The sequence below is a fragment of the Aeromonas popoffii genome (genome assembly GCF_037818705.1).
GTDB classification, from domain to species: domain Bacteria; phylum Pseudomonadota; class Gammaproteobacteria; order Enterobacterales; family Aeromonadaceae; genus Aeromonas; species Aeromonas popoffii.
Map to the genome: position 1 here is coordinate 1,727,097 of NZ_CP149129.1, position 115,343 is coordinate 1,842,439.

The window sequence follows — 115,343 nt, forward strand, 5'->3', positions numbered from 1 at the left end:
AAGCCGTTTGTGGCCATCAACTGCGCCGCCATCCCCGAAAACCTCATTGAGAGCGAGCTGTTCGGTTATCAGAAGGGGGCCTTCTCCGGTGCCCTTGCCAACAAGACCGGGCTGGTGGCCCAGGCCAACGGTGGCACCCTGTTTCTGGACGAGGTGGGCGACATGCCCGCCGCCATGCAGGCCAAGTTGCTGCGAGTGCTCGAAACCCGCAGTTACCGGCCACTGGGGTCTGAGCAGGAGTGTTACTCCGATTTTCGCCTCATCGCCGCGACCCATCAGCCACTCACTCGCCATGTGGAGGAGGGGCAGTTCCGGGGCGATCTCTACCACCGCCTCTGCCAGTGTCTGCTGCTCATCGCCCCCCTGCGGGAGCACATGGATGATATCCCCCTGTTGTGCCAGCACTTCATGGCCCAGTTTTCCACCCAGGATGGCAAGACCCTGGCGGGGTTGCAGCGCAAGTTTTTGACGCAGCTGCAAAGTTACGACTTCCCCGGCAACGTGCGCGAGCTGCGCAATCTGTTGGAGGTCGCCTGTGCCCACACCCGTCACGGTGAAGAGGTGGGGCTCAGCGCCTTGCCGCCGGAGCTGCGGGATCGGGTTTGTGCCGAGCTGCCCGATGCGCTGGATGATTACAACCATATCCGCGATCTGCGCCGGGCCATGCAGCAGTACGAGGCCTCCGTCATCGAGGCGCGCCTGCGCTACTTCCAGGGCAACCGCATGCTGGTGGCCGAGAGCCTCAATATTCCCAAGCGCACTCTGGATCACAAGTGCCAGAAACTGGAGGTGAACTGATGAACATCCCCGGCTTGTTGCCGCTGTTGCTGGCCACCAGCAGCGCCGTGGCCCCGCTGGACATGGCGTCTTGGCAGGCGTGCCGCCGCGAGCCATCGCCGCTGATCCGGCTCGCCTGTTATGACGCCCTTGGCAATGGTGTGACCCAGACGAGCGAGGGGGGCGCCCCCAAGTCTGCCGCCTGGCAGGCCATCTGGGCACAGGAGCAGGCTCGCACGCCGGACAGCCCTCCCTTCCTGCTACAGCAGGATGAGGGGCGTGGCAGCGCAACGCTCACCCGTCCCGCGTTGCGCGGGGCGACCCTGGCCATAGGGTGTGTCGATAGCATCACCCATATCCGGCTGCGGCTCGATTCCCCCTGGGCGGGGGAGACGGTGCAGGTTGAGCTGGACGGCCAGCCAAGCAGCAGTGACCAGAGCTGGTTTATCCGGGATCAGGGGCTGTTGCTCGAATATGGCCGCGGCCTGCCCGCCATTGAGGAGCTCAAGCGCTGGATTGGCCATCGAGAGCTGCAGGTACGGGCCGACAACGGCGCCTTGCTGCGGGTCGATCTCAGTGGTCTGAAAGAGGCACTGCTCCCCGTGCGTCAGCAGTGTCGCTGGTAGGGGGCGCCATGAGCTATCAACACCCCTGGTGTGCCCGTTTGCTCACCAGTTTGCCGGATGAGCAAATCAGAGGCGCCGTGCTGGCCGACGAGCCGCGCTGGGATTATGTGGAGACCGAGCTGGTCAAGCTGGGATCCCTGGCCCACAGCCAGGTTGATCTCAATGCGGTGGCCGAGGCGTGCCTCGGCCTGCTGGAGAGCCGCACCAAGGACATGCGGGTGCTGGCCCAGCTGCTGCGCTGCCTGCAACATCCGGCCAAGGCGACCCCTCTGGGAGCCGCGCTCAGTTTGCTGGAAGCCTGGGTCAAGGCTTATTGGCTGCTGGCCTGGCCCGGTAATGTCAGCCAGAAACAGCGCTTGATGGTGCAGATCGTCAAGCGCTTCGAGGGGGCTCTGCCGCGGGTGAGTGAAAGTGCCTCGGCGGCCGAGTTGGCTCAGCTGCTGGCCCAGACAGAGCAGCTGGAGGCCTGTTGGCTGGCCCAGTGCCCGGACAAGGGCGAGCTGCTCGAACCCTTGTTGATGGGGTTGAAGCGGGCCCAGCGCCAGCAGGTGGCGCAAGCTCAGGCCGATGCCAAGCCCGAGAGCGGCGCGCCCGTGGCCACGGCGGCCAGCATGGCGGGATCCATGCTGCTCAGCGGCAGCGCCAAGGGCTCGGGCATCGAGATCGACAGCTCCAATGACAGGGCCTGGCGACAGACCCAGCTCAAGGTGGCCGAGCTGCTCATCGAGCGCCAGCCGGAGGCGGCGGTGGGCTATCGCCTGCGCCGTCACGCCATCTGGGCCGGGATCACCACCCCGCCCATGAGCGCCGGGGGCCATAAAACCCAGTTGGCCCCCATGTCGACGGACATGGTGGATGAGTACCGCACCGCAATGGGGGCACCGGATCTGGCGCTCTGGCAGCGTATCGAACAGAGCCTGACCCTGGCGCCCTACTGGTTCGAGGGACATAGCCTCTCGGCCGAGGTGGCCCAGAAGCTGGGATTTGGCGCCGTGGCCCAGGCCATCGCGCAGGAGCTGGACGGCTTCTTGCAGCGGCTGCCGACCTTGCGGGATCTCACCTTCAGCGATGGCAGCCCGTTTCTGCCTCCCGAGTGCAGCCGCTGGTTGCAGCCCGCCAAGCTGGGCGGTGGGGGGGGGGACGGGGAGTCCAGTCTGGCTGAAGAGGTGGCCTTGCGTCATGGGGAGCAGGGGGTGGCTGCGGCCCTCACCCTGCTGGATGAAAGGATGGCGCAGTTGAAAGAGCCAAGAGCCCGCTTCCATGCCCAGTTGGTGCAGGCGGAGCTGTTGGCGCAAGAAGGCATGGAGGCGCTCGCGCGCCAGCACTATCAACACTTGTGGCAAGAGGCGAGTCGCCTGGGGTTATCTCACTGGGAGCCCGGGCTGGTCAGTCGCCTGGAAAGCCATGCGGCCCCATTGTCGAAATAAGTGCCGAAATGAGTCATTGAGTCGGAGTTGGATCACATTTTATGTTCAAAACCATCTTTACCTTTCTGCGGCAACAGCTGCCGAAATTGAAACCCTCCTGGCCCCTGCTCTGTGTGGTGCTCTGGGTCGTCGCCCTCATCCTGGTGTGGTGGCTGGGGCCCAGTATCGAGATCCGTGGCGCCAAGCCGTTCGAGCCGCTGTGGGGGCGGGTGGTATTCACCCTGCTCTGGCTCTGGCTGATGCTGGGAGTCCTCTCCTGGCGCGTCTGGCGCAAGATGCAGCAACTCAAGGCCGAGCGTCAGCACGAGGTGGTGCTGGAGCAGGATCCGGTCAAAGGGCTCATCGACAAGCAGGCGCAGTTCCTGGATCGCTGGCTGCAGGCGTTGAATACCCATCTGGGCAAGGGCGCGCTCTACGCCATGCCCTGGTATCTGGTGCTGGGGCTGCCCGGCAGCGGCAAGAGCAGCCTGATCCACAGAGCCAACCCGGCCAACAAGCTCAACCCCAGACTCGACACCGAACTGAGGGACGTAGCGCAGGAACAGCTCGTCGACTGCTGGCTGGGGGAGCAGGCTGTGATGCTGGATCCTGCCGGCGAGCTCTTTTCTCAATCCGAACCCGAGCTGGATCCGCAAGCCCGCAAGCACGAGCGGCTCTGGCTGCACCTGCTGAACTGGCTCAACGAACACCGTCGCCGCCAGCCTCTCAACGGCCTGGTGCTGACCGTGGATCTGGCCTGGCTCTCCCACGCCAGCGTGGCCGAGCGCAAGGCTTATGCCCAGCTGATGCGCTCCCGCCTGCAGGAGGTGTCGGCCACCATGAACACCCGGCTGCCGCTCTATGTCACCTTCACCAAGCTCGACTTGCTGCGCGGTTTTGACGTGGTTTATGAGCAGCTCGACAAGGAGGCCCGCGAGGCGGTGCTGGGGGTGACCTTCAACCCGAGCGACAGCCAGGGCAAATCCTGGCAGCAGGAGCTGGCCCTGTTCTGGGACCAGTGGGTGGACAACCTCAACCAGAATCTGCCCGAGCTGATGCTGGCCCGGCTCGATGCCGCCCAGCGCAACGCCCTGTTCTCGTTTGTGCGTCAACTGGCGGGGCTGAAAGATTACGTGACCAGCCTGCTTGACGAGACCCTGGCCATCGAGGAGAGCAAGCCGCTGCTGGTGCGCGGCGTCTATATCAGCTCCGTCTATCAGCAGGGGGTACCGTTCGATGCGTTTGCCCAGGCGGCGTCCCGTCGCTACAACCTGCCCGAGCCCATTCACTCGGCCCTGCGCGGGGAGTCCAACACCTATTTTGTGCGCAAGCTCTTCTCCACCATCATCTTCCCCGAGGCCCATCTGGCCGGGGAGAACCGGTTGCACACCCTCTATCGCCGTCGCCGCATGGCCATTGGTCTGGGTTGTCTGTCGCTCTTTTCGGCGGCACTTATCGGTGGTTGGCACTACTTCTACCGGGTCAACGAAGAGGCGGGCCGCAACGTACTGACCAAGGCTCAGGCCTTCATGGAGACCAACGAGGTGGCTGATGAACATGCCTTCGGGGTGAGCCAGCTGCCGCGCCTGAACCTTATCCGCGAGGCGACCCTCTCCTTTGGTAACTACCGTGAACGCACTCCGCTGGTGGCCGACCTTGGCCTCTACCAGGGGGACGAGATTGGCCCTTATGTGGAAGGATCCTATCTGCAACTGCTGAGCCTGCGTTTTCTGCCGGCCCAGATGCAGGGGCTGTTGGCGGATCTCGAGCAGGCACCGGCTGGCAGCGAGGAGAAGCTCTCCATCCTGCGGGTGATGCGGATGCTGGACGATGCGTCGGGTCGCAACAAGGAGCTGGTGGCGCAGTACATGGCCAGCCGCTGGCAGCAGGCTTTCCCGGGGCAGGGTGCGGTGCAGGAGCAGCTGATGGGGCACCTGGATTACGCCCTCGACCACACCGACTGGTACGGTGCCCGGGCAGCCCGGGATCCGGCCGCCATCACCGCCTTCGTGCCGTTCAAGGAGCCTGTCTATGGTGCCCAGCGTGAACTGGGCAAATTGCCCATGTATCAGCGGGTTTATCAGAATCTGGTGGTGAAGGCGGGTGATGTATTGCCGCCGGATCTCAATGTGCGTGACGAGGTGGGCCCCACCTTCGATGCCGTGTTTGCCCTGCGCAGCGACAACGCCGGTCAGGTGCCACGGTTGCTGACCTGGCCCGGTTTCAACGACTTCTTCCTCAAGCAGGACAAGGCGCTGATCGATCTCACCGCCATGGATGCCTGGGTGCTGGGCCAGCGCAAGCTGAGCCAGTTGAGCGAGGCCGATCGCAAGGAGATCGCCCGTCAGGTCAACGATCGCTATGTCACCGACTACGTCAACCAGTGGCAGAAGTTGCTGACCAACCTGGATGTGCAGACCCTGGAGAGCCCCGAGCAGGCGCTCGACGTGCTCTCTGCCATCACAGGCAACGATCAGCCGTTCCAGCGGGTGCTGGCCTCGTTGGATGACAACACCCGTATTCGCAAGGTCTCCGACGTGGAAGGGGATCCGGCCCAGGCCATCACGGCCCGTATCGGGCGTCCCTTCATGGCCACCAACGCCGTCCTTGGCGGGCGTGGCGAGCAGGGGCCGCTCATTCAGGAGGTCAATCAGAAGCTGGTGGAGTTGCAGCACTATCTGGAGCTCATCGTCAACGCTACCGAGCCGGGTCAATCGGCTCTCAAGGCGGTGCAACTGCGTCTGACCAACAAGTACGCCGATCCCGTGTTCGCCCTGCAGCAGTATGCCCGCAGCCTGCCTGCCCCGCTGGACCGTTGGGTGGGTCAGCTCTCCGAGCAGAGCTCGCGGCTGGTGATTGATCTTGCCATGTCGTCCCTCAATCAGGAGTGGCAGGACAAGGTGCTGGCGCCCTTTAACAGCCAGCTGGCCGGTCGCTATCCGTTCGATCCGGGCTCAGCCAAGGATGTGCCGCTCTCCGAGATGGAGCGCTTCTTTGCGCCGGGCGGCACCCTGGACAGCTTCTATCAGGTCAATCTCAAACCCATGGTGGAGAGCGGTCTGATGGAGGGAGAGTTCAGCTCGCCCATGCAGGCCGAGCTGGTCAAGCAGCTGGATAGGGCCGCCCGCATCCGCCAGATCTTCTTCAGCCAGCAGGGCAACCTGGAGGTGCAGTTCGCCCTCGAGCCCATCGAGCTCACCGCCAACAAGCGGCGCAGCGTGCTGAACCTGGATGGCCAGTTGCTGGAGTACGCCCATGGCCGTCGCACCAAGATCCCGCTGGTGTGGCCCAACACCATGCGTGACGGGGCCGAGAGCAAGATAACCCTGGTGCCGGCTGCCCGAGAACGGTCACCGCGCAGCGAAGGCTTCGTCGGCCCCTGGGCCATGTTCCGCCTGATGGACAAGGGGGAGCTGACCCAGGTCAATGAGGCGACCTTCGATGTGCGCTTCCCGGTGGATCAGGGGGCCATGACCTATCGCGTCTATACCGACAGCGCGCAGAACCCCTTCACCGGTGGCCTGTTCAGCCAGTTCAGATTGCCTGGATCCCTCTATTGATCATGTCGGGGGGACACAGAGCCCCCCGCATTTTGGAACCGAATATGTCACAGAATCAACAAGGTCAGCAGGCGCTGAAAGTGGGGCGTGACCCCAGGATGTTGCCGGAATACGAAGCGCTGCGCAGCGAAATCAACAAGCTTAGCCATGCCTCACGCCCCGAGGTGGACTGGCGCAAGATCCATCAGCTCGCCAGCCTTATCTTCGAAAAGCACGGGGTGGATCTGCAGACCGCCATCTACTTCACCCTGGCGCGCTCGCGCTTGCAGGGGCTGAGCGGCTTCACCGAAGGGTGTGAGTTTCTGGCCAACCTGATCGTGACCCAGTGGGAGAGCTTCTGGCCGCCGGTGCATCAGGAGCGGGCCCGTATCGAGATGCTCGACTGGTTCATCGCCCGCATCAGCGACGTGGTCCGCCAGTACCAGATCAGCCATGAAGACAAGCGACTGATCTACCGCTGCGAGCGGGCGCTGCAACTTATCAGCGAGAAGCTGCACAACGCGGGCTTAAGCCGCATTCCCCGGGTCGAGAACCTGGTGCACTTTATCGAGGGCTACACCCATCTGTTCGATGAGACCGAGATCGTCATCGTTTCCGATGAGCCCGGCCTCAAGGAGGAACTGCAGATCCCGCCCATGGTCTTCTTCAAATCCGACATGGAGAGCGATCACGGCGCCTCTGCCGGGGCGGCGACCTCGCACCTGCCTCAGGGCAGCATTCTGGTGGGACGAGAAAAGGGACAGATGAAGCCGACCGTGCTCAAGATTGAACAACATCGCCGGCAGCGGCCCGCCTGGTTCTGGTTTGGTTGCGGCCTGCTTAGCTGCGCCCTGCCTGTGATGGGCTGGCTCGGCTGGCAACATCAGCAGCAGGAGAAAACAGTGGCAGCCCAGCGTCTGCAACAACCGGCCGCCGAGCTGCCGCGAGCACTCAGTTATGACGACATTCGCCAGGCGCGCATTGTGTTGGGGGAGCAGACCCTGCAGGGCATGGAGAGCGAACTGGTGGCCCGTTATCAGAGTCAGCTTGTCCGGTTGGAGCAGGCCTCGCCGCTCTACTGGTATCGCTACGGGGAGGGGCTTCGCAGCTCGCTGCAGATGATCTATCCCGACTCGCTGGCGGTCAAGGCACTGGACAAGCAGTGGCAAACGCTGCTTGCCGGTCAGCAGGGGGATGCCATCAGCATGCCAACCTATCTGGATGCCCGCGCCGGGGTGGATGCCCTGCTCGATCAGTTGCTGGAGCTGGAGCGCCAGCGCAAGACGGTGACCATCTCTTACCTCAAGTCCCAGCTCTACGAGGTGCAGAAGAACCTGATGCAGAACATCCCGTTCAGCCTGCGTCTTGGCGAGTTGGAGGCGAGGAAGGCCTCCCGGGAGCCCATCACGGCAGCCGAATTAAAAAGCCTGGAAAATGATCTGAAAGCGCTCAATATCCGGCTCTATCAGTTGCAGCAGGGCGCTGACGGTAGTTGATAATGCTGTCTTGAGCAATGAATTGCGCAGTAGTTAGCGAATGTGACTGGTAGAGCAATTTTTGCCGTGTTGTTTGCCCTGTCTTGCGCAATTCATTGCAGCAACGCCGCTCAACGGCGCGAGTTGTTAGCATAAAATACTGATTTTAAACGTGATTTATGGCAGTTCAGCCATGGCATGGAGGCTGCTAGGTCGCTACCCCTGGTGTCTCTGCGCCCCGGCTCATGATGGTGAGCCTGCGCCATGGCGGGCGCCCCAACGGCGGCCCCTTGCCCACACGGAGAATTTATATGTGCCCTTCTATTGCATTGCTCGGTGACATTGGCACCGACCACGATGGGTTCCACCCATCCCCCGTGATTGCCGCTAGCCCGGACGTCTTTCTCGATGGCAAACCGGTGGCCCGGCAGGGTGATCCGCTGGCCCCTCACGTCAAACCCAACAATCCTCCCCATCCGCGCAGCATCTCGGGGGGCGTCGGCTCTGTTTTGGTCAACGGCAAACCCATCGCCGTGACCGGCACCGGCATAGGTTGCGGTGGCGTAGTGATTGGTTCGGGTAGCGGACAGGCAGGTTAAGGAATAGCGTTATGGCAGACAGCACAGGATTACAATTTACCGTCAAGGTGGGGGCGCTGCCCGAGACCACCTTCGTGGTGGCCGAGTTTGCGCTGGAAGAGGCGCTGAACGGGCCGTTCCAGTTGCGATTGGAATTGGCGAGCCCGGAGCCTGACGTCGACTTCGGCGCCGTGCTGGACCAGCCCTGCGAGCTGCTGGTGTGGTACCACGGCGAGCTGCAACGCCGGGTATGCGGGGTAGTGAGCGACTTTGCCCAAGGGGACAGCGGCTTTCGCCGCACCCGCTATCAGCTGCAAGTCAAACCGGCCCTGTGGCGATTGGGATTACGCCAAAACTCCCGCATCTTCCAGGCACAAAAGCCTGACGAAATCCTCTCTATTTTGCTGCAAGAGCACGGCATCACCGATTACGCCTTTGCCCTGAAAAACGAACACGCCCAGCGCGAATACTGCGTTCAGTACCGCGAGACCGACCTCGACTTCTTGAACCGTTTGGCCGCCGAAGAGGGGCTGTTCTATTTCCATGAATTCGAAGCAGGCAAACATCGCATCGTATTTGCCGACGATGCGGCGGCATTAACAGCTGGCCCTGAGCTGTTCTTTAACCTCGGCAACCGCTCGCTGGAACAGGGCGCCTACGTTCGCCAGTTCCACTACCGCGAATCGGTGCGCACCTCAGATGTAGAGCTCAAGGACTACAGCTTTAAGACCCCGGCCTACGGCCTCTCCCAGAAGAAAATGGGGGCTGAGCTCGAGCACCAGCGCGACACTTACCAGCATTTTGACTATCCGGGCCGCTACAAGCAGGACGGCAGCGGCAAGGCGTTTGCCCAGCACCGCCTTGATGCCCTGCGCAATGACGCTGTGGCGGGCAGTGGCAAGTCCAACAGCGCAGCCCTGCTGCCGGGCCAAAGCTTCTCGCTGACCGAACACCCCAACGGCAGCCTCAACACCGACTGGCAAATTGTGCGTATCAGCCACACCGGCTTGCAGCCGCAGGCGCTGGAGGAAGAGGGCGGCAGCGGCCCGACCGTTTACCACAACGAATTTGGTGTGGTCAAAGCGAGCACCACCTGGCGCGCCCGCATCGGCAGCCCCGAGGCACCCCACAAGCCAATGGTCGATGGCCCGCAAATTGCGATAGTGGTGGGCCCGGAGGGGGAGGAGATTTACTGCGACGAGCATGGCCGGGTAAAACTGCAGTTCCCGTGGGACCGCTACGGCAGCTCCAACGACCAGAGCTCCTGCTGGGTACGGGTAAGTCAGGACTGGACCGGTGGCCAGTACGGCATGATGGCCATCCCGCGCATCGGCCATGAGGTCATAGTGAGCTTTTTGGAAGGGGACCCCGACCAGCCCATCGTCACCGGCCGCACCTTCCACGCCACCAACCGGCCGCCTTACGAGCTGCCCGCCAACAAGACGCGTACCGTGCTGCGCACCGAGACCCATCAGGGCGAGGGCTTCAACGAACTGCGTTTTGAAGACCAGGCGGGGCAGGAAGAGATTTACATCCACGGTCAGAAAGACCTGAATGTGCTAATCGAGAACGATGCGGCTTGGCACATCAAGCATGACGAGCATCGTGACATCGACAACGAGCGGGTGACCCGCATCAAGGCCAACGACCACCTGACGGTGGAGGGTGAGAAGCGCGACCACATCAAGGCTGACTATTCGCTGACGGTAGATGCATCGCTTCACCAGAAGATTGCACAGGCACTGTTGGTGGAAGCGGGGCAAGAGGTGCACATCAAGGTGGGCGACAAGCTGGTGCTGGAAGCCGGGGCTGAAATTACCCTCAAGGGCGGCAGCAGCTTTGTGAAAGTCGACCCGAGTGGCATCAAGCTGGTCGGCCCCGCCATCAAGCTCAATGCGGGCGGCGGCGCAGGATCAGGCTCCGGCTGGGCGGGGCAGGTGCCCGTTATCCCCAAAGGGGTGGAAGTGGTCAAGGCTCCCGAGCTGGTTGAGCTGGTCAAAGCCATTGCTACCGAGAAGGCGATGGAGGCGTTGCTCAAGGCGCTGGAGCCCGATAGCGATTATCAGCCCTCCGCTTGATGTTCGACGAATAACACAGGATTGAATAGCAAAGATGAAAATCGTCTATCCCATGCAGCTGGAAGGTGCGAACGGCCCCAGCGAGGTTCCATCTCTCGATGCCTTTATCGAGAAGATCAACAGTCTCAAGAGCGGCACTTTCCTGATTGGTCGCAACCGCATCTGGCACGGTGGCATCCACCTCAGTGAGAAAGGGGGCTGGCACCCGAGCGGCGCTGTACGCGCCATTGCGGACGGGGAAATCGTGGCCTACCGACTGGCGACCAAACCAGCCAAGGCGACCCGTAGCGCCGAAGAGGGCAAGCCAGAGGGAAAGATTGACTTGTATACCTCCCCTTCGTTTTGTCTGGTACGTCATCGCTACGAGGCCGGTGAGCAGAGCAAGAATCAGCTGACCTTCTACAGCCTCTACATGCACATCGCGTGTGAGAACACTTACAACAGTCCAGAGGCGGCGCGAGTGACAGTCAAGGGGTCGGGTGTCTCCACCTATGAACCGGTGGCAGCGGGGGATCCCCTCAAACTGACACGCCGACTGTCGGGCAGTCACCCTGTGTATGCCAAAACAGGGGCTGAGGTGAAGCTGCTCCAGCAGACCCCGAGCAACCTGCTCAACCACAGAGATGAGGCCCACGATTACTTTCTGGTGCACTACGTTGATGAACCGAACAGCCCGTTCTATATCGCACAAAGCCAGTTGCAGCATGAATATCCGCAAAAGCCGACGTGGATGACCCCACCAGAAGGCAAACCGGCCCGTCATGGCATTCCAGGTAACACCTGGTTACGGCAAACGGCTGACACCACGGCGGGGAGCCTGGGGCTACCTGCTGGCAGTGAGGTGGTGGTATCTGGTGAGTCACAGATGGTGGCCCTCGGTGGCGGTTCGACCGAGTTTCGTAAAGTGCAGGTGTTCAAGGCGGGCAGCGGCACCGTCAAAGACAGCGCCAATCAGGTGATGGCCAATGCCGGTAAAGGTGCCGTTGGCTGGCTGGCGACAAGCAAGATGGGGGCGGGACTTGCTGCCGAGCCTAGCCTACCCGTCCAGTTTGAAGAGGCTGCGCCGGTCGTAGACCGCAGCGAGAACCCGATAGCGGTACAGGCCGGAGAGGTCATCGGTCACTGGGGTGAACATCAGATAGCCAAAGCCGGTGCAAGTGGCTTAGTGAAAGACGCCGACAGTAAAGCTGTGCACTTTGAGGTGTTTGTTGCAGGCAGCGACAAGCAGGCGCTTGAAGATTGCATCAATAACAAGGCGCGGGTAAGCGGTGGCCAAGGCTACCTGCTAGTGAAACAAGAGGTCACTACCTATCGTCTCACCAGCGATAGTCAGCATGGTTTTCACGATGTTGCCAAATTTGGGCCACTGGTCTTACCGTTGGCCGTGAAAGAGTCCGATAAAGTCAGTCACGGTGCCAACAACTTTGTGAAGGTGCGTGAGCGGACGGCGGCTGACGGGGAGCTGGCGGGCGAGTTTGTATTGCTGGCTGATGGTGTCGAAGTGGTCAGCCAGCATGACTGGCACAAGCTGGGCGTCAAGCTGGTCGATGGCAGCAGTGATGAAGATGGCTTTTTAGACAAGGCTGATACTGCTACGGATAGCGAAGAGTCCCAACAGAAAGAGGCGAGCGAATTTTTCAGCACCCTCTATGACAAGCTGGTGACAGATAGAGACAACGATGGCACCCTGAGCGGCAACGATATCAAGGCCGCGCTGGCCGATGAGGAATTGGCGGGCAAGTTGCGTATGTTGTTTATCAAACATAAAAGCGAATGGGTACAGCCAGGGACATGGCCGCGCCTAAAGCAGGAGCTAGCTGACCAGCCGAAGCTCTATGAGTATGCGATGCAGGTACACAACAATATGGCGTGGATGGAAGATGCCAGCGCGATCTTGGGTGATACCAAGCCTTGGTTTATTCATCCTGCGGGGATGATGGGGTTGGTGGCTAATACTAAACAGAAAGAGTTCGTTACTGTTGCAATGTTAAGGCGTGTTTTTGAAGGGCTATATGGTAAAACAGAGAAGCAGGAGTTGCTTGCTGGTATTGCTGAGCAGATAAATGGAAACGCTATTGAATACAAGTTGGATACCCCCCTTAGACTGTCGCATTTTTTTGCGCAAGTCAGACAAGAGGCTGGTGCAAAATGCAGAGTTGAAGAAGACTTCACGTACAGTTCTTCAGGCTTGATAGATCTTTTTAGCTATTTTTCTAGAAATAGATCAGAGGCTGAGCTTTATGGTTATAAAAATGGAGTTAAATATGTCTCAAGAGAAAATCAAGAGGCTATTGCAAATAGAGCATATGCAAATAGAAATGGCAATGGAAGCGTATCCTCCGGTGAGGGCTGGAAGTATCGTGGTAGAGGATTAAAACAACTAACCGGAAAATCCAACTACGAAATATTTAGGCAAAAAAATCTCGAAATCCATGGCGAGAATGTGGACTTCATTAATAATCCAGACCTTCTTAGCAGCGATGTAAAATATGTTCTACGATCTGCTGTTAGTTTTTGGTTGTCCAATCGACTATATATCAAAGCAGATCAAGGCGATTCTGATGCTAATGTTGATAGCATTACTGCAATTGTTAATTTAAATACTGCTAGCTATCAAGAAAGAAAAAATCATTTCAAGAGAATACATAAAAATGAAAAAATATTTAACTAGCATTGTTTTATTAATTCCGTCCTTAGTAAATGCAGGCGGTGGGCTTGTCGAGTTACATCCCCCTATAAAAGCTGTGTATCAAGGGAAGGAAGCCATAGTTTCTTTTCTCGCTAGCGAAGATGCATCTTCCGGTAATGTATATACAATTGCATTGCCTTCACGAAAATCAGATAATATAAGCATCCCCAGCCTCGTTAAGGGTAAGATAATATCGGTATTCTTTTATGAAACAAAAGAAACTGATGCGAAAGAGAATGGAAGATCTATGTTTGTTCTCAATCAAGAAATAGTTGACAATGAATTTCAAGTTGGAAGTATTTACTCAGCAGCTAGATTTTCATTACTTCCTCAGCCCTCTGGACTAATGGTTCAATTCTTTGAAAGTGACAATCAGGATTATCGTTTTTTAAACTGCTTTGATGGTGTATATAAGGACAATAAAAAGCATTCATCATGTGAATATAAAGATGCCAATTCAATAAAGAAAGCTCTTGATAGAAAATAATACCCCCCCCTCTCTTTGCTACGTCCATTGTGGAGGGGGAGTTCGCTAAAATTGTAAGAAATAAATTTATTTCCTTATGATGAGCTCGGTTGTAACACTAATAAAAATAAAGCGGTATCAAAATTTGGTTGGCGCATTGTTTTGTCTGTCGGCGTGATGGAGAATACGCAATGGCAGCAGGTTTTACTTATTGTAAAATAGCATGAAAATAAATTTTAGGAAGAGAGATAGCTTTCAGTTGTTGCATTTTATTTTGACAAGGCAAGAAATTCTAGGACACCCACCTTTCTGAGCAAGGCGTTGTTTGGCCTGTTATCACCGCAGTCGCTTTTTAAAGATCAGGGATGACAGCTGGGGGAGGCAACTCCCCCAGCGACATTGCCTCCCTCTATGCCTTTATCGAGAAGATCAACAGTCTCAAGAGCGGCACTTTCCTGATTGGTCGCAACCGCATCTGGCACGGTGGCATCCACCTCAGTGAGAAAGGGGGCTGGCACCCGAGCGGCGCTGTACGCGCCATTGCGGACGGGGAAATCGTGGCCTACCGGCTGGCGACCACACCGGCCAAGGCGACCCGCAGCAGGAAAACTGGGGGAAGGTATTGATTTGTATACCTCTCCGTCGTTTTGTCTGGTACGCCATCACTACGAGGCGGGTGAGCAAAACAAGAACCGTCTGACCTTTTACAGCCTCTACATGCACATCGCGTGTGAGAACACCTACAGCAGCCCAGAGGCGGCGCGAGTGACCGTCAAGGGCTCGGGTGTCTCCACCTATGAACCGGTGGCCCACCTCAAGCTGACACGCCGACTGTCGGGCAGTCACCCTGTGTATGCCAAAACAGGGGCTGAGGTGAAGCTGCTCCAGCAGACCCCGAGCAACCTGCTCAACCACAGAGATGAGGCCCACGATTACTTTCTGGTGCACTACGTTGATGAACCGAACAGCCCGTTCTATATCGCACAAAGCCAGTTGCAGCATGAATATCCGCAAAAGCCGACGTGGATGACCCCACCAGAAGGCAAACCGGCCCGTCATGGCATTCCAGGTAACACCTGGTTACGGCAAACGGCTGACACCACGGCGGGGAGCCTGGGGCTACCTGCTGGCAGTGAGGTGGTGGTATCTGGTGAGTCACAGATGGTGGCCCTCGGTGGCGGTTCGACCGAGTTTCGTAAAGTGCAGGTGTTCAAGGCGGGCAGCGGCACCGTCAAAGACAGCGCCAATCAGGTGATGGCCAATGCCAGCAAAGGGGCCATTGGCTGGCTGGCGACAAGCAAGATGGGGGCGGGACTTGCTGCCGAGCCTAGCCTACCCGTCCAGTTTGAAGAGGCTGCGCCGGTCGTAGACCGCAGCGAGAACCCGATAGCGGTACAGGCCGGAGAGGTCATCGGTCACTGGGGTGAACATCAGATAGCCAAAGCCGGTGCAAGTGGCTTAGTGAAAGACGCCGACAGTAAAGCTGTGCACTTTGAGGTGTTTGTTGCAGGCAGCGACAAGCAGGCGCTTGAAGATTGCATCAATAACAAGGCGCGGGTAAGCGGTGGCCAAGGCTACCTGCTAGTGAAACAAGAGGTCACTACCTATCGTCTCACCAGCGATAGTCAGCATGGTTTTCACGATGTTGCCAAATTTGGGCCACTGGTCTTACCGTTGGCCGTGAAAGAGTCCGATAAAGTCAGTCACGGTGCCAACAACTTTGTGAAGGTGCGTGAACGGACGGCGGCTGACGGGGAGCTGGCGGGCGAGTTTGTATTGCTGGCTGATGGTGTCGAAGTGGTCAGCCAGCATGACTGGCACAAGCTGGGCGTCAAGCTGGTCGATGGCAGCAGTGATGAAGATGGCTTTTTGGACAAGGCTGATACGGCCACTGACAGTGAAGAGTCCCAACAGAAAGAGGCGAGCGAATTTTTCAGCACCCTCTATGACAAGCTGGTGACAGATAGAGACAACGATGGCACCCTGAGCGGCAACGATATCAAGGCCGCGCTGGCCGATGAGGAATTGGCGGGCAAGTTGCGCATGTTGTTTATCAAACATAAAAGCGAATGGGTAAAGCCAGGCGATTGGCCGCGTCTCAAGCAGGAGTTGGCTGACCAGCCGAAGCTCTATGAATATGCGATGCAGGTACACAACAATATGGCGTGGATGGAAGATGCCAGCGCGATCTTGGGTGATACCAAGCCTTGGTTTATTCATCCTGCGGGGATGATGGGGTTATTAGCCCCTGTTGTTTTTACCTCCATTAAATGCCATAAATGTCAAAAAGATATATCACTATCTTTTGAGTTTATGCGAACCTTTACTCCATCATCTGTTTCAGATTCTCGCCTTCATGATTTTATTGCCAGATGGAATGAGAGTGCAATTAGCTATGGCATTAATTCTTGTGAGCAAGTAATAAATTTACTAGGACAAGGAAAACATGAAACGAAACGATTCACTGCGTTCAGGGAGTCTTTGGTTTATAGAAGTTACACAGCGGAATCTTTATACTCTATGGCTCCAACTGCCATCAATAATGGTTTTGCAAGAAAAGGTTTGAGTTTATCCAGAGATGAGAAGATGGATTATATAAAACGCCATCTATTGAATAATGATGCTGGATATGGAGAGCATGCTTTTGGGAGCAATGAATTTCCAGGTAAAGATTATCGCGGACGTGGCTTGTTGCATTTAACTCATGCGGAAAACTATAGGTTGTGTGCTCTGGCGACAGGTTTAAATATATACTCTAACCCAGAGTTAGTTGAAAGTGATATGTCATCCATAGTATTGTCTGGATTTTGGTTTTGGAGTTCAAACAATTTAGGTTCTATCGCAGATAGTAACGTAAATCATCTAGATAAAGTAAAGAAGATTACTAAGATTATAAACCCTGGCCTAAAAGGTCTTGAGGAACGGGTTGAATTTACAGCGGAAGCAAGAGAGCTTCATGTTAGATTATTTGGGGAGTGTAATTGATGCCAGCTTTATTCTTTCTTTTTTTATTGTCATTTACTTGTGCAGCACAGTCAGAGATATCAATTCAAGGTAATGAGGGGGAACTATTTTTCGTAGACAGGGTTGATGAGGCTGTCGGCGATAATGTTATCGCGACATTCTTTGATGAAAATAACGGGGAGAAATATTTTGTTGATGACCTTCCTTATTTATCTTCTAAGGGGAAAGTGCAGGATGCCTTCTACTTAAACACAGATAAATTAAAGAGCCGATATTTTGTCATTCAACAATCCCAAATAGATTCAGACACAGGAATGAACTGGTCTAATTATTTTAATGTTATCGTGTTTTCTTATGTTAATGGGAGGTTGACTAAGGATGATAAATTAACATCTTATTTTGGTTCTGGTGGAGATATTTTAAATCCTAATGGAGCTAATAGTATAGATTACTCCTTTCCATATAATAAAAAGGAAAAAATTATACAAACAGCATCCAAGCCGGAATTTTATGCATGGATGAAAGGTCAAGATGTAAAGTTAAAAATCAAAGGAAAAAGTTATTTTTTTCCTGAGCCACTACCAATTAATAGAGCTAAGTCTTATCTTATCGAAGGTGATGTTGTTCTGAGGACAAAACATGAATCAGGTTGGGATTATGTCGTCTATAAATCAACTAAAGGGCGAGAATATTCTGGCTGGATGCCTTGTTCCTTAACTGGAAGCTGTTAAATAATAAAAGAGGTAGGCTTGATTCTTCACACATGATCAGGCCTGCGTCATTTTTCCCAAGTGGATGTAAGTTGTTATTAGACGTGTATTGTTTTTTCTTCCTATGTTAATGGTCACATGACTACCGGTTGATGCATGATCGATACAGTATTGATCCCGATTGATGCGACTTCATCCATGTAAGGTTAGCTAATGAAACTAAAATAATATCAAAATTGGCTTTCCCAGTATCTTGTCTGTCGGCGTGATGGAGATCAAGCCATGGCAGCCGAACTCGCTGAGTCCATTGTTAATTATTGGCGACATCATGAAAATGTAACCTGACTATCTGTTGTTGCGCTTCATCAGAGCAAGGCTTAATAATAACCAATGTTTAAATTAACTTTCAAGGACTTTATTTATGATGCAGCTAAATTAAATAGGCGATTGAAAATGGCTGTATTTATAAGTGGGCAAGTCTTCCTCCTGGTCGACATGGACAACCAATAAAAACAATGGACGAATGTTTGAGATATGATGAATAGTTTCTTTCTGAAGAGCGTTCTGGAAAAACTTAACTGTTCATAAAGCCCGGTTTTTTGGAGTTGATTGACAATGAGAAATAAAATTCTTGTTTTTTTTATGATTTTATCTGAAATGGTAAGTGCTGATACAGGCTCTTATGTAGGTTATTGGTCTGTTAAATGCGGTGGATTTGGTGGGTATATAAATGTATCACAGAGTTCCACAGTTACAATCAATGTCAATGATAATAACTTGCTAGTTGATGCGAGACTGGTTGAGTCAGGACGGGGTTACGCTGAATTGTTTTTAGTTGATGTATTGGAGTCTCGTAATGAAATAATAAATTGGGACTCGATTTCTAGAAGCAAACCCATCGCCAAGTTGAATTTTAATAGCAATAGTAATAGCTTTGCTGTTGATTGGTTTGGTTTTTTTGATGAGAAAGATCAAAAATATGTTTGGGATACGCAGCCTGACTTTGTTGTAGCTGAAAAGAAAAAAGATGGGATGACTCTGCATAAATGTGTTTTTAATTAATATGGGGAGGCAACTCCCCCAGCGAGATGGCCTCCCTCGATGCCTTTATCGAGAAGATCAACAGTCTCAAGAGCGGCACTTTCCTGATTGGTCGCAACCGTATCTGGCACGGTGGCATCCACCTCAGTGAGAAAGGGGGCTGGCACCCGAGCGGCGCTGTACGCGCCATTGCAGATGGGGAGATTGTGGCCTACCGGCTGGCGACCAAACCAGCCAAGGCGACCCGTAGCGCCGAAGAGGGCAAGCCAGAGGGAAAGATTGACTTGTATACCTCCCCTTCGTTTTGTCTGGTACGTCATCGCTACGAGGCCGGTGAGCAGAGCAAGAATCAGCTGACCTTCTACAGCCTCTACATGCACATCGCGTGTGAGAACACTTACAACAGTCCAGAGGCGGCGCGAGTGACCGTCAAGGGCTCGGGTGTCTCCACCTATGAACCGGTGGCCCACCTCAAGCTGACACGCCGACTATCGGGCAGTAACCCTGTGTATGCCAAAACAGGGGCTGAGGTGAAGCTGCTCCAGCAAACCCCGAGCAACCTGCTCAACCACAGAGATGAGGCCCACGATTACTTTCTGGTGCACTACGTCGATGAACCGAACAGCCCGTTCTATATCGCACAAAGCCAGTTGCAGCAGGAATTTCCACAAAAGCCGACGTGGATGACGCCACCGGAAGGCAAGCCTGCTCGCTATAAGATCCCTAGCAATACATGGCTACGTAAAAGCGCTGACACCACAGCTGAGAGCTTGGGGTTGCCTGCAGGCAGTGAGGTGGTGGTATCTGGTGAGCCACAGATGGTGAACATCAATGGCGGCACGACAGAGTTTCGTAAAGTACAGGTGTTCAAGGTGGGCAGCGGCACCGTCAAAGACAGCGCCAATCAGGTGATGACCAGTGCCAGCAAAGGGGCCATTGGCTGGCTGGCGAAAAGCAAGATCGGTGCAGGGCTGGCTGCCGAGCCGAGTATCCCCGTCGAATTCAAAGAGGATGCGCCCGTCGTTGACCGCAGTGTTAATCCGATAGCGGTTCAGGCCGGAGAGGTCATCGGTCACTGGGGCGAACATCAAATAGCCAAAGCCGGTGCAAGCGGCTTAGTGAAAGACGCCGACAGTAAAGCTGTGCACTTTGAGGTGTTTGTGACCGAGCAGGACAGCAAAGATGATTCTGAGAAAAGGAATAAGCAGGCAAAGGGGTAATGGGGTGGCTGATGGGGCTCGAACCCACGACAACCGGAATCACAATCCGGGACTCTACCAACTGAGCTACAGCCACCACTGAAAATTTCCATTAATACCATCCATCCCGGGGAGAGAGGATTTATTAATGGTGCGCCCTGCAGGATTCGAACCTGCGACCCACGGCTTAGAAGGCCGTTGCTCTATCCGACTGAGCTAAGGGCGCTCTGTATCGATCAGCCAAGCTGGCTCATCGATGAACTTGGTCGGTGATAAAGGATTCGAACCTTTGACCTTCTGGTCCCAAACCAGATGCGCTACCGGGCTGCGCTAATCACCGAAAATTTCTTGTCCAGCATACCGATAGCGGCGGTACTGGGCAACGGGCGGGCATCATACCCAAGCGGGAAAGGCAGCGTCAATGTATTTTTCCGCTAGTAAATTCAAGTGCCTACTTATTGCCCGCTTAGCGAGCGCTGCTAACACCCGCGCCAAAAAAATGCGACAATGCGCGGCAGTTGAACACATGGTGAGTGAAGAACGATGTCTGCCAAAATCATTGATGGAAAACAGGTTGCGCAAACGATTCGCAATCAGGTCGCAGCGCAAGTCCAACAGCGGTTGGCACAAGGGAAACGGGCGCCAGGTCTGGCGGTGATCCTGGTCGGGGTTGATCCGGCGTCTCAGGTCTATGTCGGCAGCAAGCGCCGCGCCTGTGAAGAGGTGGGGTTTATCTCCCGCTCTTACGATCTGAGCGCGACAGCGAGCCAGGAAGAGTTGCTGGCCCTGATCGATCGGCTCAATGATGATGTGGACGTAGATGGCATTCTGGTGCAACTGCCGCTGCCGGCCCATTGTGATACGACTCAGGTGCTGGAGCGTATTCGTCCCGACAAGGACGTGGATGGCTTCCATCCGTACAACGTTGGCCGTTTGGCTCAACGTATTCCGGCGTTGCGTCCCTGTACGCCCAAGGGGATCATGACGCTGATTGAGGCTACGGGTGTCAAGACACACGGCCTGCATGCGGTAGTGGTTGGAGCATCCAATATTGTGGGACGCCCGATGACGCTGGAGCTGCTGCTGGCCGGTTGTACCACGACCACTTGTCATCGCTTCACTCAGGATCTGGAAGATCAGGTGCGTCGTGCCGACTTGCTGGTCGTGGCGGTGGGCAAGCCGAACTTCATTCCGGGGGAGTGGATCAAACCGGGGGCCTTGGTGATCGATGTGGGCATCAATCGTCTGGCTGACGGTTCTCTGGTGGGGGATGTGGAGTTTGAGACGGCGCGTAATCACGCCTCCTTCATCACACCGGTTCCGGGGGGCGTTGGTCCCATGACGGTGGCGAGCCTGATGGAAAATACCCTGAGCGCCTGTCAGGACTACCACGACTAGGCCCTGTGCTGGCCGATGAAGCCTGCGTCTGACAAGCTTCACGCTCGCAAGAGCGCACTGCTATAAAAAAACCGGCGACCTTGCGGTCAGCCGGTTTTTTTATTTATCCAGTTCGACTCTTACATGTTCTGTGCTTCGTTTGGCACGATGACAGAGGCGTGATTTCCTTTCGGCCCCTGCTGCAGTTCGAAGTTGACTGCTTGACCTGCTTTCAAGGTCTTGTAACCTTCCATTTTTATCGTGGAGTAGTGGGCGAAGATATCTTCACCACCCCCTTCCGGACAGATAAACCCAAATCCTTTTGCGTTGTTAAACCACTTGACTGTTCCGGTTGCCATACATCTACATCCTTTTATTGATTACCCTGAAGTCGTTGAGTAACCTGCGCCAGCCCTTTATAACTAGTAGCATATGCCCATAGCAGACGGGCGCCGATTAGCAAGTAACCAATCTAGTCTAACTTTTGAGCGAGTCAAGGAGTTGTTAACAACTGATGTGATCGGGTTAACAAGTCTATTGACAATCTTGTGTTAGACGGTAGTAATCTAGAGGTACCGAAGCGCGATTATGAGCAAGCAGAAAGAACTCTTTGCTAATGAAGAGATTGCACAAGCAGAGAAAACGAAGCTGCAACCGCCACCCATGTACAAGGTCGTCCTGAACAACGATGACTACACACCGATGGAGTTTGTGGTGGAGGTGCTGCAAAAGTTCTTTGGTATGGATTTGGACAAGGCCACCCAAGTGATGCTGAGTGTGCATTATAGTGGTAAGGGAGTCTGTGGCATGTTCACCGCCGAGATTGCCGAAACCAAAGTGGTCCAGGTCAACACCTATTCACGTAACAACGAGCATCCACTGCTATGTACCATGGAAAAGGCTTGAATCTGATGACTTGATGGCGATGACGACACCACATTGTTGCTGTACTGAGGGGAGGTGCCTATGTTGAATAAAGATCTAGAAAAGACGCTGAACGAGGCTTTCAAACTGGCCCGTGACGAGCGCCACGAATTCATGACCGTCGAGCACCTGTTGTTAGCCCTGTTGGATAACAGCTCAGCCCATGAGGCGCTGAGTTCATGTGGTGCGGATGTGGAGCTGATGCGCAAAGAGATCAGCGCATTCATTAGTCAAACAACCCCGCTTATTCCCCGCGATGATGAAGACAGAGAAACTCAACCCACGCTTGGCTTCCAGCGGGTGCTGCAGCGTGCCGTGTTCCATGTTCAGTCTTCAGGTAATACTGAAGTCAGCGGCGCCAACGTGCTGGTCGCCATCTTCAGCGAGCAAGAGTCACAGGCTGCCTATTTCCTGAAGAAAGCCGAGATCAGCCGGCTGGATGTGGTCAATTTCCTCTCCCACGGGGTGCGTAAAGACAGCAAGCCGGATAACAGCAGTAACAACGCCGAGTCTGATGACGATGTCTCTGCCGCCCAGATCGAGAGTTTTGCGACCAACCTGAATCAGTTGGTGCTGGAGGGGAGAATCGACCCGCTCATCGGTCGCGATCAGGAGCTGAGCCGCACTATCCAAGTACTGTGCCGTCGCCGCAAGAACAACCCGCTGCTGGTGGGCGAAGCGGGTGTAGGCAAGACGGCGATCGCCGAAGGGCTGGCCTATCGCATCGTCAAGGGGGATGTGCCCGAGGTGATTGCCGGCAGCACCATCTATTCACTCGACATGGGCTCCCTGCTGGCTGGCACCAAATACCGTGGTGACTTCGAGAAGCGCCTCAAAGTGCTGCTCAAGCAGATTGAGCGCCAGGAAGGGGCCATTCTGTTCATCGACGAGATCCACACCATCATAGGGGCCGGGGCAGCTTCCGGTGGCCAGCTGGATGCGGCCAACCTCATCAAGCCGTTGCTCTCCAATGGCTTGCTCCGCTGTGTCGGGTCGACGACCTACCAGGAATATTCCCAGATTTTCGAGAAAGACCGAGCGCTGGCCCGTCGTTTTCAGAAGATCGATGTCGTCGAGCCGAGTGTGGATGACACCACTCGCATCCTGATGGGGCTCAAGAGCCGCTACGAATCGCACCACGGTGTGCGTTATACCGTCAAAGCGATCCGTGCCGCGGTCGAACTTTCGGCCAAGTACATCAATGACCGCCATCTGCCTGACAAGGCGATCGACGTGATCGATGAGGCGGGGGCAGGGCAGCGTCTGCTGCCTGCGAGCAAGCGCAAGAAAGTGATCAATGTGCCGGAAATCGAAGCCATAGTCGCCAAGATAGCCCGTATTCCAGAGAAGTCTGTCTCTTCTTCCGATAAGGAAGTGCTAAAGAACCTGGAGCGGAACCTCAAGATGGTGGTGTTTGGTCAGGACAAGGCAATCGCTGTGCTGACTGACTCAATCCGTCTGTCACGCTCGGGCCTTGGCAATGAACGCCGTCCTGTGGGTTGCTTCCTGTTTGCTGGCCCGACCGGGGTGGGCAAGACAGAGGTCACCCAGCAGCTTGGCAAGGCGCTCGGGGTGGAAGTGCTGCGTTTTGACATGTCCGAGTACATGGAGCGACACACAGTCTCTCGTTTGATTGGTGCTCCTCCTGGTTATGTCGGTTTTGAACAGGGCGGCTTGTTGACCGACTCAGTGCTCAAGCATCCGCACTCAGTGGTGCTGCTGGACGAGATCGAGAAGGCGCATCCTGACGTGTTCAACCTGCTGCTACAGGTGATGGACAACGGGACTCTGACGGATAACAACGGGCGCAAGGCGGATTTTCGCAACGTGATCCTGGTGATGACCACCAACGCCGGTGTGCAGGAAACCCAGCGCAAGTCCATTGGCTTCCAGCAGCAAGACATGAGTCATGATGCCATGGCGGTGATCAACAAGACGTTCAGTCCGGAATTCAGAAACCGGCTCGATCACACCATCTGGTTCAACCATCTGGACATGACGGTGATCCATCAGGTGGTTGACAAGTTCATTGTCGAGTTGCAGGTACAACTGGATGCCAAGGGCGTGTCTCTTGAAGTGTCCGAGGGTGTCCGCCACTGGTTGGCCGAGAAGGGATATGACAGGGCGATGGGAGCCAGACCCATGGGACGGGTCATCCAGGAACACCTCAAGAAACCCTTGGCCAATGAGATCCTGTTCGGATCACTGGTTGATGGGGGGGTAGTAAAGGTTGAGTTGGTAAATGACAGCCTCAGTTTTGATTTTCAGGTCAATATTGAAGCTGTCTCCCACTAAGCACTGATAGTTAGAAAGCGACAAAAAACCCCAACCGAAAGGTTGGGGTTTTTTGCTGAATTCCTGGCTTAGCGAGAGCGGAAAACAATACGTCCCTTGGAGAGATCGTACGGAGTCAGAGCTACCGTTACTTTGTCCCCAGTCAGGATACGGATGTAGTTTTTGCGCATCTTGCCGGAAATATGAGCGATAACCACGTGACCATTTTCCAGTTCCACACGGAACATGGTATTGGGCAGGGTTTCGAGAATGGTGCCCTGCATCTCAATACTGTCTTCTTTAGCCATTGAATCCTCTTGATAAGCCACAACAAAAATCCGCTGGATCATGCCGGATTTAAGGCTATGTGTAAAGTTTACTCGGGCTTGGTGTCGATATTTTTCCATTCCCCGTGGATCAGTCGCTCGTGGGGCAGGTATTGGCGCTTGTAATTCATCTTGCGGCACTCCTCCACCAGATAGCCGAGATACAACCAGGTGCGACCTGTACGCCTGGCCAGTTCCAACTGACTCAGGATGGCGAAGGTGCCGAGGGAGCGATCGGCATGGGCCGGATCGAAGAAGGTATACATGGCACTCATGCTGTGAGGTAGCAGATCCGTGGTGGCGACTCCGATCAGCTGGTTGTCCTTGCGCATCTCCAGGTAAAGGGGAGGCATCCAGTCGCAGTGTAAAAAGCCCTTGTACTGGGTCCGGCTGGGGGGATACATGCTGCCATCACGGTGACGCTCGCAAATGTAGCGCTCGTAGAGCTGATAATATTCGGGTTTATCATCGTAGCTGAGCACCAGCTCCAGGTCCTGGTTCAACTGGCTGATCCGCTTCTGGCTGCGGCTTGGCATGAAACGCTCACTGTGGATGCGCAGGGACTGGCAGGCACTGCAGGCGGGGCAGTGAGGTCGATAGATGTCGTTGCCGCTGCGCCGAAATCCCGCCGTCAGCAGCCGCTCATAGCCACTGGCATTGAGCAGGTTGTGGTCCATCAATACCAGCAGCTGCTCCTGTTCATGGCCCAGATAGCTGCATTGATGTTTGGGGGTCAGCCCTACCTTGAGGATCACTTCTTCTGTCATAGGCTGATGCTCTCCGGTTGCCAGCAGTGCTTGGCCAATGGTTGTCGACTCAGTTGGGCCAGGGCTGTCAAGAAGGTGGCCCTTGGCCACTCCTGGATCCCCATGGTGACCAGGAAGTCATTTTGCATCTGGCAATCGATTAGCGCGCCGCCGTAGCGGGTGAAGTGCTTGCAGAGTGCCATCATGGCCAGCTTGGCGCCGTTGTCGATGCGACTGAACATGGACTCGCCACAGAAGAGGCGCCCGAGTGAGAGGCCATAGAGACCGGCTTGCAGCTGGCCATCCTGCCAGATCTCGACTGAGTGGGCATGGCCAAGGCGGTGAAGTTGTCGATAGGCGTCGATCATGGGCGTGCTTATCCAGGTTCCACTGGCACTGCGACGGGGGGCGGCGCAGGCCGCTATTACCTCATTAAAGGCGCGATTGATGGAAATATCGAATGAGGTACGGCGGATAAATTTACGCAGGCTGCGATTGACGTGCAACTGTTCCGGAATGATGACCCCTCTGGGATCAGGTGACCACCACAGCAGCGGCTGGTGGGGCTCATTCCACGGGAAGATCCCCTTGTGGTAAGCTGCCAGCAATCGGTCAGGGGAGAGATCCCCCCCGATCGCCAGCAGGCCATTGGGTTCTTCCAGGGCGTGCTCGGGGTCGGGAAACCAGCACAGCTCATCATCCAATTGGGTAAGATAGCGAGACATAAGGCGAAGAGGTTCACAGATGAAGGCCATTATCCTGATAGTATCCAGCTTGTTCTGCTTTGTCACTGCACCCGCCAGTGCCCAGGTCTACGAGCGCAACACGGCGCGGCCCGTGGATCAGGTGGTGTTTGGCCAGGTCGAGACGGTGCGTAATATCACCCAGCGCCAGATCCTGGAGTCCGAGCACTCCGGCTGGAAAACGCTGGGGGGGGCCGTGTTGGGCGGTCTGCTTGGTAACCAGTTTGGTGGCGGCCACGGCCGTGAAATTGCTACCGCCGTCGGTGCTCTTGCCGGCGCGGCTGCAGCGCAGCAGTATCAGTCTGGCGGCACTGTGGTGGAGAACAAGCTGGTGGAGCTGCTCATTCGCAACGAGCAGAACGGGCTCATCAACGTCATTCAGGATTATGATCCGGCCATGGTATTCATGAACGGCGACAAGGTGCGTATCCTCTATTTCAACGATGGGGTGCGTGTCGACAAGACCTATTGAGTGGTGCTGAAAGGAGAAGAGCAACCCGACGATATCCACAGTGAGGATCCGTCGGGCAGTACTACAGGGTGCTCATCTGCCAAGGTTTGCTCATGCCGATGAGTCCTGAGACACTATCTTGTCGCGACCCGTGTTCTTCGCCTGATAGAGCAGGCGATCCGCCTCGCTCAGTGCCTCGTCCATGGAGACAGGCCCAACCTTGATCACCCCGAAACTGGCGCGAGCAAACAGCGGGATCTCCCGTGACAATGGCTGTTGACGCAGTTGCTGGCGCAGCCCCTCCAGCCGTTTGAGCAGCACCGGCACGGTGCAATGGGGCACCATCAGGGCAAACTCCTCGCCGCCAAAGCGGGCGATCATGGCATCGGGGAAGAACTGGGCGAGCAACCGGGTCAGATGACAAAGCAGCTGATCGCCGATGGCATGGCCCCAGTGATCGTTGACCTGCTTGAAGTGATCCACGTCGAGCACGCAGAGGGCGAGCGGTGTGCCTTGGCGCTGATGCTCCTCAAACCACTTCTGCCCCTCGTTGAACCAGTAGCGCCGGTTATAGAGCCCGGTCAGGTAGTCACGGTTGGCCGACTCCTGAATGCTGTTGAATTGCTCCAGGGCCTCCAGGTTGTGGCTGACCCGGCACTGCAACTCTTCCGGTTCAAACGGCTGGTTGAGAAAGTCGTTGGCACCCTGCTTGAGGTAGCGGGCAGAGAGGCCGCGCTTGTCCGACACCGAGATCCCTATGATGGCGAGCTGCTGCTTGCTGTAGCGCTCCCGCAGCATGCGCACTAGGCTGATGCCGTCGATCTCCGGCATGTGGTAGTCGACCAACACCAGCCTAATGGCCGGGTTCTGTTCAAGCTGGGCCAGGGCATCGCGGGCATGGCTCGCCTCATGTACCTGCAGCAACTGTTTGCGCAGCTGGGCCATGGTGCGATGGCGGGAGGTGCGCGAATCATCGACCACCAATACCTCAATCTGCTGATTGAGATAGAGGCGATGCACCAGACTCACCGCATATTGCAGTGAGTGGCGCGAATCTTTCATCACGTAATCCAGCACCCCGGCTTCCAGCCAGGCCTCCCGCTTGTCTTCGCTGATATCGGCGGTGAGGATCACTACCGGCAGGCCCAGTTCCAGCAGTACTTTGACGGCTTCCCCGCTGGGAGCATCCGGCAGGGTGAGATCGACCAAGGCCACCACATACTCTTCCCTCTGGCAATGACGGGCGCCCTCCAGGGTATCGAACGCATCTATCTCCAGGCCTGTTTGCTGTGCGATGGCCTGGATCAACATGCGGCGGATCGTCAGACTGTCTTCGACAATCAGTATTTTATGTTTCATCCGGCTCCTTAAAATAAAAAGGCATGCCTCACGGCATGCCTTTTATATCCCTTGCGCTTATTGCGCGTCCAGATATCGCTCGGCGTCGAGGGCCGCCATGCAGCCGGTACCGGCTGAGGTGATGGCCTGACGGTAGGTGTGGTCGGCCACGTCCCCGGCGGCAAAGACCCCTTCGATGCTGGTCTGGGTGGCAAAGCCATCCAGCCCGCCACGAACGATCAGGTAGCCGTTTTTCATGGCCAGCTGGCCATCGAAGATCTGGGTGTTGGGCTGGTGACCGATGGCGATGAAGACCCCCATCAGCGGCAGTTCTGAGGTGGTGTCGTCTTGGGTGCTGCGCAGACGCACGCCGGTTACGCCCATCTGATCCCCCAGCACTTCGTCCAGGGTCTGGTGGGTGTGCAGCACTATGTTGCCGCTCGCCACCTTGTCGTGCAGACGTTTGATCAGGATCTTCTCGGCGCGAAACTCGTCGCGGCGGTGAATGAGGTGCACCTTCTTGGCGATGTTGGCCAGATAGAGCGCCTCTTCCACAGCCGTGTTGCCGCCGCCAATCACGGCCACTTCCTGATTGCGATAGAAGAAGCCGTCACAGGTGGCGCAGGCGGAGACGCCGCGGCCCTTGAATGCCTCTTCTGAAGGCAGTCCCAGGTACTTGGCAGAGGCGCCGGTGGCGATGATCAGTGCATCACAGGTGTACTCGGCGCTGTCGCCCTTGAGGCGGAACGGACGCTGGGTCAGCTCCACTTCATTGATGTGATCAAACAGGATGCGGGTGTCGAACTTTTCCGCATGCTCTTTCATGCGTTCCATCAGGGCCGGACCGGTCAGCCCCTCTGGGTCACCTGGCCAGTTTTCCACTTCGGTGGTGGTGGTCAGCTGACCGCCTTGCTGCATGCCGGTGATCAACAAGGGATTGAGGTTGGCGCGGGCCGCATAGACGGCGGCGGTGTAACCGGCCGGGCCTGACCCTAAGATCAGCAGTTTGCTGTGAGTGACTTGGCTCATGATGTGATTTCCGAGACGTGATGAGTTTGCGCGATTGTAGGTAATTCGAGATCCGGGGTCAAAGGCCAGTGAGTCGATTGTGGCAATCGATTATCGGTGCGGACTGGCGTGCGTTCGGACATAAAAAACGCCCATCGCGGGCGGATTCTGACTCACCGACTCCCCGGTTGGGAGGGCGATCAGCTCAACAGGGTCAGCGGAACGGTAGAGGCCTCGGCCACCTCTTTGCAGGTGACGTGACCCGCCATGATGTTGAGCCCGTGGCGCAGGTGGTCATCTTTGAGCCGCGCCTCCCGATAGCCTTGCTCCGTCAGTTTGATGATGAAGGGTCGAGTGGCATTGTTGGAGGGCCACGGTGGAGGTGCGAGTCACCACCCCGGCATGTTGGCGACACAGTCGTGCACTACCTCGTCGACTATATAGGCGGGATCCTGATGGGTTGTGGCGTGGGCGGTTTCCACCTGGCGGCCCTGAGCGATGGCCACACCGACACTGGCAGAACCCGGTTTCATCCGGGCAATGTGGTCATGGCTGACAAGTGTTGGCGCAGTGGCACAGGGCACCTGCATGCCGCCGCGCGTGATCAGCTCCTGGGTCTGGGGCAGATGGGTGTCAGATGCAGGTAGGTAAAGAGGGTCTGACCCGTGCTCCGCATGGCGCGTTCGACGACCTGGGGCTCCTTTACCTTGACGCTCATCTCGGCTTTGGCGAAAACCTCTGCGGCGGAGGCCAAAATGTCGGCGCCGGCAGCGCGATAATCTGCATCACCGAAGCCAATGCCGTTTCCGGCGCCGCTTTGGACGAAAACAGTATGGTTTCGTGCTGTTAGTTCACGTACACTGGCCGAAACCATGCCTACGCGATATTCATGGTTTTTTATTTCTTTAGGTACACCGATAATCATGCTATCCCTCGTCTATCGATTGGTGCTTTATGTTGCAATGATGTTGAGCGGCGTGTTCACCGAGCATATTCAGGTATTGACAGGATTTGTGACCATAATTATAAAGTGAATGGTGATTCGTACCAAAAAATAGCCAAAGGATGGAATAAAATGATGGAAGCTAAGAGTCGGCTAAAGGATTTGGACAGGATTGACCGCAACATTTTGAATGAGCTGCAAAAGGATGGCAGGATTTCGAACGTTGAGTTGTCCAAACGAGTTGGCCTGAGTCCTACACCGTGTCTGGAACGGGTTCGTCGCCTCGAGCGACAAGGTTATATCGAGGGATATGCCGCTATTCTGAACCCTCATTATCTGGACGCGTCTCTGCTGGTGTTCGTGGAAATCACCCTCAATCGCGGTGCGCCGGATGTATTTGAACAGTTCAACAAGGCTGTTCAGGTGCTCGAAGAGATCCAGGAGTGCCATCTGGTCTCCGGCGATTTCGACTATCTGCTCAAGACCCGCGTTAGCGACATGTCGGCCTATCGTCGCCTGCTGGGGGAAACCTTGCTGCGACTGCCCGGTGTCAATGACACCCGCACCTACGTGGTAATGGAAGAGGTCAAACAGAGCAGTCGTCTGGTGATCAGTACCCGTTGAGTTAGGTTATGCTATGACTTGCCAGGCTTATGACAAGTCACGACAGTCAGAAACGAGCGGCCGGTCCGCTCGTTTCTTCTTATCGCGTTGATTGTAAATATGGCCCAGCCCATCAGGCACTGGCTGACAATCGGTGGGCTTTTCAGGAATACTAGGCCCCCTTATCCCCTGCATTACATGTTTTCAGAAAGGAGCCGGAGTTTGGCCGATAAAAAGCTGTTTACTCCTTTATCAGGTACACAACGGATCTTCGAAGCCGTCTTGATCGCCATCACCCTGATGGCTGCCTATCTCTTGCTTGCCCTGTTGTCCTATCACCCGGCCGATCCTGGTTGGTCCCAGACCTCTTGGCAAGGGGAGGTGAAGAACCTCTCCGGTAGCGCGGGGGCCTGGCTTGCCGACATCACAATGTTCACTTTTGGGGCCTTCTCTTATCTGGTGCCTCCCCTGGTTGTCCTGCTGGGCTGGAGCCTGTTCTGGCGCCCGAGCCGGCTGCTGGACGTGGACTACCTTACCCTGTCGGTACGGATGGTGGGTTTCGTGCTGACCGTACTCGGCATGTCCGCCATCGCCAGCATGAACTTCAATGACATGCAGAACTTTTCCGCCGGCGGCCTGGTGGGCGATGTGATCGCCTCTGTCGTGGTGCCGCTGTTTGGCGGCGTCGGGGCCAACCTGCTGCTGCTCTGCTTCGTGGCTACCGGCATCACACTGTTTACTGGCTGGTCTTGGCTCACCATAGTCGAGCGGATCGGTGCCACCTGCACTGGTTCAGTCAGCGCCGTTTATCACTTTCCCACCACCCTGGGCCGCTGGTTGACCGGTGGTTGGCGCCAGCCCCGTTTTGAGGGGCCAGATCCCCTGCTGGAAGGTGGCCTGGGTGCCATCGAGCTGGAAGAGGATGAAGAGGACGATCCCCACACCAGCTGGACTCGCAACGCCAAGGGAAAGGCGGGTCAGAAGGCCAAGCCCGATGAGTGGCTGCCCGAGCTCGATGATGATACCTTCCAGTTCGATCCCCAGTTTGATGATGAAGACGACGAGCCTGCGCCCGTGGCCAAGCCCAAGCGCGCCGCTGCTGACAATGCACGTCGCCAGCCAGCCCTGACCACGGCCGATGATGAGGATGACGCTCTCGATCTGCCCTGGGCCGAGGGTGACGACGTGACCGCACCGGTTGCCGTCGCACCGACCAAACCCAAGCGTCGTCCACTGCCTGGCATGGCGCCCTTGCCGAGCCTGGAGCTGCTGGACAGGCCGCCAGCCAAGACCCAGATGATGAGCAAGGACGAGCTGGACCGCATGGGCCGTCTGGTGGAGGCCAAGCTTGCCGATTACAACGTGCAGGCCAAGGTGGTCGGTGTCTATCCAGGCCCCGTCATCACCCGTTTCGAACTGGATCTGGCGCCCGGCATGAAGGCGAGCAAGATCACCAACCTGTCGCGCGATCTGGCCCGCTCCCTCTCTGCCAGCAGCGTGCGGGTGGTGGAAGTGATCCCGGGCAAGACCTTCGTCGGCATTGAGCTGCCCAACCGGGTGCGTCAGACTGTCTACCTGCGCGAAACCCTCGACTGCGACGCCTTCCGTGACAGCCGTAACCCGCTTACCATGGGGTTGGGTCAGGACATAGCCGGTGAGCCAGTGGTGGTGAATTTGGCCAAGATGCCGCACCTGCTGGTGGCCGGTACCACCGGCTCGGGCAAGTCGGTGGGGGTCAACACCATGATCATCTCCATGCTCTACAAGTCATCTCCCGATGATCTGCGTTTCATCATGATCGACCCCAAGATGCTGGAACTGTCGGTCTACGAAGGGATCCCGCATCTCTTGACCGAGGTGGTCACCGACATGAAGGATGCTGCCAACGCCCTGCGCTGGTGCGTAGGTGAGATGGAGCGCCGCTACAAGCTGATGTCGGCGGTCGGGGTGCGTAACCTCAAGGGCTACAACGACAAGGTGCTGGCCGCCATCGAGGCGGGTGAGCCCCTGCTCGACCCGCTGTGGCGTCCGGGTGACTCCATGGATCAGATGCCGCCGGAGCTGGAGAAGCTGCCCCACATCGTGGTGGTGGTGGACGAGTTTGCCGACATGATGATGATCGTCGGCAAGAAGGTGGAAGAGCTGATTGCCCGTATCGCCCAAAAGGCGCGAGCGGCCGGTATTCACCTCATTTTGGCGACCCAGCGTCCCTCGGTGGATGTGATTACCGGTCTTATCAAAGCCAACATCCCGACCCGTATCTCGTTCCAGGTGTCGAGCAAGATCGACTCGCGCACCATCATCGATCAGGGCGGTGCCGAATCCTTGCTCGGTATGGGTGACATGCTCTACATGCCAGCCGGTACCTCCAACCCGACCCGGGTGCATGGCGCATTTGTCGATGACCACGAAGTGCACAAAGTGGTGGCGGACTGGAAACTGCGCGGCGAGCCAAACTACATCGACGAGATCCTCTCCGGTGAATCAGGCGGCGAAGGCGGCAGCGGTGAATATGGCGGCGGTGGCGATGAAGAGCTCGACCCCCTGTTCGACGAGGCGGTCGCCTTTGTGGTGGAGTCCCGTCGAGGTTCTACCTCCAGCGTCCAGCGCAAGTTCAAGATTGGTTACAACCGGGCAGCCCGTCTCATCGAGCAGATGGAAAATCAGGGCATCGTCAGCTCACCGGGCGGCAATGGTCAGCGCGATGTGTTGGCACCGCCACCGGTGCGGGACTAAGCCTCGCCGTTTCATATTATCCCTGGCCATGCCCTCCACGGGCGTGGCCTTTTATCGAGAGCGTCTTTATGAAGATCGTGATGAAAAAGCAACTGTTGATGGGTACCGTGCTGCTGATGGCCAGCAGCCAGGTGTGGGCCGATGCGGCCAGTGATCTCAAACAGAAGCTGGCGGGTGTCAGCCTCTTCTCCGCCAAGTTTGCCCAGACCGTCTATGACAGCAAGGGCAAGGAGCTGCAAAAGGCCAGCGGCGATCTGCTGGTGCAGCGTCCGAACCGCTTCAACTGGCACACCACCTCGCCGGACGAAAGCCTGATCGTGGCCGACGGTCAGGATGTGTGGATCTATGACCCCTTCGTCGAGCAGGTCACTGTCCTCAAGCTCAAGGATGCGGTCCTCAATACTCCCTTTATTCTGATCGCCGGTAATGACGACAAGTTCTGGAAGAACTATGACGTGACTCAGGAGGGGGATGTCTACATCGTCACCAGTCGCAACAAGGATGAGCTGATCGCCTCTTTCCGCGTTACCTTCGATCGGGCCAACAACATCAGCCGCTTTGATGTGAAAGAGGCGCAGGGGCAGTGGAGTGAATTCACCCTGAGCAGTTTCAACCGCAAGCCGGTGCTCAAGGGCAACGAATTTGTTTTCAAGATCCCGAAGGGGGTCGCGCTGGACGACCAGCGCTGATGAGCACGCGGTCGTTGGATTGCTCGCCACTGCGCCAGTCAAAGGCGAGTGGTGTGACGCTGGGGGTCAATACAGATGAGTAACTTGTCGCTGGATTTCTCATCGGACTTTCGCCCGCTGGCGGCCCGGATGCGGCCGCAAAACCTAGACCAGTATATTGGTCAGCAGCATATTCTGGGGGCTGACAAGCCCCTGCGCAAAGCGATCCTGGCGGGTCATTGTCACTCGATGATCCTGTGGGGACCTCCCGGCACCGGCAAGACCACCCTGGCGGAGCTGATGGCGCACTACTGCCAGGCGGAAGTGGAGCGACTCTCGGCAGTGACCTCCGGCATCAAGGAGATCCGCGCCGCCATCGACAAGGCGAAGGAGAACAGCTGGCGCGGGGTACGCACCATACTGTTCGTGGATGAGGTGCACCGCTTCAACAAGAGCCAGCAGGATGTGTTCCTGCCTCATATCGAAGATGGCACCATCACCTTTATCGGTGCCACCACTGAAAACCCCTCGTTCGAACTCAACAACGCACTGCTCTCCCGGGCCCGGGTCTATCTGCTCAAGCGGTTGGGAGAGGATGACATCCTCGCCATGATCGAGCAGGCGATGCAGGACCCCCGTGGTCTCAATGATCCGGCGCTCACCTTTGCCCCCGGCGTCAAAGAGGCGCTGGCCAAGGCGGTGGATGGGGACGGGCGCAAATCCCTCAACTATCTGGAGCTGTTGGCCGACATGGCAGAGACCGACAGCGCAGGGGCGCGGGTGATCGACAGTGCCCTGCTCGCCGCCGTGGTGGGGGAGCATGTGGCCCGCTTCGACAAGGGGGGCGATCACTTCTATGACCTCATCTCGGCGGTGCACAAATCCATTCGCGGCTCGGCGCCGGATGCGGCGCTCTACTGGTACGCCCGCATGGTGAGCGCTGGCTGCGATCCCCTCTATATTGCCCGCCGCTTGCTGGCCATCGCTTCGGAAGATGTGGGCAACGCCGATCCGCGCGCCATGCAGGTCGCCCTGTCGGCCTGGGACTGCTTCCATCGCATCGGTCCGGCGGAAGGGGAGCGGGCCATCGCCCAGGCGATCGTCTATCTCGCCTGCGCCCCCAAGAGCAATGCGGTCTACACCGCCTGGAAGGCAGCGCTCAACGATGCGAAAAACCTGCCTGACTTCGAGGTGCCACCGCATCTTCGCAACGCACCCACCAAGCTGATGAGCGAACTGGGTTATGGTGCCGAGTATCGTTATGCCCACGACGAGCCGGGGGCCTACGCCGCCGGCGAGAGCTACTTCCCGCCAGAGCTGGCAGGCAAGCAGTACTATCAGCCCACGGATCGCGGTCTTGAGAAGCAGATTGCCCAAAAGCTTGACTACCTCCATGAGCTGGACCGGCAGAGCCCGCAACAAAGGGGCAAGTAGCAGGCTGGCGCCTCGAACAGCCCGGTTGGCAGAGGGGTGGCCGGTGAATGCACTTGTTCAAATGAGGCAGTTCAGGTACCGGTTTGCCTCTGTGGTCAGGAATGGGGTTCGAGGGAGGATCCGCGAGTCTTCCCGACCGGTGAGCTCCGTGAAAACGACGTAAATAGTCCCTGTTCGGGCGGGGGGGCGGTCTGATACACTGGCCCTCTGACCCCGCTTGTCTCGGCCTTGCGCCATCTTCTTGATTTCGAAGGCCTGATTTTGAAGGCGCGATCCTGAAGACGATAGGGGTGCGCCAACCGATGTTAACTTCTGGATCTGTTCTCTCGCCCGGTCATGATGACCCAGGCCCAGATCCCATTTTAAAAAAGTAGGTAAACCATGCTGGATCCCAAATATCTGCGTAGCGAGATTGATGAAGCTGCCGCTCGTCTGGCGACACGTGGCTACGTTCTGGACGTAGCGGCTGTCAATGCTCTGGAAGAGAAACGCAAGGATCTGCAGTCCCGTACCCAGGAGCTGCAGGCCGAGCGCAACGCCCGCTCCAAGTCCATCGGTGAGGCTGCCCGTCGTGGTGAGGATGTGGCCCCGCTCAAGGCCGACGTGACCAAGATTAACGACGAGCTTGAAACCAGCAAGGTTGAGCTCGAAGTGCTGCTGCGCGATCTCAAATCCATCTCCGACGCCATCCCCAACCTGCCGAGCGAGACCACGCCGGTGGGCCGCGATGAGGACGACAACGTGGAAGTGCGTCGTTGGGGAACGCCGCGTGCGTTCGATTTCCCGGTACGCGATCACATCGATCTGGGTGAAGCGGCCAAGGGCGTGGATTTCAAGAACGGCGTCAAGATTTCCGGTGCCCGCTTTGTGGTGATGAAGGGGCAGATTGCCCGCCTGCACCGCGCCCTGGCGCAGTTCATGCTGGACCTGCACACCCTGCAGCACGGTTACACCGAGTGCTATGTGCCTTATCTGGTGAACCCGGACAGCCTGTATGGCACAGGTCAGCTGCCGAAGTTCTCCGAAGACCTGTTCAACACCGGTATCGAGGGTGAAGGGGAAGAGGAGGGCAAGCTGCGCAAATTCTCCCTGATCCCGACCTCCGAAGTGCCGCTCACCAACATGGCCCGCGACGAGATCTTTGATGAGCAGGAGCTGCCGATCAAGATGACGGCCCACAGCCCCTGCTTCCGCTCCGAAGCCGGTTCTTATGGCCGTGACACTCGCGGTCTGATCCGTATGCACCAGTTCGACAAGGTCGAGATGGTGCAGCTGGTTCACCCGGAAAAATCCTGGGAAGCACTGGAAGAGATGGCCGGTCACGCCGAGAAGGTGCTGCAACTGCTGGAGCTGCCGTATCGCGTGATGGCGCTGGCCACCGGTGACATGGGCTTCTGCGCCGCCAAGACCTACGATCTGGAAGTGTGGCTGCCGGCCCAGAACACCTACCGCGAGATCTCCTCTGTCTCCAACTGCACCGATTTCCAGGCGCGCCGCATGCAGGCGCGCGTCCGCATCGACGGTAAGCCCCAGCTGCTGCACACCCTGAATGGCTCCGGCCTGGCCGTGGGTCGCACCCTGGTGGCCGTGATGGAGAACTACCAGCAGATCGACGGCCGCATCGCCATCCCGGCAGCGCTGCAATCCTACATGGGCGGTCTGACCCACATAGGCTGATCCTGTCGCCTTCATGTTAAAAGCCATGGTTCGCCATGGCTTTTTTGTTTCAGAACTTTGCGTTCATGTTGTATTCAGTTGGAGGAAGGTAAAAGGCTCGCGGTCAATTCATCGAGGATTGATTCCGGTTCGGTGATCAGGGTGCGTATTGTGTCCTTGCTTACGTTCATTAGAAGCGCAGACATATCGGCTGCACCGGCCGGTGGCATGTTTCAAATGAATAAGGAGTAATGAATGACGTCGAGGACGACACCATTGGTGCCCGCTCGCCCCGGTTTGTTTAACCGTTTTCTCAATGGGGTGGAGTGGCTGGGCAATTTGTTGCCACACCCTATCACCTTGTTTGCGCTCTTCTCCCTCACGCTGATCCTGGCCTCCGGTGTGGCGGCCTGGTTCGAGGTGAGTGTGGTTGACCCTCGCCCGGAAGGCGCTCCGGGTCGCAGCATCGACGGCATGATCACGGTGATCAGCCTGTTCAGTGCCGATGGTCTGCAGCGTATCGTCTCCAATCTGGTGACCAACTTCACCGGCTTCGCCCCGTTGGGTACAGTACTGGTTGCGCTGCTTGGTGTGGGTATTGCCGAACACTCGGGCTTGCTCAGTGCCGCCATGCGTGGCCTGGTGATGAGCGCATCACGGCGCATGGTCACCCTCACAGTGGTGTTTGCCGGCATTATGTCAAACACTGCCGCTGAACTTGGCTATGTGGTGCTTATTCCGCTGTCAGCCATGATATTCCACTCATTGGGCCGTCATCCCCTGGCCGGTCTGGCTGCGGCGTTTGCTGGCGTGTCAGGCGGCTATTCCGCTAACCTGCTGCTCGGTACAGTGGACCCCCTGCTGGCCGGGATCACCCAGATATCGGCTCGCATCATAGATCCCACCTATGTGGTTGGTCCCGAGGTGAACTGGTACTTCATGTTTGTCAGCACCTTCCTGGTTACCTTGTTGGGGGCCTGGGTGACAGAGAAGATAGTGGAACCCAAGCTCGGCAAGTATGATCCCAGCGACGCCAGCGTGGTGCTGGATCAGAAGGCTGAACCTCTGAGTGTGCAGGAGAAGCGCGGGCTCTGGTCTGCTCTGGTGGCTGTGCTGGTAGTGAGTGCTCTGCTGGCCCTGACGGTGGTACCGGCAGATGGCATCCTGCGTCATCCGGATACGGGTGCCATTGCAGGCTCCCCCTTCCTGCACGGGATTGTTGCCTTCATCTTCATCTTCTTCGCCATTCCCGGCTTCGTCTATGGCAAGGTGGTGGGAACCATGAAGAGCGATCAGGATGTGATCAAAGCCATGTCCACCAGCATGGGCACCATGGGGATGTATATCGTACTGGTGTTCTTTGCTGCCCAGTTCGTTGCCTACTTCTCCTGGACCAACTTTGGCACCGTGTTTGCGGTGAAGGGGGCCGAGCTGCTGCAATCTCTGGGTCTGACAGGTCCCTGGCTCTTCTTCGGCTTCATTCTGATGTGTGCCTTTATCAACCTGATGATTGGGTCAGCATCCGCCCAGTGGGCTGTGACGGCCCCCATTTTCGTTCCCATGTTGATGCTGATCGGCTACTCCCCTGAGGTGATACAGGCGGCGTACCGGATAGGCGACTCTGTGACCAATATCATCACCCCCATGATGAGTTATTTCGGACTTATCCTGGCGGTGGCGGTGCGTTACCAGAAGTCTCTGGGAATAGGCACCCTGATTGCAACCATGTTGCCCTATACGCTGGTGTTTCTGGTGGGCTGGAGCCTGCTCTTCTACGTCTGGGTATTCATGCTCGGTTTGCCGGTTGGTCCCGGTGCGGCTACCTTCTACCAGGTCGGTGGTTGACTTCCCACAGGGCGCCAGACAGGCGCCCGTTTTTATCCGCAGGCGCGGTGCAGCAAAACTTTCCCAAGCATTCCGCAATCGTTTTTGTTAGACTGCGCCGCAATTTCGCAGGACACTTTTCTCTATGGTCTGGATTGATTACGCCATCATCGGCATCATCGGCTTTTCCGCCCTCATCAGCCTGGTGCGCGGCTTTGTCAAGGAAGCCATGTCGCTTGTCACCTGGTTTATCGCCTTCTTCATCGCCAGCCATTTCTATCCCGATCTCGCCATCTATTTTACCTCTTTCTCGGATCCCATGGTGCGCAACGGCCTGGCCATCGCCGCTCTGTTCGTGGCGACCCTGATCCTGGGCGCCGTGGTGAACTACGTGGTGGGGCTGCTGGTTGAAAAGACCGGCCTGTCAGGCACGGATAGGGTGCTCGGCATCTGTTTTGGCGCCATTCGCGGGGTACTGGTTGTCAGTGCCCTGCTGTTTTTTATGGATACCTTTACCAGCCTCTCCCAGAGCGACTGGTGGGTGGTGTCCAAACTGGTTCCCGAGTTCAAACCGGTGATCCAGTGGTTTTTCGGGTTCATGTTGAACTCGTCCAGTTATCTTAAACAGGTATAGTGACTTCGAGGTAGCAAAGACATGTGTGGTATTGTCGGTATAGTTGGCACCACCCCCGTCAATCAGGCCCTCTACGACGCCTTGACGGTGTTGCAACACAGGGGACAGGATGCCGCCGGGATCGTGACCATAGACAGTGGAAACTTCCGGCAACGTAAGGCCAACGGCCTGGTGAAGGACGTGTTTGAAGTGCGTCACATGCAGCGTCTGCAAGGGAACATCGGCATAGGTCATGTCAGATATCCCACCGCAGGCAGCTCAAGTGCCGCTGAAGCCCAACCTTTTTACGTGAACTCCCCCTACGGCATGGTGCTGGCCCACAACGGCAACCTCACCAATGCCAAGGATCTCAAGGAGCAGCAGTTCAAGGTGGCCCGTCGCCACATCAACACCACCTCCGATTCGGAAGTGCTGCTGAACGTGCTGGCCCACGAACTGGATCTGTGCGACAAGATGGCACTGCGGCCGGAGGATATCTTCTCTGCGGTGCGCAAGACCCATCAGCAGATCCGCGGCGCCTATGCCGTGGTCTCGCTGGTGATTGGTCACGGTCTCATCGGGTTTCGCGATCCCAACGGCATTCGTCCGCTGATCCTGGGTCGTCGGGCCGATGAGCAGGGCCAGGTGGAGTACATGCTTGCCTCCGAGAGCGTGGCGCTGGACGCCATCGGTTTCGAGACGGTACGTGACGTCGCCCCCGGTGAAGCCATCTACATCACCGAGCAGGGACAGCTCTTCTCCGAGCAGTGTGCGGAAAATCCGCAGATGAGCTCCTGCATCTTCGAATACGTCTACTTCGCCCGTCCCGATTCATGCATCGACAAGGTCTCCGTCTACGCCGCCCGCCTTAACATGGGTCGCAAGCTGGGCCAGAAGATTGCACGTGAGTGGGAAGATCTGGACGTGGATGTGGTCATTCCCATCCCTGAGACCTCCTGTGATGTGGCGCTGGAGATAGCTCATACCCTCGACCTGCCTTACCGTCAGGGCTTTGTGAAGAACCGCTACATAGGCCGTACCTTCATCATGCCGGGTCAGACCCAGCGCAAGAAGTCGGTACGTCGCAAGCTCAATGCCATCAGCTCGGAATTCAAGGGCAAGAAGGTGTTGTTGGTGGATGACTCCATCGTGCGCGGCACCACCTCGGAGCAGATCATCCAGATGGCCCGTGAAGCGGGGGCGGCCAAGGTTTACTTCGCCTCGGCGGCACCGGAGATCCGCTTTCCCAACGTCTATGGTATCGACATGCCCACTGCCAACGAGCTGATCGCCCACGGTCGGGAAGTGGAAGAGGTGTGCAAGCTGATCGGTGCCGATGGTCTGATTTTCCAGGATCTGGAAGATCTGGAAGAGGCGGTGCGGGAGATCAACCCCGAGCTGCGTCACTTCGAGACCTCGGTGTTCAACGGTCACTATGTCACCTCCGATGTGGATCAATCTTATCTGGACCACCTGAATGCCTTGCGCAGCGACGACAACAAGGCGGTGCGTGAGTGGCAGGAAGGCACCAGCAACCTGGAAATTTTTAACGAAGGTAGTTAAACGTTTTCGTTGTTCATGAAAGATATGAGATGGGGGCCTCGGCCCCCATTGTCGTGTCTGGGCGGCGGAGCAGAGGGGTATCTGCTGTAAAAATAATCACTTATACCGCCGGGTGTGGGCAGTGGCGGCGGGATCCGCTAGCATGGGCAGCCGCGCACCTATCGCGCCGCCGTATCAACCAGAACAGACGAGAATTCAGATGGATGACCTGCTAGCCCCCGTGCACCAGTTTTTGCAGTGTGAGACCCCGGACGAGTGGGTGGCCATGGCGCGAGATCCCGCCCATCTGCCTACCCTGCTCATCGATCACGCGAACTGCGAGAACAAGGCTGCGCTCACCGCCCACAGCCTGGTGCGGCGCTACTGCCTACCCAAGGGCAAGCGCCATCTGTTGCCCAAGCTGGCATTTTATCGGGAGCTGGATGCCATCCCGGAGAAGGCCGAGATCCTGGGCAAGCGCAGCATGGGGGAGTCTGATCGCACCGTGTTCGAGGAGCTGGCACGCAATCCGCTGCTGTTTCCCATGGTGCGGCTCATCCAGGAGGAGCTGCACCACTTCGAGCAGGTACTGGCGCTGATGGCTGCGCGCAACATCCCCTATGGCCCCGTGACCGCCTCCCGCTATGCCCGCAACCTGATGCAGCATGTGCGCACTCACGAGCCTGCCACCATAGTCGACAAGTTGATCATCGGCGCCTACATAGAGGCGCGTTCCTGCGAGCGCTTTGCCAAGCTGGCGCCTCATCTGGACGAGGAGCTGGGTCGCTTCTATGTCTCCCTGCTGCGTTCGGAGGCGCGCCACTATCAGGACTATCTGGCCTTGGCCGAGCAGTATGCGGGGGAGGATATCCGTGAGCGGGTCGCCTACTTTGGCCGGATTGAAGCCGAGCTTATCTGCTCGCCGGATCCGCAGTTCAGGTTCCATAGCGGGCGGCCTGTCAGATCTGACAATGGTTGACGTAAGAGGCGCGGCCTACCATGGCCATGTTCCTACTACGAGCGATGCATTCATTTTTGAGCGCAATTCCCGGCCCTTGAGCCGGGATTTTTTTAGGCTTTTTCAAGCAGATGACGAAGAGGGGTGGCCGGTACCAGGGTCGGCTCCGGCCTGGGGATCAGCGGCGGTATTCGTTGTTGTAGTTCTGGATCAGGCGGCGCGTCACCTCGTGCTGGGGATCGGCGAACACCTTGAGCGTCTTGCCACGCTCCACCACCCGTCCTTCGTGCATCACCAGCACCTCGTCACTGATGTGGCTCACGACCCCCAGATCGTTGGCCACCAGTACATAACTCAGCCCCATGGTTTCCTGCATCTCAAGCAGCAGGTTGATGATCTGGGAGCGTACCGAGATGTCCAGGGTGGAGAGTGCCTCATCGGCTACCACGATTTTGGGGTTGAGAATGAGTGCCCGGGCCAGCGCCACCCGCTGCTGTTGACCGGCGGAGAGCATCTGCGGATAGAAGAGGGCGTGATCCGGCAACATGCCCACCATGCGCAGGGTCTGTACCACCTTGTCGTGCCGCTCCTCGTCGCTCATCTCTGTGTTGAGCCGCAGCGGTGTCTCCAGGATCTGGCCGACCCGGATCTTGCGATTGAGAGAGGAGTTGGGGTCCTGGAAGATCATCCGCAGCAGCTTGCAGCGGGTCTGATAGTCGCCATGGACCAGCGTCTGACCCTCGATGGCGATCTCGCCGGCGGTGGGTTCTATCATGCCCGCCAGGATCCGCGCCAGCGTACTCTTGCCGGAGCCGGCCTCGCCGACGATGGCCAGGGTCTGGCCGACCTCAAGGTCAAACGAGAGCGGCTTGATGGCTTCGACCGCCTGACGCCGAAACAGGCCGGTGCGGTTCTGATAGGTCTTGCTAAGGCCTCTGACCTGCAGCAGGGAGGGTTCGATCACTGTCCTGGCTCCTTGGTGGCAGAGCATGCGGCCACGGGCTGATAACGTGTTGAATTCATTTTTTCGGCTCTTCCATGTTCAGCGGGAAGTGGCAGCTGAACTGGTGCCCTTTGATCTTGCTCATCAGCGGCGTCTGTACGCACTGTTTCTGGGCATAGGGGCAGCGGGGACCGAGCCGGCAACCGATGGGCAGGTGCTGTAGCGGCGGTATCACCCCGGGCAGGGTTTCGAGCCGTGACTTGTGGCGCACCAGCTTGTCAAAGTCGGGAATGGACTTGAGCAGGGCATCGGTATAGGGGTGATGGGGCGAGGTCAGGATCTGCTCCCGGGTGCCTACTTCCACCATCTGGCCGCAGTACATCACGTTGATGGTGTTGGTCAGGTTGGCGATGGCCGCGATGTCGTTGCTGATGATGAGGATGGTGGTGTTGCCCAGCTTGTTCATCTTGTCCAGCAGCCGCAGGATCTGGGAGTGGGTCGTGGACTCCATGGCGCTGGTGGGCTCATCGGCTACCAGCAGACGCGGCTTGTTGGCAATGGCCATGGCGATCATCACCTTCTGGCACATGCCGTCCGACAGTTCGTGGGGATAGGCGCGCATCACCTTGCGGTGATCCTTGACGCCGACCCGGTGCAGCAGGGCGATGGCCTTCTTCTTGCGCCACTGGAAGCGCTGCCAGAACTGACCCTCGAACGAATCGGTCGGGATCGCCTCTTCCAGCTGGGAACCTATCTCTTCGGAAGGGTCCAGACAGCTGATGGGGTCCTGAAAGATCATGGCGATCTCGCGACCCATGATCCGGCGTCGATCCTTGGGGGCCATGGTCAGCAGATCCATGTCGTTGAAGCGCATCCGGTCGGCACGTACCGTCCAGTTGTCCTTCTGGATGCCGACTATCACTTTGGCCACCAGACTCTTGCCGGAGCCCGATTCACCGACCAGGCCGCGGATTTCCCCCTCGGTCAGGGTCAGGCTCACCCTGTCTACCGCCTTGACCTTGCCCTGGGGCGTGTCGATCTCGATGGTCAGGTTGCGAATATCTAGCAAGGGCATTAAGCATTCCCCTTTTTGAGCGCTTCACGAGGGCTTTCACCGGCCAGCGCATGGTTGACCCACACGCTGCACAGGAATGAACAGGGTTCAATGGTGAACCTATCTATCTTCGGCAAAGAGTACCGCATCAGTCGTCCCCCTCTTTGAGCGCTTCACGAATGCCTTCGCCAACCAGGTTTGTGACCAGCACGCTGAACAGTATGGCCATGCCCGGCAGGGTCACGGTCCAGGGGGCGAGATAGATGAGATCGCTCGAATCGGCCAGCATGGCGCCCCATTCCGGCTGGGGCGACTGGGCGCCGAGGCCGAGAAAACCCACCGCCGAGATATCGAGAATGGCGGCAGAGAGGGTGCGGGTAGTCTGGGCGACCAGGGTCTCGACTATATTCGGCAAAATGGCCAGACGCATGATCCGCAGTGGTGGCGAACCGTCGAGGCGGCTGGCGATGATGTACTCCTTCTGCATCTCGGTGTGAACCGCGTTGTAGGTCGCCCGGATGAAGGGGGGGATCAGTGCCAGCGTGATGGCTATCAGGGTATTGAACAGGCCCGGCCCCAGGATGGCGACCATGATGATGGCCAGCAGCAGGGAGGGGATGGAGAGCAGGGTATCGAGCAGGTGGTGCAGCACGCTCGATTTCAGCCCCTTGCTCATGCCACCCAGGATGCCGATGGCGGAGCCCACCACCATGGCAATCATCACCACCAGCAGGGCGTTGCCGAAGGTAAGCCGTGCCCCCACCACCAGCCGGGAGAGGATGTCGCGCCCCAGATCGTCGGTGCCGAGGAAGTAGTCGATATTGCCGGTCGCCGCCCAGGAGGGGGCCAGCAGCAGCTTGTCGGTGTGCTGTTCATCGATGCCGTAAGGAACGACCAGCGGCCCCACCAGGGTGATGAGCAGCAACAGCAAAAAGCACCAGAGCCCCGCCATGGCAAGCGGATTACGGCTGTAGGAGGCCCACGTCTGCTCAAGGGGCGAGAGGATCTTGAGCTCGGGATAGATGTTTGATTTATCTTGCATAGGATACCTGGCTCTGGGTCACGCCATGAGCGCGTTTAGTCTTGTTTTGCATAGAGTTCTTTACGCCGCGCCGGATAGATGAGGGTGGTGAGCAGCTCGGTGCTGACGCTGATGACGATGACGAAGCCGGCGACCACCAGGGTGGCGCCCCGGATGGCGGCGTAATCCTGCAGGGCAATGCTGTTGATGAGCCAGCGGCCTATCCCGTGCCATTCGAACACGACCTCTGTGATCATGGCGGAGGTGAGCACGCTGCCCAGTTGCAGACCCAGCAGCGGCAGCACCGGCGGCAGGGCATTTTTCAGGCCGTGACGCCAGACGATCTGCGCCTTGGAGAGACCCCGGCTCGTCGCCGCCTTGATGTAGTTTTGCTTCATGACGTCGATCAGTGAACTGCGCACGTGGCGGATCACCTCTGTGGTGGGCACTACCGCCAGCACCAGCGAGGGCAGGATCAGGTGGAGAAGGGCATCGTGCAGCGCCGCCTGGCGCCAGGGCTCGTTGCTCATCAGCACGTCAAACACAGCGATGCCGGTGATGGAGGGCACGTCATAGAGCAGGCTGATCTGGCCCGAAGCGGGTAGCCAGCCCAGCTCCAGCGAGAAGAACATCACCACCAGCAGCGCCAGCCAGAAGACGGGCACCGCATAACCGATGAGGCCGGCGGTCATGATGGAGAGATCCAGCGGCTTGCCCTGATAGAGCGCGGCCAGGGTACCGAGCGGAATACCCACCAGCAGCGAGATGGCAAAGGCTGCCATGCAGAGGATCAGGGTGGCCGGGAAGTAGTGACGGATCTCTTCCAGCACCGGCTGGCCTGAAACGCTGGAAAGCCCCAGATCCCCATCCAGAATGCGGCGCAGGAAATCGGGATAACCGCTCCAGAAACTGGCTTGCTGACCGATGAGGCGAACGTCCAGCAGGTAGACGACGAAGGTCAGCGCCAGCAGGGTAATGAGCAGCAGGTTGATGCGACGCAGTATATAGAGAAACATGCTTACTCCCTGTGGGCTTGGTTGAAGACGGTGCCGCCAAAGGGCATCAGGGAGAGCCCCTGAATGTCGCTGCGACTGGCCAAGGTGCGCAGGGCATGGGCCAGCGGAATGAGTGGCACCTGCTCGTTGAGCAGGGTTTGGGCGTAATAGTAGTTGCGCAGCCGGAACGCCAGCTGGGGCGTGGTGACCGCATCGTCCAGCAGCTGATCGAAGGCCGGGCTGCACCAGCGACTGTAGTTATTGCCGCGCTCGACGGCGGCGCAGCTCAGCAAGGGGCGAAAGAAGTTGTCCGGATCGGCGTTGTCGGCAATCCAGCCAGAGAGCAGGCTGTCATATTGGCCTTTGGCGAGGCGGGCCTGGGTGATGGGCCACTCCTGCTGCACAATTTTCAGCTTGATGCCTATCCTGGCCAGATCGTTTCGTATCAGCTGAGCTGTTTTGAGGGCGTCCGGGTTGTAGGGGCGTGAGCCTGGCTGCACCAGCACTTGCATCTCGAACCCCTGTTCGAACCCCGCCTCCTTGAGCAGCTGACGCGCCCGCTGCAGATCCGGTTTGCGCATCGGCAGGGAGGGATTGTAGCCCCAGGAGAGGGGGGGCAGCAGGCTGTTGGCGGCCTGGCCCGTCTCGAAATAGACCGCCTGCAGCAGGTTGTCTATGTTGATGGCGCTGGCGATGGCCTGACGCACTTGCACCTTGTTGAACGGCGGCTTGCGGGTGTTGAGGGCCAGGAAGGCGACGTTCATGCCCGATTGCACCGAGAGGCTCAGCTCAGGTTTTTGCTTAATCACCGAGAGCTGGCTGGCAGCAGGGGTGCTCATCACGTCGCACTCGCCGGTCAACAGCTTGGCCAGTCGTTTGGATGACTTGGGGGTGATGTCGTAGATGAGCTGCTCTATTTTGGCCTCGCCGCCCCAGTAACCGGGATGGCGCAAATAGCGGATGAACTCGTTGTGACGATACTCCTTGAAACTGAATGGCCCTGTGCCGATGGGACGGCTGTCGAGCAGGGCCGGGGTGCCAGCTTGTTGCATCTGACTGGCATATTCGGCGGAGAGCACGATGGCGTAGTCGCTGGCCAGGGTGGCGAGGAAGGAAGCATCCGGTCGATTCAGCTCGAACACGACCTGCCCGGGTCCCTTCTTGTGGACCCGCTTGATCAGCTGATCCAGCCCCAGGCTGTAGAAATAGGGATACTCGCCGCCGGAGACGTTGTGATAGGGGTGCTGTTCATCGAGCTGGCGCGCATAGGTAAAGACCACATCGTCGGCATGGAGGGTGCGACTGGGTTTGAACCAGGGGGTATGGTGAAAGGTCACCCCCTTGCGCAGGGTCAGTGTGTAGGTGAGACCATCCTCGCTGATGTGCCAGTCGGTGGCCAGCGCAGGTTCCAGCGCCAGGGTGTTGGGGTTTACCTCCAGCAGGCGATCGTAGAGGGTGCGCGAGCTGGCATCCAAGGTGACTCCGGAGTTGGATATCTGGGGATTAAAGGTCTGGGGCGAGCCTTCCGTACAATAGATGAGTCCCGTTCTGGACGCGTCGTCTTGTTTCTGACAACCGGTAACCAGCACCAGCAATCCAAGCAGCAAGGGTTTGAACATTCTCATTGTAGAACCATGTTTTTATACGAATGTGCCAGCGTGGCTGGCGAGTTGCGGGAGTCGGTCTGAACCTGGCTGCCCTGGGTCTTAATCTGCATCGCTGTCACTGTCCAGCAGCTGGTATTTGCGCAGCATGCCGCGAAACTGGTGATAGCTCAGCGCCAGCAATTGAGCGGCTTTGCGCTGATTATACTGGGATTGCTGCATGGCTTGCTTGAGTAAATTAATCTCGTACTCCGCCACCGCCTGTTTGAGATCCAGCGGCAGGAGGGAAGGGGCGGAGACGGACGCCTGGATGGGCTCATCGATGGTTGCGGCCAGACTTGCCCGGGAACGGGGGCGCCAGGGGGAATCAAAGGGGTTGATCACCAGTTCGGACAGCGGCAACTGGGGATTACCCTGGCGGTAGATGCTGCGCTCCACCACGTTTTTCAACTCCCGCACGTTGCCGGGCCAGGGGTAATCCAGCAGTAGCTGGGTCGCCTTGCGGGAGAAACCGGCAAACAACGGATAGCCCAGCTCCCGGGTCATGCCGTGGGCGAAGTGTGCCGCCAGCATCAGTATATCTTCGCGTCGCTCCCGCAAGGGGGGCAGGGTAATGACATCAAAGGCCAGCCTGTCCAGCAGATCGTGGCGAAAGTCCCCTCTGTCGGCCAGTGCCGGCAGATCCTCGTTGGTGGCACACACCAGCCGCACATCTACCTTGAGTGCCTTGGCTCCACCCACCCGCTCAAACTCGCCGTATTCGATGACCCGCAGCAGCTTCTCCTGCACCCGGGCGCTGGTGGTGGCCAGCTCGTCGAGGAAAAGGGTGCCGCCATCGGCGCGCTCGAAGCGGCCCTGATGGCGCTTGGCTGCGCCGGTGAAGGATCCCGCCTCGTGTCCAAACAGCTCGGTCTCCAGCAGGTTTTCGCTCAGGGTAGCGCAGTTGATGGTGACAAAGCTTTGATCCCAGCGCGCCGAGAGATAATGTAGGCGATGGGCGATGAGCTCCTTGCCGGTCCCTCGCTCGCCGATGATCAACACGGGTTTGCGCAGTGGGGCGAGGCGTGAGGCTTGCTCAATGATCTCGAGGAATGCGTTGGATTCCCCCAACAGGCTTTCCGTGGCCGTGGTCATAGTGATCCCTGTCAGTTGTAAAAGCTGGTCAATCTTACCAAAAGTTGGTGATTATTATCATTACTTGTACAGGGGGCCTTGAAACTCCACGTATCCTCCCCATATAAATCAACAAGTTAAATTTCGTTCCAGATTGGCACACAAGTTGCCATTGTCAATGGAGAAACAACGCATGCCAATCACAGGAGTTCTATCATGAGTATTTTTTCCCGTCTGGCCGACATCATCAATTCCAACCTGACGGCCCTGCTCGACAAGGCTGAAGATCCCCAGAAGATGGTGCGCCTGATCATCCAGGAGATGGAAGACGAGCTGGTGAAGGAGCGCTCCAATCTGGCCCGCTTCCTCGCCAGCCAGAAAGAGATCGGTCGTCAGGTCAGCCGCCATCAGGAGCGGGTTGACGAATGGCAGGGCAAGGCTGAACTGGCGCTGACCAGGGGCCGTGAAGATCTGGCCCGCGCCGCGTTGATCGAGAAAAAGAAGCAGACCGAACTGGCCGAGACGCTCTATCGCGAGCAGCAGGCGGTGGACAGTGGCATCGACAAGCTGGGTGACGAAATACGTCAGCTGGAAGCCAAGCTGGAAGATGCCCGTAGTCGTCAAAAGGCGATGACGATTCGCACCGAAGCCGCCAGCAGCCGTCTCAACGTGCAGAGCCAGGTCGCCCGTGGCGAGAGCCAGGCCGTGGTCAGCAAGTTTGAGCGCATGGAACGACGTATCGACGAAATGGAAGCCCGCGCCGATCTGGGGCAATCCGACAAGGCGCTGGCCCAGCAGTTTGCCGAGCTGGAAGTCGACGACCAGATCAGCAAAGAGCTGGAAGCGATGCGCCAGAAGCTGGGCCAGAGTGAAAGCAAACGTGAAGGCAAACAAGGGGAGTAACTGATGGAAAATCTGCTGGGCGTATTGATGGTTCCCATGGTGGTCTTCATGGTCGTGGTGGCCCCCATCTGGCTGGTGCTGCACTACCGTGCCAAGGGACGGATTGGCGCCGGTCTCGCCGATAGCGAGCGAGAGCAGCTGCAAGGGTTGCTGGCCCGTGCCGAGAAGATGCAGGAGCGGGTCGGCTCGCTGGAGTCGATTCTGGACGCGGAAGTGCCGGGCTGGAGGAACAAGGTATGAGTCCATCGAATCGGGAGGGGCGCAATCTTTATCGTGACCCTCAGCAGGGCAAGATAGCGGGCGTCTGCGCCGGCCTTGCCGACTACTTCGGCGTGGAGCCCTGGATCGTGCGATTGCTGGCCATCACCGGCCTCATCTTCGCCGGTTTCATTACCTTCACTGCCTACATTGCCGCCTGGTTTCTGCTCGACAAGCGGCCGGTCACTCTCTATGAAAAAGAAGAGGGAGAGTTTGCCGAAGTGCGGATGAAGGCGCGTAGCTGGCAGGCCGGTGTCACCCCGCATCAGGCATTGGACCGTATCGCACAGGAGCTTGACACCCTGGAGCCCAGATTGCAGCGCATCGAGAAGCTGGTGACCTCCAAGGAGTTCACCCTGCAGCGGGAGTTCAGCAAGCTGTGATCCCTGGCCTCGCCGATTGAGCGAGGCCCTGCCTTGAACGGGATCCGACGACTCGACATAGCTGACGGCGCACCTGAAACCGATGAATGAATTGAGGGATTGAACAAGCCTTGATACGCAACACACTGGAACAAAAGTGGTCGCTCTTGCAGCACAGGGCCACAGACGTGGTGAACCGGGTACGGGATCGCCATCTGCGGCTGGCGGTGACCGGCCTCTCTCGCAGTGGCAAGACGGCGTTTATCACGGCGCTGGTCAACCAGCTTGAACACGCGGCCATCGATGGCCGCTTGCCGTTGTGGGATGCCCTGCGCCAGGGGCGGATCCTGGGTGCCCGCCGGGTGCCGCAACAAAACGCCCATATTCCCACCTTCGCCTACGAGCGCGGTCTCGACGCCCTGTTCGGGGATCCGCCCGCCTGGCCCGAGCCTACCCGCGGGGTGGCCGAGGTGCGCCTCGAAATTCGTTATCGCACCCGCCATCCGCTGCGCAAGCATTTGGGGGAGATCTCCACCCTCTATGTGGATCTGGTGGATTACCCGGGGGAGTGGCTGCTCGACTTGCCGCTGCTAGAGATGAGTTACGAGCAGTGGAGCGAGCAGGTGCGCGATCAACTGCGCCGCCCCGAGCTGCAAGCACTCGCCGCCAGCTGGCTGACCCCCGAGTGGCAAGCGGCGCAGCCTTTTGAAGAGCGACCGGTCGCCCAGCTGGCCGAGCGCTATACCGCCTATCTGCACGCTTGCAAACGGGATCTCGGGTTACACCTGATCCAGCCCGGCCGTTTCGTATTGCCAGGGGAGTATGCCGGTGCCCCCATGCTGCAATTTGTTCCCTGGGTGTGGCAGCCGCCGATTGGTGAGCCCGCCGAAGGCACCCTTTACGCCACCCTCAAGCAGCGCTTCGAGCAGTACAAACAGCACCTGGTGCAGGGCTTTTATGAGCAGCACTTTGCGGGGTTTGATCGCCAGATCGTGCTGGTGGATTGTCTGCAGCCCCTCAACGCGGGCGCGGCCAGCTTTGGCGACATGCAGCAAGCCATCGCCCGCATCATGGAGAGCTTCGCCTACGGCAAGAGCAACTGGTGGCGCCGGCTCTTCTCGCCGCGTATCGACAAGCTGCTGTTTGTGGCGAGCAAGGCGGATCACGTCACCCCCGAGCAGCACGCGCCCATGGTCTCCCTGCTCCAGCATCTGGTGCGCAGTGGCCGGGGTCAGGCGTGTTTTGAGGGGATAACCACCGAGTGTCTGGCGCTCGCGGCCATCAAGGCGACCGAGGTGGGCAAGGGAGTGGCCAATGGCCGCGAGTTCCCCGCCATCCGCGGCACCAGCCTCGCGGGCGAGCCGCTGCTGCTGTTCCCGGGGGAAGTGCCGCCCCATATTCCGCCTGCGCAATGGTGGAATAAACAGGGGGAGAACAATCAGGGCTTTGATTTTCAGGCGTTTCGCCCCTTAGCGATGAGTGCCCATCAGGCGCTGCCTCATATCCGGCTCGATGCGGCGCTGGAGTTTCTGCTCGGGGATCACCTCGAATAACCTAGGTTGTGCGGCAATGCAGGCAGGTAAGGCATGGCTGCACAGGTGCGTGGAGGAACAAGCAACAAGATGAACGATCAGACAAAACCGACGGTGGCCGAACCGGCGCCGCTGCAGGGCAAGGTGATCCTGGAGCCCGCCTTGACGGTGGCAAGCGACGAGCGACCGCCAGCGCCGGCCCAGCGCTTGGAGGAAGAAAGCTTCGAGCGCCTCGATGAGCTGGATGATTTCACTGAGGTGGAGCCTGCGCTTACCATCAAGCCGCGCCGGCGGCACCGGCTGCTCGGCTGGGGACTGGGGGCGGTTGGCCTGCTCTCTTTGGGGCAATATGGTGTTTTTCTCTACGATCAGTTGCTCACCACCCCGCTCTGGGGCAGCGCCTGGTTGCTGGCCTCCGGTCTGGTGGCCGTGGGCACGGCAGGCATGGTGGGGCGAGAGTGGCTGCGGCTGCGCACCCTCCAGCGGCGCCAGGATGTGCGCTCGCGCGCCGACGATTTGCTGGCCCGTCAGGGCGTCGGGCAGGGACAGGCTTTTTGCGAGGTACTCGCCGAGAAGAGCGGTGACAAGGGACGGGAGGGTTACCAACGTTGGCTGAACCAGCTTGACGAGAGTCACAGCGATCGGGAAGTGCTGACGCTCTACAGTCAGCTGGTGCTGACCGAGCGGGACAAGCTGGCCCAGGCCCGGGTGGCCAAATGGTCGGGGGAGGCCGCTGTGCTGGTGGCCCTGAGTCCCCTTGCCACCGTCGACATGATGCTCATGCTGTGGCGCAACTTGCGGATGATCGAGGATATCGCCGACGTCTATGCCATCGAGCTCGGTTACTGGAGCCGCATTCGCCTCATTCGTCAGGTGTTTCGCAACATGCTCTACGCCGGTGCCACCGAGCTGGTGACCGAGGTGGGCATGGACTTGCTGGGGGCCGAGCTCGCAGCCAAGCTCTCCGCCCGCGCCGCACAAGGGGTGGGAGCGGGACTGCTCACCGCCAGACTCGGGTTGCGCACCATAGAGGCGTGCCGCCCGCTGCCCTGGTGCGGTGACGAGAAACCCAAGCTCGGGGAGCTGCGCAAGCGGCTCATCGGCCAGCTGGCGGGGTATCTCAACAAGGGGTGACGGGCCGTGCCTTGATTGTGGTTGTCACAAATTATTTACAATTGTCAGCAGCAGCCGACCCCGGGGTCGGCTGCTTTTTTAAGGGACAAACCGTTACAGTGATCCCATCAGTCAAACGTGAGTCGCCGCTGCTTGGGTTACCGGGCGGGCACACAGGATGGAACCCTTCATGGCCAGTCTCTACACCGCACACCAGCCGGACCCTCAGGGCCTTATCCATTACACGGATGAGGAGCACGGAACCTGGCAGATCCTGATCGAACGTCAGCTCGCGGCGCTCGAAGGCAAGGCGTGTGACGACTATCTGGCTGGCTTGACCCGCCTCAATCTGCCCCGTGATCGCATTCCCCAGCTGGCCCAGATCAACGCCGTGTTGCAACCCGCTACCGGCTGGTCGGTGGCCGCCGTGCCTGCGCTTATCTCGTTCGATCGCTTCTTTGCCCTGCTGGCCAACCGCCAGTTTCCGGTGGCCACCTTCATTCGCCGCCGGGACGAGCTCGACTATCTGCAAGAGCCCGACATCTTTCACGAGATCTTCGGCCATTGCGCCATGCTGACCAATCCCGCCTTCGCTCACTTCACCCATGTCTATGGCCAGCTGGGCCTGCAGGCGAGCAAGGAGGATCGAGTCTTTCTGGCACGCCTCTACTGGTTCACAGTGGAGTTCGGCCTGCTCAATACCCCTGCTGGGCTGCGCATATACGGCGGTGGCATTCTCTCCTCTATCGGTGAGACCGCCTATGCCCTCGGTGGCCAGCCTGTGCTGCAACCCTTCGATCCCATAGAAGTGCTGCGTACTCCGTATCGCATCGACATCATGCAGCCCACCTATTTCGTGTTGCCCGAGCTGGCCGAACTCTACCGTCTGGCTGAGCAGGACATCATGGCCATGGTGTCCGATGCCCGCCGGTTGGGGCTGCGTCCGCCCCGTTTTGCCCCCGCGGGTGATAAACAGGCGAGCTGATTTGACCAGACCTATTTTGTTATCCGATCCCCATTGATGAACAAGGAGAAACCCATGTCCGAACTGGCAAGCCAGCAGTGTGAAGCGTGCCGCGCCGATGCCCCCAAGGTCAGCGAACAGGAACTCGCCGAGCTGATGCGGCTTATCCCCGACTGGCAGCCGCTGGTGGTGAACGGGGAGTTGCAGCTGAGGCGCGAATTCCCCTTTCGCAACTTCAAGGAGGCACTGGCCTTCACCAACTGCCTGGGGGAACTGGCGGAGGCGGAGTGTCACCATCCGGCGATCCTGACCGAATGGGGCAAGGTGACCGTCAGCTGGTGGACCCACAAGATAGGCGGGTTACACCGCAACGACTTCATCATGGCAGCGCGCACCGACCAGTTGCTCAGCGATCCGCTGCACAAATAAGCCCCATCCAGTGACTCGGGCCTGTCCGGCGAAAGCGGGGCGGGCCCGCATTTTTATGGGCTGGCGCTCGCACTGGCGGGATCGAGTCTGTATTATCCGGTCATTCATAGAGTTAGCTAGGAAGTGTGTCCCGAATGCGTCTTGAAGTCAGCTGTGAAGACCGCCTGGGCCTGACCCGGGAACTGCTCGACCGTCTGGTGGAGCACAACATCGATCTGCGCGGCATCGAAATCGATACCTCAGGCATCATCTATCTCAACTTTCCCGAGCTGGAGTTTCGTGATTTCCAGCATCTGATGCCGGAGATCCGCCGTATTCCCGGCGTCTATGACGTCAAGACCATCCCCTACATGCCCTCCGAGCGCGAGCACCACGAGATTGAAGCCCTGCTCAAGGCGCTGCCGGATCTGGTCTTCTCCCTCGATGCCAAGGGCAAGGTGACCCAGGCCAACCAGTCCGCCCTCACCACCCTGGCCCTGCCGGTGGAAGAGATACGCGGCATGGCCCTGGGCTCCCTGGTCAAGGGTTTCTCCTTTAGCCGCTGGCTGGAGGCGAGCGAGATCAAGCCACAGACCTGCAAGCTCAGCTTCAATGGCGAAGAGTATCTGGCGGACCTGATGCCACTGTTTGTGGCCGAAGAGAAGGGTCGTCAGGCCCTGGCTGGCGCAGTCGTGGTACTCAAATCTGCCCGTCGGGTCGGCATGCACTTCAGCGCGCTGCACGCGGTGGAAGTGGGGGGCTTTGAGCACCTGCAGGCGGAGAGCCAGAAGATGAAGCAGGTGCTGGTGGAGGCGAGCAAGCTGGCGATGCAGGATGCGCCGCTGCTCATCGTCGGCGAGACCGGCACCGGCAAGGAGCTGCTGGCCCGTGCCTGTCACGGCGCCAGCCTGCGCTCCAGCCACCCCTTCATGGCCCTCAACTGCGCCGCCATGCCTGACAACGTGGCCGAGAGCGAGTTGTTTGGCTACGCTCCGGGCGCCTTTGGCAACAACACCGAAGGCAAGCGTGGCGTGCTGGAGCTGGCCAGCGGCGGCACCCTGATGCTGGACGAGATCGGCGACATGTCTCCCCATCTGCAGACCAAGTTCCTGCGGGTGTTGCAGGACGGGGTGTTCCGTCGGGTGGGAGACGAGCAGGAGGTGAAGGTCAATGTGCGCTTCATCTGCACCACCCAGAAGCAGCTGCTGGATCTGGTGCACGACGGCAAGTTCCGCGAAGATCTTTACTATCGCCTCAACGTGCTGAGTCTGGCGTTGCCGCCCCTGCGCGAGCGCAAGGCGGACATCATGGCGCTGGCCCAGCAGTTCGTCTCCCGCTTCGCCAGCGAATTACAGCGCCCGCGCCCGCGCTTTACCCGCAACATGGCCGAGTACCTGACCGCCTACCGCTGGCCCGGTAACGTGCGCCAGCTGCGCAACTGCCTCTACCGGGCCATGACATTGCTGGAAGGGGACGAGATAGGTCCGGAGCACGTCGATCTGCCGGTGGCCGCCGATGCCATGCCGCTCATCGACGAGTGGTTCGAAGGGGGACTGGACGAAGCCGTGAAACGCTTTGAGAGCCGACTGTTGGAGCGGCTCTATCCGGCTTTCCCCTCCACCCGTCAGCTTGCCAAACGGCTGGGGGTGTCGCACACCGCCATCGCCAACAAGCTGCGCGAATACGGGATCAGCAAGAAGTAAGCAGATGAATACAGATGGGATCGCGGGGCTCACACCAGGGTGCGCCCCTGCCACGATTGCGACATTGAGTGACGTACCTGCTTGTTCTGTTGGCGGTGCCTTGTCATGGTGCTGATAAACGCAATACTCCTCCACTCCGGCTCACCCTTCGTGGGCGCCAGGCCTTCGCGGGTGCTGGCGTGGGCATAAGCGCAGGCATGATGCACTCTCTTCTACCGGTTCGAATCCTGGCGTGGTTGACGCCGCTGATCTGTTCGCTGGCGCTCGCCACCGAGCCTGTTCCACTCACCTCTGCCGAGCTGCGTGCCGAACAGGTACGCCAGACAGTCCTCGACATTCTGAGCTACACCCGCTGGCCGAGCGAGCCTGCTGAGTTGCGCCTGTGCATCACGGCGCCGACGGAATATACAGCCGCCCTTTTTTCCATCAAGCAGCAAGCCAATGGCCGGCCGGTCAGCGTCCGTCGCTACGACGTGGATGATGAGGCGCTGGGGCAGCGCTGTGACGTACTCTACCTGGGAATATTGGCGCCGGAGCGGCGGCTGTCCCTGTTTCAGCGATTGCAGGATCGCCCGATCCTCAGCATCAGCGAGCAGAGCGCCGAGTGTGTTGTCGACGCCGTGTTTTGCCTGCAGGTCGGGCTGGATCGCGTTCGGTTCCGGGTCAATCTGGATGCCCTTGCCAGGAGCGGGGTGCGGGTGCATCCTGCCGTGCTGAAGCTGGCCAAGGCGGATGAGGGGACACCATGATAGGGCTCTTTCGTCCACGGACTCAGCGGCTAACCTTGCGACAGAGTCTGGGGCGCACCCATATGGTTACGTCCCTGACCGCTGTCTGTATGGCCGGTGTGCTGTTGACCGGTATCGCACTGCTGGCCTTGCGTCTCTACGCGGATCACAACCTGGATCTGGTGGCGCGCGCTATCAGTTACACCAGTGAAGCGGCGGTGGTGTTCCATGACGAAGAGGCCGCCAAGGATGCGTTGCAAGCCATAGTCACCCATGAGGATGTGGCGCAGGCCAGCATATATCTGCCTTCGGGGCAGCTGCTGGCAAGCTGGCGCCGGGCCATGACCACCCCCTGGTCGGGGCTGGAGCAGTATCTGGCAAGGCTGATACTGCCGGGCCCGGTCGATCAGCCCATGATGCGGGGTGGGGTGGAGATAGCCCGCATCCATCTGGTTGGCCACGGCCAGTATCTGCTGCGGTTTCTGCTGCAGACACTGATGGCCATGCTGGTCTGTCTCATCCTCAGTACGCTGGGGGCGCTCTACGTGGCGCGCTGGATGCAAAACTCCCTCACGGTGCCACTCAAGGAGTTGGCGCAGGTGGCTCACAGTGTCAGGCGTCAGCGCATTCTGGCCATGCGGGTCCCCGAGGCGCATATCGCCGAGCTGCACGAGCTTGGTCAGGACTTCAACTCCCTGCTCGATGAACTGGAAGCCTGGCAGGCTCATCAGCAGAGAGAGAACGCCAGCCTGCTGCACCGGGCGACCCACGATGCCTTGACCGGCCTGCCCAATCGTGCTCTTTTCGAGGCTCGTCTGGATCAAGCTGTGACCACGGGGCGCTTGTACGAGGAGTGTTTCGCGCTGCTCTACCTCGATTGTGATCGCTTCAAACAGATTAACGATACCCTGGGCCATGCCGCCGGCGATGACGTGTTGATCGCCTTGGCCAGACGGGTACAACATCAGCTCAGGCCGATGGATCTGGTATGTCGGTTGGGGGGGGACGAGTTTGCCATCCTGTTGACCCCAGTGTTGCAAAAGAGCGAGGTGCAGGATGTAGTAGCCCGCATCCAGCAGGTCATGGCCGACCCCGTGGTGCTGGGGGATGGTCGCCAGCTGGTGGCGGCCATCAGCATAGGCATAGCCCTCTATCCGGATCAGGGGTTGACCGCGGCTGAGCTGTTGCAGCAGGCCGATCATGCCATGTACCAATCCAAACGGCTGCGTCGGGAGCTTGCACGCCAAGACCCGCTGGCGTTCGATGTGTCTGCAGAGGAAAAGTAATAATGAAGATCCATGTCCTGATGAAAACCGGCCTGATTGGCCTGCTGTTGGGCGTGCTGGTGGGTTGCCAAAGCGCCCCTCACGGCCTGACGGCAGAGCAGATCGCTGTCCTCAAGGAGCAGGGCTTTCGCCTGACCGATGAGGGCTGGACGCTGGACTTCTCCAACCGGGTGCTGTTTGCCACCAACGTGGGGGACCTCAACCCCAAGACTCGAGTTCTGGTAGAAAAACTGGGCAAAACCTTGCTGGGTGCCGGCCTGAACAAGGCACGGATTGATGGTCACACTGATGCCAGCGGACGTGAGCTCTACAACGACCAGCTCTCCTTTGAACGGGCGAAATCGGTGGCCGAGGTGCTGGTGTCGGTGGGCATGCAGCCGGCCAATCTGGACATCCGTGGTCGCGGTGAGCGGGATCCGGTGGCAGACAACAACACCGCTGCCGGGCGGGCCGAAAACCGCCGCGTTGCCATTGTCATCAGCAACGAATAAGCCGGTTATGTGGATAAAAAAGAGCGCCATAAGGCGCTCTTTTTTGTGGTTCTGGCATTTACTGCTCGAACTTTTCGCGGTCGTGGTGACTGCGCAGGCGGATGTTGATCATCTCCACCGTCAGCGAGAAGGCCATGGCGAAGTAGATGTAACCCTTGGGAATGTGCAGATTCATCCCCTCGGCCATCAGGGCGAAACCCACCAGGGTGAGGAAGGAGAGGGCCAGCATTTTGATGGTGGGATGGGCATCGACGAAATCACCGATTGATTTGGCGGCAAACATCATGATGAAGACGGCGATCATGATGGCCAGCACCATGACAGGCACGTGATCGGCCATGCCGACGGCGGTGATCACCGAGTCGAGGCTGAACACGATGTCCAGAATGGCGATCTGGATCAGGGTGCTGATAAAGCCCGAGGCCGCTTTGCTGACGCTCTGTGGCTCGGCTGCCCCTTCCAGGGTGACGTGGATCTCGTGGGCACTCTTGCCGATGAGGAACAAGCCCCCCAGCAACAGGATCAGGTCGCGGCCGGAGATGGCTTCACCCAGCACGGTGAACAGTGGTTCGGTCAGGCGCATCACCCAGGCGAGCGACAGCAGCAGCAGGATCCGGGTACCCATGGCGAGCCCCAGACCCAGAATACGCGCTTTCTGACGCTGCGCCTCCGGCAGGCGACCCACCAGGATGGAGATAAAGATGATGTTGTCGATACCCAGCACGATCTCGAGCAGGGTCAGGGTCGCGAGCGCAACCCAGGCAGAGGGATCAAGAACCCATTCCAGCATGATTGAACCTTGGTTAAAAAATTGAAGCTGCGCATTCTAGCAGTCACCACTTGGCTTGTCCCTGCGCCTTGAAAAGATAAAATGGCGGGCGATGTTAGGGAGAAATCTATGTTTCGTTTAGGGCTCATCATTAACCCGGTCGCCGGTATTGGCGGCGCGGTCGGTCTCAAGGGCAGTGACGGCATGGTCGCCGAGGCGCTGGCGCTGGGTGCCGTGCCCAGGGCGCAGGCGCGGGCGCGGCAGGCCCTGTTGCCCCTGTGCGATCTGGTCGACTCATTCGAGCTGCTGACAGTGGCAGGAGAGATGGGGGAGACGGTGGCCCGCTCTCTGGGGCTGCCTTGTCGGGTCATCTATCAACCGGCCGGGGAGATGACCTCTGCCGATGATACCCGCCACGCCGCTGAGCTGATGCGCGAAGCCGGGGTCGATCTGTTGCTGTTCGCCGGTGGTGATGGCACGGCGCGCGACATCTGTGCCGCCGTGGGGGAGTCGTGCCATGTACTCGGCATCCCCGCGGGTTGTAAAATTCACTCCGGCGTTTATGGGGTGACGCCAGCAGCCAGCGGTCGGGTGGTGGCGCGAATGATCGCTGGCGAATTGCTCAGCCTGATGGATGGCGAGGTGCGCGATATCGATGAAGAGGCATTCCGGTTGGGCAAGGTGCGGGCTCGCCACTATGGCCAGCTGCTGGTGCCCGGCGATCTGCGCTATGTGCAGGCGGTCAAGCAGGGGGGCAAGGAGTCCGAAGAGCTGGTGCTGGCGGATCTCGCCGCCGGTGTGGTGGAGCAGATGGAGCCCGAGACCCTCTATCTGATGGGCTCTGGCAGCACGGTGGCGGCCTGCATGGCCGAGCTGGGTCTGGAAAATACCTTGCTCGGTGTGGATCTGGTGGAAAATGGCCGACTTATCGGGCAGGATCTCAGCGCCGCCGAGATCCTGACCCGGATCCGTGGCCGTCGCTGCCGACTGATCATGACCCTGATAGGCGGACAGGGGCATCTGCTTGGACGCGGAAATCAGCAATTGAGTCCAGAGGTGATTCGGTGTGTCGGGCTGGAGCATATCCAGGTACTGGCAACCAAAGCCAAGCTGGCCGCCCTCGCGGGCAGGCCGCTGCTGGTGGACACCGATGATCCGCAATTGAACCGGGCGTTGTGTGGTTATCTGCGCATAACCACGGGATATAAGGATCAGGTCATCTACCCGGTGGCCAGCCCGGAATAGGACGCCAAGGACGCTGTTGGCCTGGCGCCAGAGAGCGGCAATCAACCGGATTGCGGTTCCACTCCCCCGAATAATTTGCCGGCAATTTTTTGCCTGCCACGCTGGAAATGAGGCTGCGTTACATGACGATTCACGATTTTGAGCACACGTTGTTGGGACTGATCGACAGCATGGTTGCCACGGCGACCGAGGATGAGCTGTTTGCCGGTGGCTACCTGCGAGGTCATATCTCGCTGGCGGTTGCCCGGGCCGAGCTGGAAGGCAAGACCCTGCTGCGGGACGTCAAGAGCTATGTGTTGCGCAGCCTCAACGAGGCGATTTTGCAAGGTGAACTCTCCGAAGAGGATGAGACCCTGGTACAGGCAATGTGGATTCGTTTGCAGCAACACGCAGAAGCTTGATCGGATACACAATTCAAACTGAAGTGTGAGTTTATTCTTCCCTGAAGTTAGTGAAAGGTTAATAATAAGTTTCGCCTTTTGTTTCAGGGATTAAACTATGGCCTCCGCTTCACGCATTGCCAATAAACTGCCGCTCGAGATGCTCTATCACTGGGAGCGGCAGTGTTCTGATCGAACCTACCTGCGTCAAACTATCAACCGCGAATATGTCGACTTCACCTGGGGTGAAGTGGCCGATGAAGCGCGGCGAATGGTGACGGCCTTGCGTCACCTCGGTCTGGTGCCCGGTGACAAGGTAGCGCTGCTCTCCAAGAACTGCGCACAGTGGTTTATCGCCGATCTGGCGATGCAGATGGGGCAGTATGTGAGCGTGCCCATCTATCCGACCGCCAACGTCGATACCATCGAATATGTGCTGCGCCACAGCGAGGCCAAGGCGATCTTCGTCGGCAAGCTGGATGACTGGAAGAGCCAGGAGGCTGGCGTGCCCGCCGATCTGCTGCGCATCGCCTTCCCCTATGACACCATGCCTGCCAGCCATCGGTGGGACGATCTGCTGGAAGCGCACGAGCCCATCCCTGACAGCCCGGTACAGTCCCCTGACTCCCTGCTGAGTCTGGTCTACACCTCGGGCAGTACCGGCAAGCCGAAAGGGGCCATGCTGAGCGTCGAGCGTTACGCCTGGTCGTGCGAGAAGCTGGTGGAGACGGTGGGCCTGAGCCAGGCTGATCGGGGCTTCTCCTACCTGCCGCTGGCCCACATTACCGAGCGGGTTTATATCTATGGCGGCAGCCTCTATGGAGGCGCCACTATCGCCTTCCCCGAATCCCTCGACACCTTTATCGATGACGTCAAACGTTGCCGTCCCACTGTCTTTATCTCTGTGCCCCGGCTGTGGGCCATGTTCCGCATCAAGATCCACGAGAAGCTGCCCCAGAAGAAGCTCGCATTGCTGCTCAAGATCCCGCTCATTTCGGGCCTTATCAAACGCAAGCTGCAAAAGGGACTGGGGCTGGATCAGGCGCGGGTGCTGGGCTGCGGGTCGGCGCCGGTCTCTCCTGCGCTGCTGCAGTGGTATCTGAGCATCGGCCTCAAGGTGACCGAAGCCTGGGGCATGACCGAGAACCACGCCTATTCCACCATCAACTACCCGTTTCGCGCCGACAAGATCGGTACCGTCGGCAAGGCGGGTCTTGGTGTCACTATCAAGATCTCCGAGGAGGGGGAGATCCTCTGCCGCTGCGAGGGGATGATGCTGGGTTACTACAAGGATCCCGAGCACAGTGCCGAGGCCATTGACGGTGATGGCTGGCTCCACACGGGTGACATGGGCAAGCTGGACAGGGAAGGTTACCTTACCATCACGGGCCGGATGAAGGACGTGTTCAAGACCGCCAAGGGCAAGTACGTTGCGCCTGTGCCCATCGAGGGGCTACTGGGGCAGGAGCCCATCATAGAGCAGCTGTGCGTGATTGGTTACGGCATGCCCCAGCCCATCGCGCTGGTGCAACTGGCCGAGAGCGCCATGAAGGAGAGTCGGGACGCCATCAACGCCCAGCTGGAGGCGGCGCGTAACCGGGTTAACGAGCAGCTGGAGTCCCATGCCAAAATTCGTGGCATTCTGGTGGTGAAGAGCCCCTGGAACATAGAGAACGGTGTACTCACTCCCACCATGAAGATCCGCCGCCACTTGCTGGAGCAGAAATACGCGGACATCGGCGAGGCCTGGTCCTCCTCCCAGAGCATCATCTGGGAATCCTGATCCTAAGCAATCAGCAGAAACAACAAGGGGAGCCGGTGGCTCCCCTTGTTTATGGGCCTCTTTTACCTCAGACGGCCTGGTATTCCAGCTCGACCGACCCCAGCGCCTTGAGGGTGGACTGGGCGGAGTCCCGCTGGCTGATCTGGCCGTTTTTGCTCTCCAGCAGCACGGCGCGACGGAGGGTAGCGAGATCTTCACCGTTTAGCACCGCATGGGCGCAGGCCATCTGCATTGGCGGCAGGCTCGGGTTGAAGGCGGCGTTCTCGGCGTAGCGACCGCAGAAGAGGCGGCCATCGGCAAATTGCAGCGCCACCGCTGCATAGCCCTGACTGTAGGGGGCGTAGCTTTGGCGGGCGGCGGCCAGTGCGGCCTGCCAGAGCGGATCCTCGCTCTCGAGCATCAGCTCATCATGGGCTTGCGGGCTCATCAGGGCATCCGTGATGTCGAGATCCGCCGGCCCGAACGAGTGGGGGAGGAAGGATTGCAGGGCGCTCAGGTCATCCGGTAGAGAGACTTTCAGGATCTTGGCCGTGCTCAGCTCATTCATGAACTGGCGGCAGTGGCCGCAGGGGGTGTAATTGACCGTGATCTCGCTGATCCCTGTCTCACCGCCTAGCCAAGCGTTGGAGATGGCGGACTGCTCGGCATGAACCGAGTGGAACAGCCCTTGGCCGGAGAACTCCATGTTGGCGCCGAAATACCAGGTGCCGCTCAGGCCACAGGCGATGGCACCGACAAAAAACCTGGAGATGGGGGCCACCGAGCAGGCCGCGGCCAGTGGCAACAGGGCCAGGCGCAGGGCGCGGTCTTCCAGACCTGTGGCGGCTTTCAGGATGGTCACTTGCTCAGGGGTAAAACGGGCATTGAACTCGCCGCCCTGTTCGGGATCCAGCATGGGCAGCAGCGCCGCTTTGAGCGGGGCGGGCAGAGAATCGAGTGGCTTGGCAAAACGGGGATGCATAGTGTGTCCTCAAAGGCCAATTGGGGGATCATTGTAGGGAGCAAGCTTGGCAAAATGTGTGAGCGTGCTCACGCCCTGACGGGCAAAAGGAGGGGGATGGTAGAGGAAACGTTTGTCTTGCGCAAACTGTGCGTCAGCTCGCACTTGGCGGGCCGCAAGGCCCGCACAACAGCAGATCGGTGAGACTCAATTCAACCAGTGGTAAATGGCAAACAGCAGGGGAGCCACGGCGGCGGTGAGGATGCCGCACACCACCATGGCGAGCGACGAGAAGGCCCCTTGGGTAATGCCCTTCTCGGCAGAGGTGGCGGTGCCGATGGCATGGGCGCAGGCTCCCATGGCCAGTCCCTGGGCCTCGGGGTCGGTCACCCGCATCAGTTTGAGCAGCGGGTAGCCGATGAGGGCGCCTACAATCCCGGTTACCACCACCACGGCTGCGGCGATGGCCGGAATGCCGCCGAGGGACTGGCTGACGCTCATGGCGAGCGGCGTCGTGATCGATTTGGTGGCGAGCGAGGCCAGCAATGCCGGATCGGCGCCCATAAAATGACCGATCAGCAGGGTAGTACAGACCGAGATCAAGACGGAGGCCAGCGCACAGATTAGGATGGGCTTGAGCCTGACCTGGATCTGGCGGGCCTGCTGGTAGAGTGGCAGGGCCAGCGCTACCACGGCGGGTTCCAGCAGCGCCGTGATGGGGCGGGTGCCGCTCTCGTACTGTTCCAGCGGCAGATCAAGCCAGAGCAGCAGACCTATGATGACGGCGGTGGGCACCAGCACAGGGTTGATGATGGGCCAGGGCAGGCGGCGATAGAGGGTTCTGGTGGCAAAGTAGAGCGCCAGGGTCAGGGGAATGGCAAGCCAGAAGATCATCTGTTCATCCTCTGGTAGAGCCGGCCGACCGTGCCGAGGATCAAGACTATCCCGAGCACTATGCAGAGCATGATGAGGCCGAAGGATTGGCGCAGCGGCTCCAGCCAGGCCACCAACCCGACCGCCACCGGCACAAACAGCACCCCCATGTGGCGCAGCAGCAGGCCGGCGCCTAGCTCGACCCAGTGCAATTTCACCAGTTGCAAGGAGAGCAGCACAAACAGCAGCAACATGCCGATGATGCTGCCGGGGAAGGCGAACGGCAGTATGGCTGCCAGGGTTTTGCCCGCCAGCAGGCAGGCGACGATGACCATGAAGTCACGAAGGTACAGCAAGGCACGTTGCGCGATCACGTGAGCCCCTACTTGGTAACTGTGAATGAATGGGCAGTTTACCAGAGAGGCAGGGGCGCGACATTAAAACAATAACAGCTGAAATCGGTTCGTTTGAGGCTGATTTTATTGAGGATTTTCTGACTCGATGGGTTTTTTAAACGACCTGGTTCTGAACTGATTGTTTTGTTGATGAATTACAAGGAGTAGCCATGACATCCCTCTTGTCCCGCGTGCGTCAACTGGCAGCCGATAGCGCTCTGCCCCCGGCTCTGTTGCAAACCCGTCAGTGGGAGGGGTCACTGTGTCGGGTCAGGCTCGACAACACAGGTCCTGATGCCACGCCGGTCGGCCGCTGGGTGCTGTTTGACGGCAAATTGGGCCTGCCAGTGGAGAGCGCTATTTATGGCGAAGGATTCCAGATGCTGGCCCAGACTATGGGCAGCTGGCAGACCCCGCAGCCGGTGGGCCGTTGCCCCGATGCCAGCGTCTATCGCATCAGCGACGACGACGGCTTTCACACTGTCCACAACCTGCTGCTGGTGGAACACGGCAAGGGCTGGCTGCTGCTCGCTTTTGCCAGCTGCCACCGCTTTGGCGGCGAGTTCCGCCTCTATCCGGATGGCCGCCTGCAGATCCTGATGAACTGTGAAGATCGTCCGTTGTTTGCCGGCCAGCACTGGCAGAGCGAGGCGCTGCTCTGTCTGGAGGGGGCGGATCGCGAAGCGCTGCTGGCCGAATTGGCGAGCATGATCGCGGCCGAGCACGGCAGCGTGATCGCCGAGGTGGCGACCCGCCCCAGCGGGTGGTGCTCTTGGTATCACTACTATGCACAGGTGAGCGCCGCCGATATTCGCGAGAATCTGGCGGTGCGGGCCGGGCGTTTTCCGGCCCTGCGCTACGTGCAGATCGACGATGGCTATCAGGCGAAGATGGGGGATTGGCTCACGCCTTCGCCTAAGTTCGAACAGGGAGTGGCAGCCGTTGCGGCTGAGATCCGCCGTGCCGGTTGCGAACCTGCGCTCTGGGTCGCCCCCTTTATTGCCGAGCCGACCTCACAAGTGTTTCAGGATCACCCTGACTGGTTCGTGAAGGGGGATGACGGGCTGCCGCTCCCCTCCGAACGGGTTACCTATGGCGGCTGGCGCTGTACTCCCTGGTATGTGCTGGACGGCACCCACCCCGAGGTGCAGGCGCATCTCGAGCAGCTGTTCAGCACCTTGCGCGAGCAGTGGGGCATTCACTACTTCAAGCTGGATGCCAATTTCTGGGGCGCCATTCATGGCGGCCGCTTCCATGATCCTTGCGCCACCCGGGTCGAGGCCTATCGGCGCGGCATGGCGGCCATGTTGCGCGGAGCGGGTGAGGGCGCCTTCCTGCTCGGCTGCAACGCCCCCATCTGGCCGAGCCTAGGGCTGGTACACGGCATGCGGGTGAGCGATGACGTGGAGCGCAATGGCCACCGTTTTCGCCAGATTGCCCGCGAGACCTTCTGCCGCGCCTGGCAAAACGACCGGCTGTGGGCGCTGGATCCTGACTGCGTCTGCCTGCGGGATCTGCCGAGTCAGCAGGCCAGCCCCACAGAGTACAGCTTCCATCTGGCTGCGCTGGTGGCAAGCGGTGGCATGATGCTGGCGGGGGACCGGCTGCGGGATCTCGATGCAGCACAAGCGGTGCAACTGCATAAATTGCTGGCCCTGTGCGCGGCCCGTACTCCGTCCGCCCGTTTCGAGTCGATGGCGTTTGCCTGCGGGGAAGTGAACTTGCCGCAAGGGGGCTCGTTGCTCTGTCTGTTCAACTGGGAGGGGCAACCCCAGGCGTTTTTGCTGCCGGCAGGGGGCATCGATTTTTGGCAGGATAAGGCCGTTGGCACCGAGATCACCCTGCAAGGGGGGGAGGGACGGGTTATCTGCTACCGCTGAGTACATTGGCGAGCATAATTCAGGCTCCCATGGGAGCCTGAATTATTCGCAAAGCGGGCATAAATGTCGGGGGATCAGTAACACCACTCGAAGCCGATGGCGTAATTGGCGGCGCCATAGCCCGGGATCTCGTTGCTGGAGAGCAGTGCCTTGAAGGTGAACTGCGGGCTGAGGGGCATGCCGAGGCCCATGCCGATGGCGACCTCATCATTGGTGTTGCCAATCATGTCGGCCCGGATCATGCGATAGAGCGACATGTCCTGGCTCATGTGCACATAGCTCTGGGAGGCGCGATTGTAGAGCTGACCAAACACCTCCAGCTGAAAACCGGCCTGGGGGGTGATGGCCAGCGGCACGCCGACAAAGTTGTAGAGATCGGATCGGTTGAAATAGCTGTTGGTGATCTGGGGAGTGAAGTCGGTCTGCTGATAGAGGCGGCTGAAGTTGCTCTCGATCAGCTCATAAGTTTGCTGCGGCAGTTGCAGCAAATAGTCGGGGACATCAAAACGCACGCCTGCCATGCAGGCCGAAGGCAGCAGGGAGCAGACGAGCAAGCCGAAACCGGATAATCCTGAACGCATCAGACGAGGCATCCCCAAGGGTCGATAGTCAAAGGCCGTTAATCCAATATTAGCGCACAAATAATTGAAACTTCAGGAGTCTTAGCTCCCCTTCCCATTATGTCTTGGGCGAGGGGAACAGACCGATATTTAACTGTGAAGCCGATCACATCTCACAGATCTTCGAGGTAGTGATAGAGGCTCTTGAGAATCGCAAAGTTCCGCTCATTACCCTGATTCTGCTCGGCCAGTGCCTCGAGGCGAGGGGCGTAGTCCGGCAGGCGGCGGCTGAAGTAGTCGCTGCAGTGCAGGCGCCATCGCTTCTGCTCCGCCTCGCTCAGGGTGTGCGGCCAGTTGCGGGCGCGGTAGCGGAACAGCATCTGGGGCAAACGCGCGTCTGTGAAGGCAAATTCCCGCTCTCCTAACAGTTCGGCCGGGGTGGCACGCACCAGATCCATGGTGGCCTTGTCGCCGTGGCCGAAGAAACCGGCGTAGAGCTGGGTATCTGGATCCGAGTCATTGTTGCCCGCGAACTCCTGATTGAACACCTCCACCAGTTTTTCCCGCACCTCGGGATGGGCCCGCAGCAGATCCAGGCTCTTGCGGCACTGCTCCCGGTCGATGCCAAGCTCGTCGGCGCGCTCGGCAGTCAGGGTGGCCGCTGGCGCCAGCACCGGGCACTTGTTGATGTGCACCAGCTTGACCGGAATGGCCGCCAGATCTCCCAGCTCATCCTTGCGGGTATAGAGCCGCTCGCGGATCTCGTCGCTGGAGAGCGCGATGAGCGGGGTTGGATCACGGGTCAAATCCACCATGATCACCGCATTCTGGTTACTGGGGTGCCAGGCGAGCGGCGACACCCAGCTCACGCACCCCTGCCAGGGGGAGAACATGCCGGAGACATGGGTCAGTGGCTTCATGGTCACCACGTCGATCAGTGCTTTAACCTTGTTCTTGTTGCGAAGGTCAAACAGATAGTTAAACAACTTGGGCTGGGCCTTTTTCACCAGCTTGGCCATCTCTATGGTAGCCAGCACATCGGAGAGCGCATCGTGGGCATTGGCGTGAGCCACGCCGTTGGCCACCGTCAGCTTCTCCAGCCTGAAACTCGGTTTGCCCTCCTCGTCAAATGCCCACTCGATCCCCTCCGGGCGCAGGGCATAGCAGGCCCGCAGCATGTCGAGTATGTCCCAGCGGGAGTTGCCGTTTTGCCAACTGTAGGCGTAGGGGTCATAGAAGTTGCGATAGAGGGTGTAGCGCGTTACCTCGTCATCGAAGCGGATGCTGTTGTAGCCCAGCACGCAGGTATTCGGGGTGGCAAACTGTTCGTGGATCTGGCGGATGAAATCCGCCTCGCACAGTCCGTCTTTCATCGCCTTTTGCGGCGTGATGCCAGTGATCAGGCAGGCTTCCGGATCCGGCAAATAATCTGCCGGCGGCTTGCAATAGATGACCAGTGGCTCGCCGATGAGGTTGAAATCCGCATCGGTACGAATGCCGGCGAACTGCGACGGCCTGTCCTTCGCCGGGCTGATGCCGAAGGTCTCGTAATCGTGGAAATAGAAGGTAGGATTTGTCTGCTGGTTCATTTCGTGGTTCTGAATTGTGTTTATATGCTTGAAAAACAAGTCGTTATACGGAGTGCTATCTCAGATTGTCTCACTTTGTCCGATCTTGATTCAGTCCGTTTCAGACCAGTTTGGTACATATCTGTGTACACGTTAGGACGCGTTAATGTGTCAGTGAAAAATCAGATGACCAGTCACAGGAGAGTCATATGCCACTTACTGATACGAAGCTACGGGCCCTCTATGGTAAGCCCTACTTTGGCAAGACGGAATTGTCAGATCGTGATGGATTGTCAGCTCGGGTCACCGAGCGAGGCACCATCTCGTGGCAATATCGCTATCGCTGGCAAGGAAAAGCGGCGAGACTCAAAATTGGACGCTATCCCGACCTTAAACTCGCTGATGCCAGGGCGTTGATCCCTGCTATCCGTGGTGCACTTGAGCGTAATGAACACCCCAGAGTTTTCTGGGATAAGCTCCACCAGAAGCATGATGTCACACTGAAACAGTGCTGCGAGCATTTTCGTGAGCACCATCTGCCCAAGCTGCGGCCCCGTACGGTCATGCTCTATGAGCATACCATGCAGCGCTATTTCGAGCCTCTGTTTATTGGTATTCCGGTTGAACAGATCCCGTTTTTCAGCTGGCTGGAGTGGTTTGATAAAATTGGCAAGAAACAGCCCAAGAATGCCGGTCATTTATTACGCAGGTTAAAGTCCATTCTTAGTTTTTGTATTCGGCGTAATCTCATTGGCGGCTCCCCGGTGCTGCAATTACGGACCGAAGATGTTGGCTCTCAACCTGAGAGAGGTACTCGTGTGTTGACCATGCGTGAACTCGCTCAGATTTGGATTGCATTTGAGCAGAGCAGGGCCAGCCGCGGATTAAAATTGGCAGCCAAATTGGTGATCCTGCTTGGCTGTCGCAGCGGCGAGGCATTGGGTGCACAGTGGAGTGAGTTCAATATGGAGGAGCAAATTTGGACGGTTCCCGCTGCTCGTGCCAAATGTGGGGCGCCAATACGTAGGCCTATTCCTGGCAGGGTGGTGATGTTGCTTCAAGAAGCAGCGGCGAGATCTCGGCTAAAGGGTGGCCCTGTATGCCGTTCACCTGTGAATCCGAGAAAGTCATTGAGCAGTGCGTCTCTGATCCAGCTAGCAGAGCGTGTGCGAGATAAACTGGATCTGCCGTATTGGCGTATGCATGACATGCGACGAACGTTGAGTACGCGTTTATCGGAAGAACGAGTTCTACCACAAGTCACAGAAAAAATTCTTGGCCACAGGATGGCGGGTGTCATGGCTATTTACAATCTACATGATTGGATTGATGAGCAACGTGAGGCATATGAGTTATGGGATACAAAATTAATGGAGGCAGTAAAATCCTTGCAGGAAATTAAATATTACTGAACCATGAAATGGTGTACTTCATCATCTAAGATGAGTGCTTCCCCCTTAATATCCAGCTATTTACCGCTGCGGCCGAATAAAAGCCTTTATTGATAGGTGGTGGGAATTTGTTTTCTTTAATCCATCTGTACAGCGTCGATCTGGATATGCCAAGTTTTTTTAATAGCGTTTTGGTTCTTATTAGTGCTGGTTCATTGTTGTTCATATATCCTCCTATTTTTTAGGAGGTTAAACATGATTGGTATATGTGTCAATTTGCCATATTTTTAGACGGCTTGCTTTTATGATATAGAAAAACAAGTCGTCATGTTCATACTACGAAAATCAATTTAATAATTGTTTTTGTGTATTATAAAAGCAATGAAAATGGCTATGGAACAATTTGACTTATGGTTATGATTTGTAAATTTCAATAACAATTTTGGCTCGTTTTAACTCTTGATAGTTGGGTATAGAGTGTGTTCGTGTTGTTAAGTCAACGGGTGGCTCTATTCATTATTGGTAGAGTTGAAAAAGCGATTGAATAGGTTAGCCCCGAGGGGGTAATAAAGTGGGGGTTAAGCTGAGAATTAATAAAGTTTTTTGTGTTTTATAGGATTGTGAATCCGTTCACAAATCATGATGTTTTTTAAGTCATGTCACCCGTCGCAAGCGGGGTTCGTTTGGAGTACTGTTTGGGGTTTCATATGGGTATACTAGTTCCGGAGAAACTATAGATGTCAAGGATATTCCTGATGGCTGCCGCAACCTTGGTTGCAAGCAATGCGGTGATGGCCACTACGGTTATTGATGTAAACGTGATGGTTCCTAAATCCATCGTTGACCAGGATGGTGCCGAAAAGGTATTCAACACCATTCACCAGCGCGTATCGGCTATGGACGACTATTACACCAGCCAACGCACGGGCATCATCAAAAATGGCAATCCTGAGAACCTGCATTTCGAGGTAAAGCAGATCCTGGTTATGAGCGATACCGTCCTGAACCCGACCTGCAAAAGCGATTACGGTCCTGCAACAGTGCTTCTCAATGAAAAAGTCATTGCAGTCCGTGACTCTTATGGCCCTAATTTTGGCATCAAAGCACCACCACTCTGGGATGGAATTTGCAACAACGAGCAAGACATTCAAGACCTGACTTTTTCTGTGCATAGCTCTGGTGCCGATATGTGGATCACCACCAAGGGCGAACGTGATGGCAAATATGATGGGATGGCTTCTGCTGGACCTGACTTCTGGGTAAGCCGTTATGACACCAGCGCTGATACCTACGCACATGAAGCCTTCCACCTGTTCGGTGCAGAAGATCTTTACAACCGTAAGGGTGCAGAAGGGTTCTGCGACCAAGGTGGTATCTGGGCTGGTCGTCTGATGTGTGGTTACGGCGATCTGACCAAGAACAACATGTTCGGTGGCAGCCCTACCGCGATCGACCAAGGGGATATTTATCCTTACGGCCCGAGCGAGAAATACTTGCTCCAAAACTTCTACAACAACCCTGACAGCCCTGATGCCGCACGTATCCTGACCATGCCGGATGGCAACCTCCGTGCTTACTACGGATGGACAAAAGGCACTGGTGCAGGTGTGATGCCGAGTGCTGATGTTGCTGACCGCACTTTCACCATGAAAGTCGACAGCACCACCCTGACCAATGCGAAGCCGTATATCGACGTTACCATCACTGCCTCTGGCACTGATGCAGCCAGTAAGCGCCTCTCTGTAGAGCTGTATAGCAAGTCTGGCAGCGCAGTTGTGGGCCAGCACTACAACGATGGTATCTCGCAACTGGTGCGCTTTGACCCGACTACAGGCCAAACAGCGCTCGATGCGGCAGGCAACCCGACCTACACAGTGCGCGTGAGTGCTCGTGATCTGGCATTCGTTGGTGCCAAGAGCTTCACCCTCGGTCTGCGTAGCGGTACTGGCGGTAACGTGATTACCCAGCCGATGGCCATCACTGTGCAAGGTGCCAACACTGATAACGGTGGTAACGGCGGTGGCGACAACGGTGGTGGTGGTGGTTCTACTGGCCCAATATCATTGCTGGCTTTGGTTCTCTGCGGGTTGGTTCGCCGACTTAAAATGAGCCTATAAGCCTAACTCCAATATCATTAATCACTGTGTCAATGTTGCCAAGCAGTATTGGCACGGTGAATTGACTCTCTATATATGTCATTAAGCGTTACCGAGAATCATAACTGAAGTCCCAGAGATCCTAATTTCCATTGAACGATGGGATACAATGCGCATTCTCGGGAATCTGGATAGTAAAGGCTCAAGCCATGCAGAGAGCCTTTTTTATTTTCTTTTTAATCGCGGGATGGGGCAGTATTGAACTTGGTTAGCGGGGCATCATGTACAGGACCTTAAGAAAATACGTCAATTAAAATCCCTACCAAGATCCTGTTTAGGATAAATTTTCTCTGCTTTGTTTCGCGAGCATTTTTTAACAGAAAATCTATAGCCCACTCCAACCTCCAGGGGGTAGTGGCGCGCAGACGCAGGCAAAACTTGCAGAGGCGGGCAATGCGCTCAAGCTCGGCGGGAGCGAGGAGTTGATTGAGATAGTGGTTGGCGTGGATAATAGTCATGGCTTCGGGCGTGGCGGTTTTGTTTGGTGATAAAATCAGATCACAAACGAAGCCTTTTTCATATCTATTTCAATTGGTTGCGGCTAAAGATCCTGTTCATGAGTCTCAGCTACATGTGTGCTTCTGACGCTACCATCTGCTGAACATATGTCCGGGGGCCCCTCAAATACCACGGCAAAAGCTCACCGCCAGCCCTGCTTGAAGGAAAATGATGGCTTTTGCAGCAAACGGTCGGCGCATCACCCTCTGATGTGATATCAGGCATGGTTGTAACAGGGCCAAGTAGGTAAACTTGTTGGCAATTTCTGGCATCTCAACCAACAAGGTTGGGAAGCTCTGCCTCTTTTCGTTTTCCATGCGCCCTTGGCGCAAACAGACTCTTATCGGAATACCTGACTCATGGCTATCAAGAAGAACGAACTCTACTCCTCCCTCTGGGCTGGCTGCGATGAGCTGCGCGGCGGGATGGATGCCTCCCAGTACAAGGACTATGTGCTGACCCTGCTGTTTGTGAAATACGTCTCCGACAAGGCCAAGGGCAACCCTTACGCCATGATCGAGGTGCCGGCCGGGGCGAGTTTTGACGACATGGTAGCGCTCAAGGGCAGCAAGGAGATAGGCGAGGGGATCAACACCATCATCAGTGCGCTGGCTACCGCCAACGATCTGCAAGGGGTGATCACCATTGCCGATTTCAACGACGAGGACAAACTCGGCAAGGGCAAGGAGATGATCGACCGCCTCTCCAAGCTGGTGGCTATCTTCGAGGGGTTGGATCTGTCGGCCAACCGTACCGAAGGGGATGATCTGCTGGGTGATGCCTACGAATACCTGATGCGTCACTTCGCCACCGAGTCGGGCAAGTCCAAGGGGCAGTTCTACACCCCGGCCGAGGTGTCGCGCATTCTGGCCAAGGTGATTGGCATCAGCCGTCAGACCCCGCAAGATGCCACCGTCTACGACCCTACCTGCGGTTCAGGATCTTTGCTGCTCAAGGCGAGCGATGAAGCAGGTCCCAAGGGACTGACCATTTACGGGCAGGAGATGGACAACGCCACCAGTGCGCTGGCGCGGATGAACATGATCCTGCACGACAACCCCACTGCAGCAATCTGGAAGGGCAACACCCTGGCTGCGCCCCAATGGAAGGAGGGCAACAACCAGCTCAAGACCTTTGACTTCGCCGTAGCCAACCCGCCCTTCTCCAACAAGAACTGGACCAGTGGCCTCGATGCCGAACACGACGAGTTCGGCCGTTTTGTCTGGGGCGTGCCGCCCGATAAAAATGGTGATTACGCCTTCTTGCTGCACATCATCAAGAGCCTGAAGAGCACCGGCAAGGGTGCAGTGATCCTGCCCCACGGTGTGCTGTTTCGCGGCAATGCCGAGGCACGTATCCGCGAGAACCTGCTCAAACAGGGTTACATCAAGGGGATTATCGGTCTGCCCGCCAACCTCTTCTACGGCACCGGTATTCCCGCCTGCATCATCGTCATCGACAAAGAGAGCGCCCACACCCGCGCCCTTTCTGTTCAGGTTGAGGGCGCATTGGCCAGCAATGAGCAAGGGCTGTTTATGATCGATGCCAGCAAAGGCTTTATCAAAGATGGCAACAAGAACCGGCTGCGCGAGCAAGACATTCACAAGATTGTCGATACCTTCACCCGCGGCCTGACCCTGGATGGTTACAGCCGCTGGGTGCCACTTGGCGAGATCGCCGGCAACGACTACAACCTCAATATCCCGCGCTATATCGATGGCAGCGAAGGGGAAGACCTGCACGATCTGGCTGGCCACCTGCAAGGGGGCATCCCTGATCGCGATATCGCAGTGCTTGGCCGCTACTGGCGGGTATTCCCGACCCTCAAGGCCACCCTGTTTGCCCCGCTGCGACCCGGTTACAGTGAGGCGCGGGTAGTCGCCGCCAAGGTCAAGGGCACCATACTGGCCTGTGTGGAGTTTGCCCGCTTCAAACAAGCGGTGCTGGCGCCGTTCGCCCAGTGGTTTAGCGAGTGCCAGTTCGGTGAGTTTGCCAAGGGCGACTCGCCCAAGGCGCTGATCGACGAGGTGAGTGAAGCGCTGCTTGAGCACTACCGCGCGAGCGCCGAGGCGACCGGTGAGCTGCTCGACCCCTATGCCATCTATCAGCTGCTGATGGACTACTGGCAAAGCCAACTGCAAGACGATCTCTATGTGCTCTCACAGGATGGCTGGCCAGCGGGTCGGGTGCTACGCGAGCTGATTGCCGACAAGGGCGAAAAAATCAAAGAGAGCCCGGATCTGGTGATTGGCAAGGCCAAGTACAAGGCGGAGCTTATTCCCCCCGCCTTACTGGTTGCCCGCTTCTTTGCCAATGAGCAAAAAGAGCTCGATACCCTGCAAGCCGCGCTGGATGAAGCGAGCCAGGTATTGGAGAGCTTTATTGAGGAGCAGAGCGGGGAAGAGGGCGGACTGGTCGATGCCATGAACGACAAGGAGAAGGTCACCGGCGCCAGCGTCAAGGCCCGCATCAAGGTCACCACCGACAAGGAGGAGCTGGCTGTACTCAAGCAGGCGCAGCAGCTATTCGACGCCGAAACCCGCGCCAAGAAGGCTCATAAAGAGGCCAGCGAATCCCTCCATAAAGCGGTATTTGCTCACTACCCCAAGCTGCAGGATAACGAGATTAAAACTCTGCTGGTGGAAGACAAATGGCAAGCGAGCCTGCGATCTTCGCTGGAAGCCGAGATTGAGCGGGTTACCCAGCAGTTGGCGAATCGGGTCAAGGAGCTGGAGGAGCGCTATAGCAGCTCCCTGCCACAACTTACTAAAAACGTTAGCGAGCTGGAGGCCAAGGTGGCAGCCCATCTAAAGGCCATGGGGCTGGAGTGGGCATAATGGCAGATCAGATGATGCAGCATAAAGCAGATGAATTGGCCACCGAGCAGACGATTCCGGCGGGCTATAAGCAGACCGAGGCAGGACTTATTCCTGAGGATTGGGCATTAGTAACAATAGATGATGTTGCTTCATTTTCGGGCGGTTCCCAGCCGGCGAAGAATTTTTTCTCATCGGAACCCAAAGACGGTTACATTCGGCTAATTCAAATAAGGGATTACAAAACATCTGAGTATGAAACATACATACCTGCATATTTGGCCAGAAAATTATGCTCTGAACATGACATCATGATCGGTCGATATGGTCCTCCTATTTTTCAAATCTTAAGGGGAATTAGCGGGGCTTACAATGTCGCACTGATTAAAACTGAACCAAAAAGGCTAATTGATAGAGAATATCTATTCTATATCCTAAAGACGGATAGATTATTTTTATTGATGGATATGTTGTCTCAACGCTCATCTGGACAGACAGGGATTGAACTGCCTGCACTTAAAGCGTATCCAATTCCTCTTCCATCCAAACAAGAACAAATCGCCATTTCCAATGTACTGTCTGACATTGATGCGTTGACTGCTGGCTTGGAACGGCTGATCGCCAAGAAACAGTCCGTCAAGACTGCAACTATGCAGCAACTGCTGACCGGCCGGACCCGACTTCCGCAGTTCGCCCTGCGTCCCGACGGCTCCCCAAAAGGGTATAAGTTAAGCGAGCTGGGAGATATTCCGGAGGATTGGGAAATAAAGCAGATCATCCAATTTACTGACTGTACTGCAGGTGGTACTCCTAGCACTTCAATCGCTTCATATTGGGGAGGGGAACATCCTTGGATGAGCTCCGGCGAACTACATCTAAAAAGAGTGTTTGATGTCTCAGTACGAATCACCGATGAAGGATTAGGTAATAGCAGTACCAAGTATGTTCCTGCAGACTCAGTATTGATAGGTCTTGCTGGTCAGGGAAAAACACGCGGAACTGTTGCAATAGCCAAAATACCGCTCTGTACCAATCAGTCAATAGCATCTATTTTCCCATCAGCTGAACATTGTCCCGAGTTTCTTTTTTACAATCTCGACAGTCGCTATGAAGAATTAAGGGAACTGTCTACGGGAGATGGTGGGCGTGGAGGTTTGAATCTTGCGATTATAAGAAGGTTGAAAGTCATCTTCCCAGACAAGACTGAACAATCCGCCATTGCCAACGTCCTCTCCGATATGGATAGCGAGCTTACCGCGCTGGAGCTGAAGCTGGCCAAGGCCCACGACCTGAAACAGGGGATGATGCAGCAACTGCTGACCGGCCGTATCCGCCTGCCACTGGAGGTGCAAGCATGAGTACAAACCGCCGTTATTACCGTATCTTCGCTGGCGCCAAAAGCCTGTATGCCGAGCTGTGTCAGCAGCAAGGTTTTATCGGCGGTGACTGGGGGATTGAACAGGATCTCAGCACCCAGTTACCCGATGATTGGCGCGAGTTTAACAAGGCGTTCGTGCCGCAGTTTCTTGCCTCCAATCCCGACAAGAGTCGCATCGCCGCCGGTTTGGCCTGTGGCATGTTGCACACCATCTGCAAGGGGATGCTAACCAATGATCGGGTGCTCTGCCCCGATGGCAATGGCCAGTATTATGCCGGTGAAGTGATCTCTGACTACTTCTATCAGCCGGGCGGTCCGTTGCCGCACCGACGCAAGGTAAACTGGTTTCCGCAACGGTTGCGCAAGGACGAGCTGAGTCTGGAGTTGAAAAATTCTGCAGGCTCGATTGCCACCGTCTGCAACCTGAGCAAATACGCCCAGGAGCTTGATGCCTTGCTAGCAGGAAACCAGCCGCCAACGCTGATCCACACCGATGCTACTGTGGAAGACCCTGGGGTATTTGCCCTGGAAAAGCATCTGGAAGAGTTCCTGATTGCCAACTGGGCCACCACCGAATTGGGTAAGAGGTTTGATATCTATAGTGAGGATGGTGAGCTGGTGGGCCAGCAATATCCCTCGGATACCGGACCGATTGATATTCTGGCTGTCAGCAAAGACAAGCAACGTCTGTTGGTGGTCGAGCTCAAGCGCGGGCGCGCCAGCGATGTGGTTGTGGGGCAGATCCAGCGCTACATGGGCTACGTCAAAGATGAGTTGTGCGAAGCCAACCAGACCGTCCATGGGGTGATCATTGCACTGGAGGATGACCTCAAATTGCGTCGTGCCTTGAGCGTGACACAGAATATCCAGTTCTATCGCTATCAGGTGAACTTCAAGCTAGTGAAGGCGTGATAGATGCAGGGGATGTAGACCCGAAAAACAGACAATCCATACAGAGAGCACGCCAACCGAGGTGAATAAAAGACAATGCCATATGACTACAGCGGTACCCTCAACCCCGACAAGGCGCTGATTTTTCGCATCGTACATCGCGATAATCTGCCGTGGATCCTGGCCAATGGGCTTTGGGCAGGGAATTGTGCGGAGAAGAGCGATAGCTGGGTGCATATTGGACTAACGGAGCTAATCAACAAGCGTGCCCATCATCCGGTACCGCTGGCCCCCTATGGCGTGCTCAATGACTATGTGCCATTTTACTTCACCCCTTTTTCTCCGATGCTTAGCAACATTCACGCAGGGAGAGGGGTACCCCGGCGCGATAACGACGAAATCCTGATCTTGGTATCGAGTCTGCACCGCATGGCAGAGCTTGAATTAGCGTTTTTGTTTACCGATAGCCATGCCTACTATCAATGGGCCAATTATTACGATGAACTTGGCGATCTGCAGCGCATCGACTGGCCTATTTTGCAGCGTCGAGATTTCAAGCGTGATCCGGATGACCCTGCAAAGTTTGAGCGGTATCAGGCAGAGGCGCTCGTCCATCATCACTGCCCGGTTGAGGCATTGTTTGGTGTGGTGTGTTACAACGAAGGGGTGAAAAACCGGATTGAACAGATGATGACACAATCAGGTATGACCCTACCTGTTTATGTTCGTCCTGGATGGTACTTCTGATGATAAAATACACGACTGGCAACCTGTTGGATGCGCCTGTAGAGGCATTGGTGAATACAGTGAACACCGTTGGTGTCATGGGTAAGGGCATTGCGCTGATGTTTAAAGAGCGCTTTCCCGACAACATGGCTCGCTATGCGGCTGCCTGTAAGTCAGGGCAAGTGACCACCGGCAAGATGTTCATCACCGACACCGGTGAGCTGCTCGGCCCCCGCTGGATCATCAACTTTCCCACCAAGCAACATTGGCGATCTCCATCCCAGATGGCATGGATTCAGGAAGGCTTGCAAGATCTGCGACATTGGCTGGTGCAAAACCACGTCAAATCTATCGCCATCCCCCCGCTAGGGGCAGGCAATGGTGGCCTGCCATGGCCTGAAGTAAAACAGGCCATTGAAGAGGCTCTCGGTGATCTGGATATTGAGATCCTGCTGTTTGAACCCAGCAACCAGTACCAGAATGTTGCCAAACGTACTGGTGTCGAAAATCTCACACCGGCCCGTGCCTTGATTGCCGAGCTGGTCCGTCGCTACTGGTTTCTTGGCATGGAGTGCAGCCTGCTGGAAATTCAAAAACTGGCATGGTTTCTGGAGCGATTTATTCGTCAAACGGCACCACAAGATCCGCTGCAGTTGCACTTCACGGCGCACCATTATGGCCCTTATGCCAATAATCTGGCCCACTTGCTGAATGCAATGGACGGCAGTTATCTCAAATCAGATAAGCGGATCCCAGACAGCAAACCCTTCGATGTCATCTGGTTCAATGATGACAAGAAGCAACAACTCGCCACCTATTTGCATACCGAGGCGCGAGCTTACTTACCCGCGCTGGAGCAAGCGGCTGCGCTTATCGACGGATTTGAATCGCCTTATGGAATGGAGCTGCTAGCAACCGTTGACTGGCTGGTAAACCAAGAGGGATGCGAACCCACCGTAGAGGCGCTGCGGGCTGGGCTCCTGCGTTGGCCGAAAGGGGAAAAATGGGCACGGCGCAAAGCTGGCTTGTTTGATGACAAGAGTTTGCAGATTGCACTCACTCGCCTACAGCAGGGGTTTTCTGTTTGTCATTGATGAGTGACAACCGCCATGTTCTTGAAATATGGTAGTCTTGTCTGACTCCGTCGCAATGTAACTCATTGTCTTAAGTATTGAATCAAGACTGGGGCTGCGTTTGCTGCTCTCTTGATTTAGATATCATCTCTTTCAGGTTGGTTGTTTGGCTATGCAGCCTCGGCCATCTTGTTGTCCACATGGAATTTCTCCTATGGGAAAAGTCGGTCAAAAAGAGCTGGCCACCCAGCAACGCGTTGTCACCTTTTTTCAGCAGCGATTAGGGTGGCACTACCTCGGTAACTGGCACGCCCGCCCCAACAATCGCAATGTCGAACCTGCTCTGCTGACCGACTGGTTGATGGGCCGTGGCGTGGATGAGGCGCTTATTCCCCGAGTCCTGCGCCAGCTCGAGCGTGCGGTCAGCTTGGGGGAGGGGCGCCAGCTCTATGATGCCAATAAAGAGGTCTATCGCCTGTTACGTTACGGCGTGAAGGAGAAGTGCGGGACGGGTGAGCAGAATCAGACCATCTGGCTGGTGGATTGGGCCAATCCAGAGGCTAACGACTTTGCCATCGCTGAGGAGGTGACGGTCGCCGGGGAGAACACCAAGCGGCCGGATCTGGTGCTCTACGTCAACGGTATTGCGCTAGGGGTGATTGAGCTCAAACGATCCACCGTCTCTATCGGTGAAGGGATCCGGCAAAACCTCGACAACCAGCAACAGGATTTCATTCGCAATTTTTTCACCACCCAACAGTTGCTCATGGCAGGCAATGACAGCCAGGGTCTGCGTTACGGCACCATTGAAACCCCCGAGAAGTACTATCTGGAGTGGAAAGAGGCAGGCTCTTCGCAGGATGGAAATCTGCTGGATCGCCATCTTGCCCAGCTCTGCGACAAGGGGCGCTTTCTTGAGTTAATTCACAACTTTATCGTGTTCGATAGTGGGGTGAAGAAAACCTGTCGCCATAACCAGTATTTCGGGATCACGGCAGCCAAGCGGTTTATTGAACGTCATGAGGGCGGGATCATCTGGCATACCCAGGGCAGCGGCAAGAGCCTGACCATGGTGTGGCTGGCCAAGTGGATCCGGGAGAATGTCGCTGACAGTCGTGTCTTGATCATCACTGACCGTACCGAACTTGATGAGCAGATAGAGAAGGTATTTGCCGGGGTTGAAGAGGAGATCCTGCGTACCAAGAGTGGGGCCGAGCTGGTGCGTCGTCTTAACGAGGCACACCCTTGGCTGCTTTGTTCTCTGGTACATAAATTCGGCAGGCATACGGAAGAAAAAGGTGAGACGGCTGAACAAGATGACGATGAATTTATCGCCGAGCTCAAAGCCAGCCTGCCGGCTGATTTTGCGGCCAAGGGCAAACTCTTTGTGTTTGTGGATGAGTGCCACCGTACCCAGTCGGGCAAGTTGCATGGGGCCATGAAGAGCATATTGCCCGAGGCACTTTTTATTGGCTTCACCGGCACACCCCTGATGAAGAAGGATAAGAAGAAGTCGGTAGAGGTGTTTGGACCCTTCATTCACACCTACAAGTTTGACGAAGCGGTGAGCGATGGGGTGGTGCTGGACTTGCGTTATGAGGCCCGCGACATTGACCAACGGGTCAAGTCTCAGGCCAAGGTGGATGAATGGTTCGAAGTAAAGACCAAGGCGCTCTCCCGGCTTGGTCGCCAGCAGCTTAAAGAGAAGTGGGCATCAATGCAGAAGCTGCTCTCGAGCCGCTCACGGCTTGAGCAGATCGTAGCCGATATCCTGCTCGATTTTGACCGTAAACAGCGCCTGGCGGATGGCCGTGGCAATGCCATGTTGGTGTGCGCCAGCGTTTATCAGGCTTGCAAAAGCTATGAGCTGTTCAGTCAGGCAGGATTTGCAGATAAGTGCGCCATCATCACCAGCTATACGCCCAATGCCAGTAACATCAAAGGACAGACGACCGGTGCGGGGTTGACCGAAAAGCTGGCGAAGTACCACATCTATCGCAAGATGTTGGCGAACTTTTTTGGCCAGAGCGAGGATGAGGCCGGCAAACGGGTGGAGGAGTTTGAGAAAACGGTCAAACAGCGTTTTATCAAGGAGCCGGGTCGGATGCGGCTGCTGATTGTCGTGGACAAGCTGCTGACCGGTTTCGATGCGCCGTCTGCGACCTACCTTTACATTGATAAAAAGATGGCCGATCACAGCCTTTTTCAAGCTATCTGTCGGGTTAACCGGCTCGATGGTGCCGATAAGGAGTATGGCTATATCGTCGATTACAAGGACCTGTTCCGTTCTCTTGAGAAAACCGTCAAGGATTACACGGCCGAGGCGTTTGAGGGCTATGACAAGGAGGATGTGGCTGGGTTGCTGAAAGATCGCTTGGCACAAGGGAAGCAAGATCTCGATGATGCCCTGGAGGCAGTGCGAACGCTCTGCGAACCGGTCAAGGCCCCCCGCGAAGAGTTGGATTATCAGCACTACTTCTGCTGTGCTCCGGGGGCAGACGAAGATGAGCTGCTCGACAAGGAGGCGCTGCGTCTAACCCTTTATCAATATGTTGCCAAGCTTATCCGTGCGTTTACCGCGCTGGCGGGAGAGATGGAAGAGGCCGGTTATAGCGCGAGCCAGGCTGCCGCAATCCGCCGTGAGGTGGAGCACTACAGCAAAGTGCGCGACATGATCAAAGTAGCCAGTAGTGATCACGTCGATATGAAGCAGTTCGAGCCGGCGATGCGGCAGATGCTGGATCTCTATATCGATGCCGACCCCAGTGAAACCCTGATGGACTTTGAAGAGCTGGGATTGTTGGAGTTGATCATCGAGCGGGGGGCTGAAGGGCTTGAGGGGGCACCCGAGGGGCTGCGTAAAGACCCCGAGGCCATGGCTGAGGCGATTGAAAACAACGTGCGACGAACCATCGTCGACGAGAATCCGGTTAACCCCAAGTACTACGAAAAGATGTCGGTGCTGCTCGATGAGCTGATTGAGCTGCGTCGCTCCCAGGCTATCTCTTACCAGGAGTATCTGGAGAAAGTGCGAGAGCTGGCTATGAAGGTGAAACGTCCAGCCAGTGGGGGGGCAGAAACCTATCCTGGAAGTGTCGATACCTCAGCCAAGCGCGCGCTCTATGACAATTTGGGCCGCGATGAAGTGCTGGTGACCAAGATCGATACTGCCGTCAGATACACTAAAAAGGCGGACTGGCTCGGTGATCGCTTCAAAGAGCGGGAGGTTGCCTTTGCTATTGCCGAAGAGATCAAAGAGTACGATGTGACCGTCGTGGATGTGATGACCCTAGTAAAAGCCCAGCCGGAGTACCATTGATGGCGTTGGTTACCTTTGGTGAGCTGACTGTCGAGTTGCAGCGCAAGGGCATCAAAAACCTGCACATCAATGTATTGCCCCCTGATGGACGGGTGCGGGTTTCTGCGCCCACTGCTTTGTCTGATACCGCCATTCGTGTTGCAGTGGTGCGAAGACTGGCCTGGATTCGACAGCAGCAGGCGGCGTTTGTTGCCCAGCCGCGTCAGAGCGAGCGCAAGATGTGTAGCGGAGAGACCCATTATCTTTGGGGACGAGGCTACCGACTGGATGTGATCCAGACCGATGGCGACCATAGCGTCAAGCTGCAGGGTGGCTGGATCCGCATGCGAGTGCCCGCTCATTATGATGCTGATCGTCGTGAGGCGTTGTTGCTCGAGTGGTATCGTCAACTGCTACGGCAGCGTCTTCCGGTACTTATTACCAAGTGGCAGGCGACTCTCAAGGTTGCTCCTTCTTTTGTGGGCATCAAGCGAATGAAGACAATGTGGGGTAGCTGCAAAACAGATACTGCTCGTATCTGGATAAACCTCGAGTTGGTCAAGAAGCCCCCTGAATGCCTGGAGTTTATTGTGGTTCATGAGATGGTGCATCTGTTAGAGCGCAAACATAACCAGCGATTTATCTCCCTGATGGATTTGCACTTGCCAAATTGGAGAGAGCACCGAGAGAAGCTGAACAAAATGCCGCTGGCGTTTAACCGGTGGGGGTATTAAGCACAAAAGCGAGCGGTCTAAGAACCGGTTTACGCGACCACTATCTTGAAAAAACGCTCGAGTTGAGTAATGAGCTGCTAAAGGGAGAGGCGAAAAACTCTCTAACATAAAATCATGTACAAGCTCACATTATCAACTAGCATTTCACCACTCAGAATCCCCGACGTATCACGTCGGGGATTCTGTATTTTAACATATGATGCGGTCGCTCCACGTTATATATATTTACCGTCTCACGCACCACCCCTCGTGTGACTAATAACATCCAGAGTCGCTAAGTTGAACTGGTCTGGATAAGATGGTCACCAGAATGTTATATGGATAAAACTCGTATCTATTATTATATTTCAGATTCAAATCTCTTCAATTCTCACTCTGGGTGACAAGACGTATTTAATTTATTTTATCCGCCATAAAATAAAATCGTAACCCTATCGATTACCCTAATCAGATAGCAAAATTAAATATATCATTACAGTGTGATACTAAGTGAAATAATATGAGGTATCGCTCAGCATTCATCTTGTTCAATGTGGTTCTCTATATAGAGCGTATTTCATCCTGAAATATAGAAGGTATAAGTTAAGGGCAGAATGAAAAGGTATAATTCTTTAGCATCTACAAGATGGCGTCGAAGGCTACATAATATGAATAATAAGGCTCATTCCAATTTGGATTCGATCGGGTTGTATCAAGGGGGCCTGGTTATAATTAATGGTATCCCATTGTACTATCTTGGAACAAGATACTGAGATGAGTATGGAAGGGTTGGTTATTGCATATCCAGTCGCTTTATCTTCATAATTTGATGATTTTTCTGAGTTGTCTGTATGGTGAACAGGCTCAGCAAGTCGTTGGGTAGAAGTGTCTGCCACCATATGGCAGCGCCAAATGTTCATTGCCATATAGTGGCACGGATTTTTGACATTGAGATAGTAGTTTCACTAGCTTAAGGCTTTGTTTTTTTAAGAGCTATTTTTTAATGATTAGAGTTTGTGTACATGATAAAATCATAGCGATTTGCATGCAAAAATCTCCGATAAAAATTGCCATAATATGGCAATGGACCATTTATATGCCATCACGTAAAGCTTGTCGTTAAACTGTGTTAAAAATAGTGTTTTAATGGTCGTATCTTAGTTCGTGGATGTTCATAGCGGTATAGCAGTTTGTTGACATTAGGCGTGATATTGAATTTTTTCATTGGTAACGTTCTATATTCCCATCGTTGATGACAATTACTGAGCGTTCAAGGGATTCATGTTGAATTTTAGAGGGGCTATGCTGCAGTAGTCGGGTGACTGCGGCCTTTTTCGCAATGCTCTAACAACCGATAGGTGTTTTATTTTTGATAAAGGGGGTGCGTCCTTTTCATTGAAAGGCATCATTTTATGGCCTAGCGATAGAGAGCGCTATCGATACGTTACATATAGCACTCGACAAGGATACTTCATTTATTTTGTTTGCGTCTTTTTAAGGATCATGGCAATAGCTATGAACTAACTGAAAATGTGGCGATCTGATCACCACCATCCCCTTCAAGTCTGCATCATGATCAAGTCGCTTCACTCCGTCACCAACTGGCATCAATACAACAAGTCTCTGATTAGCCGTGGCTCTCTCACCTTCTGGGTTGATGTAGACGCCATGGATAACTGGCTCAACCAAGACCATCACGGGCGACGGGGCCGCAGCTAGCTCTACACCGACCAGACCACTACACATTGCCCTAACCACTTGCTATTGATGACGCCAACAAATTAGCCTCATTAACCTTGTCCAGTTGTTCGGGTGCTAGGAATCGTGCTGCATACTCGCGCCAGATCCCGCTGCTGACAAACAGAGTGAACAGGTTCGGGTCGATATGCTGTTCGCGAACCATGTTGGCCATGATGGCAAGCGCCTGAGAGACACTCTTGCCCGATTTGTAGGGGCGATCGCTGGCGGTGAGTGCCTCGAAAATATCGGCGATGACCATGATGCGGGCTGGCACGCTCATCTGCTGCCCGGTCAGCTGGCGCGGATAGCCTCTGCCATCCATGCGCTCGTGATGACCGCCGGCAATTTCCGGCACGCTGCGCAGATGGCGGGGGAAGGGGAGTCGCTCCAGCATGCGGATGGTTTGGATGATGTGTTCATTGATCTTGTAACGCTCCTCCTCGGTGAGGGTACCCCGGCTGATGGCAAGGTTGTATCTCTCCCCTCGGTTGTAGAGATAGTGCGGCACCTTGACCTTGAAGTTCCATGAATTGTGCTCGTCGATCCTCTCCTGTTCAGGGCGAGGAATGAGGTGACAAGACTTGTCGGCCAGCAGAGGCTCGAGGAAGGGCAACTCGGGGGCAGGCTCGCCCTGGCGCAGCTTGAGCTCCTCTCGGCTGATACCGAGCCGATCATCCAGGGTGCGCAACCAGGTGCGGCGAGCAATGGTGTTGAGCCGCTCGATTTTCTCAGGAGCCATCAATTCACCGCCCAGATTACACTCGGCGACGAAGGCAAATTCTTGGTCCAGTTCGGCCCAGCGTGGCGCAGCTTCATCCCGGCAAGCACTCCTGACCTCTTGCGGCAGGTGGGCTGCAAGGCATTCGATGTAGACATCCCGTTTGAGCACTTCAAAACGAGTGCGGATCTCGTGGATCCGGTCATAGATGGTTTCCAGCTTAGTAGCTTTGTCGACCACAAATTCCGGCGTGGTGACTTTTCCGCAGTCGTGCAGCCAACTGGCGATATGGATCGCTTCCCACTCCTCATCATTGAGGGTGAAACCGGCAAAAGGCCCCTTTAGCTGGGCGCAGGCGGCTGCGGTGAGCATGCGAGTCAGCTCGGGCACCCGCTGGCAGTGGCCGCCGGTATAGGGGCTTTTAGCGTCGATGGCGCCAGCCATCAGTTCGATAAAGGATTCGAGCAGTTGCTTCTGCTCTTCCAGCAAGCGCTGGTTCTCAATAGCGGAGGCTGACATTCCTGCCAGTGCCTCGATCAGGCTAATGCGCGAAGCAAGCTCCTGTTCACTACAGCGCGGCAAGATCAGCAGTAAGCAGCCGATCAGCACCTGCCGATGGTTGCGCAATGGCTCTGCCACCAGTTGGCATGAGCCGAGGAAAGGGCCCCAGCTGCTGAGGTGCTGCGCCCATACCTGTTTATCCACGGTGAGCGAGATGCGCTGCGAACTGGCTAATCCGGACAATAGAGCCTGCTGCCAGGGGACCAGCCCGACTGCCAGATCTGCCTGCTGCCAGCGGGCATACACCGGCTGCATCTCATGTTGCTGAGCCAGATAGAGACATCCCCCTTTAGCTTGTACCGCGGCGATGGTTTCGTGCAGGATGCGGCTGTTCAGGGAGTCAAAGCGATGCTCGGCTGCCAGCGCTCGTCCCATGTTCATAAAGTTGCCAAGGGTCCGACGCATGCTAGACATCGTGCGAGCAAGGTCATCTATCTCTCGGATGGCCGACTCGGGCATCCGACTTTCGCCAAAGTCGAAGTGCTGGATCCGCTCGGCCTCCTTGGTTAGTGCAATCAACGGAGTCGCTGTTCGCTTAGAGACCCACCAAATCACGGGTAGCAATAATAAAAGACCCATTATCGCCCATCTAAGAACAATAAACGCTTCATGACGTGCCTGCTTCTGTAGTTGTTCATGTGAGACCATTAGGGCGATATTGAAAGGTGAGTCCTCACCAAGAGGAGAGAGGCTCACCAACCACTTATGACCAGAAACAGTGCTCAGGTAAATTTCCGCTGGAGATCCAAGTAAAGTAGGGTGCGTGATAATTTGTTGTTGCAAAGCATCCATTGCAGGGTGACCGAGCATCGCCAGTGTAGGGAGCTTAGTGAACTGTTTAAAGCTGGGCATGTCTGCCGGATTAGTGGCAAGCAGCGTAGCTTTTTCATCGAATATCACCACCTGACTTTGCATCGGCAAATCAAGTGTTCCAATCATCGTCGATAACCCTTTAACGCTAATATCCAGACCCATTACAGTACGACGATTAATACTCTGTACGGCCATGGTCATACCCGGTTCCTTCGTTGTGAAGAAAAGGTATGGACGATTTACCACAATCCCGTAGCGTCTGCTCGCTTGTTTGTACCATTCACGACTGCGGGGATCAAAGCTGTATTCGGGTTCGATGTGTCGTGTAATCAAGACCAAATCTTTATCGTAGTAAAGAAACTCCCCAACCCCGTGGTGCATGCTCTGTACCAGCCAAACACTATTAATTGGTATCTTTTTATCAAGCAGCGCACCACTGTTTACTTTTGTTAGTTTACGAACAAGAAAAAAATCACCATCCTGATAACCGATATAGATAGCACCATAGCTGGGTCTATTAGCTAACACTGTCACCATTTGCGCCAAATAGCTTAGACGTGCTTCGAGGCTATCCATATCCTCAAGCTTTCCATTTCGTAATAGATTTAGAGACATGCGAGCGGGCTGTTCGTTCAACTGCAAAGCGAGGCTTAGTTGTTCCCGAGATTGAACAAAGCTCTGCCGCGCATGCTCTACCCCTTGTCGCATATTCTGTTTAAATTGTATGCTCAATAGCGCGATCCCCAGTAACGTGAATAGCATGATAAAGAAAGTTGCTATATGAACATGGAAAGGTTTAAGGCTTCGTTTGGCAGATGTCATGAATGTCTCCTTGTCATATGCCTAGTGGCAAAGGGATTCTGACCTTAGTGTAGTGCTTAGATTTACAGTAGTGATGGACGCCCCTACCCAATGCAGTCCTGCATTTAACTTGGGAGAGCATCGTATGAACAGGAACATCTCATGGTGGCCACCTCTATCATCAGTGTGAACTTGCATTCGCAACGTCAGATACCGTGTTGGGTAGGGGTGTCGATCCCATAACGCCAGTGGCGACTGTACCACCTAAAATGGTGTCCGGGATGGTTCAATTACTACATACATCGATTATAGATTATAAAATGGCCCCGATATTATTTTGTCGAGGCCAGATATAATGTTATAATTTATTGAGGATTGTACCAAAAATAAGTGAAAGTATTCATTATTATACTTTCGTAATATTTGTTTTCAACCAGTGTTCGATACCATCCTTAACCTGCGAAAGCTGTTCTTTTATTTGGCGTGATGAACTTGTCATTGACCACTGTAAATATGGAGACTGCTCCCATTTACTACATGTCATTACTAAATTGTCAGCACCTACTAATCGAGCAGAACCTTTTATCCGATGTAGTAGGGATAAAAATTCATTTATATCCCCACTTGAACTTGCCAACATTATATTATCAAGATCTTCCTCAGAAGCTTGCATATAATTTATTAATATTGACTGAATCATTTCTACATTTTCTGATGTAAGCTTCCCTAAAGTTTCTTGGATTGAATTTGCAATATCAGCAGGTGATGAATTATGGAACATTGCATCGTGATTTTTAATGCAGGCTTTCAATTGATCCAAACTGATTGGTTTAAATAAACAGTCATCCATGCCAACTTCAATTGCTTTTTGGTGCTGTTCTTGGCGCGCATCAGCAGTAAGGCCAATGATAAGTGTACGTCTTCTTTTTTCACGCTCTTCTAATTTTCGAAAATGAGTTGTAAAATCCATCCCATTCATTTTTGGCATATTTATGTCAGTAATTATGATATCAAAAGTATTCATTTCGAGTAACTTTAATGCCTCAAGACCTGATGAAGCCGTACTAACTTTCTGACCCAGAAAAAGTAATTGCTGGCTTATTAATTGTCTGTTGGTAGAGTGATCATCAATGATGAGAAAATTGTATTTAGGTATGAGTTCGACAGTTTCTGTAATACCTCTATCTAGCATTGGTTCGATCAATGAAGAGTCGATTAAAGGTAGCAGCATCTTGATTGATACTGTGGTTCCTACTCCCTCTTTGCTTTCTATCTCTAGCCAACCTCCCATCATCTCACACAACGTCTTGGAGATTGCAAGCCCTAACCCTGTGCCTGCTTGAGGCAAGTCTTGTGGTTGCGGCCCTTGTCTGAAGGGCTGACAAATAGTGCCAATATCTTCTTTTGGAATGCCGATCCCAGTGTCACTTATTTTTATAAAGATCTCACACATACCATTACTCGACGTTTGGTCCATATCAATCGTGATCCCGCCTTTTTCTGTAAACTTAATTGCATTACCAAGCAAATTCGATATAATTTGTTTATATCGATTTGGGTCAATCAAAACTGTTAAGTCTTGGTTAACGCTAAACTTTATTGTCAAATTTTTTAGGCGAGCATTAGAAGAAAAGACATTTATTACTGATTGAGTTAATACTGACAAATTGTGTGGCGTAGCAGAGAGTTCTAACTTGCCAGATTCGATTTTTGAAATGTCAAGAATATCCCCAATAAGTGCTAAGAGGTCAAATGAAGCTTGATAAGCTAAGCTAATTGACTCGTGGTCTTCACTTTTTAATCTTCCTTTGCGTAAAGTCAGTTCCAGTAGACCTATAATTGCATTCATAGGGGTTCGGATCTCATGACTCATTGTCGCAAGAAAGGTGGACTTTGCCTTATTAGCGTCTAAAGCATTGTTAGATGCGCTGGCTAATTCGGATAGCAAAGTAACTCGCTCACTGATATCAATCCATCCTCCTATCACGACTTGATTATCCGTTGGTATTTCCTTCGGAGATTGAAGCCAATGGTATATATCTATTTTTTTTCCTGAAAAATGGAGTGTGTAATCACCATCCTGAGATTTTCCTTCTTCTAGCACATTGAAAAACACATTGCCCAATTCACTTAGGAAAGGTCTCAGCAGATTGAGTTCGTCAATGCTTGTGCCAATTAGCTCCGACTTTTGCATGCCAATGAATTCGGCATAACTGTTATTACACAAGATTAGGCGGCCATTCAAATTCCTGGCGTAAATAGGATGAGGATTACTGTCAATCAATTCACCAATAAATTTAAGTTGCGAATCTAAAGCGTGAGAGATACGCTTTTTCTGTGTTACTTGCCGCCATAACCCCACCCCTAAAAGTATAAAAATAGAGGAGGTTGTTAGCACGACAAAAAAAGAAAAACCAAAATCTCTTAACATGTCAATGAATGTATATACTTCATTTTTGGCATTAACTCGCCAACTTGTAGACAGCTTGTCAATTTCATCAGGCGGGATTGAATACAATATTTTATCGACAATGCCAATTAGCGTTTCTTGGGACTTATTTACAGCAAACCCTACGTTTATAGGAATGGAGTCAAAAGCATCGCCAGCAATTGTTAAACTATCTCTATAGTCTGAATTGATAAGAAACTTTGCCATTCTAAATGGCATGAGAACGACATCACAAGATCTATTGGCAACACAGGCTAACGCATCTTGAATTTTATTGAAATAGGACTTCCTTTCAATTTTATATTTTTTTTCAAGTGCTTTAGATGGCGAAAAATCATTAATTAATGCGACATGCCCTATATTTAAAAATACTTCTGGGGGTATGCCTTTATTTTTTATGTTCACAATATATACTAAGGGTTCGGTAATAAATGCGTGGGAAATAAGGTACTGCTTTTGTCTACTATCATAAGTCATGCTGAGCATTAAGTCGGCCTGACCATGCTCAATAGCTCTATACTGTTCAGCTATGGTATTTACTGGTAGCACATTAACTGGAATGCCCAGTTTTGAGCTGAGTATTTCAGACATATCAACTATCATGCCATGAATATTACCTTTTACATCAAGATAACTCAGCGGTGGAAATCTGGTTTGAGATACGATGGTGAGTTTTCCTTTGTTATAGATCCACTCCCATTCTTGCTGAGTGAGCGATACCAGTTGTGAATCGATAGATAGACCGCCTCCACTCCAGCGGTCTAGAATTGACTTTCTGTTTGCATTCGAAACTGTCATTAAAGAAGAGTTTAATATGTTTAATAACATATCATTTCCTTTTTTTATACCAAAGGAAAAACCTCCCGTATTGGTATAAATTTTCTTTGCTAGATGAATGCTGTTGTTATAAAAATTATTAATAATGTAATTTCCTGAAATCATATCAATAAGCACTGCATCCGACTTTCCATATTCGACAGATGCGACAGCAGAATATCTGGATGGATAAGTAGTTATTTTTGTGGATTTTGGCAAGTATCTTAATAGTTCTGAAAATGGTAAATATGCCTCAACCACTGCTATGCTCTTAATATCTGAAATTTCAATGCCAACTCTTTTATAAAGAGCCGGATAATCATCAAGATATGGCCTGGTTAGTATAAGATCCTCTGATACATCATAGCTATTTGCGGATGGAACAAAATCAGCCTCTCCATTTTTAACTGCTTTAATAGCATCAATTCGATGTGGATATTTTTTCACGACGACTTCGACACCTAAATTATTGGATATAAGGCCAATGACATCAGCTGTAACTCCTTCATAAAAAGCAGATCGGGATGTAATACTCAACGGAGGGTTGTCTGGTTGTGATATCGCTAGGGTCAGAGTTTTCTTCTCACGAAGCCATGCTAACTGTTCTTCATGCAAAGAAGGAAAAACATTGTTTTTTTCTGTGGGTTCTCTTGATAATACTCGTATAGTATCAGATGCATTCGCAATGAATGTTATTGAGTTGAAAAATAAAATAAATAAAAGTGTATTAAATGACGATTTAAAGTTTATGATTGAAGTCATACGGATATTACTCCATTGCGTTTAGCAAACTCAACTAGCTCAACAATGTTGCCTACATTAAGTTTGTGCATTAATCTTGTTTTATATGTACTTACGGTTTTTTCGCTTAATAGCATGTTGCTGGCGATGTCTTTATTGGGTACTCCATTACATAATGCAAGTAGTACACTCATCTCTCGATTAGAAAGTAAATTTAATATATCACTATTATTTGTGTTGGTAGTATATCTTGCTTTTGATATTACATCGGATGGAAAATATTTTTGTCCATTAAGACATGCATTGATTGCATTTTTAATTAACATTAATTCATCCATTTTAGATACAAAACCACTTGCCCCTGCTTGCAAGCATCTAAGCATAATATGATGGCTGTTTTGAGCGGACAACACTACTATCTGTGTTGGAGAGCCGGAGCTCTTTATCCTCTTTATTACTTCCAGTCCATCTAGTTTTGGGATCCCAATATCTAATATAACTACGTCAGGAGACGTTTTTTTCCATTCTTTAAGTGCATCAATGCCATTATCTACCTCACCACAAACAGTGTGCAGGTCGTGCTGTAACAGTAATGATACAGCCATTCTAATGGTTGGGTGATCATCTACAATTAATACGCTTGCCATATATATCCTTTGTAAATAAATAGTAATGGTAGGTTGATTTTATTAAGTATAGTCACTTTTTTGTATATGGCCGTGTTATTGGGCTCGTATTTCCATCAAAAGTATCACCAGCCTAGCGGGCCTCATCTGGCAGTTGAGTCAATTCTCGGCTGTTACTGGCTACACCCCTCATCGCGTTTAAGCTATCGCTGCCAGTTGTCGTAATGCATCGGACTAATGACTTGTTCCCTGAATAATCATGTACTCTGTTACAGAGCTCTACGGCATCCTCAAGCTCCTGAACAACCATTTCATCGGAATGTTATCCTAGTAGTATCATCACCACCAAGGCACGCCATGTATGAGCACCTTGCGATCCTATGAGCAGGTGAAGCAGCGCACCTACCTGTTGCAACCATCATGCGTATTCGAGTTGGGTAGTGCTGAAAACAAGCGGTTAGGGATGCCGAAAGCATGTGGTAGTCGTGCCCCATTTTTTATTTGAAGCTTCTGAATCGATAAGATTACAGAAATATCCAACAAATGGCTGGTCTCTCTCATGGAAAGAAAATCCTTTGTGAAGAAAAATGGATGCGGCTTGCAGTTTAAATGGGCATCAATACACTCTAAGTAATATTGTCGATTGAATTATGGATTAAAATGTTTTTTAAAGTTTAAATATAAATCCACATTACTCTATTAACTATTTCAGTTGAAGGGGGGACATGGCAAAGAGACAACGATGGTTCCAGTTTCGATTGAGCTCGCTGTCACTGGGTATAAATAACTGATCCTGATTGTTCTGCATTTTTCCTAAAACATTTTGGTGTAAGGCCTTCCTACCATTGGGTTGGAAGGCTGACGTGACAAGGCATGCTTACCTGCTACAGGTAGTAATTTCACGAGTGTAGTGACCTGCTATTTTTAAAAGCTCTTTAGATCTTCGCACATCGGTCTGATTGGTCAATATTTACTAATCAAAAAAACAATAAACAACAAATTAACAAACTCTGTTTCCTAATGACTTTTCTCATTTAAAACATGTGCTTATGCTTTTTTTTAAAGCTGTATAGTAGTGACACTCAGATCATATCCAGATTTTTCCTACACAGCTTTTCATCGACCCATATGCATATCAACGGTACATTCCTGTTCGAAATTTAACCCCCCCAAGTCCCCAGTACTAAATGCATGGATGATAAGGGGGAATGCAAGCGAGCATACAGCTCATATAAATGTAGGAACTGGAAAATGAAAAAAGCTTTTGTTGCTCTTGTGATTGGCGGAATGGGTATTACCTCTGTTCAAGCTGCTGTAGAAGCCTCCGCCGTCGCGACTTGGCAAGCAACAGCAAAAAAGGATACTCAATCCATCTTGGTTGTTACTCCTTTGACAAGCTTATCCTTTCAGTATGCAGAGGGCATTCAGGGCTTCAATACTGTTAATGGCCTGTTTGATGTTGCTATCTTGGGTGACGCTGCGGCTACTGATTTCACTCTTAAGGCTAAAAAGCTTAGTGGGACGTTGAATCATCTTGGCGGTGGCTCCACCGTCGATGTCGGTGTTAACTGGCAAGGTACACCAGTCAATACCGCAAGTTATACTACACTTATAGATACCGCAGCAGGCATAACAGGCGGCAACCTTTCACCTTTGGCAACAAGTTTTAAGGATGATTCTCAGCGTACAACTGCTCAGGGCTCATTTAACTTTTATATTGAAAGTGCCACAGTTAACGGTGTTGACGCTACGTTTGATGCACTACCTGATGGTTTGTGGAGCGGTGAGGTCAACGTCGAGTTCGTTGCTAACTGGTCATAACCAAGCTCAAACCTAACTGGGGGGGGGCGATCCCCCCCGATGAGGAATCAATAGTATGTTACCGAAAATTGCTCTGATAATGCTATTAGCTTATCCAACTTCTGGGTTTGCTATCAATGTAGGACATATTACTACCATTATTGATTCGGGCATGCAGGAGGTCTCAAAAGAGATTGAAAATGACAGTGATCAAGCTCGCCTAGTCACTATCCGTATATCTCGTATATCTTCACCGGAAGAAGGTGGTAAAGAGATACCAATGGAGGTTGATGGTGAGCTGTTACTTTCTCCCAGCCGTTTAATGCTACCGGCTAAAGCAAAAAACAATGTTCGCTTCTTCTATAAAGGTCCCTCAGACTCGAAGGAACGGTATTATCGAATTACTTGGCGTGATACTGCATTATCTATTGATGAGGAGCGAGAGGATAGTCGTCAAGCGGTTGCAACCACATCAGCACAAATTGGTACTATTTTAGTGGTGACGCCTCGCCAAAGTAATTTTGATTATGTATTTGATGGTGGCACGCTAATAAATAAAGGAAATGCTTCTTATCGTGTGGTCGCATATGGTGTGTGCCGTGAAAATCCGAATAAACAATGTAAAGAAAACTATTATGATTTGCCTGGAAAAAAGCGAGTATTTCAACGTGTTAATGTAATGAATAAAAATAGCCATATCGGCTTGTGGTTGGGACAGAACTTTGTAGTTATCAAATGAAGACTTCATTTCGATAGTTGTTTTGGTGAGGAAATAGATGCATCTGAATTTCATTTCTGTCATTACCTTGTGCATTTCTTTGTCACTAATAGCTCAAGTGAAGGCAAATGCTGTCACTCCTCTGCGTATTGCAAATGTTGTCATTCCGGCTAGTTTCGCCACCGCTTTAGAAGATGGTCTGTCAGTTCCTGTTTACCTACGATATATAGATGAAAGTAACAAAATCAGCACTATGGCTGATGAACCTATTGGTAACGCTACTTTGCTGCTTAAACAGGGTTCTCTACATCTCTTAAATATCGATTTCAATGCCAGTGAACAAGTGAACCTGCTCAATGACACACTGACCAGACTGTTGTCCAGTAACAATATGCGAACTTTCTCCCAAAACGGAATGCTTGATATTAATGAGAATGCCAGCATGCAACTCGATCTAGTGGCAATGCTGCTCACCATTAATGTTGCGCGTGAAGCCTTCCGTAAATCTGAGCAACAGGATCATCGCATAGATCTAATGCCAAGTGTAGAGACATTAACGGGTGTTCATCGGTACAACATGGGCTATTCCTTTTCACGTAACAGTGATAATGGTCATAGTGACTCTAACTTCTTCCAGTTAGGTAGTACGTTCGGCTATGGAGCACATCACCTCGCATTAGATGCATCTCTCTATAACGTTGGAGAGTCTCAGCAAAGTAGCGATATCTATCGCACAATGTACGTACGGGACTTGGAAGCTCGCCGAATAGCTGCTGGAATGGTATCCACTTGGGATTTGCAAACTCTTGGTGTCGTGACAGCACTCAACACGGGTCGTATATATGGAGCCTCTTACGGTAATCAAGCTCAGTCACGCAAGAATAGTGTTAATGAATCGGCTACCCCTGTACAGGTTTTTATGCCAGCAAATGGAGAAGTTAGGATCTATCGTGACAGCCGGCTGATCGCTTTACAAAACTTACCTATTGGTAACCAGCGTATCGATACCACCTCCTTCCCTGGCGGGGTATACAACGTGATAGTGGAAGTTTATGTGGATGGGCGTTTGACTGAAACCAGTAACCAGAGGGTAACCAAGTTGATGGGCGGCCTCAACTTTACCCATGAGTGGGGCTGGCAATGGTGGGGGGGGCTTATGGAAGGAGCCGATAATAGTGGTGACTCTCCACTTATCGGTCTTTCTCTAGCTAAAACAATTGGTTCAATAGACCTTGCGACGACAGGTTATGCTTTCGCTGATGCAGCAGTAGGAGAAGCCCGTGTAAGTTGGCAAATAGCTGATAAAGCGAATGTACAGCTACAAACGATGTTGGCTTCAGACAGCTCATGGCGACTAGCCTCTAACCAGTCCATTCAACTTCACGACAATGTATCATTGTGGGCTAGCCAAGAAAAATTGACAACAGGGGATACGCTGACGATCAGTGATACCGAACTATATTCGACAGGTGTCGCAGTTAATATTGGCGGTTGGGTCTCTGAACTAGGACAATTTAATTTCAATACATCTCACGACAGAGTTACTAATAGTAACCGAAGTTTTATTGATTACTACCAACACCTATATTCTGGTCGTTATGGAAATCTATCACTGCGGGCAAGTCTGCAAAGCAATAGTGCCACCTTCGGTGGATTCGATAACAAAAGTTTAACGCTGGACTATTCTATTCCATTTGATAATATATTTAGCTTTGGTATGAGTAGCAATGAAAAAGGGCAGACTACCGCCAACTTAAATTATCAAAAACGTATGGATGGTGTGATTAATCATGCTTCGTTCAATGCATCACGAATGATACAGGGTAGTGATGAACATAATATGGGGCTATCCGGAACGTTAGGATTCGACAACAAAATTATGGCCGGCACAATGATGCTGGCTCGAGGTCACGGAGGTGACCTCAATGGTAACTTAATATCTCGTGGTTCGCTTGTCACTACTGATGAGACTTTCATCGCTTCTAGCCAGAATGAAACAAATTCTGGAGTGATCATCAATACAGGAATAGCTAAGGATGGCCAAATGTTGGCCAAAATAAATGGACAAGATTATCCCCTGTTAGGGCAACAAACCTTTCTGGGATTAAGACCGTTTCAGGAGTATGAAATTGAGCTTCTCAATAGTAAAAACAGTAAAGACAGCTATGACATTAATGCAGGAAAACAAAGCTATACTTTATTTCCAGGTAATGTTGCAACCCTAAACTTAAGTGATAACATAAAAGAGATGGTCACTGTTTTTGGTGTTGTTCGTGCAGAAGATGGTACTATTGTAGCTAATGCAAGACTCGATAATCACATTGGTAGCACGGTGACCAATGAGTCTGGTGAGTTTTCATTAGATGTTGACAAAAATCATCCCATATTAACTTTCCACCAAGATAGTATTTTTTGCGAAGCAAAATTGGACTTGGCAGAGGAAAGCGGTGCCGCATGGGTGGGAGACATAACTTGTCGCGGGCTACCGACTTACGCGATAGTGAAAGGATATTAGCCATGAAAAACATTGCGAGACACTTTGCTATTTTTTTTATAATTATCTTAAACCTCGACTCAGCATTAGCTGTACCTAAGACAGTTTGGCCTGATGCTCCGATAAGAAATTTTCTATTTATCGAAAATCAAGAGGATAGTAATTTGTTTGTAGGGCCAACTGATGGGTTGGATCCTCGTTTGACTGGGAGCAATGTTTGGACTTCACTAAAGCATAACGGTCAATCTAGCTTGGCATATGTGGATAATGGTTATAACACTGCCGTTACAAATCGAAATATTGACATGTGGGAGAATGGCCCTATCAGTCGCCCATATGTAAATCAGCGTTGTTTATATAATGTCGCCGGTTGTGATGCTGAGGCTTCGGAGTCAATCAACAAACCTGCCGTAGTAGATAATAAAGGATTTTATGGTCTTATCGGTGCCGCATATGGCTGGGGACACGCTAAACTTAGCTCAAACTTTTTCGATTATCTACGTAATGCACCGGTAGGTTCTATAATTGAGAGAGAAATGAATTTGTGCGTTACTACAGTAAGATACGACGCAATTGCAGGGGGCAGATGTGCCGATCAAAGTAGTGGTAATTGGTATGTACGAAAAATACGACATAAAAAGGCAGGCCACTTGCGTTTTATACAGACAAATAGCGTCAGTGAAGTGATTGTGGACAGCAATGGAAATCCATTTATTTTACCTGGCTCACAAGGGTGTGAAAATTATCGAATAGGTACTCGCGATGGTATTGTATGTCGCTTTCTTGATTATAGTTTTAATGAAGATGGTAGCCAAACATATACTGAGCCATACATGTATACTAATGTGAAGCATGGTGGGCTTAACTCGGCGATCGCTGCAGCAGACCTTCAGATGAGTGCCAATATGAACACATGGGTTAATAAAGGTGTTCGTTATAATGTCAGTAACCTTCGGGGGAGAAACAGCATTTACATCTTCATGTCTAGTAACTTTTTTCGGCAGATTGTGCGCTTGGGACTACAAGAACAACTGACTCGTAATCTAGTTAGCTTCGAGATGAAGAATGGTTTTTCTCCGGAAAGTGGATATTATGAATTTAGTGGTACAACGGAGATCAAGATTAAACCACGCCAGTTTAGTGTTTCTATACTATCCTCCGATGGAATTACGAATCCTTACCGTGAAGGCTCTGTTGGTAAGGATATTCTGCGCTTTTTTTACAATATTTCTGACAGTGGCCCTAGTAGTGCAGATATTCTCGATATTTCGATATCGCAAGATGCTGGCAGCCCCTATCAAGGGTATTGTACCTTCCACCCGCTCAGCCAAATCACACCTGACAAGGCTGTTCCTGTTCCGACAAAATTGATCTTTGATTCAACCCAATATGGTTCTAGCTCAAGCCATCCGATTCGTTGTGACAATACACCACTTGATATTCGCTCACTCGGGATCCAGGATAATCAACCACCACAAGAATGGTTAGATCCTAATGGTGACAAGGGCATTACTCGTTTTTATAGCTTGGCACTTGAGTTTGATCTGACCGACCCGATGGTGCAGCAGACTATTACTAATCGCATATGGGAAGGTGAGGTCCATCAAAGTGGCACCATCACCATCAAAGGAACTTGGCGTTAGCAGAAGGAACATAAAATGCTCTACGTTATTCGATTAGTATTTGTTTTTTTATTTTCCTGGCCAGCAATGGCTATAGACATTGGTCCCATGACCGTTGTGATGGAGCCATCCCAGTCCTTTGTTTCTAGAACAGTCACGAACAACAGCACGGCCCCCAAGATCTATGAGATTAGAGCGAATAAAATCAGTAATCCGACAGCTAATGGACAACAACTAGATATGAAGAGAGGTGAGCTTCTTTACTCCCCTAAACGTTTTGTATTGCATTCAAAACAAGTACAAAACGTTAAATTTTATTATAGAGGAGACGTAGATGATCACGAGCGTTACTATCAGGTTATATTCACAGAGTCTCCAACCGCTCAAACCGATGAAAGTGAGAAGAACATTCGCAGAGGAGCTTTAGAGATAAAGCTGGAATTACAATCAATCTTGGTCGTTCGCCCTCGAAAAATGCAATTTAATTACCAACTTGACAAGGGGTCATCTGCTATTAAAAATACTGGAAATACGTTTTTTGAATTCATGGTTAAGGACGGCTGTGAGCAGCCTGATGGAAAGGCTGATAGTAAGTATTTATTACCGGGCGATATATACCATAATGTAAAGGTAAGTGAATCTGGAAATCAAAAAGTAATTGTCTTTCAATCCCGTTTTATTCCGGTAGGAAATGATTGTTGGTGAGTATTAATTCTGGTGACAAGTCTGATACCTACGGTGGAAGGTAATCCCCCCATTTTTAGGGGCATTCAAAAGTAGAGGTCATGCAGCCTTTGCCAGATGCTGCTTTGGGGTATAACCATCCAGCGCCATATTGGGCCGCTCATGGTGATAAACCCACAGCCATTGTGTTGCAAACTCTTGGAGATCCTCCAGCGTGCCAAACAGATGATGAGCCAACCAATCGTAACGTACCGTTCTGTTAAACCGCTCTATGTACGCGTTCTGCTGAGGATTGCCTGGTTGGATATACCCCAAAGTGATCTCCTGTTTCGCCGCCCACGCCTTGAGCACTTCGCTGATATATTCTGGTCCATTATCGCACCGGATCATCGCCGGTTTGCCACGCCACTCAATAACCTGTTCCAGTGCGCGCTTGACCCGTGAAGCGGGCAATGATAAATCAACCTCAATGCACAGCGCCTCGCAGTTAAAATCATCGATCACATTAAACAATCGCACTGACCGGCCATCGCTCAGTTGATCGTGCATAAAATCCATCGACCAGGAGTGGTTGGGCTGCGCAGGTATGGCCAGAGCCTGCGGCTTTTCACGTACCAGTCGCTTCTTGGGCTTGATACGCAAGTTCAGTTCAAGCTCCCGATAGATCCGGTAGACCCGCTTGTGGTTCCAAGCAAACCCTTTGACGTTACGCAGGTAGAGGAAGCATAGGCCAAAGCCCCAGTTCCGCTGGCTATTTCCGCAATAAGCTGGTTTTCATCGGCGAGCATGGGTTGATAGCGATAACAGCCTTCTCTGACCTTGAAGATGTTGCAGGCTCAGGCTAGCCGGATAGAAATGGCAAAGAGTGACACGGCTTTGGTAGCCATCTCCCTGCGGGCAGATGGCGTCACCACTTTTTTGCTATGGCCTCGGCGATAATCTCGGCTTTGAGGCGCTCCTCGGCATACATCTTCTTGAGACGGCGGTTTTCCTCCTCCAGCTCTTTGAGGCGAGCCATGAGAGAGGCATCCATGCCACCGAATTTGGTGCGCTACTTGTAAAAGGTGGCGGAGCTGATGTCATGCTCGCGGCAGAGTTCAGGGACGGGTGAGCCAGACTAGGCCTGTTTGAGGATGGCGATGATTTGGGCATCGCTAAAGCATGATGTTTTCATGTAGAACCTCCTGCGTTCAAGATACGAGAAAATTCTACTTATGAGCACCCCAAGTTTTCGGGGGGATTACCATCCCTGACCGTACTACCATCATGAATTTCCGGCATCTGCTGGAGCAGCACCAACTGGCACGCCAACTCTTCGAGGCCATCAACCAGTGGCTTTGTGAAGCCGGCATCATGATGAAGCAAGGCACGCTGGTCGATGCCACCATCATCGAGGCCCCCAACTCCACCAAGAACAAGCGTGGAGAGCGTGACCCCGAGATGCATCAGACCAAGAAAGGCAATCAGTGGTATTTCGGCATGAAGGCTCATATCAGCGTCGATGCCAAGAGTGGCCTGACTCACAGTCTGGAGACCACGTCAGCCAACGAGCACGACCTCAATCAGGTGGGTCATCTGCTCCATGGCAAGGAAGCGTTTGTGTTCGCTGATGCCGGATATCAGGGGGCTGAAAATCGTGAAGAGCTGGCCGATGTGAAGGCTGAATGGGCGATTGCCATGCGCCCTGGCAAACTCAAGTAGCTCAAAAAACATCCTCGTCAAAACAAAGCAGTCATTGCTTTTGAGAGGCTCAAATCCAGCATCCGCGCCAAAGTGGAACACCCGTTCCGGCTTATCAAGCGCCAGTTTGGCTTTCTGAAAGCATGGTACAAAGGGCTACGCAAGAACGACAACCAACTGGCGATGTTGTTTAAGCTGGCGAATCTATTTCGAGTGGACCAGATGATACGGGCATGGGGTAGCTGCGTCCAAAAAACGAGATAAGCCTCGTAAATGAGGCGAAATAGCGCTTAAAAGACCGGTTTGGGCGGTAAAAAGTCAGAATCTCGGAGTAATGAGCATTTCAAATGTGGCAAGGGGTTGATGGTGAAGGTACGACCCACTTGTTCGCACCTTCCCTTGAGGGCCCGGTAAATAGGGGCTACTATCAATGTTGTCGTGTTGTATTGTTATTGTTTATTTATTGTGTGATTTTGGGCCAGAATGGACCTGAATGGGTGTTAATGAATTTGGTGTTAGGGGGGGGGTATGCTCCATATGAGGCTTTGCGGTTTTCTTCGATTCTCTCTTTTGTTAACGTTTAATTTTGTTTCGTTTGGTGCGATAGCGGATTATCACATCTCTTCAGGTATTTTTTCTATCACGTCAATGACATTAAAAGAAAGTATCCTTTTCGCTGTTGATCGCGATCCATCAATTATCCAGCAGGCTGCACAATTGGGAATTAGTCAGGCGAAAATAGATGAAGCGCGTAGCGGCTGGATGCCGAAAATATCGTTGAATGGTAGCGCAGGCCACAGTCAAACCACAGATTCCAGCGGGTCACTAAGGAATTCGGCTGCTTTGGGCTTGAGCCTGACACAGCTAGTTTACGATTTTGGGAAGACGAACAACAGCATTAGTCAGTCTTCTGCTCAGCGAGATAGCTATCGCTATCAACTGATGGGCGCGCTATCTGATGTGGCGGAAAAAACGGCCCTGAACTATGCGGAGGTCAAACGCTACAACGATCTGTTACAGGCGGCAAAAGAGAGTGTTCTGGCGCTCAAAAACGTCGAGCAATTGGCAACATTACGCGCGGATGCTGGCGTGAGTTCAACTTCAGACGAACTCCAGGCACGTACGCGTATTGCCAGCATGCAAGCGATGGTAGAACAGTATAACGCAGCGTTAAATAGTGCCCGTGCAAGGCTTGCTGTATTGACCGGCATGCAGGCTGAAACCTATTCACCTGTGCCATCAAACCTCATCGTTGAGCCGGATTCGCTGGACCGAATTGATTATTCGTTGATACCGGCGGTAATGGCCGCGCAGAACATGGAACGTTCGGCCCAATATGGAGTGGAAACCGCAAAGTCTCAGTACTGGCCAACGCTAAGTCTCAAAGGGGGGCGCACACGCTATGAGTCGGATAAGCGCTCGTACTGGGACGATCAAATTCAGCTCAATATCGATGCGCAGCTTTACCAGGGCGGCGCCGTTTCAGCCCGGGTGCGTCAGGCTGAAGGGGCAAGGGCAATTGCATCGTCCCAAGTCGACCAAGCTCGATTCGCTGTATTGCAAAAGGCGTCTGTGGCGCAGGCAGACTGGACGGGTGCGCGCGGGAGAATGGCTGCTGCCAAGCTACAGCTGGAACATGCGTCACGCGCCCGCGATGTCTACAAAAATGAATATACTTTGAGTAAACGAAGCATAAATGATTTGCTTAGCGTTGAACAGGATGTGTGGCAGGGCTCCTCATCGAAAATAATGGCTGAATATGATGGCTGGAGCTCGGCAATTAATTACGCCTCAGCTGTTGATAATCTCATGACGCTTGTCGGAATAGAAAAAAATGCTGCTGAAAAACTACCCGACTTACATTGATTAAAGATGGAGCGCCTGCTGATAAATAAGTCTGGAATGAATGGTTTTTTCCCAGGGGGAACTATGTCCATCTGGCGATAATATCCAAAGGTGTCCGCGCACCTGCAAGGGGTAGAATATGAGAGTCATTAAAGTTGTTGATGTCATTATTCGAAAAACAGCGGAGATAACGAAATTAACCGGTGAGGGGAACTTGTCGGTTTCTATTCCATCGCCAAGTGTCATTGAAATTCAGGGTTCTGCTCAGGACGTGGTGCGTTATGTCCGCCAGGGAAAAGACCTCATTATTTACATGAAAGATGGCAGCGTTATCCGCTGCAATAACTATTTTGTCGAAGATCCTGAGACCCATAATCAGTCAGAACTGGTTTTCAACGATCAACAGGAACTGACTCATATTTCTTTTGCTGATGCCGGAGAAGCGTCTGGCGTTGCAGCCATCGAATTAACCGCGCAGGCTACACGGATTAGCAGTATCGAACCTTTCCTTGAGCAGGGAGGTGTTTTAAGCGATGTGCCGTGGGGCTGGATTGCGGGGGCTGCATTGGGCGGCGGTGCCATCGGCGCACTGCTGGCAAACGGTGGTGACGGGGAAACCAAAATCATCGACAATACCAAAGTTGAAAGTGCAACGCCGACCTTTTTGCTGACGGACAAAGTAGGTGACAAGCAGGGTGTGCTGAGTGCAAAAGAGATCACGGATGATAACACCCCAACCTTTAGCGGCACTGGGCAGTCGGGCGCGACCATTCAGGTCAAAGACAGCAGAGGAAACACAATAGCCAGCACCATGGTCGGTATAGATGGCACTTGGACTGTAAAATTGCCGACCCAGACAGACGGGGAACATACCTGGTCGGTTGTGCAGATCGACGGCAGTAAAATTACCTCTGCGGGTAGCATCACCGTGACCATCTTCACCGCCGTCGCCACTATTACGCTGGCGACGACGGCGGGCGATAACGTTATCAATGCCAGCGAGCAGTCCGCAGGTTTTACGCTCTCCGGTGAAAGCAAAAATCTGCTTGAGGGAACAGCGCTTACCGTTACGCTGAACGGAAAAACCTACACGACTGAAGTGGAGGCCGGTGGCGCATGGAACATTAAAGTATCTGCAGCAGACGCTCGGGCACTAGGTGACGGCACCTGGACGGTGAACGTAAGCGGCAAAGATGCGGCGAGTAACAGCGTGAGCGGAAGCCAGACGATTGGTGTTGATACCACTGCGCCTGCAATTTTGGTCGATACCATAGCCCGTGACAACATTATCAACGCGGCTGAGCACAATCAAGCCCTGACGCTGACAGGGAAAACGGACGCGGAAGCTGGTCAGATTGTGACGGTGACGCTGAACGGGAAAAACCATTCGGTAACGGTGGACCGCGACGGTACCTGGTACGTCACGCTGCCTGCCAGTGAGGTGGAATCGCTGGCGAATGGCGACTATACCCTGACGGTGAACGTCAGTGATAAAGCGGGGAATGGATCTTATACCACTGCCGATTTCACTGTCGATACCCTAGCTCCGGTGGTAACTATCAACACCGTGTCAGGGGATGATATTTTGAATACCAGCGAGCAGGGTCAGGCCCAGATTATTTCCGGCCAGGCAAGCGGCGCGGCTGTGGGGGATGTAGTCACAGTCACTGTCGGGGGGCAGACACTCACCGGTTTAGTGCAGGCGGACAGCAGCTGGAGCGTGGGTGCACCTGCGTACGTGTTGGGCGCATTGGGTGAAGGCAACCACAGCATTTCGGCCTCCGTTACCGATGCGGCAGGCAATACCGGTAGCGCCACGCGCGGCATCATGCTGAGCGGTAACCCTCCGGAATTTACGATAGACGCCATCAGCCAGGATAACGTCCTGAATGCCCAGGAGGCGATACAGCCGCTGCGCCTGACCGGCACCAGCAATGTGCCAGACGGCAATGCCATCATCGTGATGCTGAACAACGTCAACTATCAAGCCACTGTCGAAAACGGCGTCTGGTCGGTGCAGGTGCCGGTTTCTGACGTGCTGAATCTGGCGAACACGCTTTACATCGTAAACGTCAGCGGCACCGACAGCGTCGGCAACAGCGGTTCTGCCAACGCGAACCTGCTGGTTGATACCGTGCTGCCGCGGGTGATTATCAATACCTTTGCGGGCGACAACCTGGTCAATAACGCTGAAGTGGGCGTTGATCAAACGCTGAGTGGACGCGTCACCGGCGCGGCGGCAGGTGATACTGTCTCCATTACCGTGGGCGGCAAAAGCTACATTGCAACGGTCGGTAGCGATTTGACTTGGAGCGTCACTATCCCGTCAGCGGATCTTAAGGGGTTCGGCGATGGCGATTTGACCTTTACCGCATCGGTTACCAACAGCCACGGTAATACCGGCACAGGTGAGCGTGATATCAACATCAACGCTGAACTGCCGGGCCTGCGTGTCAACACTATCTCTGGCGATGACGTGGTCAACGCCATTGAGCAGCAGCAGGATTTGACCGTCACCGGCTCCAGCACCCATCTGGCAGCAGGCACGCAGATCACCGTCACCATCAATAACATCGATTATGCCGCCGTGGTCACCGCCAGCGGTAGCTGGCAGATCGGTGTACCTGCCTCCGATCTTCAAGCCTGGACGGCGGGTGACATCGGCGTGCTCGTCAGTGCACAAGATGCCTGGGGTAACACGGTTTCTGCTGAACACCTAATCGAACTCGACCTGAATGCAGTGGCGGTCACCATCGATCCCGTCACCCACGACGACATGCTGAACGCTGCTGAAAAAGGCAGTGATTTAACCCTCTCCGGCCAGACGCAGGGCGTGGAAGCAGGGCAGACCGTGGTGGTGAAATTCGTCGACCAGACCTTTACCGCGCAGGTACAGCTGGACGGTTCATGGGGCCTGACCGTACCGGCCAGCAGAATGGAAACGCTAATTGACGGGCGCGCGCAGGTGAGCGTCAGCGTGACTAACGTCAACGGCAACAGCGCCGACGCATCGCGTGTGGTGACGGTCGATACCCAGCCGCCAACGATTACGCTCGATAACCTGACCACCGATAACATCATCAATGCGGCAGAAGCGCAGCAGGAACTGGTGTTAAGCGGCAGCAGCAATGCGGAAGCGGGCCAGAGGGTCACCGTGACGCTGAACGGCAAAACCTATCAGACCACCGTACAGACGGACGGTACCTGGCAACTGAGCGTACCTGCCGCTGACGTCGGTGCACTGGCCGAGGGTACCGTCATAGTGACGGCAACCGTGCGTGATGTGGCGGGCAACAGTAGCAGCGCGAACCGTGTTGGGCTGGTGGATGCTACCGTACCGCAGGTGACCATTAACGATTTTGTCACCGATACCAATACCGTTAACCAGCTTGCCCATTCCCAGGCGCAGATCCTGAGTGGCTCCGTCACCGGTGCGGCTGTGGGCGATTTAGTAACAATTAATATCAATAATGTGGATTACACCACAGTGGTGGATGCGGCAGGCAACTGGAGTCTTGGCCTGCCAGCGTCCGCCGTGCAGGGTCTGGCAGACGGCACCTGGACCATTAACGTCTCCGTGACCGACCAGTCCGGCAACACGGGCAGCAGCTCGCTTGACGTCGTTGTTAATACCGTCACGCCGGATATTGGCATCAATACTTTGGCAGCGGACGATGTGATTAACGCCAGCGAGAAAGGTGAAGATCTGCAGCTCTCCGGGACCAGCAATCAGCCAGAAGGGACCACGATCACCGTTACCCTGAACGGCATCAATTACCGCGCCACCACTGACGCCAGCGGCAACTGGATCGTCACCGTGCCTGCCTCTGCGGTGAGCGCGCTGGGCGAAGCGAATTACACAGTGACGGCGAGTGTCACCGACAATGTGGGCAACAGCGCCTCTGCCACACATGATGTGCTAGTAGACAGCTCGCTGCCGGTTGTCACCATCAACACCTTGGCGGGCGACAACATTGTTAACGCGGCGGAAGTATCAGCGGGTCAAACCCTTACCGGCAAGGTGACTAATGCAGCGTCTGGTGACACTGTCAATATTACCCTAGGCGGTCAGACTCTCACCGCCACAGTACAGATTGGTCTCATTTGGGGCATCACGTTAACCCAGAGCCAATTAACTGCACTCGGTAACGGCGACTTGACCGTATCGGCAAGCGTCACTAACGCGTACGGCAATACCGGTTCTTCTTCCCTGGACTTCACCATCGACGCCCAGCTGCCGGGCCTGCGTATCGATACCGTGGCGGGTGATGACGTTATCAACATTATCGAACACGGCCAGAACCTGATTGTGTCCGGCACCAGTACAGACTTGGTGACAGGCAGCACAGTCACCGTGGCCATTAACGGCAAAGAGTATGCCGCAACAGTACTGGCTGACGGGACCTGGAAGGCGGCTGTACTAGCGGCGGATGTGTCCCAGTGGGCAGAAGGTTCGCTCACTATCAGCGCCAGCGCGCAGGATACCTCTGGCAACCCGGTGAATATCGGGACTGTGGTGGATGTCGATCTCGCGCCGGTGGCGATCAGCATCAACAGCATCACCGCTGACAATGTGCTTAACGCGGCGGAAAAAGGCCAGGATCTGGTGCTTTCCGGTTCCTCATCCAACGTTGAGGTGGGTCAGACTGTTACGGTCACCTTTGGCGGTAAAACCTATAACGCAACGGTGGATGCAAACGGCAACTGGATATACACAGTTCCGGCGGCAGATCTGAGCGGTCTGAAAGATGGCGATGCCAGCGTGAAGGTGAGCGTGACCAACGTGAATGGCAACAGGGCCTCTTCCGCGCAGGAATATAGCGTTGATGCCACTGCACCGACGGTCACCATTAACACCATCAGCAATGACAACATGCTGAACGCAGCAGAGGCGGCGCAGGATCTGACTCTGAGCGGTACATCAACCGCTGAAGCGGGCCAGACCGTTACCGTGACTTTCAATGGCAATCAGTATACCGCGCAGGTTCAGATGGGCGGCAGCTGGACGCTCAACGTATCGGCAGCCGATTTGGCTGGTATCACCGACGGTAATGCCACGGTAACGGCTATCGTTTCCGACAAAGCGGGCAACCCGGTCAGCACGGATGCCTCTGTGCTGGTGGACATCACCGTGCCACAGATCACCTTCAACATCGTTGCGGGTGACGATATCGTGAATATCGCTGAACACGGCCAGGCGCTGATTGTCTCCGGCAACGTGACCGGCGCACAGGCGGGCGATGTGATCACCGCGACCCTGAACGGTAAAAATTACACAGCGATGCTGGACGTGTCCGGCAACTGGAGCATGGGGATCCCGGCGGCTGATGTGGGCGCGCTGGTCAATGGCGACCATACGATCTCTACGACAATCACCGATAAAGCCGGTAACAGTACTACCGCGACGCATGATGTGGCGGTTTCCCTGACTGCACCGACGATCGCCATCAATACCCTTGCGGGTGATGACGTGATCAATGCTACCGAGAAAGGCGAAGATCTGCTGCTTTCTGGTACCAACAACCAGCCGGACGGGACCACCATTACGGTCACCCTTAACGGCATTAACTACAGCGCTACCACCGACGTCAGCGGCAACTGGATCGTCACCGTGCCAGCCTCTGCGGTGAGCGCGCTGGGCGAAGCGAATTACACCGTGACGGCGATCGTGACCGATACCGCAGGCAACAGTGCGAGCAGCAGCCATGACGTGCTGGTCGATAGCGCATTGCCGGCGGTGACCATCAACACCATTGCGGGTGACAACGTTATTAACGCGGCGGAAGTGGCAGCAGGGCAGACGATCAGCGGCAAAGTGGCAAACGCAGAAGCGGGCAATACCGTAACGGTGTCTATCGGCGGCAACAATTACACCGCCACGGTGCAGAGCGATCTGAGCTGGTCTGTAAACGTACCGGGATCCGTATTGACGGCACTGGGTAATGGCGATCTGACCGTCGCGGCCAGCGTTACCAACGGCGTGGGTAACAGCAGCACCGGCGAGCGTGATATCACTATAGACGCCAACCTGCCGGGCCTGCGCGTGGATACCGTAGCGGGTGACGATGTGATCAACAGCATCGAACATGGTCAAAACCTGATTATCACTGGCTCCAGCGATGGCCTGACGGCAGGCACAGCGCTGACGGTGACTGTGAACGGCAAAACCTACGCGGCAACGGTGTTGGCGGACGGTACCTGGACGGCAGCGCTCCTGGCGACAGACGTGAGTGCGCTGACTGCGGGCACGGTCACAGTGACCGTTGAGGGTCAGAGCTCGGCAGGCAACCCGGTGTCCATTCATCACGATGTGAAAGTGGATCTGGCGACGGTCGCGATTAGCGTTGACGCCATCACGTCTGATGATGTGATTAACGCGGCGGAGAAGAGCGCGGATCTGGTGTTGTCTGGCACCACGACCAACGTGGAAGCCAACCAGACCGTCAACATCCTCTTTGGTGGTAAGAGCTACACTGCCAATGTGGATGCCGACGGTAAATGGACCGCCATTGTGTTATCCAGCGACCTTGCGGGTCTGAAAGACGGTGATGCCAGCGTGCAGGTCAGCGTGATCAACGTGAATGGCAACAGCGCGTCGGCAGGTCGCGAGTACAGTGTGGACGCCACCGCACCGTCCGTGACCATTGATAAGGTTGCCGGCGATAACATGATCAACGGCAGCGAAGCGTCCGCAGGAGTGACGATTATCGGCACCAGCACCGCCGAAGTGGGGCAGACAGTGACTGTCACGCTGAACGGCGTGGACTACACCACGATCGTGCAGGCGAACGACAGCTGGATCGTGACCGTGCCGTCAATCGATCTGAGCGCTATTGCCGATGGAAACTACACCATCAGCGCTGTCGTATCCGACAAAGCGGGCAACCCGGCCTCTGTGGATCGTGATGTGCTGGTCGATACCACTGTGCCACAGCTGATCATCAATACCGTTTCGGGCGACGATGTGATTAACAGCGCCGAGCACGCGCAGGCGCTGATTGTCACTGGTTCCGTCACCGGTGCGGCAGCGGGCGATGTGCTCACCGTGACCATCAACAACAAATCTTATACCTCCATTCTGGATGCCTCGGGCAACTGGATCGTGGGGGTGCCTGCGGCAGACGTTAACGCGCTGACGGCCGGGGATTACACCATCACCGCCGAGCTGACCGATAAAGCTGGTAACAGCAACAGCGCTACGCATGCCATTGAAGTGAACCTGACCGCGCAAGTTCTGACCATCGACACTGTGTCCGGCGACGATGTGATTAACAACATCGAGAAAACCCAGGATCTGACTATTTCCGGCACAGCGACTGGTCTGGCGGCGGGCACAGTAGTCACCGTGATGCTGAACGGCAAAGCCTACAGTGCCACGGTCGATGGCAACGGACAGTGGACGACCACTGTACCGGCAGGTCAGGTGGGGCAGTTGGGTGAAGCGCTATACACCGTCACGGCGTCCGCGACGGACAGTGTGGGCAACAGCACCAGCACGTCACACACAGTGAGCGTTGAATCCCTACTGCCTGGTGTCACCATCAACACCATTGCGGGTGACAACGTTATTAACGCGGCGGAAGTGGTAGCAGGGCAGACGATCAGCGGCAAAGTGGCAAACGCAGAAGCGGGCAATACCGTAACGGTGTCTATCGGCGGCAACAATTACACCGCCACGGTGCAGAGCGATCTGAGCTGGTCCGTAAACGTACCGGGATCCATATTGACGGCACTGGGTAATGGCGATCTGACCGTCACGGCCAGCGTTACCAACGGCGTGGGTAACAGCAGCACCGGCGAGCGTGATATCACTATAGACGCCAACCTGCCGGGCCTGCGCGTGGATACCGTGGCGGGTGATGATGTGATCAACAGCATCGAACATGGTCAAAACCTGATTATCACTGGCTCCAGCGATGGCCTGACGGCAGGCACAGCGCTGACGGTGACTGTGAACGGCAAAACCTACGCGGCAACGGTGTTGGCGGACGGTACCTGGACGGCGGCGCTCCTGGCGACAGACGTGAGTGCGCTGACTGCGGGCACGGTCACAGTGACCGTTGAAGGTCAGAGCTCGGCAGGCAACCCGGTGTCCATTCATCACGATGTGAAAGTGGATCTGGCGACGGTCGCGATTAGCGTTGACGCCATCACGTCTGATGATGTGATTAACGCGGCGGAGAAGAGCGCGGATCTGGTGCTGTCCGGCACCACGACCAACGTGGAAGCCAACCAGACCGTCAACATCCTCTTTGGTGGTAAGAGCTACACTGCCAATGTGGATGCCGACGGTAAATGGACTGCCATTGTGTTGTCTACCGATCTTGCGGGTCTGAAAGACGGTGATGCCAGCGTGCAGGTCAGCGTGATCAACGTGAATGGCAACAGCGCGTCGGCAGGTCGCGAGTACAGTGTGGACGCCACCGCCCCGTCCGTGACCATTGATAAGGTTGCCGGCGATAACATGATCAACGTCAGCGAAGCGTCCGCAGGAGTGACGATTACCGGCACCAGCACCGCCGAAGTGGGGCAGACGGTCACCGTTACGCTGGGCGGTAAGAGCTATATCGCGCAGGTGCAGCAGGGTGGTATCTGGAGCGTCAACGTGCCAGCCGCTGACCTAGCCGCTCAGACTGACGGCAGCGTGACCGTCACGGCATCCGTGAGCGACAAAGCGGGTAACCCGGCGTCTGTCGACCACAACCTGATGGTAGATGTGACCGTTCCGGTGGTGACCATCAACGCCATCGCGGGCGACGACGTGATTAATGTCTTCGAACACAGCCAAGCACAGATCGTCAGCGGCTCCGCGACCGGCGCAGCGGTAGGCGATCAAGTGACCGTCACTATCGGTGGGCAGACTTACACTACCGTGCTTGATGCGGCGGGGAACTGGAGCGTGGGCGTGCCGGCCAACATCATTTCTGGCCTCAGCGACGGCACCGTAACGGTGAACGCCAGCGTCACCGATGCAGCGGGTAATACCGGTACCGGCAGCCATAACGTGACAGTCGACACTGGCCTGCCGTCCGTGGGCTTCAACGCCATCAGTGGCGATAACGTACTGAACGCGGTAGAGAAAGGGCAGGATCTGAGTGTCAGCGGCACCAGTGCCAACCTCGCGGAAGGTACGGTGGTCACCGTAACTCTCAACGGTAAGCAGTACACCGCGACGACTGCGGCGGACGGTAGCTGGAGCCTGACGGTACCGGCGGCGGATCTGGCTGGCCTGGGTGAAGCCAACTACACCCTGATCGCGGCGGCCACCAACGGCGTGGGTAACAGTATCAGTAATACCGCCAACTTGCAGGTCGATAGCGCGTTGCCGGCGGTGACTATCAACACCATTGCGGGTGATAACGTTATTAACGCGGCGGAAGTGGTAGCAGGGCAGACGATCAGCGGCAAAGTGGCAAACGCAGAAGCGGGCAATACCGTAACGGTGTCTATCGGCGGCAACAATTACACCGCCACGGTGCAGAGCGATCTGAGCTGGTCCGTAAACGTACCGGGATCCATATTGACGGCACTGGGTAATGGCGATCTGACCGTCACGGCCAGCGTTACCAACGGCGTGGGTAACAGCAGCACCGGCGAGCGTGATATCACTATAGACGCCAACCTGCCGGGCCTGCGCGTGGATACCGTGGCGGGTGATGATGTGATCAACAGCATCGAACATGGTCAAAACCTGATTATCACTGGCTCCAGCGATGGCCTGACGGCAGGCACAGCGCTGACGGTGACTGTGAACGGCAAAACCTACGCGGCAACGGTGTTGGCGGACGGTACCTGGACGGCGGCGCTCCTGGCGACAGACGTGAGTGCGCTGACTGCGGGCACGGTCACAGTGACCGTTGAAGGTCAGAGCTCGGCAGGCAACCCGGTGTCCATTCATCACGATGTGAAAGTGGATCTGGCGACGGTCGCGATTAGCGTTGACGCCATCACGTCTGATGATGTGATTAACGCGGCGGAGAAGAGCGCGGATCTGGTGCTGTCCGGCACCACGACCAACGTGGAAGCCAACCAGACCGTCAACATCCTCTTTGGTGGTAAGAGCTACACTGCCAATGTGGATGCCGACGGTAAATGGACCGCCATTGTGTTATCCAGCGACCTTGCGGGTCTGAAAGACGGCGATGCCAGCGTGCAGGTCAGCGTGATCAACGTGAATGGCAACAGCGCGTCGGCAGGTCGCGAGTACAGTGTGGACGCCACCGCCCCGTCCGTGACCATTGATAAGGTTGCCGGCGATAACATGATCAACGTCAGCGAAGCGTCCGCAGGAGTGACGATTACCGGCACCAGCACCGCCGAAGTGGGGCAGACGGTCACCGTTACGCTGGGCGGTAAGAGCTATATCGCGCAGGTGCAGCAGGGTGGTATCTGGAGCGTCAACGTGCCAGCCGCTGACCTAGCCGCTCAGACTGACGGCAGCGTGACCGTCACGGCATCCGTGAGCGACAAAGCGGGTAACCCGGCGTCTGTCGACCACAACCTGATGGTAGATGTGACCGTTCCGGTGGTGACCATCAACGCCATCGCGGGCGACGACGTGATTAATGTCTTCGAACACAGCCAAGCACAGATCGTCAGCGGCTCCGCGACCGGCGCAGCGGTAGGCGATCAAGTGACCGTCACTATCGGTGGGCAGACTTACACTACCGTGCTTGATGCGGCGGGGAACTGGAGCGTGGGCGTGCCGGCCAACATCATTTCTGGCCTCAGCGACGGCACCGTAACGGTGAACGCCAGCGTCACCGATGCAGCGGGTAATACCGGTACCGGCAGCCATAACGTGACAGTCGACACTGGCCTGCCGTCCGTGGGCTTCAACGCCATCAGTGGCGATAACGTACTGAACGCGGTAGAGAAAGGGCAGGATCTGAGTGTCAGCGGCACCAGTGCCAACCTCGCGGAAGGTACGGTGGTCACCGTAACTCTCAACGGTAAGCAGTACACCGCGACGACTGCGGCGGACGGTAGCTGGAGCCTGACGGTACCGGCGGCGGATCTGGCTGGCCTGGGTGAAGCCAACTACACCCTGATCGCGGCGGCCACCAACGGCGTGGGTAACAGTATCAGTAATACCGCCAACTTGCAGGTCGATAGCGCGTTGCCGGCGGTGACTATCAACACCATTGCGGGTGATAACGTTATTAACGCGGCGGAAGTGGTAGCAGGGCAGACGATCAGCGGCAAAGTGGCAAACGCAGAAGCGGGCAATACCGTAACGGTGTCTATCGGCGGCAACAATTACACCGCCACGGTGCAGAGCGATCTGAGCTGGTCCGTAAACGTACCGGGATCCATATTGACGGCACTGGGTAATGGCGATCTGACCGTCACGGCCAGCGTTACCAACGGCGTGGGTAACAGCAGCACCGGCGAGCGTGATATCACTATAGACGCCAACCTGCCGGGCCTGCGCGTGGATACCGTGGCGGGTGATGATGTGATCAACAGCATCGAACATGGTCAAAACCTGATTATCACTGGCTCCAGCGATGGCCTGACGGCAGGCACAGCGCTGACGGTGACTGTGAACGGCAAAACCTACGCGGCAACGGTGTTGGCGGACGGTACCTGGACGGCGGCGCTCCTGGCGACAGACGTGAGTGCGCTGACTGCGGGCACGGTCACAGTGACCGTTGAAGGTCAGAGCTCGGCAGGCAACCCGGTGTCCATTCATCACGATGTGAAAGTGGA

At 55.0% G+C, this 115,343-nt stretch carries 81 protein-coding genes, 3 tRNA genes and 4 pseudogenes (2 of these 88 cut by a window edge); 60 read left to right on the forward strand and 28 right to left on the reverse strand.

Features of this window, described 5'->3' with window-relative positions; all coding sequences use genetic code 11:
• From WJM78_RS08210 to WJM78_RS08275, 14 genes are all read left to right on the forward strand, one after another.
• Positions 1 to 798, forward strand: partial view of a sigma-54 dependent transcriptional regulator gene (locus tag WJM78_RS08210; RefSeq protein WP_339015038.1) — the 3' portion only. The gene continues 741 nt to the left of window position 1, outside the view; the window shows 798 of its 1,539 coding nt (coding positions 742-1,539); the start codon falls outside the window, past its left edge; the stop codon is at positions 796 to 798.
• Complete coding sequence (vasI, locus tag WJM78_RS08215; protein WP_212512477.1) at positions 798 to 1,403, forward strand: type VI secretion system-associated protein VasI; 606 nt, start codon at positions 798 to 800, stop codon at positions 1,401 to 1,403. Before WJM78_RS08210 ends, vasI begins: the two co-directional genes overlap by 1 nt.
• Before the next feature lie 8 nt (positions 1,404 to 1,411).
• Positions 1,412 to 2,830, forward strand: a complete 1,419-nt coding sequence (gene tssA / locus WJM78_RS08220) for a type VI secretion system protein TssA (protein WP_108537019.1) — start codon at positions 1,412 to 1,414, stop codon at positions 2,828 to 2,830.
• A 41-nt stretch (positions 2,831 to 2,871) separates the two neighbouring features.
• Positions 2,872 to 6,369: a type VI secretion system membrane subunit TssM gene (gene tssM, locus WJM78_RS08225; RefSeq protein ID WP_339015041.1), complete on the forward strand. Its 3,498-nt coding sequence runs from the start codon at positions 2,872 to 2,874 to the stop codon at positions 6,367 to 6,369.
• A gap of 44 nt (positions 6,370 to 6,413) precedes the next feature.
• A complete protein-coding gene (locus WJM78_RS08230) occupies positions 6,414 to 7,844 on the forward strand; it encodes a VasL domain-containing protein (protein ID WP_339015043.1) in 1,431 nt (476 codons plus the stop codon).
• A gap of 290 nt (positions 7,845 to 8,134) precedes the next feature.
• Positions 8,135 to 8,422, forward strand: a complete 288-nt coding sequence (locus WJM78_RS08235; RefSeq protein WP_042036267.1) for a type VI secretion system PAAR protein — start codon at positions 8,135 to 8,137, stop codon at positions 8,420 to 8,422.
• Between the two features lie 11 nt (positions 8,423 to 8,433).
• Positions 8,434 to 10,479 carry a type VI secretion system tip protein VgrG gene (locus WJM78_RS08240; RefSeq protein ID WP_339015046.1) on the forward strand — a complete coding sequence of 682 codons (2,046 nt, stop codon included), beginning with the start codon at positions 8,434 to 8,436 and terminating at the stop codon, positions 10,477 to 10,479.
• A 34-nt stretch (positions 10,480 to 10,513) separates the two neighbouring features.
• Complete coding sequence (locus WJM78_RS08245; protein WP_339015048.1) at positions 10,514 to 13,150, forward strand: hypothetical protein; 2,637 nt, start codon at positions 10,514 to 10,516, stop codon at positions 13,148 to 13,150.
• Positions 13,131 to 13,655, forward strand: a complete 525-nt coding sequence (locus WJM78_RS08250; RefSeq protein WP_339015050.1) for a hypothetical protein — start codon at positions 13,131 to 13,133, stop codon at positions 13,653 to 13,655. The genes WJM78_RS08245 and WJM78_RS08250 overlap by 20 nt, the downstream gene beginning before the upstream one ends.
• A 344-nt stretch (positions 13,656 to 13,999) precedes the next feature.
• The gene (locus tag WJM78_RS08255; protein WP_339015051.1) at positions 14,000 to 14,260 is read left to right on the forward strand and encodes a hypothetical protein; all 261 of its coding nucleotides are present in this window, start codon (positions 14,000 to 14,002) and stop codon (positions 14,258 to 14,260) included.
• 1 nt (position 14,261) lies between these two features.
• Entirely contained in the window at positions 14,262 to 16,619 is a 2,358-nt protein-coding gene (locus WJM78_RS08260; protein ID WP_339015053.1) for a glycoside hydrolase family 19 protein, read from the forward strand.
• Positions 16,619 to 17,329: a hypothetical protein gene (locus tag WJM78_RS08265; protein ID WP_339015054.1), complete on the forward strand. Its 711-nt coding sequence runs from the start codon at positions 16,619 to 16,621 to the stop codon at positions 17,327 to 17,329. Before WJM78_RS08260 ends, WJM78_RS08265 begins: the two co-directional genes overlap by 1 nt.
• Before the next feature lie 594 nt (positions 17,330 to 17,923).
• Positions 17,924 to 18,370 carry a hypothetical protein gene (locus WJM78_RS08270; RefSeq protein WP_339015056.1) on the forward strand — a complete coding sequence of 149 codons (447 nt, stop codon included), beginning with the start codon at positions 17,924 to 17,926 and terminating at the stop codon, positions 18,368 to 18,370.
• Positions 18,371 to 18,396: 26 nt separating this feature from the next.
• Positions 18,397 to 19,569 carry a hypothetical protein gene (locus WJM78_RS08275; protein ID WP_339015058.1) on the forward strand — a complete coding sequence of 391 codons (1,173 nt, stop codon included), beginning with the start codon at positions 18,397 to 18,399 and terminating at the stop codon, positions 19,567 to 19,569.
• On the opposite strand, the gene WJM78_RS08280 is transcribed toward WJM78_RS08275, so the two are convergent.
• From WJM78_RS08280 to WJM78_RS08290, 3 genes are all read right to left on the reverse strand, one after another.
• A tRNA-His gene (locus tag WJM78_RS08280) sits at positions 19,570 to 19,645 on the reverse strand.
• A 52-nt stretch (positions 19,646 to 19,697) separates the two neighbouring features.
• A tRNA-Arg gene (locus tag WJM78_RS08285) sits at positions 19,698 to 19,774 on the reverse strand.
• 37 nt (positions 19,775 to 19,811) lie between these two features.
• A tRNA-Pro gene (locus WJM78_RS08290) sits at positions 19,812 to 19,888 on the reverse strand.
• A gap of 203 nt (positions 19,889 to 20,091) precedes the next feature.
• Here WJM78_RS08290 and folD point away from each other — a divergent pair.
• On the forward strand, positions 20,092 to 20,946 hold the full coding sequence (gene folD / locus WJM78_RS08295; protein WP_042035387.1) for a bifunctional methylenetetrahydrofolate dehydrogenase/methenyltetrahydrofolate cyclohydrolase FolD: 855 nt from the start codon (positions 20,092 to 20,094) through the stop codon (positions 20,944 to 20,946).
• Positions 20,947 to 21,065: 119 nt separating this feature from the next.
• Here folD and cspD read toward each other — a convergent pair whose 3' ends face one another.
• Complete coding sequence (gene cspD / locus WJM78_RS08300; protein ID WP_042035390.1) at positions 21,066 to 21,284, reverse strand: cold shock-like protein CspD; 219 nt, start codon at positions 21,282 to 21,284, stop codon at positions 21,066 to 21,068.
• Positions 21,285 to 21,513: 229 nt separating this feature from the next.
• Here cspD and clpS point away from each other — a divergent pair, with 229 nt between their 5' ends.
• Both clpS and clpA read left to right on the forward strand, forming a co-directional pair.
• The gene (gene clpS / locus WJM78_RS08305; protein WP_042035393.1) at positions 21,514 to 21,831 is read left to right on the forward strand and encodes an ATP-dependent Clp protease adapter ClpS; all 318 of its coding nucleotides are present in this window, start codon (positions 21,514 to 21,516) and stop codon (positions 21,829 to 21,831) included.
• A 60-nt stretch (positions 21,832 to 21,891) separates the two neighbouring features.
• Complete coding sequence (gene clpA / locus WJM78_RS08310) at positions 21,892 to 24,144, forward strand: ATP-dependent Clp protease ATP-binding subunit ClpA (protein ID WP_339015060.1); 2,253 nt, start codon at positions 21,892 to 21,894, stop codon at positions 24,142 to 24,144.
• A 68-nt stretch (positions 24,145 to 24,212) separates the two neighbouring features.
• On the opposite strand, the gene infA is transcribed toward clpA, so the two are convergent.
• The 3 genes from infA to aat form a co-directional block, all read right to left on the reverse strand.
• Positions 24,213 to 24,431 carry a translation initiation factor IF-1 gene (gene infA / locus WJM78_RS08315; protein WP_005300033.1) on the reverse strand — a complete coding sequence of 73 codons (219 nt, stop codon included), beginning with the start codon at positions 24,429 to 24,431 and terminating at the stop codon, positions 24,213 to 24,215.
• A 68-nt stretch (positions 24,432 to 24,499) separates the two neighbouring features.
• Positions 24,500 to 25,216, reverse strand: a complete 717-nt coding sequence (locus tag WJM78_RS08320; protein WP_042035397.1) for an arginyltransferase — start codon at positions 25,214 to 25,216, stop codon at positions 24,500 to 24,502.
• Entirely contained in the window at positions 25,213 to 25,920 is a 708-nt protein-coding gene (gene aat / locus WJM78_RS08325) for a leucyl/phenylalanyl-tRNA--protein transferase (RefSeq protein ID WP_212514721.1), read from the reverse strand. The genes WJM78_RS08320 and aat overlap by 4 nt, the downstream gene beginning before the upstream one ends.
• A 19-nt stretch (positions 25,921 to 25,939) precedes the next feature.
• Here aat and WJM78_RS08330 point away from each other — a divergent pair, with 19 nt between their 5' ends.
• Positions 25,940 to 26,410, forward strand: a complete 471-nt coding sequence (locus tag WJM78_RS08330) for a glycine zipper 2TM domain-containing protein (protein ID WP_212514720.1) — start codon at positions 25,940 to 25,942, stop codon at positions 26,408 to 26,410.
• A 90-nt stretch (positions 26,411 to 26,500) separates the two neighbouring features.
• Here WJM78_RS08330 and WJM78_RS08335 read toward each other — a convergent pair whose 3' ends face one another.
• From WJM78_RS08335 to WJM78_RS08345, 3 genes and pseudogenes are all read right to left on the reverse strand, one after another.
• Positions 26,501 to 27,748, reverse strand: coding sequence for a diguanylate cyclase (locus tag WJM78_RS08335; protein ID WP_042035402.1), 1,248 nt, complete (start codon positions 27,746 to 27,748; stop codon positions 26,501 to 26,503).
• 57 nt (positions 27,749 to 27,805) lie between these two features.
• Complete coding sequence (gene trxB, locus WJM78_RS08340) at positions 27,806 to 28,756, reverse strand: thioredoxin-disulfide reductase (protein WP_042035405.1); 951 nt, start codon at positions 28,754 to 28,756, stop codon at positions 27,806 to 27,808.
• Between the two features lie 179 nt (positions 28,757 to 28,935).
• Positions 28,936 to 29,660 (reverse strand): annotated as a pseudogene (locus WJM78_RS08345) (alanine dehydrogenase).
• 150 nt (positions 29,661 to 29,810) lie between these two features.
• On the opposite strand from WJM78_RS08345, the gene lrp reads away from it, so the two are divergent.
• From lrp to miaE, 9 genes are all read left to right on the forward strand, one after another.
• Positions 29,811 to 30,302, forward strand: a complete 492-nt coding sequence (gene lrp / locus WJM78_RS08350; RefSeq protein ID WP_005300047.1) for a leucine-responsive transcriptional regulator Lrp — start codon at positions 29,811 to 29,813, stop codon at positions 30,300 to 30,302.
• A 201-nt stretch (positions 30,303 to 30,503) separates the two neighbouring features.
• Complete coding sequence (locus tag WJM78_RS08355; RefSeq protein ID WP_042035407.1) at positions 30,504 to 33,017, forward strand: DNA translocase FtsK; 2,514 nt, start codon at positions 30,504 to 30,506, stop codon at positions 33,015 to 33,017.
• Between the two features lie 80 nt (positions 33,018 to 33,097).
• Positions 33,098 to 33,706 (forward strand): outer membrane lipoprotein chaperone LolA, encoded by a 609-nt coding sequence (gene lolA / locus WJM78_RS08360; protein WP_042035510.1) that lies wholly within the window; start codon positions 33,098 to 33,100, stop codon positions 33,704 to 33,706.
• Between the two features lie 75 nt (positions 33,707 to 33,781).
• Positions 33,782 to 35,119, forward strand: a complete 1,338-nt coding sequence (locus tag WJM78_RS08365; protein WP_339015067.1) for a replication-associated recombination protein A — start codon at positions 33,782 to 33,784, stop codon at positions 35,117 to 35,119.
• Positions 35,120 to 35,500: 381 nt separating this feature from the next.
• Positions 35,501 to 36,796, forward strand: coding sequence for a serine--tRNA ligase (gene serS, locus WJM78_RS08370; protein ID WP_042035411.1), 1,296 nt, complete (start codon positions 35,501 to 35,503; stop codon positions 36,794 to 36,796).
• Positions 36,797 to 37,030: 234 nt separating this feature from the next.
• A complete protein-coding gene (locus tag WJM78_RS08375) occupies positions 37,031 to 38,620 on the forward strand; it encodes an AbgT family transporter (RefSeq protein WP_042035413.1) in 1,590 nt (529 codons plus the stop codon).
• A gap of 124 nt (positions 38,621 to 38,744) precedes the next feature.
• Positions 38,745 to 39,233, forward strand: coding sequence for a CvpA family protein (locus WJM78_RS08380; RefSeq protein WP_042035415.1), 489 nt, complete (start codon positions 38,745 to 38,747; stop codon positions 39,231 to 39,233).
• Positions 39,234 to 39,254: 21 nt separating this feature from the next.
• A complete protein-coding gene (gene purF, locus WJM78_RS08385; RefSeq protein ID WP_042035416.1) occupies positions 39,255 to 40,775 on the forward strand; it encodes an amidophosphoribosyltransferase in 1,521 nt (506 codons plus the stop codon).
• A 199-nt stretch (positions 40,776 to 40,974) separates the two neighbouring features.
• Complete coding sequence (miaE, locus tag WJM78_RS08390; RefSeq protein WP_108536729.1) at positions 40,975 to 41,733, forward strand: tRNA isopentenyl-2-thiomethyl-A-37 hydroxylase MiaE; 759 nt, start codon at positions 40,975 to 40,977, stop codon at positions 41,731 to 41,733.
• Between the two features lie 157 nt (positions 41,734 to 41,890).
• Here the strand turns inward: miaE and WJM78_RS08395 are convergent, their stop codons facing one another.
• The 6 genes from WJM78_RS08395 to pspF all read right to left on the reverse strand — a co-directional run bounded on the left by WJM78_RS08395 (position 41,891) and on the right by pspF (position 48,463).
• Positions 41,891 to 42,676, reverse strand: a complete 786-nt coding sequence (locus WJM78_RS08395) for an ATP-binding cassette domain-containing protein (RefSeq protein WP_042035419.1) — start codon at positions 42,674 to 42,676, stop codon at positions 41,891 to 41,893.
• A gap of 55 nt (positions 42,677 to 42,731) precedes the next feature.
• The gene (locus tag WJM78_RS08400) at positions 42,732 to 43,730 is read right to left on the reverse strand and encodes an oligopeptide/dipeptide ABC transporter ATP-binding protein (RefSeq protein WP_339015073.1); all 999 of its coding nucleotides are present in this window, start codon (positions 43,728 to 43,730) and stop codon (positions 42,732 to 42,734) included.
• Between the two features lie 127 nt (positions 43,731 to 43,857).
• Positions 43,858 to 44,751, reverse strand: a complete 894-nt coding sequence (locus WJM78_RS08405) for an ABC transporter permease subunit (protein WP_042035424.1) — start codon at positions 44,749 to 44,751, stop codon at positions 43,858 to 43,860.
• A gap of 35 nt (positions 44,752 to 44,786) precedes the next feature.
• A complete protein-coding gene (locus WJM78_RS08410; protein WP_042035426.1) occupies positions 44,787 to 45,746 on the reverse strand; it encodes an ABC transporter permease in 960 nt (319 codons plus the stop codon).
• Between the two features lie 2 nt (positions 45,747 to 45,748).
• Complete coding sequence (gene sapA, locus WJM78_RS08415) at positions 45,749 to 47,344, reverse strand: ABC transporter substrate-binding protein SapA (RefSeq protein WP_212514723.1); 1,596 nt, start codon at positions 47,342 to 47,344, stop codon at positions 45,749 to 45,751.
• An 87-nt stretch (positions 47,345 to 47,431) separates the two neighbouring features.
• Positions 47,432 to 48,463: a phage shock protein operon transcriptional activator gene (gene pspF / locus WJM78_RS08420; protein WP_339015075.1), complete on the reverse strand. Its 1,032-nt coding sequence runs from the start codon at positions 48,461 to 48,463 to the stop codon at positions 47,432 to 47,434.
• A 195-nt stretch (positions 48,464 to 48,658) separates the two neighbouring features.
• On the opposite strand from pspF, the gene pspA reads away from it, so the two are divergent.
• From pspA to WJM78_RS08475, 11 genes are all read left to right on the forward strand, one after another.
• Positions 48,659 to 49,345: a phage shock protein PspA gene (gene pspA, locus WJM78_RS08425; RefSeq protein WP_042035435.1), complete on the forward strand. Its 687-nt coding sequence runs from the start codon at positions 48,659 to 48,661 to the stop codon at positions 49,343 to 49,345.
• A gap of 3 nt (positions 49,346 to 49,348) precedes the next feature.
• Positions 49,349 to 49,585 (forward strand): envelope stress response membrane protein PspB, encoded by a 237-nt coding sequence (gene pspB, locus WJM78_RS08430; RefSeq protein ID WP_042035437.1) that lies wholly within the window; start codon positions 49,349 to 49,351, stop codon positions 49,583 to 49,585.
• Complete coding sequence (pspC, locus tag WJM78_RS08435) at positions 49,582 to 49,986, forward strand: envelope stress response membrane protein PspC (RefSeq protein ID WP_212514713.1); 405 nt, start codon at positions 49,582 to 49,584, stop codon at positions 49,984 to 49,986. The genes pspB and pspC overlap by 4 nt, the downstream gene beginning before the upstream one ends.
• Before the next feature lie 110 nt (positions 49,987 to 50,096).
• Positions 50,097 to 51,518, forward strand: a complete 1,422-nt coding sequence (locus WJM78_RS08440; protein WP_339015080.1) for a YcjX family protein — start codon at positions 50,097 to 50,099, stop codon at positions 51,516 to 51,518.
• A gap of 69 nt (positions 51,519 to 51,587) precedes the next feature.
• On the forward strand, positions 51,588 to 52,631 hold the full coding sequence (locus WJM78_RS08445; RefSeq protein ID WP_339015082.1) for a TIGR01620 family protein: 1,044 nt from the start codon (positions 51,588 to 51,590) through the stop codon (positions 52,629 to 52,631).
• A 169-nt stretch (positions 52,632 to 52,800) separates the two neighbouring features.
• Positions 52,801 to 53,595: a phenylalanine 4-monooxygenase gene (gene phhA, locus WJM78_RS08450; protein ID WP_212514710.1), complete on the forward strand. Its 795-nt coding sequence runs from the start codon at positions 52,801 to 52,803 to the stop codon at positions 53,593 to 53,595.
• Positions 53,596 to 53,649: 54 nt separating this feature from the next.
• Entirely contained in the window at positions 53,650 to 54,003 is a 354-nt protein-coding gene (locus tag WJM78_RS08455; RefSeq protein ID WP_339015084.1) for a 4a-hydroxytetrahydrobiopterin dehydratase, read from the forward strand.
• 134 nt (positions 54,004 to 54,137) lie between these two features.
• Positions 54,138 to 55,685, forward strand: a complete 1,548-nt coding sequence (gene tyrR, locus WJM78_RS08460; RefSeq protein ID WP_042035446.1) for a transcriptional regulator TyrR — start codon at positions 54,138 to 54,140, stop codon at positions 55,683 to 55,685.
• A 200-nt stretch (positions 55,686 to 55,885) separates the two neighbouring features.
• A complete protein-coding gene (locus WJM78_RS08465; RefSeq protein WP_422388446.1) occupies positions 55,886 to 56,434 on the forward strand; it encodes a YfiR family protein in 549 nt (182 codons plus the stop codon).
• Positions 56,431 to 57,699 (forward strand): diguanylate cyclase domain-containing protein, encoded by a 1,269-nt coding sequence (locus WJM78_RS08470; RefSeq protein WP_339015088.1) that lies wholly within the window; start codon positions 56,431 to 56,433, stop codon positions 57,697 to 57,699. Before WJM78_RS08465 ends, WJM78_RS08470 begins: the two co-directional genes overlap by 4 nt.
• 2 nt (positions 57,700 to 57,701) lie before the next feature.
• Positions 57,702 to 58,190: an OmpA family protein gene (locus WJM78_RS08475; protein WP_042035452.1), complete on the forward strand. Its 489-nt coding sequence runs from the start codon at positions 57,702 to 57,704 to the stop codon at positions 58,188 to 58,190.
• A 58-nt stretch (positions 58,191 to 58,248) separates the two neighbouring features.
• Here WJM78_RS08475 and WJM78_RS08480 read toward each other — a convergent pair whose 3' ends face one another.
• Positions 58,249 to 58,980, reverse strand: coding sequence for a TerC family protein (locus WJM78_RS08480; RefSeq protein WP_108536791.1), 732 nt, complete (start codon positions 58,978 to 58,980; stop codon positions 58,249 to 58,251).
• A 108-nt stretch (positions 58,981 to 59,088) separates the two neighbouring features.
• On the opposite strand from WJM78_RS08480, the gene WJM78_RS08485 reads away from it, so the two are divergent.
• From WJM78_RS08485 to WJM78_RS08495, 3 genes are all read left to right on the forward strand, one after another.
• Entirely contained in the window at positions 59,089 to 60,204 is a 1,116-nt protein-coding gene (locus WJM78_RS08485) for an ATP-NAD kinase family protein (RefSeq protein WP_212514974.1), read from the forward strand.
• Between the two features lie 122 nt (positions 60,205 to 60,326).
• Positions 60,327 to 60,605: a YfcL family protein gene (locus tag WJM78_RS08490; RefSeq protein WP_042035455.1), complete on the forward strand. Its 279-nt coding sequence runs from the start codon at positions 60,327 to 60,329 to the stop codon at positions 60,603 to 60,605.
• 97 nt (positions 60,606 to 60,702) lie between these two features.
• Positions 60,703 to 62,367 carry an AMP-binding protein gene (locus WJM78_RS08495; RefSeq protein WP_339015094.1) on the forward strand — a complete coding sequence of 555 codons (1,665 nt, stop codon included), beginning with the start codon at positions 60,703 to 60,705 and terminating at the stop codon, positions 62,365 to 62,367.
• Positions 62,368 to 62,434: 67 nt separating this feature from the next.
• Here the strand turns inward: WJM78_RS08495 and cdd are convergent, their stop codons facing one another.
• From cdd to WJM78_RS08510, 3 genes are all read right to left on the reverse strand, one after another.
• Positions 62,435 to 63,328, reverse strand: a complete 894-nt coding sequence (gene cdd, locus WJM78_RS08500; RefSeq protein WP_339015096.1) for a cytidine deaminase — start codon at positions 63,326 to 63,328, stop codon at positions 62,435 to 62,437.
• A 186-nt stretch (positions 63,329 to 63,514) separates the two neighbouring features.
• Positions 63,515 to 64,201, reverse strand: coding sequence for an LrgB family protein (locus tag WJM78_RS08505; protein WP_108536795.1), 687 nt, complete (start codon positions 64,199 to 64,201; stop codon positions 63,515 to 63,517).
• Positions 64,198 to 64,554, reverse strand: a complete 357-nt coding sequence (locus WJM78_RS08510; protein ID WP_042035460.1) for a CidA/LrgA family protein — start codon at positions 64,552 to 64,554, stop codon at positions 64,198 to 64,200. Before WJM78_RS08510 ends, WJM78_RS08505 begins: the two co-directional genes overlap by 4 nt.
• A gap of 191 nt (positions 64,555 to 64,745) precedes the next feature.
• Between WJM78_RS08510 and WJM78_RS08515 the strand changes: the two genes are divergently transcribed.
• Complete coding sequence (locus WJM78_RS08515) at positions 64,746 to 66,455, forward strand: glycoside hydrolase family 36 protein (RefSeq protein ID WP_339015099.1); 1,710 nt, start codon at positions 64,746 to 64,748, stop codon at positions 66,453 to 66,455.
• 74 nt (positions 66,456 to 66,529) lie between these two features.
• On the opposite strand, the gene WJM78_RS08520 is transcribed toward WJM78_RS08515, so the two are convergent.
• Both WJM78_RS08520 and sbcB read right to left on the reverse strand, forming a co-directional pair.
• Entirely contained in the window at positions 66,530 to 67,036 is a 507-nt protein-coding gene (locus WJM78_RS08520) for a hypothetical protein (RefSeq protein ID WP_042035513.1), read from the reverse strand.
• Positions 67,037 to 67,188: 152 nt separating this feature from the next.
• A complete protein-coding gene (gene sbcB / locus WJM78_RS08525) occupies positions 67,189 to 68,604 on the reverse strand; it encodes an exodeoxyribonuclease I (protein ID WP_339015102.1) in 1,416 nt (471 codons plus the stop codon).
• A 188-nt stretch (positions 68,605 to 68,792) separates the two neighbouring features.
• Here sbcB and WJM78_RS08530 point away from each other — a divergent pair, with 188 nt between their 5' ends.
• Positions 68,793 to 69,995 carry a site-specific integrase gene (locus WJM78_RS08530; protein WP_339015104.1) on the forward strand — a complete coding sequence of 401 codons (1,203 nt, stop codon included), beginning with the start codon at positions 68,793 to 68,795 and terminating at the stop codon, positions 69,993 to 69,995.
• Between the two features lie 25 nt (positions 69,996 to 70,020).
• Here the strand turns inward: WJM78_RS08530 and WJM78_RS22810 are convergent, their stop codons facing one another.
• A complete protein-coding gene (locus WJM78_RS22810) occupies positions 70,021 to 70,200 on the reverse strand; it encodes a helix-turn-helix transcriptional regulator (protein WP_422388442.1) in 180 nt (59 codons plus the stop codon).
• A gap of 529 nt (positions 70,201 to 70,729) precedes the next feature.
• On the opposite strand from WJM78_RS22810, the gene WJM78_RS08535 reads away from it, so the two are divergent.
• Positions 70,730 to 72,091, forward strand: a complete 1,362-nt coding sequence (locus WJM78_RS08535) for an SVAGG family GlyGly-CTERM protein (protein ID WP_339015105.1) — start codon at positions 70,730 to 70,732, stop codon at positions 72,089 to 72,091.
• A 659-nt stretch (positions 72,092 to 72,750) separates the two neighbouring features.
• Here the strand turns inward: WJM78_RS08535 and WJM78_RS08540 are convergent.
• Positions 72,751 to 72,945: a hypothetical protein gene (locus WJM78_RS08540; RefSeq protein WP_339015107.1), complete on the reverse strand. Its 195-nt coding sequence runs from the start codon at positions 72,943 to 72,945 to the stop codon at positions 72,751 to 72,753.
• A 42-nt stretch (positions 72,946 to 72,987) separates the two neighbouring features.
• On the opposite strand from WJM78_RS08540, the gene WJM78_RS08545 reads away from it, so the two are divergent.
• The 8 genes and pseudogenes from WJM78_RS08545 to WJM78_RS08580 all read left to right on the forward strand — a co-directional run.
• Entirely contained in the window at positions 72,988 to 75,465 is a 2,478-nt protein-coding gene (locus WJM78_RS08545) for a type I restriction-modification system subunit M (protein ID WP_339015109.1), read from the forward strand.
• On the forward strand, positions 75,465 to 76,802 hold the full coding sequence (locus WJM78_RS08550) for a restriction endonuclease subunit S (protein WP_339015111.1): 1,338 nt from the start codon (positions 75,465 to 75,467) through the stop codon (positions 76,800 to 76,802). Before WJM78_RS08545 ends, WJM78_RS08550 begins: the two co-directional genes overlap by 1 nt.
• Positions 76,799 to 77,734, forward strand: coding sequence for an endonuclease NucS domain-containing protein (locus tag WJM78_RS08555; protein WP_339015113.1), 936 nt, complete (start codon positions 76,799 to 76,801; stop codon positions 77,732 to 77,734). The genes WJM78_RS08550 and WJM78_RS08555 overlap by 4 nt, the downstream gene beginning before the upstream one ends.
• A gap of 75 nt (positions 77,735 to 77,809) precedes the next feature.
• Complete coding sequence (locus tag WJM78_RS08560; RefSeq protein WP_339015115.1) at positions 77,810 to 78,460, forward strand: type II toxin-antitoxin system toxin DNA ADP-ribosyl transferase DarT; 651 nt, start codon at positions 77,810 to 77,812, stop codon at positions 78,458 to 78,460.
• Positions 78,460 to 79,533, forward strand: a complete 1,074-nt coding sequence (darG, locus tag WJM78_RS08565) for a type II toxin-antitoxin system antitoxin DNA ADP-ribosyl glycohydrolase DarG (RefSeq protein ID WP_339015117.1) — start codon at positions 78,460 to 78,462, stop codon at positions 79,531 to 79,533. Before WJM78_RS08560 ends, darG begins: the two co-directional genes overlap by 1 nt.
• 193 nt (positions 79,534 to 79,726) lie before the next feature.
• Positions 79,727 to 82,831 (forward strand): HsdR family type I site-specific deoxyribonuclease, encoded by a 3,105-nt coding sequence (locus WJM78_RS08570; RefSeq protein WP_339015119.1) that lies wholly within the window; start codon positions 79,727 to 79,729, stop codon positions 82,829 to 82,831.
• On the forward strand, positions 82,831 to 83,544 hold the full coding sequence (locus WJM78_RS08575) for a SprT family zinc-dependent metalloprotease (RefSeq protein WP_339015121.1): 714 nt from the start codon (positions 82,831 to 82,833) through the stop codon (positions 83,542 to 83,544). The genes WJM78_RS08570 and WJM78_RS08575 overlap by 1 nt, the downstream gene beginning before the upstream one ends.
• A gap of 1,551 nt (positions 83,545 to 85,095) precedes the next feature.
• Positions 85,096 to 85,239 (forward strand): annotated as a pseudogene (locus WJM78_RS08580) (IS5/IS1182 family transposase); the annotation flags it as partial.
• 34 nt (positions 85,240 to 85,273) lie between these two features.
• Here the strand turns inward: WJM78_RS08580 and WJM78_RS08585 are convergent.
• From WJM78_RS08585 to WJM78_RS08595, 3 genes are all read right to left on the reverse strand, one after another.
• Positions 85,274 to 88,177, reverse strand: coding sequence for an HD domain-containing phosphohydrolase (locus tag WJM78_RS08585; protein ID WP_339015123.1), 2,904 nt, complete (start codon positions 88,175 to 88,177; stop codon positions 85,274 to 85,276).
• A 385-nt stretch (positions 88,178 to 88,562) separates the two neighbouring features.
• Positions 88,563 to 92,183, reverse strand: a complete 3,621-nt coding sequence (locus WJM78_RS08590; protein WP_339015125.1) for a response regulator — start codon at positions 92,181 to 92,183, stop codon at positions 88,563 to 88,565.
• Entirely contained in the window at positions 92,180 to 92,809 is a 630-nt protein-coding gene (locus tag WJM78_RS08595) for a response regulator transcription factor (protein ID WP_339015127.1), read from the reverse strand. The genes WJM78_RS08590 and WJM78_RS08595 overlap by 4 nt, the downstream gene beginning before the upstream one ends.
• A 1,230-nt stretch (positions 92,810 to 94,039) precedes the next feature.
• On the opposite strand from WJM78_RS08595, the gene ecpA reads away from it, so the two are divergent.
• From ecpA to WJM78_RS08620, 5 genes are read left to right on the forward strand one after another with little or no spacing between them, the layout of a single operon-like run.
• The gene (gene ecpA, locus WJM78_RS08600; protein WP_339015128.1) at positions 94,040 to 94,609 is read left to right on the forward strand and encodes a common pilus major fimbrillin subunit EcpA; all 570 of its coding nucleotides are present in this window, start codon (positions 94,040 to 94,042) and stop codon (positions 94,607 to 94,609) included.
• Positions 94,610 to 94,664: 55 nt separating this feature from the next.
• The gene (locus WJM78_RS08605; protein WP_339015130.1) at positions 94,665 to 95,327 is read left to right on the forward strand and encodes a hypothetical protein; all 663 of its coding nucleotides are present in this window, start codon (positions 94,665 to 94,667) and stop codon (positions 95,325 to 95,327) included.
• Between the two features lie 37 nt (positions 95,328 to 95,364).
• On the forward strand, positions 95,365 to 97,821 hold the full coding sequence (locus WJM78_RS08610) for a TcfC E-set like domain-containing protein (RefSeq protein ID WP_339015131.1): 2,457 nt from the start codon (positions 95,365 to 95,367) through the stop codon (positions 97,819 to 97,821).
• A 2-nt stretch (positions 97,822 to 97,823) separates the two neighbouring features.
• Positions 97,824 to 99,443 (forward strand): hypothetical protein, encoded by a 1,620-nt coding sequence (locus tag WJM78_RS08615; protein WP_339015132.1) that lies wholly within the window; start codon positions 97,824 to 97,826, stop codon positions 99,441 to 99,443.
• A gap of 15 nt (positions 99,444 to 99,458) precedes the next feature.
• Complete coding sequence (locus WJM78_RS08620) at positions 99,459 to 100,127, forward strand: fimbria/pilus periplasmic chaperone (protein WP_339015133.1); 669 nt, start codon at positions 99,459 to 99,461, stop codon at positions 100,125 to 100,127.
• 78 nt (positions 100,128 to 100,205) lie between these two features.
• On the opposite strand, the pseudogene WJM78_RS08625 reads toward WJM78_RS08620, so the two are convergent.
• Positions 100,206 to 101,280 (reverse strand): annotated as a pseudogene (locus WJM78_RS08625) (IS3 family transposase).
• 71 nt (positions 101,281 to 101,351) lie between these two features.
• Here WJM78_RS08625 and WJM78_RS08630 point away from each other — a divergent pair.
• From WJM78_RS08630 to WJM78_RS08640, 3 genes and pseudogenes are all read left to right on the forward strand, one after another.
• Positions 101,352 to 102,050: pseudogene (locus WJM78_RS08630) on the forward strand (IS5 family transposase); the annotation flags it as partial.
• 264 nt (positions 102,051 to 102,314) lie between these two features.
• A complete protein-coding gene (locus WJM78_RS08635) occupies positions 102,315 to 103,652 on the forward strand; it encodes a TolC family outer membrane protein (RefSeq protein ID WP_339015134.1) in 1,338 nt (445 codons plus the stop codon).
• A gap of 118 nt (positions 103,653 to 103,770) precedes the next feature.
• Positions 103,771 to 115,343: the 5' portion of an Ig-like domain-containing protein gene (locus WJM78_RS08640; RefSeq protein ID WP_339015135.1), read on the forward strand. It continues 6,427 nt past the right edge of the window; the window shows 11,573 of its 18,000 coding nt (coding positions 1-11,573); it begins with the start codon at positions 103,771 to 103,773; the stop codon falls past the right edge of the window.

Coding starts and splice junctions, on each gene's coding strand:
- vasI (WP_212512477.1), top strand. CDS start 798: ATGAACATCCCCGGCTTGTTGCCGCTGTTGCTGGCCACCAGCAGCGCC.
- tssA (WP_108537019.1), top strand. CDS start 1,412: ATGAGCTATCAACACCCCTGGTGTGCCCGTTTGCTCACCAGTTTGCCG.
- tssM (WP_339015041.1), top strand. CDS start 2,872: ATGTTCAAAACCATCTTTACCTTTCTGCGGCAACAGCTGCCGAAATTG.
- WJM78_RS08230 (WP_339015043.1), top strand. CDS start 6,414: ATGTCACAGAATCAACAAGGTCAGCAGGCGCTGAAAGTGGGGCGTGAC.
- WJM78_RS08235 (WP_042036267.1), top strand. CDS start 8,135: ATGTGCCCTTCTATTGCATTGCTCGGTGACATTGGCACCGACCACGAT.
- WJM78_RS08240 (WP_339015046.1), top strand. CDS start 8,434: ATGGCAGACAGCACAGGATTACAATTTACCGTCAAGGTGGGGGCGCTG.
- WJM78_RS08245 (WP_339015048.1), top strand. CDS start 10,514: ATGAAAATCGTCTATCCCATGCAGCTGGAAGGTGCGAACGGCCCCAGC.
- WJM78_RS08250 (WP_339015050.1), top strand. CDS start 13,131: ATGAAAAAATATTTAACTAGCATTGTTTTATTAATTCCGTCCTTAGTA.
- WJM78_RS08255 (WP_339015051.1), top strand. CDS start 14,000: ATGACAGCTGGGGGAGGCAACTCCCCCAGCGACATTGCCTCCCTCTAT.
- WJM78_RS08265 (WP_339015054.1), top strand. CDS start 16,619: ATGCCAGCTTTATTCTTTCTTTTTTTATTGTCATTTACTTGTGCAGCA.
- WJM78_RS08270 (WP_339015056.1), top strand. CDS start 17,924: ATGAGAAATAAAATTCTTGTTTTTTTTATGATTTTATCTGAAATGGTA.
- WJM78_RS08275 (WP_339015058.1), top strand. CDS start 18,397: ATGGCCTCCCTCGATGCCTTTATCGAGAAGATCAACAGTCTCAAGAGC.
- folD (WP_042035387.1), top strand. CDS start 20,092: ATGTCTGCCAAAATCATTGATGGAAAACAGGTTGCGCAAACGATTCGC.
- cspD (WP_042035390.1), bottom strand. CDS start 21,284: ATGGCAACCGGAACAGTCAAGTGGTTTAACAACGCAAAAGGATTTGGG.
- clpS (WP_042035393.1), top strand. CDS start 21,514: ATGAGCAAGCAGAAAGAACTCTTTGCTAATGAAGAGATTGCACAAGCA.
- clpA (WP_339015060.1), top strand. CDS start 21,892: ATGTTGAATAAAGATCTAGAAAAGACGCTGAACGAGGCTTTCAAACTG.
- infA (WP_005300033.1), bottom strand. CDS start 24,431: ATGGCTAAAGAAGACAGTATTGAGATGCAGGGCACCATTCTCGAAACC.
- WJM78_RS08320 (WP_042035397.1), bottom strand. CDS start 25,216: ATGACAGAAGAAGTGATCCTCAAGGTAGGGCTGACCCCCAAACATCAA.
- aat (WP_212514721.1), bottom strand. CDS start 25,920: ATGTCTCGCTATCTTACCCAATTGGATGATGAGCTGTGCTGGTTTCCC.
- WJM78_RS08330 (WP_212514720.1), top strand. CDS start 25,940: ATGAAGGCCATTATCCTGATAGTATCCAGCTTGTTCTGCTTTGTCACT.
- WJM78_RS08335 (WP_042035402.1), bottom strand. CDS start 27,748: ATGAAACATAAAATACTGATTGTCGAAGACAGTCTGACGATCCGCCGC.
- trxB (WP_042035405.1), bottom strand. CDS start 28,756: ATGAGCCAAGTCACTCACAGCAAACTGCTGATCTTAGGGTCAGGCCCG.
- lrp (WP_005300047.1), top strand. CDS start 29,811: ATGATGGAAGCTAAGAGTCGGCTAAAGGATTTGGACAGGATTGACCGC.
- lolA (WP_042035510.1), top strand. CDS start 33,098: ATGAAAAAGCAACTGTTGATGGGTACCGTGCTGCTGATGGCCAGCAGC.
- WJM78_RS08365 (WP_339015067.1), top strand. CDS start 33,782: ATGAGTAACTTGTCGCTGGATTTCTCATCGGACTTTCGCCCGCTGGCG.
- serS (WP_042035411.1), top strand. CDS start 35,501: ATGCTGGATCCCAAATATCTGCGTAGCGAGATTGATGAAGCTGCCGCT.
- WJM78_RS08375 (WP_042035413.1), top strand. CDS start 37,031: ATGACGTCGAGGACGACACCATTGGTGCCCGCTCGCCCCGGTTTGTTT.
- WJM78_RS08380 (WP_042035415.1), top strand. CDS start 38,745: ATGGTCTGGATTGATTACGCCATCATCGGCATCATCGGCTTTTCCGCC.
- purF (WP_042035416.1), top strand. CDS start 39,255: ATGTGTGGTATTGTCGGTATAGTTGGCACCACCCCCGTCAATCAGGCC.
- miaE (WP_108536729.1), top strand. CDS start 40,975: ATGGATGACCTGCTAGCCCCCGTGCACCAGTTTTTGCAGTGTGAGACC.
- WJM78_RS08400 (WP_339015073.1), bottom strand. CDS start 43,730: ATGCCCTTGCTAGATATTCGCAACCTGACCATCGAGATCGACACGCCC.
- WJM78_RS08405 (WP_042035424.1), bottom strand. CDS start 44,751: ATGCAAGATAAATCAAACATCTATCCCGAGCTCAAGATCCTCTCGCCC.
- WJM78_RS08410 (WP_042035426.1), bottom strand. CDS start 45,746: ATGTTTCTCTATATACTGCGTCGCATCAACCTGCTGCTCATTACCCTG.
- sapA (WP_212514723.1), bottom strand. CDS start 47,344: ATGTTCAAACCCTTGCTGCTTGGATTGCTGGTGCTGGTTACCGGTTGT.
- pspF (WP_339015075.1), bottom strand. CDS start 48,463: ATGACCACGGCCACGGAAAGCCTGTTGGGGGAATCCAACGCATTCCTC.
- pspA (WP_042035435.1), top strand. CDS start 48,659: ATGAGTATTTTTTCCCGTCTGGCCGACATCATCAATTCCAACCTGACG.
- pspB (WP_042035437.1), top strand. CDS start 49,349: ATGGAAAATCTGCTGGGCGTATTGATGGTTCCCATGGTGGTCTTCATG.
- pspC (WP_212514713.1), top strand. CDS start 49,582: ATGAGTCCATCGAATCGGGAGGGGCGCAATCTTTATCGTGACCCTCAG.
- WJM78_RS08445 (WP_339015082.1), top strand. CDS start 51,588: ATGAACGATCAGACAAAACCGACGGTGGCCGAACCGGCGCCGCTGCAG.
- phhA (WP_212514710.1), top strand. CDS start 52,801: ATGGCCAGTCTCTACACCGCACACCAGCCGGACCCTCAGGGCCTTATC.
- WJM78_RS08455 (WP_339015084.1), top strand. CDS start 53,650: ATGTCCGAACTGGCAAGCCAGCAGTGTGAAGCGTGCCGCGCCGATGCC.
- tyrR (WP_042035446.1), top strand. CDS start 54,138: ATGCGTCTTGAAGTCAGCTGTGAAGACCGCCTGGGCCTGACCCGGGAA.
- WJM78_RS08465 (WP_422388446.1), top strand. CDS start 55,886: ATGCACTCTCTTCTACCGGTTCGAATCCTGGCGTGGTTGACGCCGCTG.
- WJM78_RS08470 (WP_339015088.1), top strand. CDS start 56,431: ATGATAGGGCTCTTTCGTCCACGGACTCAGCGGCTAACCTTGCGACAG.
- WJM78_RS08475 (WP_042035452.1), top strand. CDS start 57,702: ATGAAGATCCATGTCCTGATGAAAACCGGCCTGATTGGCCTGCTGTTG.
- WJM78_RS08480 (WP_108536791.1), bottom strand. CDS start 58,980: ATGCTGGAATGGGTTCTTGATCCCTCTGCCTGGGTTGCGCTCGCGACC.
- WJM78_RS08485 (WP_212514974.1), top strand. CDS start 59,089: ATGTTTCGTTTAGGGCTCATCATTAACCCGGTCGCCGGTATTGGCGGC.
- WJM78_RS08490 (WP_042035455.1), top strand. CDS start 60,327: ATGACGATTCACGATTTTGAGCACACGTTGTTGGGACTGATCGACAGC.
- WJM78_RS08495 (WP_339015094.1), top strand. CDS start 60,703: ATGGCCTCCGCTTCACGCATTGCCAATAAACTGCCGCTCGAGATGCTC.
- cdd (WP_339015096.1), bottom strand. CDS start 63,328: ATGCATCCCCGTTTTGCCAAGCCACTCGATTCTCTGCCCGCCCCGCTC.
- WJM78_RS08505 (WP_108536795.1), bottom strand. CDS start 64,201: ATGATCTTCTGGCTTGCCATTCCCCTGACCCTGGCGCTCTACTTTGCC.
- WJM78_RS08515 (WP_339015099.1), top strand. CDS start 64,746: ATGACATCCCTCTTGTCCCGCGTGCGTCAACTGGCAGCCGATAGCGCT.
- WJM78_RS08520 (WP_042035513.1), bottom strand. CDS start 67,036: ATGCGTTCAGGATTATCCGGTTTCGGCTTGCTCGTCTGCTCCCTGCTG.
- sbcB (WP_339015102.1), bottom strand. CDS start 68,604: ATGAACCAGCAGACAAATCCTACCTTCTATTTCCACGATTACGAGACC.
- WJM78_RS08530 (WP_339015104.1), top strand. CDS start 68,793: ATGCCACTTACTGATACGAAGCTACGGGCCCTCTATGGTAAGCCCTAC.
- WJM78_RS22810 (WP_422388442.1), bottom strand. CDS start 70,200: ATGAACAACAATGAACCAGCACTAATAAGAACCAAAACGCTATTAAAA.
- WJM78_RS08535 (WP_339015105.1), top strand. CDS start 70,730: ATGGCTGCCGCAACCTTGGTTGCAAGCAATGCGGTGATGGCCACTACG.
- WJM78_RS08540 (WP_339015107.1), bottom strand. CDS start 72,945: ATGGAAAACGAAAAGAGGCAGAGCTTCCCAACCTTGTTGGTTGAGATG.
- WJM78_RS08545 (WP_339015109.1), top strand. CDS start 72,988: ATGGCTATCAAGAAGAACGAACTCTACTCCTCCCTCTGGGCTGGCTGC.
- WJM78_RS08550 (WP_339015111.1), top strand. CDS start 75,465: ATGGCAGATCAGATGATGCAGCATAAAGCAGATGAATTGGCCACCGAG.
- WJM78_RS08555 (WP_339015113.1), top strand. CDS start 76,799: ATGAGTACAAACCGCCGTTATTACCGTATCTTCGCTGGCGCCAAAAGC.
- WJM78_RS08560 (WP_339015115.1), top strand. CDS start 77,810: ATGCCATATGACTACAGCGGTACCCTCAACCCCGACAAGGCGCTGATT.
- darG (WP_339015117.1), top strand. CDS start 78,460: ATGATAAAATACACGACTGGCAACCTGTTGGATGCGCCTGTAGAGGCA.
- WJM78_RS08570 (WP_339015119.1), top strand. CDS start 79,727: ATGGGAAAAGTCGGTCAAAAAGAGCTGGCCACCCAGCAACGCGTTGTC.
- WJM78_RS08575 (WP_339015121.1), top strand. CDS start 82,831: ATGGCGTTGGTTACCTTTGGTGAGCTGACTGTCGAGTTGCAGCGCAAG.
- WJM78_RS08585 (WP_339015123.1), bottom strand. CDS start 88,177: ATGACATCTGCCAAACGAAGCCTTAAACCTTTCCATGTTCATATAGCA.
- WJM78_RS08590 (WP_339015125.1), bottom strand. CDS start 92,183: ATGACTTCAATCATAAACTTTAAATCGTCATTTAATACACTTTTATTT.
- WJM78_RS08595 (WP_339015127.1), bottom strand. CDS start 92,809: ATGGCAAGCGTATTAATTGTAGATGATCACCCAACCATTAGAATGGCT.
- ecpA (WP_339015128.1), top strand. CDS start 94,040: ATGAAAAAAGCTTTTGTTGCTCTTGTGATTGGCGGAATGGGTATTACC.
- WJM78_RS08605 (WP_339015130.1), top strand. CDS start 94,665: ATGTTACCGAAAATTGCTCTGATAATGCTATTAGCTTATCCAACTTCT.
- WJM78_RS08610 (WP_339015131.1), top strand. CDS start 95,365: ATGCATCTGAATTTCATTTCTGTCATTACCTTGTGCATTTCTTTGTCA.
- WJM78_RS08615 (WP_339015132.1), top strand. CDS start 97,824: ATGAAAAACATTGCGAGACACTTTGCTATTTTTTTTATAATTATCTTA.
- WJM78_RS08620 (WP_339015133.1), top strand. CDS start 99,459: ATGCTCTACGTTATTCGATTAGTATTTGTTTTTTTATTTTCCTGGCCA.
- WJM78_RS08635 (WP_339015134.1), top strand. CDS start 102,315: ATGCTCCATATGAGGCTTTGCGGTTTTCTTCGATTCTCTCTTTTGTTA.